The sequence below is a fragment of the Streptomyces sp. NPDC005017 genome (assembly GCF_042873115.1).
Classification (GTDB): domain Bacteria; phylum Actinomycetota; class Actinomycetes; order Streptomycetales; family Streptomycetaceae; genus Streptomyces.
In genome coordinates this window covers 226,751-339,630 of sequence record NZ_JBIALD010000007.1, presented here as the reverse complement: position 1 = coordinate 339,630, position 112,880 = coordinate 226,751, and the positions used below count along the sequence as shown (strand labels likewise).

Sequence of the window (112,880 nt, the reverse complement as noted above, 5' to 3'; positions counted from 1 at the left end):
CGGGCATGCCGGTGAGGTACTCGGCCGACCAGTAGTTCCGGAAGCCGGGCGGGTCGTCGATCATGCACTGGACGTCGGCGTACGGCATAGCCCCGACGATCTCCGCCTCGTGCGGCAGCGCCAGCAGCGGCTCGGCCACCTTGCGCATGTCCGCCTCAGGTCCGGCGTACGTCAGCATCGTGGCGCAGACCAGCTTGCCGACCAGGTGCTCGGGGACGAACTCCTCGGGCGGGGCGGTGATGTAGAGCGCGGCGCCGCTCGCCTCGTCCGGCCCTGCGGCGATCAGGTCGCGGTAGGTGCGCACGACCTCGGGGCCGTGCTCGGGCAGGTACAGCAGGAAGGCGATGGAGAACTCGGGCAGCTCGTGGAGCTTCAGGGTCAGAGCGGTGGCGACGCCGAAGTTGCCGCCTCCGCCGTGCAGCCCCCAGAACAGCTCGGGGTTGTCGTCGGCACTGGCGTGGACGCGGTCGCCGTCGGCGGTGACCAGTTCGACACCGAGGAGGTTGTCGACCGCGAGTCCGCACCAGCGGTCCAGCCAGCCGCTGCCGCCGCCGAGCACGAAACCGCCGACGCCCGTGGTCGAGACCCGGCCGCCGGTGGTGACCAGGCCGTGCGGCTGGGTGGCGCGGTCCAGGTCGCTCATCGTCGCGCCGCCCGCGACCCGTACCGCCTCGGCGCCGGGATGGACGGTGACCCCGCGCATATGGCGCAGGTCCACCACCAGTCCGCCGTCGTTGAGTGCCGAGCCCGCCACGCTGTGCCCGCCGCCGCGCACGGCGATGTGCAGGTCCAGCTCCCGGCCGAACCGCACGGCCCGCACCACGTCGTCCTCGTCCACGCACTGGGCGATCACCGCGGGCCGCCGGTCGATCATGGCGTTGAACACGGTCCGGGCGTCGTCGTAGCCCGGATCGCCGGGGGCGAACACATCGCCGGACAGATCCTCGCGCAGCGCGGTGAGAGCCGCGCCCGCCTTCGAGAGGGAAGCCATGGCCGCCCCCTTTCCGGAAGGGGGATGGATGCCCTACCAGCCTAGGCGCGCGAGGCCGGGGCGGCCCGCCGGCGGCCCGGGCCGACGAGGCGCACGACGACGGCCCGGCCCCGGTGGGCGGACCCGCCGGGGCCGGGCCGTGTCACGGGCCCGGCGGAAGGACTCAGCCGCCGTACGCCCCCGACGCCGTCAGCCGCAGGGCCGTGTCGATGAGCGGGACATGGCTGAAGGCCTGCGGGAAGTTGCCCACCTGGCGCTTCAGGCGCGGGTCCCACTCCTCGGCCAGCAGACCAAGGTCGTTGCGAAGTGCGAGCAGCCGCTCGAACAGCTGGCGGGCCTCGTCGACACGGCCGATCATCGCCAGGTCGTCGGCCATCCAGAACGAGCAGGCGAGGAACGCCCCCTCGTCGCCCGGCAGGCCGTCGACGCCCTCGGACTCGCCCTCGGTGGGGTAGCGCAGGATGAAGCCGTCGGAGGTGGACAGCTCGCGCTGGATCGCCTCGATGGTGCCGATCACGCGCTTGTCGTCCGGCGGCAGGAAGCCCATCTGCGGGATCAGCAGCAGCGAGGCGTCCAGTTCCTTGGAGCCGTAGGACTGCGTGAAGGTGTTGCGCTCCTTGTCGTAGCCCTTCTCGCACACGTCCCGGTGGATGTCGTCGCGCAGTTCGCGCCAGCGCTCCAGCGGGCCGTCCGCGTCACCGGACTCGATCAGCTTGATGGTGCGGTCGACCGCGACCCAGGCCATGACCTTGGAGTGCACGAAGTGGCGGCGGGGGCCGCGCACCTCCCAGATGCCCTCGTCCGGCTCGTTCCAGTGGTCCTCCAGGTAGCGGATCAGCTTCAGCTGGAGCAGCGAGGCGTAGTCGTTGCGGGCGAGGCCGGTCATATGGGCCAGATGCAGGGCCTCGGTGACCTCGCCGTAGACGTCGAGCTGGAGCTGGTGGGCCGCGCCGTTGCCGACCCGGACCGGGGCGGAGTTCTCGTAGCCGGGCAGCCAGTCCAGTTCGGCCTCGCCGAGCTCGCGCTCACCGGCGATGCCGTACATGATCTGGAGGTTCTCCGGGTCGCCGGCCACCGCGCGCAGCAGCCACTCGCGCCAGGCGCGGGCCTCCTCGCGGTAGCCGGTGCGCAGCAGCGAGGACAGGGTGATCGCCGCGTCCCGCAGCCAGGTGTAGCGGTAGTCCCAGTTGCGCACGCCGCCGATGTCCTCGGGCAGGGACGTGGTGGGCGCGGCGACGATGCCGCCGGTGGGGGCGTACGTCAGGGCCTTCAGCGTGATCAGGGAGCGTACGACCGGCTCGCGGTAGGGGCCGTGGTACGTGCACTGCTCGACCCACTCGCGCCAGAAGTCCTCGGTCGCCGTCAGCGACTGCTCCGGCTCCGGCAGCGGCGGCGCCTCCTTGTGCGAGGGCTGCCAGGAGACCGTGAACGCGATCCGGTCGCCGGGGGCCACGGTGAAGTCGGAGTACGTGGTCAGCGACCGGCCGTAGGTCTCGGCCTCGGTGTCGAACCACACCGAGTCGGGGCCGGCGACCGCGCACGTACGGCCCTCGTCGTTGCGGTGCACCCAGGGCACCACCCGGCCGTAGCTGAACCGCATCCGCAGCGCCGAGCGCATCGGGACGCGCCCGGAGACGCCCTCCACGATCCGGATCAGCTGGGGAGCGCCGTCACGCGGCGGCATGAAGTCCGTCACCCGGACGGTGCCGCGCGGGGTGTCCCACTCCGACTCCAGGATGAGCGAGTCGCCGCGATAGGTGCGCCGGTCCGCGGCGGGCGGCTCGGTGTCGGACGTGTGCGCCGGTCCGATGCGCCAGAAGCCGTGCTCCTCGGTGCCCAGCAGGCCGGCGAAGATGGCGTGCGAGTCGAAGCGGGGCAGGCACAGCCAGTCGACTGTGCCGTCCCGGCAGACCAGTGCCGCGGTCTGCATGTCTCCGATGAGTGCGTAGTCTTCGATGCGCCCGGCCACGTGCATCTCCAGTCGAACGGCCACGTCACCCCATGAAGGGGCGGTCGCTAGTGCGGTCAAGGGGTTGTTGTAACGCGTTGTCGCGTCTGAGGCAATGCCTCGCCGGACCGTGGACAGGTCTCGGTCTTCCTCGCTCAACGAACTGACGAGCTCTCGTTGTTTCCGGTACCTACGGACGGGGGTGGTGCCGTGTTGCCGGACGGCTCGACAGCGAGTGTCCGAGCAGGATACGACGCACACGGTGGCTCTGTGTGCCCCTCCGGGCAACGCGGCTGCGCCGAACGAGTGAGCCGCGGGTGAGCTGCGCGGACCCGCCCGGCACGCTGACCTGGAGGGTGTCCGCGTGTGTGCGGAGCGTGGCCGGGAGCCGGTGCCCCGCGGCGCTGATACGCTGGTAGCCCGTGGACCGGTGGGCGTCCCTCCCCTGAGATCGCACCCCCGAACCGCAGCGACGGCGCCGCCGGAATCCTCCGGTCCGGCAGTCGGACCGCACCGCCAGACAGCGACCACGGGAGCCCCCTCTTGGCCATGACGCCCAAATCCACGACGACCAAGCACATCTTCGTCACCGGGGGTGTCGCCTCCTCTCTCGGCAAGGGGCTGACCGCCTCCAGCCTGGGCATGCTGCTCAAGGCGCGGGGTCTGCGGGTCGTCATGCAGAAGCTCGACCCGTACCTGAACGTCGACCCGGGCACGATGAACCCGTTCCAGCACGGCGAGGTCTTCGTCACCAACGACGGCGCCGAGACCGACCTCGACATCGGTCACTACGAGCGCTTCCTCGACCGTGACCTGGACGGCACCGCCAACGTCACCACGGGCCAGGTCTACTCCACCGTGATCGCCAAGGAGCGGCGCGGCGAGTACCTGGGCGACACCGTGCAGGTCATCCCGCACATCACCAACGAGATCAAGCACCGCATCCGCCGTATGGCGACGGACGAGGTCGACGTCGTGATCACCGAGGTCGGCGGCACGGTCGGCGACATCGAGTCGCTGCCGTTCCTGGAGACCGTCCGCCAAGTCCGCCACGAGGTCGGCCGGGACAACGTCTTCGTCGTGCACATCTCCCTCCTGCCCTACATCGGTCCCTCCGGCGAGCTGAAGACCAAGCCGACCCAGCACTCGGTCGCCGCCCTGCGCAACATCGGTATCCAGCCGGACGCGATCGTGCTGCGCTGCGACCGCGAGGTGCCGACCGCGATCAAGCGCAAGATCTCGCTGATGTGCGACGTGGACGAGGCGGCCGTGGTGGCCTGCCCCGACGCCCGCTCGATCTACGACATCCCGAAGACCGTGCACGGCGAGGGCCTGGACGCCTACGCCGTCCGCAAGCTGGACCTTCCGTTCCGCGACGTGGACTGGACGACCTGGGACGACCTGCTCGACCGCGTCCACAACCCCGACCACGAGGTCACCCTCGCGCTGGTCGGCAAGTACATCGACCTGCCCGACGCCTATCTGTCGGTGACCGAGGCGCTGCGCGCCGGCGGCTTCGCCAACAAGACCCGCGTCAAGATCAAGTGGGTCACCTCGGACGACTGCAAGACCCCGGCCGGCGCCAAGGCCCAGCTGGCCGACGTGGACGGCATCTGCATCCCCGGCGGCTTCGGCGACCGCGGTGTGCTCGGGAAGGTCGGCGCGATCAAGTACGCCCGCGAGAACAAGATCCCGCTGCTCGGCCTCTGCCTGGGCCTGCAGTGCATCGTGATCGAGGCGGCGCGCCACCTGGCGGACATCTCGGACGCCAACTCCACCGAGTTCGACCCGGCGACCGGCCACCCGGTCATCTCCACGATGGCCGAGCAGATGGACATCGTCGCCGGTGAGGGCGACATGGGCGGCACCATGCGGCTCGGCATGTACCCGGCGAAGCTGGCCGAGGGCTCGATCGTGCGCGAGGTCTACGACGGCAAGGAGTACGTCGAGGAGCGCCACCGGCACCGCTACGAGGTGAACAACGCCTACCGCGCGGAGCTGGAGAAGAAGGCCGGCATCCTCTTCTCGGGCACCTCCCCGGACGGCAAGCTCGTCGAGTACGTCGAGTACCCGCGCGATGTCCACCCCTACCTGGTCGCCACGCAGGCCCACCCCGAGCTGCGCTCGCGGCCGACCCGCCCGCACCCGCTGTTCGCGGGGCTGGTGAAGGCGTCCGTCGAGCGTCAGCTGGCGGGGGCCGAGGAGAAGGCTGCTCAGTAACACACCAGTTGTACGGTGGCCGGGGTGCGAACCTTCAATGGGACGCACCCCGGTTTCGTCTTCGCACGTGGAAGGGCTGGCATGACGATCAAGGACACCCCCGAGGAGTGGGAGACCCGGGCGACGGAGTTCCCCTTCCGGGGCAACAAGACCTCCGTGCGCACCGACGAGGTGGTCATGCCCGACGGCACCGTGGTGCGCCGCGACTACCAGGTGCACCCCGGCTCGGTGGCCGTCCTCGCGCTGGACGAGCAGGACCGGGTGCTGGTGCTCCGCCAGTACCGGCATCCCGTACGGCACAAGCTGTGGGAGATCCCGGCGGGGCTGCTCGACGTGCCCGGGGAGAACCCGCTGCACGCGGCCCAGCGGGAGCTGTACGAGGAGGCGCACGTCAAGGCGGAGACCTGGCGGGTGCTGACGGATGTGTACACGACGCCCGGCGGTTGTGACGAGGCCATCCGGATCTTCCTGGCGCGGGATCTCTCCGAGGCGGAGGGGGAGCGGTTCGCGGCGGAGCACGAGGAGATCGACCTGGAGTTGGCCCGGGTGCCGCTGGACGAACTGGTGCGGGGTGTGCTCGCCGGGGAGTTGCACAACAACTGTCTCGTGGTGGGTGTGCTGTCGCTGGTCGCCGCGCGGCAGGGGACGGGGTTGGAGGGGTTGCGTCCGGCGCTGGCGCCTTGGCCTGCACGGCCGTTCGAGGTGTGAGCGCCGCTCGGGCTCGGCTTGCGCGGTTGAGTGCTGCGCCGTCGTGGCTTGTCGCGCCCACGCGGCGGAGCCGCAGATCGGACACTGTCCCGCGCCCCTTGAGGGCGGCTGGCCTCCAAGGGCGCTGTCCTACTGTCCGTTGATCCGATCAGGGGAGTCCTTGATCGGTGTCGGCCTGCTCGGACCGGTCCGTCGCAGAGCGTGAACTAGGCTCTGGAAACGCCCGAACCGGAGTCCCGGCGGGCTTGCGCGTGCGGTGGGACGGGAGTGTGGCCCGTGACGGATCAGGCGGTGGACACCGGTGGTGCGCGGCTGTCGGTCCAGGCCGGTGAGGATGGGTTTCTCGGGCGTACCCGGGAGTTGAAGGGCCTGTGCGCCGACATCGAGCGGGCCGGGCTGGACACCCTCTCCGGGCGCAAGGCGCCCCGCGCACGTGTGCTGCTGATCGCCGGGCGGCCCGGGTCGGGACGCAGCGCGCTGGCCGAGGAGCTGGTGCGCCAGGTCACCCACCGTTACCCGGACGGGGTACTGCGCGCCCGGCTGAGCGAGCCCGGCGGTACCCCCGTACCCGTCGAGCGCGTGGCCCGGGACCTGCTCACCGCGCTGGAGCTGCCCACGCCGCCGGGCGCGGCCGAGGACGAGCTCGCGGCGGCGCTGCGCGAGGCCCTCGCCGGGCGCCGGGCGCTGCTCCTGCTGGACGACGCCGTCGACGCCGCACAGGTCGACGCGCTGCTGCCGGACTCGCCCGAGAGCCTGGTCGTGGCCGTCTCCGGCGGGCCGCTGACCGGCATCTCCGACGTACGGCCTTGCACGCTGGGCGGGCTGGACACCAAGTCGGCCCTGGAGCTGCTCTCGCGGCACACCGGGTCGGTCCGGATCACCGTGGACCCGCGGGCCGCCGAGGGCCTGGTGGAGGAGTGCCAGGCGCAGCCGGCCGCGCTGATGATGGCGGGCGGCTGGCTCGCGGCCCGGCCCAAGGCCGCCGTCGCCGACCTGGCCAAGCATCTGCACGCCGAGGGCGACGAGTCCGGCGCCCCGCTCGCCCGGGTCTTCCGGCTCGCCTACGGCTCGCTGCCCGCCCCCGCCGCCCGGATACTGCGACTGCTCTCGCTCGCCCCGGCCGGTCTGGTCGACCCGCACACGGCCTCCGCGCTCGCCGGGTGCTCGGTCAGCAGCGCCCGCACCACCCTGGACGACTTCGTCGCGCTCGGCCTGCTGCACGCCCTGGACGCCCCGCTGCCGCAGTACGAGGTCCCCGGCTGCCTCCAGCCGCTGCTGAAGGCCCTCGCCGAGTCCCAGGACCGCCCGGCCGAGCTCCAGCTGGCGCGGGCGCGCATGCTGGAGCGGACCGTACGGCTGCTCCAGTCCTGCCGGGCGATCACCGAGACGGACAGTCCGCAGGCCCGCGAGAAGCTGCTCGGCATGCCCCGTTCGCTGCGCTTCCCCAGCCCGCGGGCGGCCGCCGAGTGGCTGGTTGTCCGGCGGCCCGCGCTGCTCGCCTCCGCCCGGCTGGCGGTCGCCGACGGCGAGCTGGACACGCTGGCCCGGCGGCTGATGTCCCAGCTGGTGCGGACCATGGTCGCGCACATCGGCACCCAGGCCGCGGCGGCCGACCTGTACGGCCTGCACGGACTGGTGCTGGACGTGGCCGAGCGCCGCGGGCTGGCCCGGGAGCAGGCCGCGGCCCTGCTGAACCTGGGTGATCTGGACGCCCGCACGGGACGCACGGCCGAGGCGCTGGTGCGTTTCCGGACCGCTCTGGACGCCGGGCGCCGGGCGAACGACCCGTACGCGACCGGCCGGGCGATGGAATCCGTAGGCGGCGCGCATCTGGAACTCGGGGACTACGACCGGGCGGCCGACTGGTTCGGGCGGGCGCTGGCCCAGCGGCTGGCCCGGGACGAGCGCGCGGACGCCGCCCGGCTGTACGGCCGTATCGCCACCGCGCACACCTACGCGGGCCGCTACGGCGAGGCGCTGCGGGGCTGGCGGGCGGCTGTCGCGGGCCACCGCAAGGAGGGCGATGTCGCCGCGCAGGCACGGGCGTTGAGCGAGCTGGCGCGCGTGCAGGAGTACGCCGGGCGGCCCGAGGAATGCCTGCGCACCTGCCAGGAGGCGGTGGAGTGGGCGAGGCGGGCGGAGGACCAGCGTCTCCAGGCGGCACTGCACCTCAGGACGGCCGACATCCTGGAGCACCTGGGCGACCCGGCGGCCGCGCGGCTGCACCGCGTGACGGCCGAGCGCATGCTGGGGGAGGAGCTCCAGGAGGTCGTTACCGGCGAGGAACCCCCGGAACAAGGCCCTAATGCCTGCGAAATCCGCAGTACATCTGCTGAAGATTGATGCAATGAAAGGCTAGACAGCGGGAACACCTTCATTAAACTGGCTCTGCCGCACGTTCTCCTGCGGTGTCTCCCGGTATGCCCCTGCGTATACGGGTATGTCGTGCAATCCCCCTCTGAGCCAAGGACCGTGATCGACGTGAAGGTCGGCATCCCCCGCGAGGTCAAGAACAACGAGTTCCGGGTGGCCATCACCCCCGCCGGTGTGCACGAGCTGGTGCGCAACGGCCACCAGGTCGTCGTCGAGCGCGACGCCGGTCTCGGCTCCTCGATCACGAACGACGAGTACGTGGCCGCCGGTGCGGAGATCCTGGACACCGCCGACGAGGTCTGGGCCTCCGCCGACCTGCTGCTGAAGGTCAAGGAGCCCATCGCCGAGGAGTACCACCGCCTCCGCAAGGACCAGACGCTCTTCACCTACCTGCACCTGGCCGCCTCCAGGGAGTGCACGGACGCCCTCCTGGAGTCCGGCACCACGGCCATCGCCTACGAGACCGTCGAGCTGGCCAACCGCGCACTGCCGCTGCTCGCCCCGATGTCCGAGGTCGCGGGCCGGCTGGCCCCGCAGGTCGGCGCCTACCACCTGATGCGCCCGGTCGGCGGCCGTGGCGTCCTGCCCGGCGGCGTCCCCGGTGTCACCCCGGCCAAGGCCGTCGTCATCGGCGGCGGCGTCTCCGGCTGGAACGCCGCGCAGATCGCCATCGGCATGGGCTTCGACGTGACCCTGCTCGACCGCGACATCAACAAGCTGCGCGAGGCCGACAAGATCTTCGGCACCAAGATCAAGGCCGTCATGTCCAACGCCTTCGAGCTGGAGAAGGCCGTCCTCGACGCCGACCTCGTCATCGGCGCCGTCCTCATCCCGGGCGCCAAGGCCCCGAAGCTCGTCACCAACGAGCTGGTCTCCCGGATGAAGCCCGGAAGTGTCCTTGTCGACATCGCGATCGACCAGGGCGGCTGCTTCGAGGACTCCCGTCCCACCACCCACGCCGAGCCGACCTTCCCGGTCCACAACTCGGTCTTCTACTGCGTCGCCAACATGCCGGGCGCGGTGCCCAACACCTCCACCTACGCGCTCACCAACGCCACGCTGCCGTACATCGTCTCGCTCGCCAACAACGGCTGGGCCGAGGCGCTGCGCCGCGACCCCGCGCTCGCCAAGGGCCTGAACACCCACGACGGCAAGGTCGTCTACCGCGAGGTCGCCGAGGCGCACGGCCTGGAGCACCTCGAGCTGGAGACCCTGCTCGGCTGACCTCGGCCGACGGTCCGGGTCGCCGAGTCACCGTTCGGTAAAAGGCGATTCGTCAACACAGGTCGTCAACACCACGCATCCGGCCGGACCTTGCCGACAAGGTCCGGCCGGATGTGTGTATGGTCACTTTGCGACTCTAGGCCAACTCGCCTCGAACGTAACCCTTGAACCGATTCGCACACCCGTGAAACCTGCCGTGCGACGCCCGTACGCCCTTGACAGAGGGATGTTTCATTGCCGACACATCCGGCCGGGTCCGGCGGATTGTGTTGCTGCGGACCCTCGACACGCCATAGAGTCGCCAACCGTCGGCATGGTGCCACGCTGACCTTGTCTAGAAGTTTCCTGGTCACCAAGGAGGTAAGACGACTTGTGAATGAGTCGACATTTTCTCCCGGGGGTGGTCAACCAGGAATGCCTACGCGGGGCCAGGGCTCCACGGGGCTCGAGGCTGTCGGCTCCGTCGCTGTCCGAACCTTCGCAGCCCGCCAGAGCCAGACCAGCCCCCACACGGCTCTGTCAGCACACCAGAGCATGGATGGCCATCACGTGAACGCCATGGCCGGCGACGGAAGTGGCGCGCCCCACAACCACTTCGCCGACTACGACGAACTGCCCGAGGGGCACTTCTACGACCCCGACGCCGAATACGAGCCGGACCCGGAGTACGCGGCCACGCTCGCACCCGACGCTGCCCGTCAGCGCCGTGAGCGCATCGGCCCGACCGGACGCCCGCTGCCGTACTTCCCGATCCCGGGACCGCTGACCAACCACGGTCCCGCGACGATCATCGCGATGTGCAACCAGAAGGGCGGCGTGGGCAAGACCACGTCGACCATCAACCTGGGTGCCGCTCTCGCGGAGTACGGCCGCCGGGTGCTGCTCGTGGACTTCGACCCGCAGGGCGCGCTGTCGGTGGGTCTCGGTGTCAACCCGATGGAGCTCGACCTCACCGTCTACAACCTGCTCATGGAGCGGGGCATGTCGGCGGACGAGGTGCTCCTGAAGACCGCGGTCCCCAACATGGACCTGCTGCCCAGCAACATCGACCTCTCGGCGGCCGAGGTCCAGCTGGTCTCCGAGGTGGCCCGCGAGTCCACGCTCCAGCGCGCGCTGAAGCCGCTGATGGACGACTACGACTACATCGTGATCGACTGTCAGCCCTCGCTCGGCCTGCTCACCGTCAACGCGCTGACGGCCGCCCACAAGGTGATCGTCCCCCTGGAGTGCGAGTTCTTCGCCCTCCGCGGTGTCGCGCTGCTGACCGAGACCATCGAGAAGGTCCAGGAGCGGCTCAACCCGGAGCTGGAGCTCGACGGGATCCTCGCCACGATGTACGACTCGCGCACCGTGCACAGCCGTGAGGTGCTCGCGCGTGTCGTCGAGGCGTTCGACGATCACGTCTACCACACGGTCATCGGCCGCACGGTGCGCTTCCCGGAGACCACGGTCGCCGGCGAGCCGATCACCACCTACGCCTCCAACTCCGTCGGTGCCGCCGCCTACCGTCAGCTCGCCAGGGAGGTGCTCGCCCGGTGTCACGCCGAGTGAGTCTGCCGGGGGCCGACGAACTCTTCCGTACGACAGGGGGCACGGCGCTTCAGCCGTCCACCCCACGACGCCAGGCAGGCGGCGAGGCCCGGGTGCCCCCGCCGACCGGTGAGGGCGACGCCGTCGCGGCCGCGGAGGACGCACCGCAGGCGGTGCCCGCGCAGGCCGGGGACGGGGACGGGGCGGAGCACGTCGCGGCCGACGCGGAGGGGGCCGAGGCCGGGGAGTCCCGCAGCCGCGGCTCCGCCCGGCGGCAGGCCGTACCGCCGCAGGAAGGTTCAGCCACGGAGCCGCGCAAGCGGGGGCGGAGCTCCTCGCGGCGCCCGAGCGGGCGGGAGCGGCACGACGAGAAGATCACCGTCTATGTGTCCGCCGAGGAGCTGATGGATCTGGAGCACGCCCGTCTGGTGCTCCGCGGGGAGCACGGACTGGCGGTGGACCGTGGGCGGATCGTCCGCGAGGCGGTCGCCGTGGTGCTCGCGGATCTCGAGACGCGCGGGGAAGCGAGCATTCTGGTTCGGCGGCTCCGGGGACGGTAGGGGTAGCCTGCGGAGGCCATGACCTCGAACGACGTTCCCGCTGCCGCGGCCGGTGGTGCCGGCGGGCGTCGGCGTGCGCTGGGGCGCGGGCCGGGGGCGGGCGGGACCGTGGCCCCCGCGGCGGCGGAGAGCGCCGGGGCCGGGGACGAACCGTCCGGGACCGGGTCGGCCGAGGCCGAGCGTCCTGAGGTCGAGGTGCTTGAAGCCGATCGCCCGGAGGCCGAGGGGCCTGAGGCGGAGCCGCCCGAGCCCGAGCGACAGCCTGAGCCCGAGGCCGAGGCCGAGTCACAGTCTGAGCCCGAGGCCTCGCCGGAGTCCGAGACCTCCGCCGGTGAGCCCGGTGACGGCGTCTTCAAGGTCCGGCTCGCCAACTTCGAAGGCCCCTTCGATCTCCTGCTCCAGCTGATCTCCAAGCACAAGCTGGACGTCACCGAGGTGGCGCTGTCCAAGGTCACCGACGAGTTCATGGCGCACATCCGGGCCATGGGCCCGGACTGGGACCTGGACCAGACGACCGAGTTCCTCGTCGTGGCCGCGACCCTGCTCGACCTGAAGGCCGCCCGGCTGCTCCCGGCCGCCGAGGTCGAGGACGAGGCCGACCTGGCCCTGCTGGAGGCCCGGGACCTGCTGTTCGCACGGCTGCTCCAGTACCGCGCGTACAAACAGATCGCGGAGATCTTCGACCGGCGGCTGGCGGACGAGGCGCGGCGCTACCCCCGTACCGTCGGTCTGGAGCCGCAGCTCGCCGAACTGCTGCCCGAGGTCGTCATCAGCATCGGCCCCGAGGGGTTCGCCAGGCTCGCCGTGAAGGCGATGCAGCCCAGGCCCAGGCCGCAGGTCTACGTCGACCACATCCACGCGCCGCTCGTCAGCGTGCAGGAACAGGCCGGGATCGTCGTCTCGCGGCTCCGCGAGCTGGGGGAGGCCAGCTTCCAGGCGCTCGTGTCGGACGCCGACGGCACCCTGACCGTCGTGGCCCGGTTCCTGGCGCTGCTGGAGCTGTACCGGGAGAAGGCCGTCGCGCTGGAGCAGGAGGAGGCGCTGGGGGACCTGCTGGTGCGGTGGACCGGCGGGGACGGGGACGATACGCCGAGGGTGACGGACGAGTTCGACCGGCCGCCCGAGGAGCCGAAGGAGGAGAGGAAGCCGTGAGCGAGTCCGGCACCGAGGCGTCGGGCGGCCCGCGTTCCGTGGCCGAGCTCGACCTCAGGCCCGCCCTGGAGGCCGTGCTCATGGTCGTGGACGAGCCCGCGACCGAGGAGCATCTGGCGAAGCTGCTCGAACGGCCCAGACGGCAGATCACCAAGGCGCTGCGCGAGCTGGCCGAGGACTACGCGGCCCAGGGCCGTGGCTTCGAGCTGCGGTTCGTCGCGGGCGGCTGGCGCTTCTACACCCGCCCCGAGTACGCCGCGGCCGTGGAGAAACTCGTCCTGGAGGGGCAGACCGCCCGGCTCACCCAGGCGGCGCTGGAGACCCTGGCCGTCGTGGCGTACCGCCAGCCGGTCAGCCGCAGCCGGGTCTCGGCCGTGCGCGGGGTCAACTGCGACGGCGTGATGAGGACCCTCCTCCAGCGCGGTCTGGTGGCGGAGGCGGGCACGGAACCCGAAACAGGTGCGATCCTGTATGTGACGACGAACTACTTCCTGGAGCGGATGGGCCTGCGCGGTCTGGACGAACTCCCGGAGCTCGCGCCCTTCCTCCCGGAGGCGGACGCGATCGAGGCCGAGACCCAGGAAGGGGTGCCGTCGTTCGACCCGGACGCCCCCGACGGCGGTCCGGACGCAGACGGCGAACACTCGACGACGACGGACATTTGATGCGAAGCAGCGGTAGCGGTAGCGGTAGCGGCGGCGGCAGGAACGGCGGGCGCGGCAACTTCCGCGGCGCCGGAAACAACAGGGACGAGCGCCAGGGGCAGGGCGGCCGTCCCCGCAAGCCCCGCCCCGAGGAGCGCCGCTACGACGTGGGCCCCGGAGCGGCCCAGGACGGCCCCAAGTCCGGTCGCGGCGGCGCCGCGCGCGGCGGAGCCAAGGGCGGCCCCAAACAGTCCCAGCAGGGCACGGGGCGCGGCCGTACGGCCCCCGGACGCTCGCGCGAGTACGAGACGCGGGCCGAGGAGCGCAACCGCGAGCGGTACGCGGGCAAGAAGGACGTCAAGCCGCCCAAGACCTTCCCGGGCGCCGAGCAGGAGGGCGAGCGGCTGCAGAAGGTCCTCGCCCGGGCCGGCTACGGCTCCCGGCGCGCCTGCGAGGAGCTGATCGAGCAGGCCCGTGTCGAGGTCAACGGCGAGATCGTGCTGGAGCAGGGCAAGCGGGTCGACCCGGAGAAGGACGAGGTCAAGGTCGACGGTCTGACCGTGGCGACGCAGTCGTACCAGTTCTTCTCGCTGAACAAGCCCGCCGGTGTCGTCTCCACCATGGAGGACCCCGAGGGCCGTCAGTGCCTCGGCGACTACGTCACCAACCGTGAGACGCGGCTCTTCCACGTCGGCCGCCTCGACACGGAGACCGAGGGCGTCATCCTGCTCACCAACCACGGCGAGCTGGCCCACCGGCTGACCCACCCCAAGTACGGGGTGAAGAAGACCTACCTCGCGGCCATCGTCGGCCCGATCCCGCGCGACCTGGGCAAGAAGCTCAAGGACGGCATCCAGCTGGAGGACGGCTACGCCCGGGCGGACCACTTCCGGGTCGTCGAGCAGACCGGCAAGAACTACCTCGTCGAGGTGACCCTGCACGAGGGCCGCAAGCACATCGTGCGCCGCATGCTCGCCGAGGCCGGTTTCCCGGTCGAGAAGCTGGTGCGCACCTCCTTCGGCCCGATCACCCTGGGCGACCAGAAGTCGGGCTGGCTGCGCCGGCTGTCGAACACCGAGGTCGGGATGCTGATGAAGGAAGTCGACCTCTAAACAGCTTGTGATCCCCCACCACCCCCTTTTATAGTCGCAGTGACTATAAAAGGGGGTGGTGGTCGTGGACGGGTACGACAAGCACGCGTACGAACCCTTCGCCGTCACCGTCGACCTCGCGGTCCTGACCCTGCGCGAGGGCGCCCTGCACGTCCTGCTCGTCCAGCGCGGGCAGGAGCCCCACGCCGGCCGCTGGGCCCTGCCCGGCGGCTTCGTGCTGCCCGAGGAGTCGGCCGAGACGGCCGCCCGGCGCGAACTCGCCGAGGAGACCGGCCTGGCGGACGTCTCCGGGCTGCACCTGGAGCAGCTGCGGACCTACAGCGAACCCGGCCGCGACCCCCGGATGCGGGTCGTGTCGGTCGCCTTCACCGCCCTGCTGCCCGACGCCCCCGAGGCGCGCGGCGGCGGGGACGCGGCCCGGGCGGGCTGGCTGCCGTACGGCACGGCCGGGCCGCTGGCCTTCGACCACGACCGGATCCTCGCCGACGCCCACGACCGGGTCGGCGCCCGGCTGGAGCACACCTGCCTCGCCACCGCCTTCTGCCCGCCCGAGTTCACCCTCGGCGAGCTCCAGCAGGTCTACGAGACCGTGTGGGGCACCCCGCTGGACCGGCCCAACTTCCGCCGCAAGGTGCTCGCCACCCCCGGCTTCGTGGAAGCCGTGCCCGGCGCCGCGCGGCTGACCGGAGGCCGCGGCAAGCCCGCCGCCGTCTACCGCGCGGGCACCGCCACCGCACTGCATCCACCCCTGCTCCGACCGTCCCGGGAAGGACGTGCAGTATGACCGGCATCAAGGGGAAGAACGCCGCGACCGGGGCGTTGATCGGGCTTGCGCTGGGGGATGCGCTGGGCTTCCCGACCGAGTTCAACGACGTGCCGTCCATCCTCGCCAAGTGCGGGCCCTGGCGGCAGATGGCGCTGCCGAAGCCGGCGTTCGTCACCGACGACACCCAGATGACCCTCGCCCTCGGCCGCGGCCTGCGCACCGCCATGGACCGCGGCGTGCTCGGGCCCGGGCGGCTGGAGCGGCCGGTGCGCGAGGAGTTCGTGGACTGGTACCAGTCACCGGAGAACAACCGCGCCCCCGGCAACACCTGTTTGGTCGCGTGCAGCCTCCTCAAGGCCGAGGGCCGCGCCTGGCAGGACGCCAGCCAGGTCGGCTCCAAGGGCTGCGGTGCCAACATGCGGGTCGCGCCGGTCGGCCTCGCCCCCGGCCTGAGCGACGAACAGCGCGCGGGCGCCGCCCAGTTGCAGGCCGCCCTCACCCACGGCCATCCCACCGCGCTCGCCGCCTCCGACCTCACCGCGCACGCCGTACGGCTGCTCGCCCAGGGCGCCGAGCCGACCGGACTGGTCGGACTGCTGCGGTCGTACGCCTACGACAACCGCACCCGCTACCACCACACCTGGCTCGGCGACCTGTGGACCCGCGCCCAGGACCCCTCGCCCGAGCACTTCATCGCGCGCGGCTGGGACGACTGCCTCGCCGTCCTGGCACGGCTTCAGGAGGCGCTGCGCGAGCCTTCCCCCGAGACCGACCCGTGCCTGGCCACCGGGGAGGGCTGGATCGCCGAGGAGGCGCTGGCGACCGGGCTGCTGTGCTTCCTGCTGTTCGTGGACGAGCCGCTGACCGCGCTGCGCCGGGCCGCCTGCTCCTCCGGGGACTCCGACTCCCTCGCCTGTCTCGCGGGCGCCTTCGCGGGGGCGTACCTGGGCGCGGCGGCCTGGCCCGCCGAGTGGGCGGACCGGATCGAGTACCACGGCGAGCTGACGGCCCTCGGGGCGCTGTGGGACATGTGACCGGGCCGCGCGGGAGGCGGTGGGTGACGGACGCCGGGGTGCTCACGGCGTGTGACTATGGAGCGCCTCCAGGCGGACTCGAGCCGTACGCCGTTCCCGCGCGAGCTGACTACGCTGGTCAGGCCAACAGCACAGACGCAGACCAGCGAGGAGCAGCACCGTGGCGGTACGAGCGGTCCGGGGAGCCGTGCAACTGGAGCGGGACGAGGCCGGGCACATGGAGGAGCGGGTCGGCGCGCTGCTCACCGAGCTCCTCGAGCGCAACGGCCTGACCACCGAGGACCTGATCAGCATCTGGTTCACGGCCACGCCCGATCTGCACAGCGACTTCCCCGCGGTGGCCGCCCGCAAGCTGGGCATCGTCGACGTGCCGCTGATCTGCGCCCAGGAGCTGGAGGTCGAGGGGGCGATGCCCCGCGTCGTCCGGGTCCTCGCCCACATCGAATCCGACCGGCCGCGCGCCGACATCGCCCATGTGTACCTCGGTGCGGCCGCCGCCCTGCGTAAGGACATCGCCCAGTGAGGACCGCACTCGTCATAGGAACCGGGCTCATCGGCACCTCGGTGGCGCTGGCCCTCGTCCAGCGGGGCGTCACCGTCCATCTCGCCGACCACGACCCCGAGCAGGCCCGTACCGCGGCCGCGCTGGGGGCCGGCACCGACGAGGAGCCCGCCGGGCGGGTCGACCTCGCGGTGGTCGCGGCGCCGCCCGCGCACGTGGCCGGGGTGCTCGCCGACGCCATGCGCCGGGACGTGGCCTACGGCTATCTCGACGTGGCCAGCGTCAAGGGCGGCCCGCGCCGCGAGCTGGAGGAGCTGGGCCTGGACCTGTCGCGCTATCTCGGCACCCACCCGATGTCCGGCCGGGAGAAGTCGGGCCCGCTGGCCGCGACGGGCGACCTGTTCGAGGGCCGCCCCTGGGTGCTCACGCCCACCCGGGACACCGAGACCGAGGTGCTGAACCTGGCCCTGGAGCTGGTCTCGCACTGCCGTGCCGTCCCGGTCGTCATGGACGCCGACGCCCACGACCGTGCCGTCGCCCTCGTCTCGCACATGCCCCACCTGGTGTCCAGCATGGTCGCCGCGCGCCTGGAGAACGCCGAGGAGGCCGCCGTACGGCTGTCCGGGCAGGGCATCCGTGACGTGACCCGGATCGCGGGCTCGGACCCCAGGATGTGGATCGACATCCTCTCCGCGAACCCCGGGCCGGTCGCCGACCTGCTCGCGGACGTCTCCGCCGACCTCGGTGAGACGGTCCGTGCGCTGCGTGCCCTCGCGTCCTCCGACGAGGACAAGCGGCGCGAGGGCGCGGCCGGCATCGAGGACGTGCTGCGGCGCGGCAACGCCGGGCAGATAAGGGTCCCCGGCAAGCACGGCTCGGCGCCCCGGGTGTACGAGACGGTGGCGGTGCTCATCGACGACCAGCCCGGACAGCTGGCCCGGATCTTCGCCGACGCCGACCGGGCCGGGGTCAACATCGAGGACGTGCGCATCGAGCACGCGACCGGGCAGCAGGCGGGCCTGGTGCAGCTGATGGTGGAGCCGAAGGCCGCGCCGATGCTGACGGCGGCCCTGCGCGAGCGGGGCTGGTCGATCCGGCAGTAGGGCGTCCCCGCGGGGCCCGGGGGAAGGCTCCGGGCGCTGTCCGGGGCGGAGAGGAGCACACCGGAGGGACCCGCCGTACGGGGCCGGTCCCTCCGGCAGTCGGAGGGGTGTCGAAGGGCCGGTAACCTTGTGTGGGGCGTTCTGACGTCCCGCACCCCACCAGCCTCACCGCACCAGGAAGGTGTCCCTCCGTGGAAAACGGCGCCGCCCAGCCCGTGATTGTCGCCATCGACGGCCCCTCCGGCACCGGCAAGTCGAGCACCTCCAAGGCCGTGGCCGCCCAGCTGGGCCTCAGCTACCTGGACACCGGCGCCCAGTACCGGGCGATCACCTGGTGGATGGTGAGCAACGGGATCGACGTGGAGGACCCCACCGCGATCGCCGCGGTCGCGGGCAAGCCCGAGATCGTCTCCGGCACCGACCCGGACAAGCCCACGATCACCGTCGACGGCATCGACGTCGCCGGGCCGATCCGCACCCAGGAGGTCACCTCCCAGGTCAGCGCGGTCAGCGCGGTGCCCGAGGTCCGGTCCCGGATCACCGAGCTCCAGCGCTCCATCGCGGCCGGCGCGGAGCTCGGCATCGTGGTCGAGGGCCGGGACATCGGCACGACCGTGCTGCCCGACGCCGACCTGAAGATCTTCCTGACCGCCTCGGCGGAGGCCCGTGCCGCCCGCCGCAGCGGAGAGCTGAAGGATGCCGACGTGCACTCGACCCGCGAGGCGCTGCTGAAGCGCGACGCGGCCGACTCCAGCCGCACGACCTCGCCGCTGGCCAAGGCCGGCGACGCGGTCGAGGTCGACACCACCGACCTCACGCTGGCCCAGGTCATCGAGTGTGTCGTCACCCTCGTCGAGGAGAAGCGGGCCGGAGAGTGAGCCTTCCGTCCGAGCGGGCTGCCGGGATTCCGTCCGAGCAGGGCGCCGAGATCGGGCGCCGGATCGGCGTCGGCCTGATGTACGGGCTGTGGAAGCCGCGCGTGCTGGGCGCCTGGAAGGTGCCCGTGGCCGGACCGGTGATCTTCGCCGTCAACCACAGCCACAACATCGACGGCCCGATGGTCATGGGCGTGTGCCCGCGGCCCGTGCACTTCCTGATCAAGAAGGAGGCCTTCATCGGCCCCCTCGACCCCTTCCTGACCGGCATCGGCCAGCTGAAGGTGGACCGCGCGGCCGCCGACCGCACGGCGATCACCCAGGCCCTCGGCGTGCTCAGGAACGGCGGCGCCCTCGGCATCTTCCCGGAGGGCACCCGGGGCGAGGGCGACTTCGCCTCGCTGCGCGCCGGGCTCGCCTACTTCGCGGTCCGCGGCGACGCGCCGATCGTGCCGGTGGCCGTTATGGGAAGCGCCGAGCGCCGCGGACGGTTGATAAAGGCGCTGCCGCCGCTGCGCAGCCGCGTCGACGTCGTCTTCGGCGAGCCCTTCGACGCGGGCGACGGCAGCGGCCGCCGCACCCGCCGGGCGCTGGACGAGGCGACCGAGCGGATCCAGAAGCAGCTCACCGAGCACCTTCGGAGCGCCAGACGCCTGACCGGGCGCTAGCGACGAAAACGCCGGGCGCCCCACCGGGTGCTGGGCGAGACTGAGTAGTGGATCACCCGTGACGGGAGGTCCACCGATCACCACGATGAACGAGGTACGGACTTCATGAACGACCACATCCAGCCCGATGGCTCGGCCGAGCACGAGTACGACCACGGGGCGCTCGGCGACGCCGAGTACGCGGAGTTCATGGAGCTCGCCGTGGAGGAGGGCTTCGCCCTCGAGGACGTCGAGGGCGCCATCGAGGAGGCCGGGCACGGCCCGCTCCCGGTGCTCGCCGTCGTGGGCCGCCCGAACGTCGGCAAGTCGACCCTGGTGAACCGGATCATCGGCCGCCGCGAGGCCGTCGTCGAGGACAAGCCCGGCGTCACCCGCGACCGCGTCACCTACGAGGCCGAATGGGCCGGGCGCCGCTTCAAGGTCGTCGACACCGGCGGCTGGGAGCAGGACGTCTTCGGTATCGACGCCTCCGTGGCCGCGCAGGCCGAGTTCGCCATCGAGGCGGCCGACGCGGTGGTCTTCGTGGTGGACGCCAAGGTCGGCGCCACCGACACCGACGAGGCCGTCGTACGGCTGCTGCGCAAGGCGGGCAAGCCGGTGGTGCTGTGCGCCAACAAGGTCGACGGCCCGAGCGGTGAGGCCGACGCCACCTACCTGTGGTCGCTGGGCCTGGGCGAGCCGCACCCTGTGTCCGCGCTGCACGGCCGCGGCACCGGCGACATGCTGGACGCCGTCCTGGAGGCGCTGCCCGAGGCACCGGAGCAGAGCTTCGGCGGGGCGGGCGTGGGCGGTCCCCGGCGCATCGCGCTGATCGGGCGCCCGAACGTCGGCAAGTCCTCGCTGCTGAACAAGGTGGCCGGCGAGGAGCGCGTCGTCGTCAACGAAATCGCGGGCACCACCCGCGACCCGGTCGACGAGCTGATCGAACTGGGCGGCGTCACCTGGAAGTTCGTCGACACCGCCGGTATCCGCAAGCGCGTCCACCTCCAGCAGGGCGCCGACTACTACGCCTCGCTGCGCACCGCGGCCGCCGTCGAGAAGGCCGAGGTCGCCGTCATCCTGATCGACGCCGCCGAGAACATCTCGGTGCAGGACCAGCGCATCGTGACCATGGCCGTCGAGGCCGGGCGCGCGGTGGTCGTGGCCTTCAACAAGTGGGACACCCTCGACGAGGAGCGCCGCTACTACCTGGAGCGGGAGATCGAGACCGAGCTCGCCCAGATCGCCTGGGCGCCCCGGGTGAACGTCTCGGCGCGCACCGGCCGGCACATGGAGAAGCTGGTCCCGGCGATCGAGACGGCCCTCGCGGGCTGGGAGACGCGCGTCCCGACCGGCCGGCTGAACGCCTTCCTGGGCGAGCTGGTCGCGGCCCACCCGCACCCCGTCCGGGGCGGCAAGCAGCCGCGCATCCTCTTCGGCACCCAGGCCGGCACCAAGCCCCCGCGGTTCGTGCTCTTCGCATCCGGCTTCATCGAGGCGGGCTACCGGCGCTTCATCGAGCGCCGGCTGCGCGAGGAGTTCAGCTTCGAGGGCACGCCGATCCATATCTCCGTGCGGGTGCGCGAGAAGCGCGGCGCGAAGAAGAAGTGACCACGGCACGGACGTGACCACGGCACGAAGGGGCGGCCTCCCGTACGGGAGGCCGCCCCTTCCGCGTCAGTTCCCGCCGGTCCCCGGCGGCAGCGCGGCCGGCGCATGCGTCATCGTGCCGAGCTGCCCGACCCGCTGCCACTGTGACTGCTGTCCCGTGCCGTGCCGGGCGCTGCTCGCGCCCGCGCTGTAGGCGCTGTACGAGCTGCTGAACGTGCCCGGGTACGCCGCCGGGTGGCGCGTGCCGAACGCGGTGAAGCCCAGCTCCTCCTCGCCGCTGCGGTCGCCCGGCAGCGAGCGGAAGGTCTTGACGTACTCGGCGTAGAGCGCGTCGTAGATGGGCGTGGCCGAGGGCCCGCCGTCGTCCGCCGCTCGTGCGGACGGAATCGGCGGGGGAACCTGGCGGCGGGGGACGGAGTATGCGTGCACGTATGTCCAAACGACCGAGCCGTGGAAGAGATGCGCCGCGGAGCCGGCGTGAAGGGGGTGCGGGGCTGTGCCGGTGCGCGGCTCCGCCGCGCGGGCGCGAGCGGCCGCACGGGCCCCGCGGCCCCGACTCAGCAGGCGGGACTCACGTCCCCGCCAGCGGCAGCACGGCCCCGACCAGCTTTCCGTTGGCCGCGGCCTTGTCGAGCGCGTCGCGCAGCAGGTCCTCGCGGGGCTGCCGTCCGATGGACCCCACCGGCGCGGCGAACATCAGCACCTGCTGGTGCTTGTTCGCGGCGGCCCGCCAGCCCTCCGTCACCTGCAGCGGCTGGTGCGCCTGCCACCAGGCCACCGGCTGGCCGCCGTTCGGGCCGGGCTGGAGCACCGCGTGCAGCTGCCCCATGGCCAGCAGCACCGACCACCCGTGCTGCACCGGCGGCACCGAGGACAGCTCGGTGACCGGCATGAAGCCCTGCTCGATGAGCAGCGGCAGGAAGTCGTCGCCCAGGGCGTCGGAGCCGGGCCGCACGACCGGGCCGGTCGGCTCGACGACCAGGGCGGGGTGCAACTCCCCGGCGATCAGCATGAGTCCGCTGGTCACACCCAGGACGGCCTGCTCGGGAACGACCTTGTCGGGCTCCAGGTCGACGGTGTCACCGCTGATCGAGCGCACGGCCCCGCGCAGCTGCTCCTCGGTGACCTGGACGACCTGCGAGGGCAGACAGCCCGCGTGGGCGAAGGCCAGGACCGCGGTCTCGTCCCCGACGAACAGGACGGTGCTGGTGGGCTCCTGGTCCGAGTCGCCCGGGGTGCGGCAGGACGTGCAGTCGTAGCTGCCGGGGGCGTTGACTCCGGCGAGCAGCCGGTCTGCTTCTTCGTCGCCGATCTCGGCGCGTACCTCGTCACTGAGGTCGAGCATGCGCGGCACGGGTGGCTCCCTGGGGATGCGGGGTCGGGCGAGGCCGGGCGGCCTCATGAAGAAGACAACGGGGGAGTTGTGGCGGTGGTCACGCTGCTCGGCGAACGGAATCGAACCATCCGACGCGCAGGGTCACAATGCGCACGGAATCGGCCACTCATAGTCAAGTAAGTGAAAGGCGAAGGAACTTGAAGCGGTGAGCTGAGTCACAGATCGTCACGTGACCGGGTCGTTACCTGGTCGACAAGTCATGAAATCCAGCGACGAAGTGGACGGTCGCCCTGCGGTGATACCGCCGGTAACGGCCAACTGGCCTGGAATGACAAGAAGTTGGTTGATGTGGACTCGCCACGCTCCGTACATTCATCGGCCGTGTGCAACGAGCACCGCTCGGGTACGTCCGCCGATCAGCATCAGGCAAATACCGAACAGCGAGTACCGAGTTCCCCGCACCGGATGCGGAGAACGGGCAGTACGACCCCCCGTGGCGGACGGGTGGGACACGCGGAACGCGCCGACGCGCGGAAGCGTGCCCCGCTCCGGGGGACCCCGGGTCCGTAGAGAGGGATGCCCATGTCCGAATGTGCCGATACCAACCGCCCCACCTCCTCCCGTACGACACGCACGACGCGCACGACGGCGGCTCTCGCCGGGGCGGCCCTGCTGGCCCCCCTCGAGCTGCTGGCCGTGACCGGCGAGGCGCAGGCGGCGGACGGCGGAGTGTGGGACCGCATCGCCCAGTGCGAGAGCGGCGGCGACTGGCACATCAACACCGGGAACGGCTACTACGGCGGACTCCAGTTCTCCGCCGGCACCTGGAACGCCTACGGCGGCTCCGCCTACGCCCCGACCGCGGACGGCGCGAGCCGTGAGCAGCAGATCGCCGTGGCCACCCGGGTCCAGCAGGGCCAGGGCTGGGGCGCCTGGCCGACCTGTTCGGCGCGGGCCGGGGCGTACGGCGACGCCCCCGCGGCTCCGGCGGCCTCCTCGTCGGGCCAGGGCACTTCCGGCACCCCGAGCACCCCGGAGGCGGACCCCGCCCCCGCAGAGGCGCCCGCGCGCACCGTGAACCACACCGACCGGTCCGCCTCCCGCGGGGACTACACGGTCCGCCGCGGTGACACGCTGAGCTCCGTCGCCGCCCGGCACGGCACCGACTGGCGGACGCTGTACGCCGCCAACAAGGCCGTCATCGGAGCCGACCCCGATCTGATCCTGCCCGGCCTGCGCCTCGACGTCTGAGCCGCCGCGGACCGGCCCCCAGGCCCCACCCGCGGCCCCCGTCCACGAGGCCCCGCCCGGTCCGCCGACCGGGTGGGGCCCCGCCCGTCCCTGGCGCGGCTCGGACGGCCTGGCGCGCCCCGCTGCTTAGCGTGGCCCGATGCCGCACCCGCGCTCCGTCGTGCTCGCCGCCCTCGCCCTGTTCGCCGTCCTCACCCCGGCCGCCGCCGAGGCCGCGCCGCTGTCCCGCCCGCCGGACACCGCCGTCGCCCGCGCGCCCTACGCCTGCGCGGACGACGAGTGGCCCTGGGGCTGCATCGCCGAGTGCGAGAGCAGCGGCCGCTGGCACATCAACACCGGCAACGGCTACTACGGGGGGCTCCAGTTCTGGCAGCCCACCTGGGAGGCGTACGGCGGCCTCAAGTACGCCCGCCGCGCCGACCTCGCCACCCGGGCCCAGCAGATCGCCGTGGCCCGCGAGGTGCTCGCGTGGCAGGGCTGGCAGGCCTGGCCCGCGTGCTCCCGCAAGTACGGGCTCTCCGGCCGGATGCACACCGTCAGGTCCGGCGACACCCTCTTCGCGCTCGCCCGCAAGTACGGCGTCAAGGGCGGCTGGCGCGGGCTCTACACGGCCAACACCAAGGTTCTCGGAAGCCATCCGGACCTGCTGCGGATCGGCATGCTGCTGGTCATCCCGAAGGGCTCGTCGGCCCGGTAGGGGACCGGCAGGCCACCTCCCCCGGGCGTCCCCGGCCGCCGGGCCGGGTCACCCCCCGGCCCGGCCCGCCGCCCCGCCCCGCCACTCCGCCGCCTCCCCGGCGAACACGACCGCGCCCCGCCGCAGTTCGTAGACGAACGCCCCGGTGCCGTGCAGGGCGGCCGGCAGCCGCTGTTCGGCGATCACCACGCACGCGTCCAGCCCCGCCAGCAGTGCGTAGGTGCGGGCCGCGACCCCGGGCGACATGCCCTGGGCGGGCTCGTCCACCAGCACCACGCGCGCGTGGGCGAGCAGCGCGCGGGCCAGGGCCAGCATCCGCTGCTCCCCGCCGGACAGGGTGCCCGCGGGCCGGTCCAGGAGCGGGGCGAGCGGCGGATAGGCCGTCAGGGCGGGCCTGTGGTCCGGGGCGGTGAGCTCCAGGTTCTCCCGGACCGTCAGGGAGCCGAAGACGGCCCGGCGTTCGGGCACCAGGCACAGGCCGGCGCGGGCCCTGCGGTGCGCGGGCGTCCGGGTCACGTCCGCGCCGTCCCAGACGACCGCCCCGCCCGCCAGCGGCACGGTCCCGGCCAGCGCCCGCAGCACCGTCGTCCGGCCCGAGCCGTTGCGGCCCAGCAGCACGGTCAGGCCGGGGGAGGGGGCGGCCAGGGTCACGCCGTGCAGGGCCTCCAGGGGGCCGTAGCGCACGCGCGCGTGGCGCAGGGACATCGTCATGCGCCCACCTCGCGCGCGTGCAGGACGCTGCCGGGCGGGCCGTCGGCGACGATCCGGCCCGCCGCCATCACATGCACCACGTCGGCCAGGTCCGCCACCAGGTCGAGGTCGTGCTCGACGACGAGCAGTGCGGTGCCGTCGGCGGCCAGGGCGGCGAGCACCTCGGCCATGGCGGCGACCTCCGCGGTGTCCAGACCGGCCGCCGGTTCGTCGAGGAGGAGCACGCGCGGACCCGTGGCGAGCGCACGGGCGAGTTCCACCCGGCGCAGCGTGCCCGTGGGGAGGCCGGCGGCCGGCCGGTCGCGCACCGCGTCGAGCCCGAAGAGGGCCAGCGCCCGTTCCGTCGCGCCCGTGCCGCCGCGGCCCTGTTCGGCGCCCACCCGGACGTTCTCGGCCACGGTGAGCGAGGGGAACACCGCGAGCCGCTGGAAGGAGCGGGCGACGCCCAGGCGGCTGCGCGCGTGCGCGGGGAGCGCGGTGATGTCCCGCCCGTCGAGCAGCACCCTGCCGCGCGCGGGGCGCACGGTTCCCGCGAGACAGTCGAACAGGGTGCTCTTGCCCGCGCCGTTGGGGCCCACCACCGCCGTGACCCGGCCGGTGCGCACCTCCAGGCCGACACCGCTGAGCGCGGCGAAGCCGCCGTAGCGCACATGAAGGCCGCGGGCGGTCAGCAGGGGTGCGCCGGGGGCGCGGCGGCGGACGGGGGCCCGCGGGGCGGGCGCCGCCGGCCGGGCGGGCGGGAGTCCGCGGGCGGGCGGGCTCCCGCGCAGGCGCGCCCGGACCCGCTGCCCCGCCGGGGTCAGCCGGGTCCGGCGCCCGGGCCGCAGCCGTGCCGCGGCCGAGCGCAGCGCCTCGTAGGGGCCCGACGGGAAGCGGCCCACCAGAGCCGCCATGACGCCGATCAGGGCCGCGGCCACACCGCCCCGGGCGCCCGCGTCCAGGCCGACCAGAAGGGCCGCGGCGGCCAGGGCGCCGAGCGTGCTGTCGGCGCCGAGGACGACGACCGCGGCGAACCAGAGCAGGCTGCGCACGGGGTCGTAGGCGGCGGGGTCGAAGGCGCGCAGGCCCATCCCGAGCAGGGCGCCGCCGAGCGCGGCCAGGGCGGCGCCCGCCACGAACGCCAGCAGTTTCAGGGACGGCACCGCCACGCCCGCCGCCGACGCGCCCGCCTCGTGGTCGCGCATGGCCGCCAGGGCCCGGCCGGTGCGGCCCCGGCGCAGGACGTGCACCGCCCCCAGCGCCGCCGCGAGCAGCACCAGCTCCAGGACGTAGTACGCCCGGTCCCCGTCGAAACCGGCCGGGCGGTCCAGCGACAGGCCGTGCGTCGCGTACGGCTGGGCGAAGACGAACCGGCTCACCGCGACGCCCACCGCGAAGGTCGCCAGGGCCAGCGCGAGACCGCGGCGGCCGATCGCGGGCCAGCCGGTCAGCAGGCCGAGCGGGGCGACCAGGAGCACGGCCACCGCCAGGGCGGCGGGCTCGGGCAGCTGCGGCAGCCCGGGGAAGCGCCCGGCCGCGAGCAGCGCGGTGAACAGGGCGCCCAGACCGGCGTAGGCCGCCTGGCCCAGGGAGATCTGGCCGCCCCGGCCCGTCACCACCACCAGCGACAGCAGCACCACCGCCAGCGCCGGGACCTGCACCGCGGTGTGCAGGTCGGAGCCCGCGAAGCCCAGGGGCAGCAGGAAGAGGACCAGCACCACCGGCCAGGCGCCGGGCGGGGTCGCAGCCCGGGGCCTCGCCGGGCGCGGCAGCGCGTCGCGGGTGCCCACGCCCGGCAGCACCAGCGCGGCCACCAGCAGCGCGAGTACGAACAGGTTCGCGCCCACCGCCTGGAGCAGCGGCTCGCCCCAGCCCTCGGGATGCAGCCGCGTCAGCTGGCTCTGCGCCACCCCGATGCCGAGCGCCACCACGACCGCCACCGGCAGACTGCGCATCCGCGCGGCCACCGCGACCGCCACCACCTCCATCACCAGCAGCGGCATCCCGTACGGGTCGAGACGCACGTACGGCGCCAGCAGGACGCCCGTCAGACCGGCCGTGAACGCGCCGAACGCCCAGCCCGCAGCCGCCACCCGGTCCGCGTCGACGCCCCCCAGCACGGCGAGCGGGCGGTCGTCCACCACCGCCCGCAGCTCCCGGCCGAACCGGGTCCAGCGGATCAGCGCGCCGAGGCCCGCCGCGAGCAGCAGCACCACCGCGAGCCGGCCCCAGGGATCCGCCGACACCAGCTCCGGGGCGTCGTCCCGCGCACCCTGGCCCCACAGCAGCGCCGAGCCGCCCACCAGCAGCACGAACACGCCGATCGACGCCACCAGGGTCTGCGCCGGGTCGCCGCCGAGCACCGACAGCGGCCGGAACACGAAACGCTCCAGCACGACCCCGATGCCCGGCGCCACCACCAGCAGCGTCACCACCGCCCCGAGCCACAGCGGCCAGCCCCACTCAACCACGCAGTTCCGCAGCACGTACGCGCAGACCACAGCGATCGCCCCGTGGGCGAGGTTCAGCACGCCCGTCGCCCGGTACGTCGCGATCAGCCCGATCCCGGTGAGCGCGGCCGCGGTGCCCACCGACAGGCCAGCCAGGGTGAGGTCCCAGGTCAGGGAGGACATCAGGTCTCCGCGGGGGCGGGTTCGCAGATCGGGCAGGGACCCAGCCCACCGTCCGCGAGCAGGGCCGTGTCCACCGGCACGGCCTCCGCCCGGCCCGCCACCAGCGGGCAGTCCGCGCGGTGGAACAGCGTGCCGCCCGGCACCGTCACCAGACTGTCCGACACCGCCACCGGGCCCGCGACGGCCCCCGCCCGCTCCCCGTCCTCGTCGTTCTCCTCGGCCGTCAGCAGCGCGTACAGCTCCGCCACGCGCGCGGCGGCGAGCGCGTCCCGGCCGTGGGCCAGCAGGACCGCGCCCGCGACGATCAGGGCGGCCCCCGGGATCGTGCAGGAGGCGAGGTAGGGCAGCTGGCGTTCCGCGAACCGTTCGCCCGAGATGCCGTACCAGCCGATGACGCACAGCACCGCGCCCGCCGCGAGGGCGGCCCAGCCGCCCCACAGGACGGGGTGCGCGGTCGCGGTCCACGGCCTGGGTGTCCCCAAACTCGGCATCGAAGGCTCCCCCACACGACGTGTCGGCGGCACGGCTGTATCCAAGTCATCCGATTTCTTGCACTATGCCTTGTGGAAGCCGACCCTGAAAGAACCGGGCGCTCACGGCCCGGACCGACACCCGGCGGTGAGCCAGATGGTTCTCGGGAGCGACCTCATCAGGTGGGGCACGGCACGGCGCGGGCGCGTGCGGGCGACGGCCCTGGCGGCCGCCCTGGCCCTGTTCCTCGCCCCGGCCCTCGCCGCGTGCAGCGACGACGAGGGCGGCGGCGGCACGACCAGCCCTCCCGTACCGAGCGTTCAGACACCGAGCGTCCTCCCGACGACGAGCGAGCCCGTCGCCGGGCAGCCCGCCGACCCGCAGGCGGCCGAAGCGGAGATCAAGGCCAACTGGGCGAAGTTCTTCGACCCGAAGACCGCCCCCGAGGACAAGCTGGCCGTCCTGGAGAACGGCGAGCGGATGGCCCCGGTGCTCCAGGCGTTCAGCGGCGACGAACGCGGCGGCCAGGTCCAGGCGGTGGTGGAGGAGGTCGCGTTCACCTCGCCGGCCGACGCGAACGTGACGTACAGCCTCACCCTCCAGGGGCAGACCGCGCTGCCCGGCGCCGCGGGCACGGCCGTCGAGGAGGACGGCACCTGGAAGGTGTCCGCCAAGACCCTGTGCGCGCTGGTGCAGCTGAGCCGGACCGGCAGTGCGACCCAGTCGCCGATCCCGGGCTGCTGAGGCCGCCGCCGCGGCGCTGCTGACCCTGCTCGCCGCCGCGTGCGGCAGCAGGCTGCCGGAGAGCGACTTCGAGCACCGCGACCGCGGCGGTGGCGGGACACCGCCGGCCGGCGCCGCCCCGATCCGCGTCGGCATCGTCACCAGCGCCACCAGCCCCGTCGGCGGCACCGCGTTCACCGGACCGCGCGACGGCGCCAAGGCCTGGTTCGACCGGCTCAACGCGCGCGGCGGCATCGACGGCCGCCGCGTGGAGGTCACCGAGTGCGACGACGGCGGCAGCGGTGTCGGCAACAACGAGTGCGTGCACCGGCTCATCGACGAGGACCGGGTGGTCGCCCTGGTCGCCACCACCGCCCTGGACTACGCGGGCGCCTCCCGGGTCTCCGCCGCGGGCGTGCCCGACATCGGGGGCCAGCCCGTGGGCGCCGCCTACGACACCTGGCCGCACCTGTACGGGATCTACGGCAGTCTCGCGCCACGCGCGGGCACTCCCGGCTGGGACGGCAGGCTGTACGGCGGCACCGAGATCTACCGCTACTTCAGACGCGAGCACGGCGCCCGCACCGCCGCCGTCGTCTCCTACAACCAGGCCGCCTCCGCCTCCTACGCCCGCCTCGTCGAGCGCGGCCTGAGGGCCGAGGGCTACAAGGTCGTCACCGAGCAGGTCGACTTCGCGCTGCCCAACTTCCGCGCGGTCGCGGCCGACCTGAAGGAACAGGGCGCCGACCTCGTCTTCGACGCCATCGACGGCCATGGCAACGCCCGGCTCTGCGCGGCCATGGACGACGTCGGCGCCCGTGTCACCGCCAAGGTCACCAACGTGCAGAACTGGACCTCCGCCGTCGCCGAGGACTACGAGGACGCGCCGCGCTGCCGCAACGCCCTGTGGGCCACCGGCTCCAGCCGCAACTTCGAGGACACGTCCCTCGCGCCCGTACGGGAGTTCCGCGAGGCGACCAAAGGCCTGCCGACGCACTCCCAGTGGCAGCTGGAGGGCTGGGCCGCCGCCCGGTGGTTCACCGAGGCGGCGACGGCCTGCGCCGAGGAGGGCGTCACGCGCGCGTGCGTCGACGGCTTCATGAACCGCAGCGAGGGATACACCGCCGGCGGACTGCTGCTGCCCGTGACCTTCGCGCGCCTCGCCGAGCCGCCGGCGACCCGCCGCACCTGTCTGTCCGTGGCGCGCTGGAAGGACGGCTCGGGCTGGGTCACCCAGGCAGACATGAACGACACCTGCTTCGTGGTGCCCCAACTGCCCTACGAGCCCTGAGCGGACCTGCGCCAGACTGTCACCATGCTGGAGACCTCGGCCCGACTGCTGCGCCTGCTCTCGCTCCTCCAGGCCCACCGCGAGTGGTCCGGGGCGGAGCTCGCCGACCGGCTCGGCGTCACCGCGCGCACCGTGCGCCGGGACGTGGACCGGCTGCGCGAACTGGGCTACCCCGTCAACGCCAGCCCCGGCACCGGAGGCGGCTACCAACTGGGCGCCGGGGCCGAACTGCCGCCCCTGCTGCTGGACGACGACGAGGCCGTCGCCGTCGCGGTCGGCCTGCGCACCGCCGCCGGACAGGGCGTCGAAGGCATCGGCGAGTCCTCGGTGCGCGCCCTGGCCAAGCTGGAACAGGTCCTGCCGCACCGGCTGCGCCGCCGGGTGGGCGCGCTCAACGCCTTCACCGTGCCGATGCTCCGGGGCACCGGCCCAGAGGCCGTCGACCCCACGCTGCTGACCGAACTGGCCGGGCTGTGCCGCGACGCCGAACGGCTGCGCTTCGAGTACGAGGACCACGGCGGCGCACCCACCCGCCGCATGGTCGAGCCGCACCGGCTGGTGTGCTCCGAGCGGCGCTGGTACCTGGTCGCCTGGGACCTCGACCGGGAGGACTGGCGCACCTTCCGCGCCGACCGCATCCGCCCCCGGCCGCCGCACGGCCCCCGCTTCGTCCCGCGCGAACCGCCCGCCGAGGACCTCGCCGCGTACGTCTCCCGGGGCGTCTCCACGCGCGCGTACGCCTCGCAGGCGGTCGTGCGGCTGCTGGTGCCCCTGGAGAAGGCCGCGCAGCACGTCTCGCCCACGGCCGGGGTGCTGGAGCCGGAGCCCGCCGGGACCGGGGACACCTGCCTGCTGCGCACGGGCGCCGCGAGCCTGGACGTGATGGTCGTGCACGTGATGATGCTGGGCCTCGAGTTCGAGGTGCTGGAGCCCGCCGGGCTGACCGACTCGATCAGGACGGCAAGGGACCGGCTGAGCCGTGCTCTTGAACGGGGTGGTGCTGCGCCTGCGCCGCGTACCGCGGGTAGTGCAGATCGAACGCCGGGGAGTCCGAGCGGACCCGGGGAAGGGTGCTGAAGTTGTGCCGCGGCGGCGGGCAGGAGGTCGCCCACTCCAGCGAGCGGCCGTAGCCCCAGGGATCGTCGACCCCGACCTTCTCCGCGTACCGCGCGGTCCGCCACACGTTGTAGAGGAACGGCAGCGTAGACAGGCCGAGCAGGAAGGCGCCGATCGTGGAGACGGTGTTGAGCGCGGTGAAGCCGTCGGCCGCCAGATAGTCGGCGTACCGGCGCGGCATGCCCTCGGCGCCCAGCCAGTGCTGGACCAGGAACGTGGTGTGGAAGCCCACGAACAGCATCCAGAACTGCATCTTGCCGAGCCGCTCGTCGAGCATCCGCCCCGTGAACTTGGGCCACCAGAAGTAGAACCCGGCGAAGATCGCGAAGACGACCGTGCCGAACACGACGTAGTGGAAGTGCGCGACCACGAAGTACGAGTCGGTGACATGGAAGTCCATCGGCGGCGACGCCAGGATCACCCCGGTCAGCCCGCCGAACAGGAACGTCACCAGGAAGCCCGCCGCCCACAGCATCGGCGTCTCGAAGGACAGCGAGCCCTGCAGCATGGTGCCGGTCCAGTTGAAGAACTTCACGCCCGTCGGCACGGCGATCAGGAAGCTCATGAAGGAGAAGTACGGCAGCAGCACCGCGCCCGTGGCGAACATGTGGTGCGCCCACACCACCACCGAGAGCCCGGTGATCGCCATGGTGGCGCCGATCAGGGCCGTGTAGCCGAAGATCGGCTTGCGGCTGAAGACCGGGATGATCTCGGTGATGATGCCGAAGAACGGCAGCGCGATGATGTACACCTCGGGATGCCCGAAGAACCAGAACAGGTGCTGCCACAGCAGCGCGCCGCCGTTGGCCGCGTCGAAGATGTGGCTGCCGAAGCGGCGGTCCGACTCCAGGCACAGCAGCGCCGCCGCGAGCACCGGGAACGCCATCAGGATCAGGACCGACGTGAACAGCGTGTTCCAGGTGAAGATCGGCATCCGGAACATGGTCATGCCGGGCGCGCGCATCCCGATGATCGTCGCGACGAAGTTGACCGCGCCGAGGATCGTGCCGAAGCCGGCCAGTGCCAGCCCCATGATCCACAGGTCGGGTCCGACGCCGGGCGAGCGCTCCAGGCTGTTGAGCGGCGCGTAGGCGAACCAGCCGAAGGCGGCCGGCCCGTCCGGCGTCAGCAGCGAGCCCAGCACGATCAGGCCGCCGAACAGGAACAGCCAGAACGACAGCATGTTCAGCCGTGGGAACGCCACGTCGGGTGCGCCGATCTGCAACGGCATCAGCTCGTTGGCGAACCCGGCGAAGCTGGGTGTGGCGAACAGCAGCAGCATGATCGTGCCGTGCAGGGTGAACAGCTGGTTGAACTCCTGGTTGGACACCAGCTGGAGTCCCGGTCGGGCCAGCTCGGCGCGCATCAGCAGCGCCATCACCCCGCCGACCAGGAAGAACACGAACGCCGTGATCAGATACAGATGGCCGATCTTCTTGTGGTCCGTGGTGGTCAGCCAGTCCACCAGTACCCGCCCGCGTCGCTTGCGGTGCACGGGTTCCGCCGCGGCCCTCACGGTCTGCGTCCCCATCGCTGGCTCGCCCCTTCGCTCGTCGCCCAGGGCCGCCGCGGCCGTGCATTTCGTCCGTGCTTGCGATGCCTCGCGCGTCCGTCCGGAATCGGAATGGAATGGGTCCGCAGACAGTCCTCGTGGCACTTTCCGCCGAGTAATTCCGCGAGGCCCGGCGACACGCGGGAATTTCGTTCGAATGCCTGCGGAAGGGTTACGGAAGCCGTCGTCCGTGTGACGGAGTTCGGCCGAAACCCGTGTGGTGATCTTGTGACAGAAGCGTGACCGGGCGGGGACCGTCACGCCCCGTGGCCGCCGCCGCCCGCCCCGGGTCCGCCTTCCCCGTGCGGGGGTTTGCGCCTAGCGTGGCGGCATGGCACCGATACCGAAACCCGCCGCCGAACCCCAGGACGAACCTGACGCCTACGTCGGCCTCGACGCCGCCGGCGCGGAGCGGCGTGCGCGCGAGCGGGGCTGGACCACCGTCCGCTCGCTGCCGCCGGGCGCGATCGTCACCATGGAGTACCGCCAGGGCAGGCTGAACTTCGAGGTCCGCGCGGGCCGTGTCACGCGCGCGTGGAAGGGCTGACCCGGCCCGGGACCGCCCTGACGACGCCGAAGGCCCCGTTCCCGTCGAGGGAACCGGGGCCTTCGCCGTGCGGGGCGGGTGGTGCGTGCGTACCGTGCGCCCCGCGGTCGGTCCCGGGGCCGGTCAGCCGCCGGTCAGCGGGCGGGACGTGGAGCCCGCGCCGCGCGGGTGGCGGTCGGAGTGCGGTGGGCGGCGGCTGCCGGCCGGGGTGACCGGCGTGCGCTCCGCGCGGGTCGTGTGCGGGCCGGGGGCCAGGTAGGCGGGGGGCCGCGGCGCGCGGGCGGCCGAGGAGGGGATGGTCTCGCGCACCGGCGCGGTGTCGCTGCCCTCGGTGGCCGCGAGCGGGGTGAGCACCGGGACAGGCACCGGGACGGTGGCGGTCCGGCGGCCGGCCCAGCGGTCGCGCAGGTCCAGCAGGAACGCCTCGGCCCTGGAGATGAGCGGCTCGAACCACGGCAGTGCCAGCAGCACCAGCAGACCCGCGACCCAGCCCAGCAGGACGTCGCTCAGCCAGTGCGTGCCGAGGTACACGGTGGTCAGTCCGACGCTCAGGGACAGCACGGCCGACAGTGCCGACAGCCAGCGCCGGGTCCAGGGCGTGGAGGCCAGATAGGCGAGGATGCCCCAGGTCACCACGGCGTTCGCGGTGTGACCCGAGGGAAATATGTCGCTCCCGGCTTGGAACCAGTGCCACATCTCGTTGGAGCCGACCTCGGTCGCGTAGTGCGGTCCCGAGCGGCCGAGGCCGTACTTCACGGCGCCCACGGTGATGTTCAGCAGCAGCACGGCCGTGCCGAAGGCCAGCAGGGGCCGCAGGGTGCGCTGCCGCCAGGAGCGCCAGCCGAGCCAGGCCGCCACCATCACGGCCGTCGGGCCGCGCTGGCCGAGGACGACCCAGTAGTCGAGGAAGGCGTGGATCTCCGGCCACTGCTGGTACGGCCGGAAGAGCATGGCCTGCCAGTCGATCTGGACCAGCCAGGTCGTGGCCGCGACGGCGAGCACGATCGCGGCGTAGAAGGCCAGGGTCGCGCCGAAGAGCACCACACGGTGCCGCGTCATCCGGGGCACGTCGAGGACGGGCCGTTCGGGTTCGCGGTCCAGTCTGGCGAAGATCCGGTCCAGCCGGGTCAGCCTTGGTTCGGTACGCACGTAATCGACGTTACAGGGAGTGAGCTAGACAACCGGCGGAAGCACGGGCTTCGTAATGACGATGTGATGTGGGATTCCTCTCAGGAGCCGGTCTATTTCCACGGAATCCGAAATCCAGTGGACCGCTTCCCTTCAATTCCTTTGATCATTCCGGCATCTGGTTTTGCCGCCCTTACGAATTCGTTCACCGGGGCATGGTGCGGAATTCACCGGGCGTGTGCGGGTGGTCAGGGCGGGCCGGACCCGTTCAGCCAGAACGCCCCGTAGACCGCCGAGGCCCCGGCCACCGCCGCGAGCACCGCCGCCGACCTGCGTGGACGGGCCCGGGCCAGGGCCAGGGCGAGCGGCAGCAGCAGCGGGAACGCCGGCATCAGCAGCCGCGGCTTCGAGCCGAAGTAGCTCGACGCGCACAGCGCGAGCGCCGTGACCACGCCCGTGTACACCAGCAGCGGCAGCGGCTGGCCCTGTCTCACGCCCACGACGTACAGCCGGATCACCAGTGCGACGCCCGCGATCAGCGCGAGACCCGCGAACGCGCCCGGGACCGAGGTGAACTTCTCCGCGACGAAACGCGCGAAGGCGTAGCCGCCGTCGAAGCCGTTGCGCCAGCCCGCCTGGACGTCCAGATAGCCGAGCGGGCCCTTGCCGGTGCGATGGCCGACCCACAGCACGTAACCGGCGGCGCCCAGGGGCGCGAGCAGCAGGCCCAGGGCGCGCCGCCATCCCGGCGCGCCGTCGGCGGGCACGGGCGCGGGGGCGTGCGAGGCGTCCCGCGCGCGGGGGCGGACGGCCCCGCTCCGAGGCCACGCGAAAGAGGACCCGCGGGCCCCGCCGCCCGTCGGCTGCCCGGACTCACGGGACTCGCGCACGAAGGAGGCGATGCCCGCCGCCCACACCGCCGCGACCACCGCCAGGCCCACCGGGCGGGTCAGACCCGCCAGCGCGGCCAGCGTGCCCGCGGTGATCCAGCGGCCGGTCAGCACCGCGTACAGCGACCAGGCCGCGAGCGCGGTGAACAGTGACTCGCTGTAGGCCATCGACTGTACGATCCCGACCGGCAGCACCGCCCACAGCAGCACCGCGCACACCCCGGCCCGGCGCCCGTACACATGGTCGGCCACCGCGAAGACACCCCACGCCGCGGCGAGCGAGGCGAGCAGGGACACGACGAGCCCGGCATCGGCGTACGACAGCGGGCTCACCGCGTGCAGACCGCGCTCCAGCCAGGGCAGCAGCGGGAAGAACGCCAGGTTGGAGTGCACGTCGCCGTTCGGCAGCCGCACCTCGTAGCCGTAGCCCAGCTCGGCCACGCGGGTGTACCAGAGCGAGTCCCAGCGGGCCGTCAGCAGGGTGTGCGCGCTCTTGTCCCGCGCGGCGCTCCAGACGACCAGCACGATCAGGCCCAGCGCGCGCACGGCCGCGTACCCGAGAAGGGCCGGGGCCGCCCGCCGCAGGGCCGAGGGGGCCGGTGCCACGTGCGTGTCAAGATCGGTCACGGGCTCGATTATCCGGTGCGCCGGGAACCACCCCGCCCCCGCTGACGTGGAACAAGGCGCGAGGAGTGGCGTACGCCACACTCTTCCGGGACACGGGTGAGAGTTCCGCCACGCGACCGAGGCGCGAACTCGCGTACGCTGACGGATCTCGCGTATCCGTTTGCGCGGGCCGGGGCTGCCGCTCCGCTCCGGCCGTCGTCACGGGGAGTCCCCACCCTGTGAGCCCGCCGTACGCGAGGGACTTCTGGGAGGTACGTACATGTCCAGGACGACCACGGCTGCGCTGCTCGTACGCCGTCGGCCGACCGGGGCCGGTGCCAACCGCTGGGTCGTCCTCGTGGTCCTCTGCGCCAGCCTGCTGCTCGTCGCGGTGGACGCGACCGTGCTGCACGTGGCGGTGCCCGCCGTCACGGAGGACCTCCAGCCCGGTGCCATAGAACTGCTCTGGATCGTCGACACCTATCCGCTCGTCTGCGCCTCGCTGCTGATCCTCTTCGGCACGCTCGGTGACCGCGTGGGCCGCAGACGCATTCTCCTGCTCGGCTACGCCCTGTTCGGGGTCGCCTCCGCGCTCGCCGCCTTCGCGTCCGATCCACAGGTGCTGATCCTCGCGCGGGCGCTGCTCGGCGTCGGCGGCGCGATGATCATGCCGGCGACGCTGTCGATCCTGCGCCAGGTCTTCCCCGACCGGCGGGAGCGGGCGCTCGCGATCGGCATCTGGAGCGCGGTGGCGGCGGTCGGCGCGGCCGTCGGCCCGCTGCTCGGCGGTTTCCTCCTGGAGCACTTCTGGTGGGGCTCGGTCTTCCTGGTGAACATCCCCCTGATGCTCGTCTGTCTGCCCGTCGGGCGGATGCTGCTCCCCGAGTCGACCGGTGACGGGCGCGGTCCCTGGGACGTGGTCGGCGCGCTCATGGCCGCCGTCGGACTCTTCGGTGTGGTCCTCGGCGTGAAGCGGCTCGGCGGCGGGGAGGCCGTGAGCAGCGTGTTCACGCTGGTACCGCTCGTGGTCGGCGCCGTACTGCTGACCCTCTTCGTACGGCGGCAGCGCCGCCGGGCGCATCCGCTGGTGGATCTGCGGATGTTCGCGCGCCCCGCCTTCAGCACGTCGGTGGGGTGCATCGTCCTCGCGATGCTCGCGCTGGTCGGCCTGGAGCTGATCGCGGCGCAGTACCTCCAGCTCGTCCTCGGGCTGTCGCCGCTGGAGACCGGGCTGCGGCTGCTGCCGCTCACCGTCGCGGCGATGGCCGCGGGGCTGTTCGGGGCGCGGATGCTGCGGCGGTTCGGGCCGCGGCGGATGGTGTGCGCGGGGTTCTGCATGACGGCGGCGGCCGTGCTGGTGCTGCTCGGGATGGGGCGCTCGGACAACGCGGGGCTGCTGCTGGCCGGGTTCGTGCTGCTCGGGTTCGGGCTGGAGACGACGCTGTTCGGGGCGTACGAGTCGATGCTGAGCGAGGCGCCGGCCGAGCAGGCGGGCGGGGCCGCGGCGATCGGCGAGACCTCGTACCAGCTGGGCGCGGGCATCGGTATCGCGCTGCTGGGGTCCGTGATGAACGCGGCCTACGCGCCCGGGGTGGCCTCCGTTCCCGGGGTGCCCGGGTCGGCCTCCGCCTCGGCCGGGCATTCGCTGGGGGAGGCGTATGCGGTGGCGGGGCGGCTCGGCGGGGACGCGGGGGACACGCTGCGGCGGGTCGCGCGGGACTCGTTCGTGCACGGGCTGCATGTGACTCTGCTGGTCAGCGCGGCGTTGTTGCTGGCCGGGGCGGTGATGGCGCTGCGGCTGCCGCGGATCATGCAGTGCGAGGCGGTCGAGGTCGATGTGGAGCTGCCCGCGCCTCGGGGTGTTGCGGAGACCCGGGTCTCGGCGTGAGCCCCGCGGGGCTGCTCGTCGTTGTCGGCCTTCCGCCCGTGGGTGTCGTGTTTCCCGCCCGCACCGCCCGTGGTTGTTTCTCGGGATGCCCGGCCCTCTCGTGGGGCTTGATGTGCGTCGGCGGCTGTCTGTCGGTGGTTCTGCGTTCCGCGAGCCGGGGTGGACGTCCCTCCACGGGCGTCGTAGCGTCTGGCCGTCGCTGTTGTTAGCGGTGCTAGTTTCCCGCGTCGGAAGGTGTTGCCGTGTCCTCGAAGTTGCCTGCGTTCGATCCGGCCGATCCGCTGGGGATCGACGACCTGCTGGATGCCGAGGATCTCGCCGTGCGGGACACCGTGCGGCGGTGGGCCTCGGAGCGGGTGCTCCCGTACGTCGCCGACTGGTACGAGCGGGGGGAACTGCCGCAGATCCGGGAGCTGGCCAAGGAGCTGGGCGGCATCGGGGCGCTCGGGATGTCCCTCCAGGGGTACGGGTGCGCCGGGGCGACCGCCGTGCAGTACGGACTGGCCTGTCTGGAACTGGAGGCCGCCGACTCCGGCATCCGCTCCCTGGTCTCCGTGCAGGGCTCGCTCGCGATGTACGCCGTCCACCGCTTCGGCAGCGAGGAGCAGAAGCGGACCTGGCTGCCGCGGATGGCCGCCGGTGAGGTCATCGGATGCTTCGGGCTGACCGAGCCCGACGTGGGTTCCGACCCGGCCTCCATGCGGACCCACGCCAAGCGGGACGGCACCGACTGGGTGCTGAACGGCCGCAAGATGTGGATCACCAACGGAACCGTCGCCGGGGTCGCCGTGGTGTGGGCGCAGACCGAGGACGGCATCCGCGGTTTCGTCGTACCGACCGACAGCCCCGGGTTCTCCGCGCCCGAGATCAAGCACAAGTGGTCGCTGCGGGCGTCCGTCACCAGCGAACTGGTCATGGACGACGTGCGGCTGCCCGCCGACGCCGTGCTGCCGGAGGGCACGGGGCTGCGCGGCCCGCTCAGCTGCCTCTCGCACGCCCGCTACGGCATCGTGTGGGGCGCGATGGGCGCGGCCAGGTCGAGCTTCGAGGCCGCGGTCGAGTACGCGAAGTCGAGGGAGCAGTTCGGGCGGCCGATCGGCGGGTTCCAGCTGACCCAGGCCAAGCTCGCCGACATGGCGGTCGAACTGCACAAGGGGATTCTGCTCGCCCACCACCTGGGAAGGCGTATGGATGCCGGCCGCCTGCGTCCCGAGCAGGTCAGCTTCGGCAAGCTCAACAACGTGAGGGAAGCGATCGAGATCTGCCGTACGGCCCGGACGATCCTCGGGGCCAACGGGATCTCGCTGGAGTACCCCGTGATGCGGCACGCGACCAACCTGGAGTCGGTCCTCACCTACGAGGGCACCGTCGAGATGCATCAGCTCGTGCTGGGGAAGGCGCTCACCGGCCTCGACGCCTTCCGGTGAACCCCCGAGCGGGGGCAGGGCCGGTGTGAACGGCCCTGCCTCAGCTCTGGTTGAAGAAACCGTCGCCCCGGTGCGCGGCCGGTTCGCCGCTGACGATCTCCGTGTTGGCCGGGGTCAGCAGGAACACCCGGGTGGACACCCGCTCGATCGAGCCGCGCAGCCCGAAGATCAGGCCGGCCGCGAAGTCGACGACGCGCTTGGCGTCGGACGGCTCCATGGCCGTGAGATTCATGATGACCGGGACGCCTTCCCGGAACAGTTCGCCGATGGCGCGGGCGTCCCGGAAGCTGTCCGGGGTGACCGTGCCGATCCGGCGGCCCTTCTCCTCGGCCGTGTCCGTGGCCACCTTCACCCGCGGGTCCGTGACCCAGGCGTCCGCGGAGTCGTTCCCCTCGTAGGTGTCGTCGTCGTAGTAGCGCTCGTCATCGTTGTCGTCGACGAGGCCGAGCCACGCACTCGCCTTGCGCACCGATCCCATGGACGCCTCCTCTCACAGCGGTCTTCTTCTGCTTTCCGCAATCCCTATGGTCATCCATGATGCGGACGAAGCGCCAAGTGGATAGACGCCGCGCGGGGGGTTTGTGACGGTACTGGTGCACAGCCGATCCGTCGAGAGCCCTGTTCCCCCAAGGGTCGTGACGCATATGGCTGCTGACTGTGAGTGAAATATGATTCTTCACGGCACACGAGTGAATGACGGGGCGTACGGGTGAACGGACCGTCCCGGGGGAGGCCCCCGCGGCCCGACGATCGGCCGATACGATCGGGCGACTCGGCTCGTTGTCGACGCCGCGTCAAACGCCGTACGCATCACGGGGGATCGTCGTGTTCGGAATCGTCAGGCCATGCCGTCATCGCCTCGGTGAACGGCTGAAGACCCAGTGGATGGCCCACTTGTGCGGGCTGTGCCTGGCGCTGCGCAAGGACCATGGGCAGTTCGCCCGGATTGTCACGAATTACGACGGTTTGCTGGTCTCGGTTCTGACGGAGGCTCAGGCGCCTCGCGAGCGGGCCGAGGGCTGGCGGCGCACGGCCGGGCCCTGTCCGCTGCGCGGTATGCGCACCGCCTCCGTGGCCCAGGGCGAGGGCGCCCGGCTCGCGGCCGCCGTGTCGCTGGTGCTCGCCTCGGCCAAGGTGCGCGACCACATGGCCGACGGGGACGGACTGCTGGCGCGGGCCCCCGTGGCCGTCGCCGCGCGCCGGGTCGCCGCGAGCTGGGGACGGGCGGGAGCCCGCAGCGGTTCGGCGGTCGGCTTCGACACCGCCGTGCTCGTCGACGCCGTGGACCGGCAGACCGGGCTGGAGACGCTGGCCGGGCCCGGCACCCCGATCCTCACCGTCACCGAGCCGACCGAGACCGCCACGGCGGCCGCCTTCGCGCACACCGCCGTACTCGCCGGGCGGCCGGGCAACGCCGGGCCGCTCGCCGAGGCGGGGCGGCTGTTCGGGCGTCTCGCGCATCTGCTGGACGCGGTGGAGGACCGGGAGGCCGACGCCGCGTCCGGCGCGTGGAACCCGCTCGCGGCGACGGGGACCTCGCTGGACGAGGCCCGGCGGCTCGCCGACGACGCCGTGCACGGCATCCGGCTGGCGCTGCGGGAGGCCGAGTTCAGCGACGGCAAGCTGGCCCATCGGCTGCTCGTGCACGAGTTGGCGGCCTCCGTCGACCGCGCCTTCGGGACCGTCGCCTGCGCGCACGGGCCCTCGCTGTACGGGCCGCCGCCGTCGGGACCCTACGGGCCGCCCGGCGGTCCGGGCGCGCCCCTGCCGCCGCAGCCGCCGCACCGCGACCGGCGTGGACTGCTGGCCGGGTGCGCGGTGTGGGCCGGGCTCGCCTGCACCTGCCAGATGTGCTGCGGCACGTACGAGGACCCGTGGACGCGTCAGCCCAAGGACGGGCTGTGCTCCAACTGCGACTGTTCCAACTGCTGCGACTGCTGTGAATGCTGCAACTGCTGTGGTGAGGACTGCGGTTGCAGCGGGTGCGACTGCGGCTGCAACTGCTGAGGGCGAGGAACGCGGAGTGAGGGGAGGGGCGCGCGTGTGTGAAGGCGTGAGCGGGGAACGCGTGACGCGTCCCGCCTCAGGTGGATGAGCCCCGCGTCGGACGCGGGCGGCAGGGGGTCGGCTCAACAGGAACAGGACCACACTCGACCGAAGTCGATGTGGGAGCGCGTGACCAGCCACTGCTGTGGATGCATGGGGCAAGTGGAACAGCTCGCCGATGATGCGTCAACCACGGTGAGACGTAGTGCTCACACTCCGGACAGCCTTGACAACGAGGGGAAACGGCCCCGTAGTCTCGGCGGACGGCCCTGCTGAGGGGCTCGGCCGTGTCGCGCCGTAGGGCGCCGCCGTGTGAAGGAACCCATCCGTCGCGCCATGGAGCCTTCGCATGCCTTCCGACACCCTCGCCCAAGTCCCCACGGCGGCCGACCACCCCGAGGACGCCGCGGCCGCGCCGCGGATCGTGCCGCGTCACCGGACAGCCGCCGCCCTCCTTCCGCCGGGTCCCGCCGCCGGCTCCGGCCGCCACGACCGTCGCCCGGGGGTCTCCCGATGAGATCCTCGCTGGTGATCGTGGGCGCCGGGCCGCGGGGCACCGGAGTGCTGGAGCGTATCGCCGCCAACGCGCCGCTGCTGTACACCGGTTCCGGGCTCGACATCCATCTCGTCGACCCGCACCCGCCGGGCGCCGGGCGGATCTGGCGCGAGGCGCAGTCGCCGCTGCTGTGGATGAACTCGCACGCCGAGGACATCACCATGTTCACCGACGACACGGTGAACATGGCCGGCCCGGTGCGCGAGGGGCCCACCCTGCACGAATGGGCGGGCATCGACGGGCGGACCTTCTCCGGCCGACGGCTCCAGGGCGCCTATCTGCGCTGGGTGTACGAACGGGCGGTCGCCGAACTGCCCCCGCAGGTACGGGTGCACCACCATCCCCGGCGCGCCCTGCGGGTGAGCGGCTCGCGCGAGGGCCGCCAGCAGGTGTGGCTGGAGGACCGCCCGCGCCCGCTCCTCGCCGACCTGGTCGTCCTCGCGCTCGGCCATCTCGACGCCGAACCCGACGACGAGCAGCGTGAGCTCGGCGCGTACGCCGAGCGTCACGGCCTGGTCCATCTGCCGCCCGACTTCACCGCCGACAGCGACCTGTCCGCGCTCCCGGCCGGCGAACCCGTCCTGGTGCGCGGCTTCGGGCTCGCCTTCGTCGACCTGATGGTGCTGCTCACCGAAGGGCGCGGCGGACGGTACGAGGGCGACACCTATCTGCCCTCGGGACATGAACCCGTGCTGTACGCCGGATCGCGGCGCGGGGTGCCGTACCGCTCCAAGATCGGTTACGGCTGGACCGGTGAACGCCCGCCGCTGCCCCGCTTCCTGGGCCCGGCGCAGACCGACGAACTGCTCGCCCGGCCGCAGGGCTTCGACTTCCGCCGCGATGTGTGGCCGCTGGTGGAGAAGGAGTTGGGTTTCGCCCACTACCACCGGCTGTTCACCACGCACCCCGAGCGCACCGCCCTGCCCTGGTCCGGCTTCGAGGCGGCGTACGCGGCCGCGGACCCCGCCGGGCGCGCGGCGCTGGTGGCGTCCGCGGTGCCCGACCCCGCCGACCGGCTGGACCTCGCGGCCCTGGACCGCCCGCTCGACGGCCTGTCGTACACCTCGGCAGAGGACTTCCAGCAGGCGCTGCGCGACCACGTCGAGCGGGACCTGGCACGGCGGCACGACCCGCGGCACAGCCCCGACCAGTCCGTCTTCCTCGGGCTGCTCTCGGTCTACGGCCAGTTGGTGCGCCTCGGCGACATCGGCGGCTGGTGGCACGGCTTCTTCAGCTACCTCGCCTCCGGGCCGCCCGGCCCCCGGCTGCGGCAGATGCTCGCGCTGTCGCGGGCCGGGGTGCTGCGGTTCGTCGGCGCGGACATGACGGTGACCGCCGAGGGCGGGGTGTTCCGGGCGTCCAGTCCCACGGTGCCCGGTGTGGTGACCGAGGCCCGCGCGCTGGTCGAGGCGCGGCTGCCGCAGCCGACCGTGGAGCGGGCGCGGGACCCGCTGCTGCGGGAGCTGTACGACGAAGGGGCGGCCGCCACCCCGGACGGGCTGCTGGCCGTCGACCCCGCCGACGGCCGGGTGCTGGACCGTGGCGGGCGCCCGCATCCGCGGCGGTTCGCGCTCGGGCCGCACACCGACGCCCGCGGCTCGGGTGCCTTCACCCGGCCGCGCACCGGCGGCCCGGCGTTCCGGCAGAACGACGCCACCGCGCGGTCGGTGCTGGCCTTCCTGGCGGAGCCGGCCGGGCGGGCCGTGGCGTAGGAGGACGGGCCGCGCCGGCAGGGCCCTTCTGACGGATCTCCGTGGCTCCGGCCGGTGGGGCCGCATGCCGTCCAGGACGCCCGCCGAGCAGGGCGTCTCACTGTCTGACGAAAGGGTTCTTCCGAATGACCTCCCCGTACGGACGACGGATGCTCCACCTGGCCGCCGCGCTGGACCCCGGCGCGGAGGCCTGTACCGAGGCGGTGCGGCTCGCCGAGTGCGGCGGGCTGGACTTCGTGACGCTCGCCGGTCCGGACGCGCCGTCCGCGCTGTCGCGCGCGGCCGCGCTCACCGGCCGGATCGGGCTGGTGGCCGAGGCCGCCACGGGGGCGGCGGCGTACGGCCGCGCGGGTCTGCTCGTCGAGGAACCGCAGGCGCGGGCGAGGCCGCCGGCCGAGGTGCCGGACCCGTACCGGCGTACGGCGGAGGCGTCCGTGCTCGTCGTCGACGCCGGGCCGGGGCGGGGGGACTCAGGGTTCGCCGCCCGGTACGCCGACGTGGCGCTGGTACGGGCCGCCGGGCCGGCGCAGGCACGCGTCGCGCGCGGGGAACTGCGCCGGGCCGCCGCCGAGTCCGGGCGCGACCCCGACACGCTGCGTGTCCTCGCGAGCCTGCGGATCGACCTCGGCGGCGGCGAGCACGCTGCCGAGCCCGGCCACGGCGGGGGCGGCCCCCGGCACACCGCGCAGGGCCCGCTCTACCGCGGCGGCCCCGTCGACCTCGCGGAGCTGATGGCCCTCTGGCACACCGAGGGCGCCGCCGACGGGTTCCATGTCACGCCGGTCGAACCGCCCCGCGACCTGGAACGGTTCGTCAACGCCACGGTCGCACTGCTCCAGCACCGCGGACTGTTCCGCACCTTCTATCCCGGCGGCACGCTCCGCGAACACCTGGGCCTGCCGCACTCCGTGAACACCATGGAAAGGTCGATCACATGACGACGGACGCGGCGCACGACTGGAAGCAGTGGCACGAACACCGCCTGGAGGCGGTGGCGGCGCCCCACGGTCCGCTCTCGCTCACGGGCACCCATTGGCTGGAGGACTATCCGGAGGGTCGACTTCCGGACATTCCCGGGGCCTGGCGGGCCGACGGGGAGGGTGTGGTGCTGACCGCCGCCGAGCCGGACGGGCTGACGGTGGACGGGGAACTCCTCACGGGTGAGGTGCGCCTGGCGGCCGACACCGGCGCGGTGGCCGCCTCCCGGGTCGCGCTGGGGGACCGCAGGCTGGTCGTGCTGGTGCGCGAAGGGGCGTGGGGGATAAGGGACTTCGACCCGGAGTCCGAGGCCAGGCGGGCCTTCCGGGGCATCGAGGCCACGCCGTACGACCCGCGCTGGGCGGTGCCGGGGCGCTTCACGCCGTACGGCACGGACCGGACCGTGCGGGTGGTGAACGCGGACGGGCGCGAGCGCGGCCTCGGGCTCGGCGGTGAGCTGTCCTTCGCGCTGGACGGGGAGGAGTTCACGCTGCGGGTGAGCGTGGAGGGCGACGGTTCGCTGTGGGCGGTGTTCGCCGACGCCACCAGCGGCGTGAGCAGCCATCGCTTCCGGTTCCTGCGGCCGGAGGCGCCGGACGCCGAGGGCCGTACGACGGTCGACCTCAACCGCGCCCTGCTGCCGCCCTGCGCCTTCGCCGACCACTTCGTCTGCCCCTTCCCGCCACCCGGCAACACCCTGCGTGCGGCGGTCGCGGCGGGGGAGCGGAACCTGCGCTGATCCGGTCCCCGGGTGCCCCGGCGGCCCGGTCCGCGGCCGCCCTGTCCCTGATGGACGCGCGTGGACGGCGGGACAGTTGAAAGCCGCACGGCCGAAAGGTGCCCTTGCGCCGATCGGTCGCGCGGCCGAATACTCCCCTCAACAAGCGCTTGTCAGGGACACGGCATTTCCGGGATCCGGAAAGCTGTCCCCGACTGCGCCTCACGGGCCCCGACCCCACGCGGGCCCCCGACTTCCTTTGTGGAGGAACGACAAGTGAGGATCAAGCGCACCACTCCCCGCAGCGGCGTTTCGAGACGGACCCGGCTGACCGCCGTCACCGCCGGACTCGTGGCCGCTGCCGCGATCGCGATCCCCAACGCGAACGCGTCCGGCGCCACCACCTTCAGCACGAGCGAGCTCAAGGGCGTCTCCGACGCGGTGCTCGAGGCGGATGTCCCGGGTACCGCCTGGGCCGTCGACGCCAAGACCAACCGTGTCGTGCTGACCGCCGACAGCACGGTCTCCCAGGCCGAGCTGGCGAAGATCAAGAAGCAGGCCGGGGCCGACGCCGGCGCGATCACCGTCAAGCGCACCCCGGGCAAGTTCAACAAGCTCATCAAGGGCGGCGACGCCATCTACGCGACGAGCTGGCGCTGTTCGCTGGGCTTCAACGTCCGCAGCGGCAGCACCTACTACTTCCTGACCGCGGGCCACTGCACCGACGGCGCGGGCACCTGGTACTCCAACTCCGGCCGTACCACGGTCCTCGGCCCCACGGCCGGATCGAGCTTCCCGACCAACGACTACGGGATCGTCCGCTACAGCAACACGTCGATCACCAAGTCCGGGACCGCGGGCAGCGTGGACATCACCAGCGCCGCCACCCCGAGCGTGGGCACCAACGTGATCCGTACCGGCTCCACCACCGGTACGCACACCGGACGGGTCACCGCGCTCAACGCGACCGTCAACTACGGTGGCGGCGACGTCGTCTACGGCATGATCCAGACCACGGTCTGCGCCGAGCCCGGCGACTCCGGCGGCCCGCTCTACGGCAGCAACGGTGTGGCCTACGGCCTGACCTCCGGCGGCAGCGGCAACTGCTCCTCCGGCGGGACGACCTTCTTCCAGCCGGTCACCGAGGCCCTGAGCGCGTACGGCGTCAGCGTCTTCTGATCCCGCACCGCCCCGCTCACCGCTGAACGACGGGCCCCCGCGCGCCGACTGCCGCGCGGGGGCCCGCTGTTGTCAGCGGTGGCGGGCGGGGAGATGATCGTCCCGGCACGGCTTTCACGGGGGAGGGGCGACGGGTGGACTTCGACGACCGGCAACGGCGGGTGCGGCGCAGCCCGTTGCTGTTCGTGGCGCCGCTCGTCCTGCTGATCGCGCTGACGCTGATCCTGCTGTGGGAGATCGTCCGCTCCAACGTGACCGGCGACCTGGCCCGCGACTGGCCCTGGCGGCTGCGGCTGATGGACATGAACCCGCTGGGCAGCCTGCTGGCGGTGGCGCTCGCCGCCGTGTTCGGACGGGCGCAGTACGGGCGGACCGTACGGCCCGCCCTCGGCTGGACCTCCTCCTGGACGGACGGGGACCTCGGACCCGGGGAGCCGGGGTGGCGGGTGGACGTGCTGAACGGCGGCTCGCAGCCCTCGGTGGTGGAGCGGGTGGACTACTGCTTCGTGCCGCGCGGCGGCCTGCCCACCGAGTGGACCGACCACGCCGGGCTGCTCCGGGCGCTCGCCGATCACGGCCTGGTCGCCGGCAAGGACTACTATCTGCGGCTGACCGGCGCGGGGTTCCCCCTCGGCGTCGGCGCGATGCGGGCGGGGACCTACGGCGAGCGCTTCGTCGACGAGATCGACCAGCTGCGGATGCGGCTGCGGGTCGGCGACGGTGTGGGCGACAGCCATGAGCGGGTGATGGACCTCATGCGGGGTGCCGGCAACGAGCGGCCCCGCACCGGCCCTCCGACGGAGGGTTCCTGAGCCGGTCCGACGACGCCTGGCGCGCTTTCGCCGGAGGCCGAGCCCGGCGCGTTTTCGCCGGAGGCCGGACAGCCGGCGACCCGGCATCCGTTTCCCGGATCATGACGACGCCGGCTCCGGGCAGAGCCAGTCCAGTACCGCGGGCAGGGCGGGGATCGCTCCGAAGTGCCCGGCGTCCGGGTCCAGGACGGGGCGGGCCCGCGGGATGCGGTCGGCCAGCCAGCCGAAGTGGCCCACCGGGGAGAAGGTGTCCTGCGCGCCGTGCCACAGCAGGACCGGCCGGGTGATGACGGCCGGGTCGAAGCCCCAGCTGCTCAGCAGCGCGAGGTTGTCGTCGAGCCAGCCGTACGCCGAGGTGCGCAGGGCCTCGCGGTAGCCGCGCAGCAGCATGTCGGTGACGGCCGGGTCGGCCACGATCCGCCGGTCGGAGTCGGTGAGCCCGTCGCGCAGGGACACCAGGAGCTGCGCTGGGTCGCTGCGGATGTCCGCTGCTCGGGCGGCGAGCCGTTCGGCGAAGGCGAGCGGGTCGGTGAGGGCCCGGGTGTAGTCCTCGGCGTTGGAACGGGTCATCCCGGCGAACCAGTTCAGGTCCGGCGCGTCCGGTGGCGCCAGGGACACCAGCGCCGCCGCCCGCCGCACCCGGGAGGGCAGCAGCGCGGCGCAGGCCAGGGCGTGCGGGGCGCCGCCCGAGCGGCCGAGGACGGCGAACCGGCCGAGCCCGAGGTGGTCGGCCAGTTCCGCCACGTCCCCGGCGGCGTCGGCCACCCGGCGCCCGGCCCTGCGGTCCGAACCTCCGTACCCGGGGCGGTCGTAGGCGATGAACCGCACCCCGGGGCGGGCGGCCAGGACGTCCTGCGGCACCACGCCGAAGCGGCAGCCCGGGGTGCCGTGCAGCAGCACGACCGGGCTGCCGCCGGGGTCGCCGTACTCCTCGACCGTGAGCCATCGGCCGTCCCGCAGCCGTACGCCGTCGACCACCTGTGTCCTCCGTCTCCCCGTCGCGGCCGTCCCCGCGTCGCCTCCGAAGTACACACCCCGGGCGGGCCCGAGGGGGACCCCGGGTTCCCGCGGAGGGGTGCGGCAACCGCCCCCGGCCGCCGTGGAGTCGATATCAGGCCAGGCCTAGACCTCACGGTCCGGCACGAGTTACTCGCGCGTAGTGTTTGCAGTGCGAATGTTCTGTGAACGCCCGGTGGGGTGGCCGTGGAAGTGCTGGTGGGCGCAGGGGGTCAGGGGTGCACGGCAGCTGCCGCACGCGCGTCCTGAAGTCGACCTTGTGTGCTCCCTGTGAGGTTCGGAAGAGTAGCTGCCCGTCAACCGGCCTTCCGGTCCCCGAGGTCCCCACGGCCCGCGGACCGACCCCCCACAGGAGGACATGAGTTGAAGCACCGACGCATACCCAGGCGGCGGGCTGCCGCGGCAGGTGCGGGTATCGCCGCACTGGTGGTCGCGGGTGTCACCTTCCAGAGTGCGAACGCCAGCGAGTCCCCGGACACCGTCCAGCCGAAGACCCTCTCGGCACCCGCGGCCGGAAAGCTCGCCACGCTGCTCGGCCAGGACCTCGGCGCCGACGCGGCAGGCACGTACTACGACGCCCGGGCGAAGAACCTGGTCGTCAACGTCCTCGACGAGGCTGCCGCGCAGGCCGTCGAGGAAGCCGGCGCCAAGGCGCGGATCGTCGAGAACTCCCTCGCCGAACTGAAGAGCGCCCGCACCACGCTCCTGCAGGACGCGACCATCCCGGGCACCGCCTGGGTGACCGACCCGACGACCAACAAGGTCGTCGTCACCGCCGACCGCACCGTCTCCGACGCCGAGTGGGCACAGCTCACCGAGGTCGTGCGGGGACTCGGGCAGACGGCCGAACTCCAGCGCACCAAGGGTGAGTTCAAGGCCTTCGTCGCGGGCGGCGACGCCATCACCGACGGCAGCGGCCGCTGTTCGCTCGGCTTCAACGTGGTCAAGGGCGGCGAGCCGTTCTTCCTGACCGCGGGCCACTGCACCGAGTCCATCACCACCTGGTCGGACTCCTCCGGCAAGGAGATCGGCACCAACGAGACGTCCAGCTTCCCGGACAACGACTACGGCCTGGTCAAGTACACGGCCGGGGTCGACCACCCGAGCGAGGTGAACCTCTACAACGGCTCCACGCAGGCGATCAGCGGCGCGGCGGACGCCACCGTCGGCATGGAGGTCACCCGCAGCGGTTCGACCACCCAGGTCCACTCGGGCAAGGTCACCGGCCTGGACGCCACCGTCAACTACGGCAACGGCGACATCGTCAACGGCCTCATCCAGACCGACGTGTGCGCCGAACCGGGCGACAGCGGCGGCTCGCTGTTCTCGGGCGACAAGGCGGTCGGGCTGACCTCGGGCGGCAGCGGCGACTGCACCTCCGGCGGGGAGACCTTCTTCCAGCCGGTGACCGAGGCGCTGTCGGCGACGGGCACCCAGATCGGCTGACCGCCCCTTCCGCGCCGGCCGGCGGCCTCACCCCCGGGACCTCGGTCCCCGGGGTGGGGCCGTTCGCACGTCGAAGCAGGTGACCGAGCGGCCGGATACTCAGACGCCGACGAGCCGGACGCGCTCGCCGCACAACCGGGCCATGTCGCCGACATCGCCTCGGCGACATGGGCGGTGATGCCGGGAGCGCTTAGCGGGGCCGCCTGAGAAGGGCGTCGCTGTCAACCCCCCTTCGTATACGTCAGTTGGCCCAAGGGGGCGTGAGGTGGCTCCCGTCAGCCATCCGCACCTCCAGACCACCGGAGGCGGCGCCCCGGGTAGGGGCGCGGGGCCGTATCGGCTCTCCGGCTACCGCCGCATGAGCGCAACCGCCCCTCTCGGGGGGCGGGGAACTGCGCGAACCACCACGACGAACCGGCGGTGCTCAGGGGCGCAGGGCTGCGTTGGGTCTGCGGCCGCCCGCCGCAGGGGTGCAACCGCCCCTCTCGGGGCGAGGAACTGCGCGAACAACCAGGGCGAACCCGCGGTGTTCAGGGGCGCGGGAGCTGCGCGAACGGCCACGACGGGCCCGTGGTGTTCAGGGCGCGGGAACTGTGCGAACAACCAGGGCGAACCCGCGGTGTTCAGGGGCGCGGGAGCTGCGCGAACGGCCACGACGAACCCGCAGCCGCAAGCGAACCCGCACACCCCGGCCGGCAGGCGTCCCTCGGGAACCGGACGAGAGGGGGCGGTGGGCCACCACATGGCTCGTGTCAACTGGAGCGCCGCCGGAGGCTGATTAGCACCGGAAGTTTTTACTGACGCGTAACTTCCCTCTTTGACTACTCGTTCGTAACTTGACGAGTGAACAGCATCCCGTGATCCGGATCACAGGGCGTAAGGCCGTCGCCAATTCCCTTGAGCCGCAAGGAGATCACCCGATGCTGCCCTGGAAGCGCCTGCTCAGAACCGTCTCCGCGCTGCTGCTGACCGCCGCGGTCGCCACCGTCCCCGCCGCCACCGCGGCCCACGCGGAGAGCGCCGCCACCACCAGCAGCGGCTGGAACGACTACAGCTGCAAGCCGTCCGCCGCCCACCCCCGCCCCGTCGTCCTGGTCCACGGCACGCTCGGCAACTCCATCGACAACTGGCTGGGTCTCGCCCCCTATCTGACCCACCGGGGCTACTGCGTCTTCTCCCTCGACTACGGCCAGCTGCCCGGCGTCCCGTTCTTCTACGGGCTCGGCCCCATCGACAAGTCGGCGGAGCAGCTCAACGCCTTTGTCGACAAGGTGCTCGCGGCGACCGGCGCGGCGGAGGCGGACCTCGTCGGGCACTCGCAGGGCGGCATGATGCCCCGCTACTACCTCAAGTTCCTCGGTGGCGCGGCCGAGGTGAACGCCCTGGTGGGCATCGCCCCCGACAACCACGGCACCACCCTGAACGGGCTGACCCGTCTGCTGCCGTACTTCCCCGGCGCCCGGGACCTGCTCACCGCCGCCACGCCCGGCCTCGCCGACCAGATCGCCGGCTCGCCCTTCCTGACCAAGCTCAACCAGGGCGGCGACACCGTGCCCGGCGTGCGCTACACCGTCATCGCCACCAAGTACGACGAGGTGGTCACGCCGTACGGCAGCGGCTGGCTGCAGGGGCCGAACGTGCGCAACGTACTGCTCCAGGACCTGTGTCCGCTCGATCTGTCGGAGCACCTGGCGATCGCGCTGGTCGACCGGATCGCCTTCCACGAGGTGGCCAACGCGCTCGACCCGGGGCGTGCCACCCCGACCACCTGCGCGTCGGTGTTCAGTTGACGTGCGCCGGGGCCTGACCGGCCTGAGCCGCCGGTCGGGCCCCGGAGATCGTGCGGTGCGCGGGCGGCTGCCCGGCACCCGCCGGCCGGGTCAGTTCCCGTGCCGGCCCGCGGTCGCCGTGCGCCGCCGCGCCGTGGCGAACAGCACGGCCGAGCCCAGCGCGAGAGCGCCCGCCCCGCCCATCGCGATGAGCGCCGTACGCGAGTCACCGCCGGTCTCGGCGAGATTCTGCCCGCCATCGGCGACCTTCTCCCCGGCACCGGCCGCCTTCGGCTCGTTGGCCGCGGAGTCGTCTCCTGCGGCCTCGGCGCCCGGGGTGCCCCCGGCGTCCTGCCCGTCGGCGACGGGCTCGGCGGAGGTGTGCGCGTCGTCGTCGCCGTGGCCGTGGTTCTCCACGGTCGATTCGTCGGCACCGTCCTCGATCTGCTGCTCGGAGGGCGCGGAGGCGCTCGGCGCGGGCTGCGACGGGGCGGTCCGGGAACCGCCGAAGTCGACGTCGGAGCAGGAGTAGAAGGCCTCGGGGCTGTCCGAGCGCTGCCACACGGCGTACAGCAGTTGGCGGCCCGAGCGCTCAGGGAGCGTGCCGGAGAACGTGTAGAAGCCGCCCGACGCGGCCGGGTTCGTCACCGTGGCCACCGGGTCGGCCAGGTCCAGGTCGCCCCAGGCCAGCGGCTTGGTCGGGTCGTAACCGGCCTTCGTCAGATAGACCTTGAAGGTGCCGCGGTGCGGGGCCGTCACACGGTACTTGAAGGTGTACGAGCCGGCGTTCACGCTCGTGGCGGGCCAGTCGGCGCGGGCCAGGTCCAGGCCCTTGAACTCCTCGCCGTCGGCGCTGCACAGCTCGCCGTCGCGGATCAACTCCTGGTGGCGCCCGGCCGCGTCGCCTATGCGGATGCCGTTCCAGTCGTAGAGCGCCTGCGTGCCGCCCGCCGCGACAGCCGCCTTGCAGGCCGCCGACCGAGGGTTCTCCGGACCCTCCGCGTAGCACTGGGCGACCCGGCTGACCGGGTCGCCCATCGAGCCGTGCGCGGCCGCGGGGGCGGCGGTGAGCGCGGTCAGGGCGAGCGGAACCGCACCGAGAGCGGTGACGGTGGCGGCGGCCTTCAGGCGGCGTGCGGGCATCGGTGATCTCCTCCGAGTGGGGGCGGCGATCAGAAGCTAGCCCCACAACCCCGGGAAATCGCCTGCGTACGGCCCCGGACGGAGATCCTTATGGCGGCGTTAAGGAAGTGCTCAGGCTGCGATGAGGTGCGTACCGTTCGGGCCATGAACCACGACGAGATCCGGCCCGCCGGGGCCGACGACGTCCCGGCCGTGAAGGCCGTCACCGACGCCGCCTTCAGCCCCTACATCGAGCGCATCGGGGTGGTGCCGCGGCCCATGGAGGCGGACCACGCGGCGGACGTGGCAGCGGGGAGGGTGTTCGTGACGGGCGACCCCGTCGTCGGTCTCGTCGTCCTGGAGGCGTACGAGGACCACTTGTTCCTGGACAGCATCGCCGTCCACCCGGACACCCATGGACAGGGCGTGGGCGGACGGCTGCTGCGTTTCGTCGAGGCACGCGCGCGTGCGCTGGGTCTGCGGGAGATCAGGCTCTACACGAACGTGATGATGTGGGAGAACCGGAAGATCTACCCGAAGTACGGTTACGAGGTCGTGGGGCGCCGCGTGGACGGCCCGTACGCCCGCGTCCACTACCGCAAGGTGCTGGACTGACCGGGGTTCCTCACGGGCCTTCCGGCCACCAGGTCCGGGCGATGTCTCTCCTGACCTCCGGGCGCTCCGTAGGCCGTTCCTCGGCTTCCTCGCGAACGCGGCGGGATTCCGTCCGCTTCAGGGGCTTTCGCACTGTCTCTCGGCGCATGGCTGCCTCCTTCAGTGCCTACCGAATTCCCGTGTTGTCACGGCGGTAGACCCTTTCGCCGAGAGTTCCTCATCGCGACGTCCCTGTCAGTGGCGCCCGTCACCCTCCGGACTGTCAGTGGCTGCTGGCATTCTGTGATGGTGACCGATAATCGTGACCGTGCGATCACGGTGAGTGTCGACTGGGACGCCGAGGCTGCGGCCTTCGACGACGAACCCGACCACGGCCTGCGCGACCCGGACGTACGCCTCGCCTGGGCCCGCCGCCTGCGCGAATGGCTTCCGCCGGCCCCGGCCGACCTCCTCGACCTAGGCTGCGGCACGGGCAGTCTCTCGCTGCTCGCCGCCGAGCAGGGACACCGGGTGACCGGGGTCGACAGCTCTCGAGCGATGGTCGAGCGGGCCCGGACCAAACTTGCAGGGCGTGACGCGGCGTTCCTGACCGGTGACGCGGCCGAGCCGCCGGTCGGGGAGCAGCTCTACGACGTGGTGCTCGTCCGGCATGTGCTGTGGACCCTGCCCCGTCCCGGCCGCGCCCTGCGCCGGTGGCGCTCGCTGCTGCGGCCGGGAGGCCGGATGGTGCTGGTGGAGGGCGTGTGGGGCACGCTCGCCCCGGTCGGCGTCCCCGCCGCGAGGCTCACCGCCCTCCTCGCCCCCGTCGCCACGGGGCTTCGGGTGGAGCGGCTGTCGGACGACGCCGCGCTGTGGGGGAGAGCGGTGAGCGACGAGCGGTACGCGGTGGTGGCGACCGTGTGACGGGTCAGCCGAGCAGCGCCTCCAGGCCGCCCGCCGTCCTCGCCGACGCCTCCAGGGCGTCGAGGGCGGCCACGGCCTCGGCCGCCGCCCGGGGGTCCCTCGCCGCCAGGCCGCTCTCCTCGAACTCGTCCTCGTCCAGACGGCGTACGTCCGTGCCGTCGGCGGAGCACCACAGGTCCAGGTCCAGGTCCTCCACGACGAGTTCGGTCCCGGTGAGGGCGGCGGGGCGGGTGACGTCGCAGTACCAGCCCTTGAGTCCGCCCGAGGCGGCCCGGACCTCCTTCACCGAGTACCAGCGGTCGCGCCAGTAGTGCTCGGTGAACACGTCGCCGGGCTCGAAGCGGACGAAGCCGAAGTCGCGGACCCCCTCCCCGGCCCAGGCGGCGCGGACGGTGACGCGGGTGCCGTCGTCGGACAGCAGCGCCGCCGGGTAACGGATCTTCGTGCGGCCCGCCTTGAGCAGGACCACCTCCACCTCGCGTGCGGGGTCAGCCGAGTTCGCGGACATGACGCACCTCCGTAGCGCACACCTGGTAGCCGAACCACTTGTTGATCGCCAGCATCGGGTCGTTGCCGGTGTCGTTGCCCGTGAAGGCCTGCGTGTACCCGGCCGCGCGGGCGCGGTGCAGCGAGTGGTTCTTCACCAGCTTGGCCAGGCCCCGGCCGCGGTGTGCGCGGGCCGTGCCGGTCATTCCGCTGCCGTAACGGCGGGCGCCGTCCGTGCGGGCCGCGGTGAAGGCCGCCGGGCGCCCGTCGGCCACCGCGACGACGGACAGTCCGAGGTCGTTGAGCGGATGCCGCCAGGTCTCCGCCAGCCAGGCCTCGTAGTCGGTGAGTTCGGCGCCCGCGTCGCTGGGCTCGTCCGACGTGGTCTCGGCGTCCAGCGCGAACAGCGCGCGCGGATCGTCCGCGAAGTCGGCGGCGGTGCGCAGTTCGACGCCGGGCGGCGGGTCCTGCGGCGGCGGCAGCGTGCCGTTCGCCAGGTCCAGCCGCAGGAAGTGCGCCGACCGGCTCGCGCGATAGCCGTGCCGCTCGGCGAACGCCCGGTTGCCGGGCCCCTCCAGCACCCAGGACAGCAGCCGGGTCGCGCCCTGGGCCGCGAGGTGCTCCTCCGCCGCACGCACCAGCAGCGCACCGGCGCCGCGGCCGGTGCGGTCCGGGCGCACGTACACATTGACGAACCCCTGGCCCGGGTCCGGGCTGTCGTGGATCAGGCCGACCTGCGCGGAGCCGATGATCTCGCCGTCCTCCTCGGCGACGAGCGGACGGTAGCGGGCGGCCGGAGAGAAGTGCGCCAGGTCGTACGCGAGGGAGTCCGCGGTGATCAGATGGAACGGGAGGGCGGCGTGTCTGACGGCGGCGAAGCCCTCCAGATCGGCTCGGGCCTGTGGACGGATCTCGCGCACGATGACGTTCATGGAGCCGCACGTTACGTGGGCCGTGCATCCGGAGCCGCTCATTTTTCCCGCGGGTACGGGACAATCGGCCTGTGACCTTGAAGATCCACATCGATGACAGCGGCGTACCGCCCTACGAGCAGGTGCGGGCGCAGATCTCCGAGCTGGCGCGGGCCGGGACGCTGCCGGTGGGGTACCGGCTGCCGACGGTCCGCGGGCTCGCCGAGTCGCTGGGGCTCGCGGCGAACACCGTCGCGAAGGCCTACCGGGTGCTGGAGGGCGACGGGGTGATCGAGACCCGGGGGCGCAACGGCACGTTCGTCGCCGCCGCGGGCTCCGCCGTCGAGAGGGAACTGGCCGCGGAGGGCCGGGCGTTCGCGGAGCGCGCCCATCGGCTCGGGGCGTCGCAGGAGGAGGCCCTCGCCGCCGTGCGCGACGCGCTGCGGGCGGTCTACGGGCGGTAGCCGCGCGGGCGGGGGGCACACGGGCGTCTTCGGCCGCGCCGGCGGCAGATGCCCGGTGGACGGCGGTCCCGCGGCCGTTCAGGGTGTGCGCGTCGGAGCGAGCCGTGCGCGCCGGGCCATGGCCGCGAAGGCCTCCGCGTCCTGCACCGCCGCCCCGTTCACGTCGTTGTTGAAGTAGGCGAACACGTCCGCGCCCGGTGACCAGGTCCGTGCGATCCGCTCGGCCCACGTCCTCAGCGACCGCTCGCCGTAGCGCGGCCAGGCCCTCGCGCGGCCCTCGTGGAAGCGGACGTACCCCCAGTCCGTGGTCCGCCACAGCGGGGCGGCCGGGCGGGCGCGGACGTCGGCCCAGCACAGGGCGGCCCGCCGGGCCTGGAGGACCTCCCGGACCGCGGACGTCCACCAGGAGTCGTGCCGCGGCTCGACGGCGACCCGGACGTCCGGCGGGAAGCAGGCGAGGCACGCGTCGAGCAGGCCGGGGTCGGCGCGCAGGTTCGGCGGGAGCTGGAGCAGCACCGGCCCGAGCCGGTCACCGAGGCCGGCGGCGTGGCTCAGCAGCCGGCCGACCGGCTCCTCGGGGGTTTTCAGCCGCTTGATGTGGGTGAGGTAGCGGCTCGCCTTCACCGCGACCACGAAGTCGCCGGGCAGCCGCTCCCGCCACGCCTCGAAGTTCTCCCGCGTCGGCAGCCGGTAGAAGGCGTTGTTGATCTCGACCGTGGCGAACCGGGCCGCGTACTCCTCCAGCCAGAGCCGTACGGGCACGCCGGGTGGGTACAGGACACCGCGCCAGTCCCGGTACTGCCACCCCGACGTGCCGACGTACAGGGTCATGCCTCCATCAAAGCACTCAGAGGTACAGTCCCGCGTCCGCGTCCGCGCGGGGTTCCGGCAGGGCGGTCGGGGACGTGCCGCGGCGCAGCGCGTACAGCTCGGCCAGGGTGGCGCCCTCGCGGCCGACGCCCTCCTCGGTGCCCAGCCAGCCCACCGCCTCCTCGCGGGTGAGGCGGCCGACCTCGATCCGGGCCAGACAGCGGCCCGGCCGTACGACGGCGGGGTGCAGGCGTTCCAGGTCCTCGTTGGTGGTGACCGCGACCAGGACGTTGCGCCCCTGCCCGAGCAGGCCGTCGGTGAGGTTCAGCAGCCGGGACAGGGCCTGGCCCGCGGTGTGCTTGGCCTCGCCGCGGATCAGTTCGTCGCAGTCCTCCAGGAGCAGCAGCCGCCAGCGGCCCTTGCCCGTGGAGTCGTCCTCGCCGATCGCGATGTCCATCAGATAGCCGACGTCGCCGAACAGCCGCTCCGGGTCCAGGACGCAGTCCACCTGGCACCAGTCCCGCCAGGAACGGGCGAGGGTGCGCAGCGCGGACGTCTTGCCGGTGCCCGGCGGGCCGTGCAGGAGCAGCAGCCGGCCCGCGATGTCCTCCGGCGTCGTCTTCATCAGCCGGTCCATCGCGTCCGCCACGGGCGCGGTGTAGTTGGGCCGCACCTCCTCCCAGGTGCCCGCCGAGATCTGGCGGGTGGTGCGGTGCGGGCCGCGCCGGGGGGAGACGTACCAGAACCCCATCGTCACGTTCTCCGGCTGCGGTTCGGGCTCGTCCTCCGCGCCGTCCGTGGCCTTTCCCAGCACCTCTGCGGCCAGTTCGGCGGTGGTCGCGGTGACCGTCACGTCGGCGCCCCGGTTCCAGCGGGAGACCAGCAGCGTCCAGCCCTCGCCCTCGGCGAGGGTCGCGCTGCGGTCCTCGTCGCGGGCCACGCGCAGCACCTTCGCGCCCTGGGGGAGCAGGGTCGCGCCGGACCGCACGCGGTCGATGTTCGCCGCGTGCGCGTACGGCTGCTCGCCCGTCGCGAAACGGCCGAGGAACAGCGCGTCGACGACATCGGAGGGCGAGTCCGAGTCGTCGACGTTGAGCCGGATCGGCAGGGCGTCCTGCGGGTGAGCTGACATGGGGCCATGATCCGTCACAAGTGCCCGGTGTGCACCCGGTTTCCACCGGGCGGTCCCGCCGGCGCCGCCGCCCGCGACGGGGCTCAGGACCCTTCTGACGGATCTCCGCGGCGTCGCGACGCCCGGCACGCCCTCCCCACTGCCTCAAGGGCGTGGGAGGTGCCCCCAGCCGCACGGCGCGGAGGGTCAGGTGGCTCCGCCACATGGCCCTCCGCACCGCACGCCGATCGCACGCGCCGAACGCCGTTCCTTCTCCTACGAGATCCGTCAGAAGGGCCCTGGGGAGTGAGCCGGGAGAGGGCGTACGGACGTCCGGTCACCTGTCCCGTCGTCGTCGCGCGGCGCGCTCGCGCAGGCGCCGCACCGGGACCAGCAGGAGAGTGAGCGCGCTGACCGCGGCCACGACGACGATGCCGCCGCGCACCGACCACAGGTCCAGGGCCAGCATGCCGTGGACCACCAGCACGTCGACGACGATCGCCCCGCCCAGCGCGGCGATGGCGCGCCCCAGGGGGTCCGGTCCGCGCAGGACCACGGAGAAGGCCGCGGCCGGTGCCCCGAGCAGGAAGAACAGGGTGAACGGGCCGCGCACCGGCGAGTCGGAGCCGCTCAGCGCGAGCAGCCCACCCGCGCAGACGGCGGCCGTGGCGGTGCCCGCGAGCAGGGTGAGCAGGTCCCGCGCCGCTCCCGGTCCCGCCCGCTCGGCGTCGTCCGCCGGGACCGGGCTGTCGCCTTTCGCGCCTTTGGCGCCCATGGTCTGCATAGCGACGTTTCCCCCCCCGAAGCGCCGGATGCCGGGCTTCAATGTCGCGCAGCCGCCTGCGAGCGTCAAGACGGGGAAGGGCCTCGGAACAGTTGTTCTCGCCCGGGGCCGGGGACGTGCCGGCCGGCGCGGGCGTGCTCCCCGGAAGCAGTGGGGTACCCCGGGGAACACGCCGGTCACAGGGGGCCCGTCGGTGTCACCCGACGAGCCCCGGCGGCCGCGTGGCCGCCGGGCTTCACTGCGTCAGGGGATGAGCTTCAGCAGGCGGTTGGGCGAGCCGCTGCCGGGGCTGGTGACCTTGCCGGTGGTGGCGCCCGAGGTCAGCGCCGTGGCGACCTGGGCCGGGGTGGCCGAGGTGTGGTTCGCGAGGTACACGGCCGCCGCGCCCGCGACGTGCGGGGTCGCCATCGAGGTGCCGGAGATGGTGTTGGTGGCGGTGTCGGAGGTGTGCCAGCCGGCCGTGATGGACGAGCCGGGGGCGAACAGGTCCAGGACCGAGCCGTAGTTGGAGTAGCTCGCCCGGGCGTCCGTGCTGGTCGTGGCGCCGACCGTGAGGGCCTGGGTGACGCGGGCGGGGGAGTACGAGGAGGCGTTGGCGTTGCTGTTGCCCGCGGCCACCGCGAAGGTCACGCCGCCCGCGACGGAGTTGCGCACGGCCGTGTCGAGCGTGGTGGACGCGCCGCCGCCCAGGGAGAGGTTGGCGACGGAGGGGCCGCTGTGGTTCGCGGTCACCCAGTCGATGCCCGCCACGACGCCCGCGGTGGTGCCCGAGCCGCTGTTGTTCAGCACCCGGACGGCGACGATCCGTGCCTTCTTGGCGACGCCGTACGTCGAGCCCGCGATCGTGGTGGCCACATGGGTGCCGTGGCCGTTGCCGTCGGAGGCGGTGGTGTCGCCGTCGACGGCGTCGTAGCCGTAGGAGGCCCGGCCGCTGATCTGGGCGTGGGTGATGCGCACACCGGTGTCGATCACATACGCCGTCACCCCGCCGCCGCCGGCGGAGTCGGGGTAGGTGTAGGTGCCGGAGAGCGGCAGGGAGGTCTGGTCGATGCGGTCCAGGCCCCACGGGGCGTTGCTCTGCGTGAGGTCGGAGGCCGTCACGACCTGGTCCTGCTCGACCGAGGCCACCGACGGGTTGGCGGCGAGCCGCCGTGCCTCGGCGGCGGAGAGCGTGGCGGCGTAACCGTTCAGCGCGGCGCCGTACGTCCTGCGCACCGTGCCGCCGTAGGCCTTGATGAGGCCCTTGCCGATGGTCGAGGACGCCTTGAAGCCCGCGCCCCGCTTCAGCGTGACGAGGTAGCTGTCCTTGACCGCGGTGGGGGAGTTCGCGGCCAGGACCCGGCCCTCGGCCGGGGCGGCCTGGGCGGGGAGGGCGGTCAGGCCGCCGACGAAGGCGGCGGTCGCCAGACCGGTGATCGCGGCGAGCCGGATCTTGTTTCTCCGCAGGTGTGCCATTACGAGGTGGTCCTCCTCTAGGCGGCACGCGTCCGGTGGGGCGCGTGTCTGTGGGGGTGTGCGTGTGGTGGCGCGATCAAAGCCTCGCCGCGCGGTCCATGCCGGACAAGGGAGTTGAGGGAGTGTCAACAAGCCTGTCATGAACGCGTAATCGAACACATGGCGAACATGCGGGAAGCGCTCCAGGGAGACCCGAGAGCTCGTTGATTTTTGGCATGGACACTTCCAGTCAACACGCGTAGCTGCTACCACAGTTATGGCAGAGATCCTGCTAAACGGAGGTTCCATGAGACGTTACGGACTTGTCGTATACGTAAGTTCACTCCTCCTCGCCATCGGCACCGCCCTCACCGGGGCCGCCACGGCACAGGCCGCCGAGTCCGCCGCGGTGTCCTACGTGGCACTCGGCGACTCGTACTCCTCGGGTGTCGGCGCCGGCGGCTACATCGGCTCCAGCGGCGACTGCAAGCGCAGCACCAAGGCGTACCCCTACCTGTGGGCTGCCGCCAACTCGCCCTCGTCGTTCGCCTTCAACGCCTGCTCGGGCGCCCGAACGGATGATGTCCTGGCCGGCCAGCTGGGCTCGCTCAACTCCGGCACCGGTCTGGTCTCCATCAGCATCGGCGGCAACGACGCGGGCTTCGCCGACGTCATGACGACCTGTGTGCTCTCGTCCGACAGCACCTGTCTGTCCCGCATCAACACCGCCCGGGCCTACGTCGACTCGACACTGCCCGGCAAGCTCGACGGGGTCTACTCGGCGATCCGCACCCGTGCCCCCTCTGCACGGGTCGTCGTCATCGGCTACCCCCGCTTCTACAAGCTCGGCACCAGCTGCCTCGGCCTGTCGGAGGCCAAGCGGTCCGCCATCAACGCCGCCTCCGACCACCTGAACAGCGCGATCGCGCAACGCGCCGCCGCCTACGGCTTCGTCTTCGGCGATGTGCGCGGCACCTTCACCGGGCACGAGATCTGCTCCGGCAGCGCCTGGCTGCACAGTGTCAACTGGCTCAACATCGGCGAGTCCTACCACCCGACGGCCTCCGGCCAGTCGGGCGGCTACCTGCCGGTCATGCGGAACGCCGCCTGAGTCTCACTCGGTCAGCGAAGCACTGGGGGAGGCCTCGCCCGTCGGGGTCTCCTCCGTCTCACAGGTGACGGAGAACGCCACGTGGTTCGACGTCGCCCGGACCGGGTCACGCACCTCGACACCCAGCTCGTCGGAGTACCTCCCGCTGTTCGCGTACGTCGTCACGATCACCGTGTCCTGCCCGGTGCGCGGGCCGCCCTCGGGCAGCGACAGCGTCTTCCAGCCGCCCGCCATCACGTCCCCGCCGCGCGTCACCCACCGGTAGCCGACCTGCGCCGGGAGCCGGCCGACCGTGAAGGTCGCCGTGAACGAGGGCGCCTCGGCCTGCGGCGGCGGACAGGTTCCCGTGTAGTCCGTCCGGGTGCCCGCCACGCTCACCTGGACCGACTGCGGGGGCGGAGCGCTCGACGGCGACGCGCTCGTCGCGCTCGGCGTGGGCGTCGGCTCCGGGGTGTCCGACGGCTTCTCGCTCGCGCTCGGCGACACCGCCGGGCCCGTGCGGCTCTGTGTGCTCCCGCCGCCGGGATCCCCGCCACCGCCGTCCCGGTTGAGCAGGGCGTAGGTCAGCCCGGCGACGGCCAGGGCCAGCACCACGCTCCCGGCGACCAGGGCCGTGGCGGCGCGCCGGTTGCGCGGCGGCGGGCCGGTCCGCGTCGTCGCCGTGCCGCCGGGCGGGGGCACGGGGGTGGCCGCCTCGCGCAGCGGACGCACGGGCGTGGTCGGCCCGGTCGGCGGCGGCCCCACGATCGTCGGGGCGGTCGAGGCGGACCAGGCGGCATCGGAGCGCGGTGCTCCGCCCGCCGCCACCAGCCGCAGGTCGCGCCCGGCCTGCTCGGCCGACATCCGCTCGGCGGGGTCCTTGCGCAGCAGCCCGGCGATGACCGGGCCGAGCGCCCCGGCGCGGCGCGGCGGCGGCAGCTCCTCGTCGACGATCGCGCGCAGGGTGCTCAGCGGTGTGTCATGGCGGAACGGCGAGATCCCCTCGACCGCCGCGTACAGCAGCACCCCCAGGGACCACAGGTCGGAGGCCGGTCCCGGGGTGCGGCCCAGCGCCCGCTCCGGCGCCAGGAACTCCGGCGAGCCCACCACCTCCCCGGTCATGGTCAGCGCCGAGCTGCCCTCGACCGTGGCGATCCCGAAGTCGGTCAGCACCACCCGGCCGTCGTTCGCCATCAGCACGTTGCCCGGCTTCACGTCCCGGTGCAGCACGCCGGCCTCGTGGGCCGCGTGCAGCGCGGACAGCACCTCGGCGCCGATCAGCGCCGCCCGGCGCGGGTCCAACGGGCCCTCGGCCTCCAGCAGTTCGGCGAGCGAGATGCCCCGGACCAGTTCCATCACGATCCACGGCCGGCCGTCCTCGGTGGCCACGTCGTACACCGTCACCACATTGCGGTTCGCCACCCGCGCGGCCGCCCACGCCTCGCGCTCCAGCCGCGCGTACAGCCGGTCCACGTCGGAGGCGGGCAGCCCGGCGGGCGCGCGGACCTCCTTGACGGCGACCTCGCGCATGAGGATCTCGTCCCGGGCCCGCCACACCGTCCCCATCCCGCCCTCGCCGAGGGGGGAGAGAAGCCGGTAGCGGCCCGCGATCACACGCTCATTGCCCGGTGACTCCGACACGGGCACCCCCAATCGACGCCGCGGGAGTCATGTCCCGTCCGATGTGGTCCCGTCTGATTTCTCCCCAAAATACGCTCAGCCGATCGCGGATGCCGCCCCCTTGAACAGCAAAGCCGCCCCGAGCACCAGTACGACCACCGCCGAGACCAGCGGCAGCGCACGGCGTGCCCGGGCCACCAGCGGGTGCGCCGACCAGCGCGGCCGCCGCTCCAGGGCCTGTACGGCCCGCCCGCCGAGCCGTACGACGGCGAACCCGGCGGCGGTGAGCGTCAGCGCGAGCCCCGCGCCGTAGGCGACCACCAGCAGCAGTCCGAACCAGGCGTGCCCCATCGCTGCCGCGCCGACCAGCACGACCACCGCGGACGGGCTGGGCACCAGGCCGCCCGCGAAGCCCAGGAGAAGGGTGCCGCGCAGGGTGGGGGCGGTGGAGTGGGTGTGGGTGTGGCCGTTGTGCGTGTGGGTGTGCGTGTGACCCGTGTGCGCGTGGGTGTGTGTGGGGCCGGTGTGCGGGTGGGCGTGCGTGTGCGAAGGGGGCTGTTCGGTGGGGTGGTGGTGATGCGTGTGCCCGTCATGGCCGGGGCCGTGCCCGTCGTGGCTGTGGCTGTGACCGGGTGCCCCGACGAGGGCCAGCCGCCGCGCGGGGACCTCGGGATGCGGATGCGGATGCGGATGCGGATCAGGGCCCGGGTCCGGGTGCGGGTGGGTGTGGCCGTGCGAGTGGCCGTGCGAGTGTCCGTGCCCGTCTCCGTGCCCGCCCCGCCACGCCCTGCGGACGAGGACCAGCCCGGCCCCCGTCACCAGTGCCCCGCTCGCGATGCCCAGCCAGGAGATCACCGAGGGCGCGGCCGCTGAACCGGCCGTGACCAGCAGGCCGAGGACGACCACGCCGAGCGTGTGGGTGACGGTCACCGAGGCGGCCAGGGGCAGCACGTCCCTCGGCCGGGCCCGGCCGCCCCGGGCCGCCGCCGTCGCGGCCATCAGCGTCTTGCCGTGGCCCGGCGCCAGGGCGTGCATCGCCCCCAGGGCCACGGCGATCAGCAGCGCCAGCGCCGCGAAGCCGAGGGTGAGGTCCTGCCGGGCGACCAGGGAGTCCAGGGCCCGGGTGAACCGGTCGGCCCCGCGCGGCAGGATCGAGGAGGCCGGGGCGTCCCCGCTCTCCTCCGCCAGGGCCGGGCCGCCCGGCCGCACCGACAGGGACGCGGTCGAGGTGTCGGCCGGCGAGGACAGCAACTCCTCGGGGTACTCGGTGAGTTCGCCCGATACGGAGTCGCGCGGCACGTCGGACCCCGTGAGGGTCATCCGGTCGCCTCGCGCGGTCACCTCCCGCCAGCCCGGCCCGGACGAGGCCCCCGCCGCGCGGAAGCCGACCGTGACGTCCTCGCCCTCCGGCAGCGGCGCGGAGAACCGGCACTCCAGACGCAGGGTGTCCAGTCCTGCCTGCCCGGGCAGCGTCCGCGCCCGGCTCGAGGTCACGGACAGCGCGACCGTACGGCCCGCCACCTCGACCTCGCTGTCCCGCGCGGCCGTCGCGCACCGCGCCCGCGCCCACGCGGCGAGGCCGGACCTCTTGATCTGGGGGCCCGCCTGGGTGGCGGGGATCTCGGCGAGGTCCTCGACATGGTCGACGCGCAGCTCACCGGGGGCCGCGACCAGGCCGTCGTAGCGATTGACGGTGAAGTTCCCGAGCGGATGCGCGCTCGCGGCCCCGGCGGGGGCCAGCACCAGCGCGCCGACGGCCGCGAGCAGGACGCCCGCGGTGACGAGCCCGCGGCGGGTCGTCGGGCGGCCGGTGGCGGATTGGTGTGGGCGGGTCGTCGCGGGGCCGGTGGCGGACCCGTGCGGCCGGGCCGTCGCGCGGTCCGCGGCGCCGGCGGGCGCGGGGGAGGTGGTCACTTCGCGGCCTCCAGGGTCTTCAGTGCCGCCCGGGCCTGCCGGGCGCCCAGCGGGGAGAAGCCGGGGTTGAGCGCGAGGGCCTTCTCCAGATGGGTCCGGGCCGCCCGCTCCTGGCCCGCGGCCAGTTCGACGACGCCCCGGTGGAAGTGGAACGCGGCGTTGCGGTAGCCGGTCGCCGTGGCGCGCCGGGCGTACGGGAGGGCCTCCGCGTCACGGCCGTTGACGTGCAGCGCCCAGGCGAGGGCGTCGGCGGTGTGGACGGTCCGGCGACGGGACCACTCGGCGCGGGCGGCGCGCAGGGCGGCGGCCCGGTCGCCGTGGTCGGCGGCGGCGAGCGCGGTGTCGAGGTCCACGTCGACACCGCCCGCGCGGGCCAGCGCCGTCCAGGCGTCGACGAGGGCGTACTGGTCGCGGGCCCTGGCCCGGTCGCCCGGCCCGCCGCGCGCCTCGTACAGCTCGCCCAGCGCCACCAGCGGTCCGGGCAGCGGGGCCCGTGCCACCACCCGCTCCAGGCCCTCGATCGCGACGGCCCGCCGTCCGCTCGCCGCCTGGGCGCGCGCGCGGCCCTCCAGCGCGGGGAGGTAGTTCTCGTCGGCGGCCAGGGCCCGCCCGTAGTGGCGCAGGGCGACCGTGTACTCGCCCTCGTTCCAGGCGAGCTGGCCGAGCTGGGCGGAGACGTAGGCGATGTCGCCGGGGGCCGTCGCCCCGGCCAGGGCCTGCTCCAGCACCCGGCGGGCGTCGGCCACGTCACCGCGCAGCTCGCGCACGTACGCGTACCGGGTGAACACCGGGATGCCGGGCCGCCGGTCGTCGGCCGTGGCGGCGGCGCGCGCGGCCTCGTCGTAGCGGCCGAGCTCGACGAGCGCGTCGACCCGGGTGCACAGCGCCCGTTCGCTGTAGGGGTTCTCCTCAAGCGCCCGGTCGGCGTCCGCGAGGGCGCCGGTGAAGTCGTGCCGCGCCGCGGCGAGCGCGGCCCGGCCGGCCAGGGCCTGGTCGTTGCCGGGCCGGAGGTCCAGCGAACGCTTCAGCGCCCGCTCGGCCTCCGGGTAGCGCGAGGGGTCCCCGTCGGTCCTCGCCTGCTCGACGTAGGCGAGGGCGAGGGCCGACCAGCCGCTGAAATCCCTTGGCTGGGTGCGCAGATGGGCCTGGAGGGTGCCGACGCTCGCCGCGTTTGCGCGCCCCGCCCAGGGGGCGGCCGTGGCGGCGGCCTCCTGCCGTCCGCCGGCGTTCCCCAGGGCGACGGATCCCGCGGTGAGGGCCACGGCCAGCAGCAGGGCGGGCACGGCCGCCCGCGCGGCCCGCCGCCGCTTCGACGGCGCGGCGGCCTCAGTGTCGTGCGTTCCCGGGGTCATCGCCCTCTCCTGGGTCGGGTGCGTGCTGTTCGGGGAGGCGCGGCCCGCGCCGTGGGGGATGGGAGGTGTGCGGGCCGCGCCGGTCCTCGGGTGTGCGGGTGAGGGGGCCGGGACGGGCGTGGCGCCCGCCCGTCGGGCCGCGCGAGGCGGCGGCCCTGGATACGGCCCCGCTCCCCGGGGCGCTCAGTACGCCCGTCCCCGCATGCGACGCCACCACATCAGGCCTCCGCCGATCAGCAGGATGCCGAGGGCACCGGCACCGGCGGAGCCCGCGATCAGCGCGGTGTCGTCCATGCCGCCGTCGGTCCCGACCGGCTGGAGCGCGTCGCCGAGCTGGCTGCGCACGTCCGTGCCCGAGGTGGTCCCCTTGGCCAGCGGCCCGCGCGAGCCCTCGGTGGGCAGCGCGACGTACGGGAACTTCTTCTCGAAGGCCTTGTCGTTCTTGTCGACCGCGTCGCCCAGGTCGTTCTTCGCGCCGAGCAGTTCGCCCTCGACCACCTGGAGCGAGGCGTCGATCACGTCGTCGGTGAGCCGGCGGCCGTTCGGGAAGCCCGCGTTGTCCCCGTCGAGCACGCCGAGCCGCTTGGGGCTCTTGGCGGGCGCGATCGAGGTGTTGAGGCGCAGCATCTCCGAAGGACGCACGTGCGGCGGCTGGTTGAGGCCCTTGACGCCCTTGAGGAACACGTCGACCAGGTCGTTGCGCGGCTCGGCCGGGGCCTTGATCTTGTAGATCGCCTCGATGAGCTTGGGCAGTTCGGGGTTGGTGACGTTCTTCAGGAACTTCGCGTCGTCCCAGGGCGCGCTGGCGTTGAACTTGTCCTTGTCGCCGACCGGGTTGACGACCTCGTTGACCAGCGGGCTGCCGAGGCGGGAGACCTGGGTGAAGTAGCCCTGGGCGTTCTTGCGCTGGGTGGTCGACCAGATGCCCACCACCGGCTGGTGCGACGACTGCCGGATCATGTGGCTCGGGACCTGGAGGGCGATGGAGTTGACGTTGTAGCCCTTGAGCGTGTCGTTGCCGACCTCGGAGAGGTTCCCGCCGTACAGCAGGTCGAAGACCCTGAGGTCCAGGAAGAACGGGTCGTCGGCCTGTCCGGCGAACGCCGTCGAGCCGCCCGCCAGCTTGTGCACGGCCTGCGACCGCAGCTTGGCGTAGTCCGGCATGGACGCCTTGCCGACGTTGGACGGGGCGACCGGCACATCGTCGGCGATCTTCGTGCGCGAGCTCAGCTTCTGGTGCTTCAGCCGCAGCAGTTCGACGTCGTAGGTCTGCGTGATGTTGAGGTCCGGGTCGTCGAGGCTCTCGACGGCACCGGTGTTGTAGAGGAAGGTCCGCTTGTTCTTGACGTGCGTCTTGAACGTGAAGCGGTAGAGCAGGTCGCCCTGCGCGTCGCCGTCGCTGTCGATGTGGATGTCGTACTGGGCGTCCTCGGCGAACGGGAAGAAGTTCGGTCCGCCGGCGGGCTCCTCGAACGGGATCCAGTTGGCGACGATGGTGGTCGTGTCCGGCTTGTCCGGGCTCACGAACGCGTACACGTCGGTGTTGTCGTACTGCGGCTGCCCCGAGATCAGAGGGGCCTCCCGGTGGCTGGAGGCGGAGGCCGTCCGCGGTTCCAGCGCGGTCGCACCGGCGGCCGCGAGCCCACCGGCGGCCAGCGCGCCGCATATGAGGCTCGCGACGCCCTTGCGTCCCGATCCGCTCCTGGAGATAGGTGTCATGCCGTCCGTCCTCAGTGCCGAGTTGCCTGACGTCGGGAGATTCGGAACGGTGCGCGGGGCGGATTGGTCGGTCCGGAAGAATCTTGGAAATCTTGTTTTCCCGGTCCCGGGCCCGCGTTTTCGCCACCCTGATCCGTAACACCATCCGGAGGTGCGTTCGGTGCGAATGCCTGGTGTGACGGGACAGGGCGGCCGGTGCGGCCGGCGAGAGGGGGAAGGCGTGCGGGAACAGGCGGCGGACGAGCTGCTGCTGCGCGTCGCCAGGGGCGATCAGCGGGCGTTCGAGCAGCTGTACCAGGTGGTGTCCGGACCGGTGTTCGGTCTGGTCCGGCGGGTGGTGCGGGACCCGGCGCAGACGGAGGAGGTGGCGCAGGAGGTGCTGCTCGAACTCTGGCGCTCCGCCGCCCGGTTCGACCCGGGCCGCGGCTCCGCGCTGGCCTGGGTGCTCACCCTCGCCCATCGCCGTGCCGTGGACCGGGTGCGCAGCGCCCGCGCGGCCGGGGAGCGCGAGCAGCGCGAGGCCCTGCGCTCCGGCGGGCCCGCCTTCGACCAGGTCGCCGAGGAGGTGGAGGCCGGCCTGGAGCGCGAGTGGGTGCGCCGCTGCCTGGACCGGCTGACCGCGCTGCAACGCCAGTCGGTGACGCTCGCCTACTACGACGGCTACACCTACCGCGAGGTCGCCGAGCGCCTGAAACTGCCGCTGGGCACGGTGAAGACACGGATGCGCGACGGCCTGACCCGGCTGCGCGAGTGCCTGGGAGGTGCGGCATGAGCCTGATCGACCGCCTGCTGGGCCGGACCGACCTGCACTCGCTGGCCGCCCCCTACGCGCTGGACGCCCTCGACGCGGACGAACGCCGCCGCTTCGAACGCCATCTGGCGGGCTGCGAGCGCTGCGCCGGGGAGGTGCGGGCCCTGTCGGAGGACGCCGTGCGGCTCGCCTGGTCCACCGCGGCCGCGCCGCCCCCCGCCCTGCGCGACCGGGTCCTGGCCGCCGTGGCCGCCACCGCGCAGGAGCCGGTCGCCGCCGCTCCCGAGCGTGCCGGGCGGCTGCCCGCCCATGTCTGGGGCACGGAACCGCCGCCGGGACGCCTCCGTGCGCCCCGGCCGCGCCCCCTGCTGATGCCGTTCGCCACCGTCACGGCCGCCGCGGCGCTCGTCGTCGCCGCGCTGTTCGCCGTACAGGCGAACGACACGCAGAGGCGACTGGACGCCGAGCGGGACCGGGCACGTGAGATCGCCCACGTTCTCGCCGCTCCCGACGTGCGGACGGCCGCCTCGCGGGACGACGGGGGCCGAAGTGTCGGAGTGATCGCCTCCGCTTCGGAGGGCCGCGCGGTGGTGACGCTGAGCGGATACGGCGAACCGTCGGGCGGCCGCGTGCACCAGCTGTGGGTCATGCGCCCCGATGCGCGGCCCCGCTCCCTGGGCCTGTTCGAGGGCGACACGCCCCTGGTCGCGGCCGGCCTCGACCCGTCCTCCACGTCACTCGCCGTAACCGTCGAGCCCGACGGCGGCTCACCGCAGCCCACTTCACAGCCGGTTGTCCAACTCGCCCTGGAATCGGTTGGATTCGGAGAGTGACGGCCGAGGGGTCGTCAACACCCTTACGGGGAAGGTGAATCCTGTGACCGCGATACACGAGTGCCCCGACGGGGCGATAGGGTTACCCTGCCCGTGGGCCGGGTGGACTCGTACGGGTGGGGAGTGACATGGAACAGATAGCTGTGCGCAGGGCGAGGGTCCCTGCCATCACCTGCGGGAGCAGCGCGACCAGTTCGCGCCTCGACCGGCATCTCTCGGTGCTCGGCGGTCCCGCCGTGCCGCAGCAGAAGACGGCCGAGGCGACCTCGCTGATGCGTGAGCTGACCGCCCGTGAGCCCGAGCGCCACCGGGGCAGCCGCGCGCGGATGAGCCGCGTCTCGCTGTTCGCACCGCTGCGCCGCCTGCGCCGCACGCTCTTCGGCGGTCACTGAGCCGTCCCACCCCGGAGGCAGCCTCCGGGGTCCGCGCTCAGGCGGCCACACCGTCCCTGAGCAGTGCCGCGATCTCGCCGTCCGTCATCCCCGCGGCGCGCAGCACCGCCTCGGTGTGCTGCCCGAGCGCGGGCACATCGCCCATTCGCGCCTCGCCTCCACCCGGCAGCGTGATCGGCGGCAGCAGCGCGCGCAGCGGCCCGGCCGGCGACCCCACCTCCCGCCACCGCTCGCGCGCCGCCAGCTGCGGATGCGCCACCACCTCCGCCACGTCCCTCAGTCGTGCGCAGGCGATGCCCGCGCCCTCCAGCCGGGCCATCGCCTCGTCGGTGCCCAGCACCCCCAGCGCCTTCGCCACGGCGGCGTCCGTGCGCTCGCGGTTCGCCACCCGTGCCGCGTTCGTCGCGAACCCCGGGTCCGTTCCCAACTCCGGCTCTACCAAGACCTGTTCGGTCAGCCGCCGCCACTCCCGGTCGTTCTGCACCGACAGCAGCACCCGCCCGCCGTCGGCCGTGCCGTACGCGTCGTAGGGCGCGATGACGGCGTGTCCGAGCCCGGTGCGCGCCGGGGCGGACCCGCCGTGCATCGTGTGGTGCAGCGGATGCCCCATCCACTCCGTGAGCGCGTCCAGCATGGAGACCTCCACCGGCCCGCCCCGCCCGGTCGTCCCGCGCCGCACCAGCGCCGCCAGCACCCCGGAGAAGGCGTACATCGCCGCCGCGATGTCGGCCGCCGGGATGCCCGCCTTCACCGGCTGCCCGGGCGTCCCCGTCACCGACACCAGCCCCGCCTCGCACTGCACGAGCATGTCGTAGGCCCGCTTGTCCGCGTACGGCCCCGACGACCCGTAGCCCGAGACGTCCACCGCGACCAGCCGCGGGTGCGCCGCGCACAGCGTCGCCGCGTCCAGGCCGAGCCGGGCCGCCGCGCCCTGGGCGAGGTTCTGCACGAACACGTCCGCCCCGCCGATCAGCCGCCGTACGACGTCCAGCCCGCGCGGGTCCTTGAGGTCCAGCGCGACCGACTCCTTGCCGCGGTTGCACCACACGAAGTGCGAGGCGAGCCCCTGGGCCGCCGTGTCGTAGCCGCGGGCGAAGTCGCCGCCGTCGACCCGCTCCACCTTGATCACCCGCGCGCCGAGGTCGGCGAGCTGACGGGTGGCGAAGGGGGCCGCGACGGCCTGCTCGACGGCGACGACGGTGATGCCCTCCAGGGGCAGGGGGAGTCGGTCCATGGGGTGGATCATCGCCCGTGGCGGGCCGCCGTGTCAGTGGCGGCCGGCGTTCCGCCCGTGTGAGGCGGCGCACGGCGGCTCAGATCAGGGTGAACTGACCCTCCGGGCCCTCCTCCGCGTGATCCAGGACCGAGGCCGGCCGGCGCGACGAGGGAGGCGGCGGCAGGACCCCCGCCGTGTGCAGGTCCTGGGCGGTGACCGAGGTCCTCGACGCGTCGGGCACGGGGACGAGTTCGGCCAGCAGCGCCAGTACGGTGATCAGCTCCAGCAGCTCCGAGGTCCGGGCCTGGGGCCAGCCGGCGGGGCGGAGGGCGTCCAGGGTGCCCGCGGGGGCGTCCGCCGTGCGGGCCGTGAACCATGCCTCCAGCACCCGTGTGCCCTCCGCCTCGAAGTCCCAGGCCTGCGGCGGGACCGGGGAGACGCGGCCCTCGTCCAGGTGGAGGACCTCCTCCTCGCGGTCGTACAGGAGCGTGAGGGGGCGGGCCGGCAGGGGCGCGCGGACGTAGGGGCGGCGGCCGCCGGGGAGTCTGGGACGGTCGCCGTCGCGGCGCATCAGCCAGAGCAGACGGTGGCCCCGCCGTACGCCCCGTTCCCAGGTACCGGCGTCCTCGGTGAGCGGCACCGTGAGATCGGGGCGGGTGGCCGCCATGATCCAGGCCAGGACGTCCCCGGCGGAGACCTCTAGGCCCAGGCGGTCGGAGAGATGGCCGGTGAGCCCGGGGGCGAGATTGGGTTCCGCGCCGCCGGGGCGGCGGTACAGCGGCCGGACACGGCCCCGGCGGGGCAGGGGGAACAGGGAGGTGGCGAGTAGGGGGAGGCCCGGGGTGTCGGACGTCTCCACCACGAACACCTGGTGCTCGTCCGCCACCCGCCACAGCTCGGGGCGGGCCGCGTCGATCAGCCGGTGGTCGGGGATCAGCCACTGCTCGTCGAAGGGGGCGTGCAGCACACGTACCGGCTCCGGGCACGGGCCCGAGGCGCGGACCAGCCGCTCCGTGCCGCCGGGCCGGCCCGGCAGCTGGCCCACGGCGGTGTGCAGTCCGCGCGAGCGCGTCGGGACGAACAGGGCCTCGCGGTCCGGTCCTTCGGCCTTCACCAGGGCCGCCCAGCGGGCCGTCAGAGAGGCCGGGTCCGGGGCCACCGGCCAGGAACGGCCCAGCCGCGGGGCTGCGACGGACCACGGCATGAGGTCCGCGAGCAGCGGAGCGTCGTCGTTCGTCACGCCCGGCATGGTACGACGGCCCGGCAACGCCGGGGGCTCCCCGGCGGACACCCGTCCACCCCGTCGGGTCCGGCCCCGGCGGCGTCCGGCTCAGGTCGCGTCCAGGGTCACCGTGAAGGAGAAGCGGTCGCCGCGGTAGTGGATGACCACCACGTCCAGCGGGCGGCCGGCCGTGTCGTAGGTGACGCCCGTGTAGTGCAGGATCGGGCTGAGCAGCGGTACTTCGAGCAGCCGGGCCGTCTCCGGATCCGCGAGCCGGGCCTCGACGGTGTCCGTGATGCGGCTGATGTCCGCCCCCACCACGTCCCTCAGCACCTTGGTCATCGGCCAGCGCACCAGGTCGGCCGGGTCGATCAGGTCGGCCAGCTCGGGACGGACGTAGTTGCGCGCGTGGTTGGTCGGCTCGCCCGTCTTCTCGTCGGCGCGCAGCCGGTGGTAGGTGGCCACCTCCGCCAGGTCCGGGAAGTACCCGGCGAGTTCGGCCGGAGGGGCGGCCCGGCCCTCGTCCAGCAGGGTCGTCGTCATCCCGGACTGCTGGGCCACGATCGCGTCGACCGAGCCCAGCAGCTGTACCGGAGCGCCCCGCTTGACCCCCGGCTCGATGAACGTGCCCCGTCGGCGGTGCCGGGAGATCAGCCCCTCGTCCTCCAGCTCCTTCAGCGCCTGCCGCATGGTCAGCACGCTCACGCCGTAGTGCCCCGCCAGCTGCTCCTCGGTGGGCAGCCGCAGCGGGTCCCGCGGCGAGCGGCCCAGTATCGAGGCGCGCAGCGACTGCGACACCTGGTACCAGAGCGGCAGCTTGCGGTTGAGGACGATCGAGTCCGGGGCGAAGGAGGTCACGGGGCCATCCGTACCCTTTCGGGAATCTTCAGTGCAACAGGCCGACCGCGCTACAGCGCGCGGAAGTGCCGCTCCAGGCCCTGCCAGACGTCGTCGTAGCGCCGCTGGAGGTGGTCGGCGCCCGCCGCGTGCGGGGTGAGCGTCACGGGCCAGCGGGTCTCGAACATGAACGCCAGCCCGTCGTCGATCTTCTGCGGCTTCAGCTCGGCAGCGCTCGCCCGGTCGAAGGTCTCCCGGTCCGGCCCGTGCGCCGACATCATGTTGTGCAGGGAGCCGCCGCCCGGCACGAAGCCCTCTGCCTTGGCGTCGTAGGCGCCCTCGATCAGGCCCATGTACTCGCTCATCACGTTCCGGTGGAAGTACGGCGGCCGGAACGTGTCCTCGCCCACCAGCCAGCGCGGCGCGAACACCACGAAGTCGACGCCCGCGAGCCCCGGGGTGTCGGACGGCGAGGTGAGCACCGTGAAGATCGACGGGTCCGGGTGGTCGTAGGAGATCGAGCCGATCACGTTGAAGCGGCGCAGGTCGTAGACGTACGGCACGTAGTTGCCGTGCCAGGCGACGACGTCCAGCGGGGAGTGGTCGTAGGTCGCCGTCCAGAGGTTGCCGCAGAACTTGTTGACCACCTCCACCGGGCCCTCCACGTCCTCGTACGCGGCGACGGGAGCCTTGAAGTCCCTTGCGTTGGCGAGGCCGTTGGCGCCGATCGGGCCGAGGTCGGGCAGACGGAAGGGCGCGCCGTAGTTCTCGCAGACGTACCCCCGGGCGCTCTCGTCGAGCAGCTCCACCCGGAAGCGGACCCCGCGCGGGATCAGGGCGACATGGCCCGGCTCGGCGTGCAGCAGGCCGAACTCCGTGCGCAGCAGCAGCCCGCCGCGCTCCGGGACGATCAGCAGCTCGCCGTCGGCGTCGCTGAACACCCGGTCCATGGAGGCGTTCGCGTGGTAGAGGTGCACGGCCATGCCCGCGCGCTGCGTCGCGTCGCCGTTGCCGCCGAGCGTCCACAGGCCCGCCAGGAAGTCGGTGCCCTCCGCGGGCTCGGGCAGCGGGTTCCAGCGCAGCCGGTTGGGGTCCGGGACCTCCTGCGTGAAGGGGCCCGTGCTCAGCGCCCCGTTGTCGGTGCGGGTGAACGCCGGGTGCCCCGCCGACGGCCGGATCCGGTACAGCCACGACCGCAGGTTGTGCGCCCTGGGTTCGGTGAACGCCGACCCGCTCAGCTGCTCCGCGTACAGGCCGAGCGGGGCGCGCTGGGGCGAGTTGCGGCCCTCGGGCAGCGCGCCCGGCATGGCCTCGGAGCCGTGCTCGTTGCCGAAGCCGGAGAGGTACGAGCCCGCCAGCCCCTCGGCGGTCTTCCGCGCTGCCTCACGCTCGAACCCGCTCGCGCGGGCGGTGCCCCCATCGCTCATGCTCGCTGCTCCCTGCCGTCCGAGTTCATGGCGCCACGACGCCTCGGTCCCTGATTCCTATGTATCACCGTAGGATTCACTCGGGGGTGGGCGCAAGAGGGCCGGGGTGATCGGGCAGGACCGGGACGGTCCTCCTCCGGAGGGAGGCCCGGTCCGTCCTCTCCAGGGATGACGAGGACCAGACTCCAGGGGGATTCGCGGTGTCGGACGGGGGTTCTACGCTCGCCGTCATGTCGTGGACACGGAGATCCCTTGCCGCGCTCGCGGTCTGTGTCCTGCTGCTGACCGGATCCGCGGGCTGCCGGAGCGGTGAGCCCGGGGAAGGCGAGACCGATGCCTCGGCCGCGCCCGTCGGCCAGGTCCTCGACGACCGCGACGACCAGGGGCGGCCGTATCGCGAGGTGGACGAGGAGGACGCCCCCGGCGTCGGCATCGAGGTCCAGCCCGACCCCGACGGCGCCAGCTGGGACGTACGGCTGGCCCTGCGCGGCTTCCGTTTCTCGCCGCCCGGCGCTCCCGCCGAGGCGGCGCCCGGCCGCGGCTTCGCCCGGCTCTACCTCGACGGCCGGCCCGTCGCCGAACTGCGCGCCCCCGGCCACCGGCTGTCCGCCCTGCTGGTCCCGCGCGGCACCCACCAGGTCACGGCGCGGCTGTACGCCGACGACGGCACTGTGTGGGCCGTGAACGGGGAGCCGGTGGAGACCACGGCGGACATCACGGCGTCGGGGGAGGAGGGCTCGGGGGCGGAGTCCTCCGCCGAGAGGACGGTGGAGCCTTCGCGGTCCGGGTCCACCGGGGCTCCCGTCCCGTCCACCGGGGCTCCCCTCTCGCGGTCCGTGCCGTCCGTCTCGCGGTCCGTGCCGTCCGTCTCGCGGTCCGTGCCGTCCGTCTCGCGGTCGGCGCCCTCCGTCTCGCGGTCGGCGCCCTCCGCCTCGCGGTCGGCGCCCTCCGCCTCGCGGTCGGCGCCCTCCGCCTCGCGGTCGGTGCTCTCGCCCTCCCGGTCGGTGCTCTCGCCCCCGCGGCCCGGGCCGTCCGCCTCGCGCTCGGTGTTCTCGCCCTTGCGGTCGGTGCTCTCGCCCTGTCGGTCGGCGTCCTCCGCCCCGTCCGCCGGGGCATCGGCTTCCGCTTCGGTGCGGCCGCACCGTTGAGCAGACCGCCCGTCGCCCTCCGTACCCAGGGGCGTGGTTCACCCGATACCGGCGGAAGGGCATCATGAAACCCGTGCCCCACGCGACCCCGCTCCGCCGTGCCCCCGTGCAGCGGCGCAGCGCCGAACGGCTGACCAGAATCCTGGACGCCTGCGCCGACCTCCTCGACGAGGTCGGCTACGACGCCCTGAGCACCCGCGCGGTGGCGCTGCGCGCCGGGGTGCCCATCGGCTCCGTCTACCGCTTCTTCGGCAACAAACGGGCGATGGCCGACGCCCTCGCCCAGCGCAACCTGGAACGCTTCACCGCGCGCGTCCGTGAACGCCTCGCGGACATCGAGGCGGCCGGGATCGGCGGGAGCGGCCGGAACGGCGGGACCGGTGGCGAGGGCGGCGGCTGGCGCGCGGCCACCGACGCCGTGCTCGACGAGTACCTGGCCATGAAACGCACGGCGCCCGGCTTCTCGCTGGTCGACTTCGGCAATCAGATACCCGTCGGCTCCCGGGACGCCGAGCCCAACCACCGCGTCGCCGACCGCCTCATCGAGATGCTCGCCGCGTATCTCTCGCGCGAGCCGGACGAGGCCATGCGGCGCGGCCTCCTGATCGCCACGGAGACCGCCGACACCCTGGTGCACCTGGCCTTCCGGGTCGACCCCGAGGGGGACGAGCAGATCATTGCGGAGATGCGGGAGCTGCTCTACGCGTACCTGGTCCGGGTGCTGGGCTGAACACGACCCTCCCCAACATGCCTACCGGTCGGTATGCTCGGTCGGAGTCCAGGCGTCATCGCTGCCGCGAGCCCATCCGGGAGGACCCGTGTCCCGCACCGCCCTGCGAATCTGCCCTCTGTGCGAGGCCACCTGCGGGCTGACCCTCACGATCGAAGGAACCCGGGTCACCGGGGCCCGCGGAGACCGCGAGGACGTCTTCAGCCAAGGCTTCATCTGCCCCAAGGGCGCCTCCTTCGGGGCCGTCGACGGCGACCCCGACCGGCTGCGCGCCCCCCTGGTCCGCCGGGACGGCGAGCTGCGCGAGGCCACCTGGGAGGAGGCCTTCGACGCGGTCGCGACAGGACTGCGCACCGTCGTCGAGGCGCACGGCCCGCACGCCGTCGGCATGGTGCTCGGCAACCCCAACGTGCACACCATGGCCGGCGCCCTCTACCCGCCCGTCCTGCTCGCCGCCCTCGGCACCCACAGCCTGTTCACCGCCTCCACCGTCGACCAGATGCCCAAGCACGTCTCCAGCGGCCTGCTGTTCGGGGACGCCAACGCCATCCCGGTGCCCGACCTCGACCACACCGACCATCTGCTGCTGATCGGCGCCAACCCGCTGGAGTCCAACGGCAGTCTGTGCACCGCCCCCGACTTCCCCGGCAAGCTCAAGGCCCTCAAGGCCCGCGGCGGCACCCTCACCGTCGTCGACCCGCGCCGCACCCGCACCGCGAAGCTGGCCGACCGGCACCTCGCCGTACGGCCCGGCACGGACGCCCTGCTGCTCGCGGCGATGACCCAGGTGCTGTTCGAGGAGAACCTCGCCGACCCGGGCGAGCTGACCCCGCACCTTCAAGGTCTGGACGAACTCCGTGACGCCGTAAGGGACTTCACCCCCGAGGCGGTCGCAGGGGCCTGTGACGTCGAGGCCGACGAGATCCGCGCCCTGGCCCGCGAACTGGCCGCCGCCCCCACCGCCGCCGTCTACGCCCGCATCGGCAGCTGCACGGTCGCCCACGGCACCCTCGCCAGCTGGCTCGTGGACGTGCTCAACATCCTCACCGGCAACCTCGACCGCCCCGGCGGCGCCCTGTTCCCGCAGGCCGCCACCGACCGCACCCCCCGCCCCGCCGGACCCGGGCGCGGCTTCCAGCTCGGCCGCTGGCACTCCCGGGTGAGCGGGCACCCCGAGGCCAAGGGCGAGCTGCCGCTGTCCGCGCTCGCCGAGGAGATCGACACCGCGACACCCGAGGGCGAGCCGGTCCGCGCCCTGATCTGCGTCGCCGCCAACCCGGTGCTCTCCGCACCCGACGGAGACCGGCTCGACAAGGCGCTGGACTCCCTGGACTTCATGGTCAGCGTCGACCCCTACCTCAACGAGACCTCCCGCCACGCCGACGTCGTACTGCCGCCGCCCCCGCCCTCCCAGAGCCCGCACCACGACTTCGCGTTCAACACCCTCGCCGTGCGCAACCAGGTCCGCTACACCCGGCCCGCCGTCCCCCTGGAGGACGGCCGTATGGCCGAGACCGAGATCCTCGCCCGGCTCACCCTCGCCGCCACCGGGATGCACGGCGCCGAACCGGCCGCCGTCGACGCCATGGTGATCGACCAGACCCTCGGCCGCGCGGTCCGCGAGGAACACTCGCCCGTCCACGGCCGCGACCCGAAGGAACTCGCCGCGCTCCTGACCGGCGACACCGGCCCCGAGCGCCGCCTCGACATGATGCTGCGCCTCGGCCCCTACGGCGACGGCTTCGGCACCCGCCCGGACGGCCTCACCCTGGCCCGGCTGCTCGACCACCCGCACGGCATCGACCTCGGCCCGCTGCGGCCCCGGTTGCCGCAGCCGCTGAAGACCGCCAGCGGCAGGGTCGAGCTGCTGCCCGCCCCGATCGCCGCCGATCTGCCCCGGCTGCGGGAGGCGATGGGCGAACGCCCCGCCGGACTGCTCCTGGTCGGCCGCCGCCATCTGCGCTCCAACAACAGCTGGATGCACAACGTGCCCGCCCTCACCGGCGGTTCCAACCGCTGCACCCTGCACCTCAACCCGGAGGACGCCGAACAGTTCGGCGTCCACGACGGGAGCGACGTGACGCTGAAGGGCGCCGGGGGAGCGGTGACCGTGCCCGTGGAGGTCACCGACGCCGTACGCCGGGGCGTGGTCAGCCTCCCGCACGGCTGGGGCCACGACCGGCCCGGCACCCGGCTCAGCCATGCCGCGAAGAACCCGGGAGTCAACGTGAACCAGTTGCTCGACGGCACTCTGCTCGACCCGCTGTCCGGCAACGCGGTCCTCAACGGCATCCCGGTCGAACTGACACCCACGCTGTGACCTGGACTTTCGCGCTTATTGCTCGCACGTGCCGGCCGCAGCCCTCTGTGCGGGCATCGCCCTGCCGGTCCCAATGTGGGCCCTGGCGATGAAGCCGGCCGCCCGGGGTTCCGGCCTCGGCGTGGGCCAGTCGCTGTCCATGACCACCGTCGTCCGGGCCGCACCCGAGGGGGCCCGCTCCACCGCCCTCGCCCTGCGTCTGACCGGCAACCGCCTCGGCCAGGCCGCCGCACCCGTCGCGGCCGGACCGGTCGCCGGGGTCGCGGGCGTGGCGGCGCCCTTCGTGATGCTGAGCGCCCTGCTCCTGCTGTCCTCGCGCTTGGTCCTGCGCGCCCCGTCCGGGCCGGCGGCGGCGCCCCGTTCGAAGGCCGGGCCGCGCCGGGTGGCCCGACGCCGACACCGGGGCGGGCGGGGTGCCCCGCCGCTGACGTACCGGCCGCGCCCCGCCCGCCGGGTGCGCGGCCCGCGCCGACGCCCTGCCGCGGGCCGTCTCACCTGCTGGACACAGGAACTCGATCCAGCCATTCCTCTTCCCCGGGCGCACACATTCCGTTAGCTTCCGTGACCCACAGGCGCCTTGCGATCCGCACGGCGCGTCCGACCGTGGAGCACCAGCGCCCGCATGAGCCCCCGGGGGCACCCCTCATGACACGCGCCATCTCACTGCACGACGTCAGCAAGAGCTACACCAAGGGCACCCGTGTGGTGGACCGGCTCACGCTGGAGATCGAGTCCGGCGAGTTCCTCGTCCTGCTCGGCCCGTCCGGCTGCGGCAAGTCGACGGTGCTGCGCATGATCGCCGGACTGGAGGAGATCGACGAGGGGCACCTGCTGCTCGACGGCGAGTACGCCAACGAACTCCCGCCGTCCGGCCGGGACATGGCGATGGTCTTCCAGAACTTCGCCCTCTACCCGAACATGACCAGCCGCGACAACATCGGCTTCCCGCTGCGCATCGAGGCCCCCGGCGAGGACCCGCGCCCGCGCGTCGACGCCACCGCCCGCATGCTCGGCATCGAGGACCTCCTCGACCGGTTCCCCCGCCAGCTCTCCGGCGGCGAGCGCCAGCGCGTCGCCATGGGCCGCGCGGTCGCCCGCCACCCCTCCGCCTTCCTGATGGACGAGCCGCTGTCCAACCTGGACGCCAAGCTCCGCAACCATCTGCGCGCCGAGATCGCCCGGCTCACCAGGGAGTTGGGCGTCACCACGATCTACGTCACCCACGACCAGGCCGAGGCCATGTCGCTCGGCGACCGGGTCGCCGTGATGCGCGGCGGTGTCCTCCAGCAGGTCAGCCCGCCCCGTGAGGTCTACGCGCTGCCCCGCAACGTCTTCGTGGCCGCCTTCATCGGCACCCCGCGCATCAATCTGCTGCGCGGTCTCGTACGGGCCCCGCTCGGCGGGGCGATGACCATCAGCCTGGGCCGCCAGTATCTGCGGCTGCCCGAACCCCTCTCCCTGGACCACCAGTTGCTCCGCGTCCAGCAGGGTCGCGAGGTCATCGTCGGGCTGCGTTCGGAGGCCGTGCGGATCGCGGCGGCCTCGGCCGCGCGGCCCGGTGAGGTGCCGATGATCGGCCTAGTGGAGCACGTGGAGTTCCAGGGGCACGAGGTGCTCGTCCATCTCAACACCGGCTCCCGCCCCGCCGTCGTACCGGACCTGGAGGCCGCGCGTCCGGACCACGGTCCCCGGCGCCGCCGCCGCGACGGGGCCGGGGTGCTGGACCGGCTGCGGGAGCGGGCGGGCGCGCTGCGGTCCGGCTCGGTCGGGGTGCTGGAACGCCCTGCCGAGGCCGCCCCCGTGGTGGACCCCGCCCCGTCCGAGGGCCGGCTCCCCGGCGACCTCATCGTGCGCACCACCCCCGACTTCGACCTCCGGCACGGCATGCAGGTGCCGCTGCTGGTCGACCTCGCCCACCTCTTCGTCTTCGACCAGCACGGCGACCGCATCTGCCCGGCTCCGGCCCGGCTGCCGGACCTGGAGGAGTAGAGCCCCGGCGGGGTGACCGGCCAGGGCCGGTCCGGCCACCCCGCCGGATCAGTCACCCCGCCGGTCCGGTCACGCCGCCGGTCCGGTCACCCCGTGGGATCAGTCACGCCGCCGGTCCGGTCACCCCGTGGGACCAGTCACGCCGCCGGACCGTCACCCCCCTTGCGGGCCCCGTCTCGTAGTACTCCGTCCTCCGCCCCCGCCTCCCTCATATCGCCTCTCGGCCGGGTTGCCTCTGGCGCGAGAAAACTACCGCCGCTAGTTTAGTGGCGGACGCAGTCGCGATCTCGGGAGGTAGGCCATGAAGGCCCAGGACGGCATGTACATCGACGGCGCCTGGCGCCCCGCCGCGGGGCGGGACCTCATCGAGGTGGTCGACCCGGCCGACGAGGAGGTCATCGCCCGGGTCCCGGCCGGCACCGCCGAGGACGTGGACGCCGCCGTACGGGCCGCGCGTGCCGCCCTGCCCGGCTGGGCCGCCACGCCCCCGGCCGTCCGCGCCGAGCGCCTCACCGCGCTGCGGGACGTACTGCTGGCCCGCAAGGACGAGATCGCCGAGACGGTCACCGCCGAACTGGGCTCGCCGCCGGCCTTCTCGCAGGCCGTGCACGCGGCCGTGCCGATCGCCGTCGCCGGCAGCTTCGCCGAACTCGCGGCCACGCACGCCTTCGAGGAGAAGGTCGGCAACTCCACGGTGCTGCACGAGCCCGTCGGCGTGGTCGCCGCGATCACCCCCTGGAACTACCCCCTGCACCAGATCGTCGCCAAGGTCGCCCCCGCCCTCGCGGCCGGCTGCACGGTCGTCCTCAAGCCCGCCGAGGACACCCCGCTGACCGCCCAGCTCTTCGCCGGGGCAGTCCACGAGGCCGGTGTCCCCGCGGGCGTCTTCAACCTCGTCACCGGCCTAGGCCCGGTCGCCGGGCAGGCCCTCGCCGAGCACCCGGACGTCGACCTGGTCTCCTTCACCGGCTCCACCGCCGTCGGCAGGCGCATCGGCGCGATCGCGGGCGCCGCCGTCAAGCGCGTCGCCCTCGAACTCGGCGGCAAGTCCGCCAACGTCATCCTGCCGAGCGCCGACCTCGCCAGGGCCGTCAACGTCGGCGTGGCCAACGTCATGTCCAACTCCGGCCAGACGTGCAGCGCCTGGACCCGCATGCTCGTCCACACCTCGCGGTACGAGGAGGCCGTCGAACTGGCCCGGGCCGCCGCCGCCAAGTACGCCGACCGTATCGGCCCGCTGGTCAGCGCGGGGCAGCGCGACCGGGTGCGCGGCTACATCGACAAGGGTGTCGCCGAGGGCGCCCGCCTGGTCGCGGGCGGCCCCGCGGCCCCGCGCGAGAAGGGCTGGTACGTCAGCCCGACCGTCTTCGCCGACGTGACCGAGGACATGACCATCGCCCAGGAGGAGATCTTCGGCCCGGTGCTGTCGATCATCCGCTACGAGGACGAGGACGACGCCCTGCGCATCGCCAACGGCACCGTCTACGGCCTCGCCGGCGCGGTGTGGGCCGGTGACGAGGCCGAGGCGGTCGCCTTCGCCCGCCGCATGGACACCGGGCAGGTCGACATCAACGGCGGCCGCTTCAACCCCCGCGCCCCCTTCGGCGGCTACAAGCAGTCGGGTGTGGGCCGCGAGCTCGGCAGCCACGGCCTGGCCGAGTACCTCCAGACCAAGTCCTTCCAGTTCTGATCCAGTTGGCCAAGTCACCCAGGTTCCCAGGGAGTCGCCCGACATGACCGTCCGTGCCGCCGTCCTGCCCGCCATCGGCGCCCCGCTGGAGATCACCGACATCGAACTGCCGGACCCGGGCCCCGGCCAGGTCCGCGTCAGGCTCGCCGCAGCCGGTGTCTGTCACTCCGACCTGTCGCTGTCCGACGGCACCATGCGCCTCCCGGTGCCCGCGGTCCTCGGCCACGAGGGTGCCGGCACGGTCGTCGCCGTCGGCGAGGGCGTCACCCGGATCGCCCCGGGCGACGACGTCGTCCTCAACTGGGCTCCGTCCTGCGGGAGTTGTCACGCGTGCTCGCTCGGCGAGATCTGGCTGTGCGCCGACGCGCTGAAGGGCGCCGCCGCCGTCCACGCCCACACCGTCGACGGCACCGCGCTGCACCCCGGCCTGAACGTGGCCGCGTTCGCCGAGGAGACCGTCGTCCCCGTCGCCTGCGCGCTGCCCGCCCCGGCCGGCATCCCGCTCACCGACGCGGCCCTCCTCGGCTGCGCCGTCCTCACCGGCTACGGGGCCGTCCACCACTCCGCCCAGGTGCGCGAGGGCGAGACCGTCGCCGTCTTCGGCGTCGGGGGCGTGGGGCTGGCCGCCCTCCAGGCGGCGCGGATCGCGGGCGCCTCGAGGATCATCGCCGTCGACGTCTCCCCGGCGAAGGAGGAACTGGCCCGAACGGCCGGTGCCACCGACTACGTCGTCGCCTCCCCGGAGGCCCCGCGCGAGATCCGCGCGCTCACCGGCAGGCAGGGCGTCGACGTGGCCGTGGAGTGCGTCGGCCGGGCGGTCACCATCCGCGCCGCCTGGGAGTCCACCCGCCGAGGCGGCCGCACCACGGTCGTCGGCATCGGCGGCAAGGAGGAACAGGTCACCTTCAACGCCCTGGAGATCTTCCACTGGGGCCGCACCCTCTCCGGCTGCGTCTACGGCAACTCCGACCCGGCCCGCGACCTCCCGGTCCTGGCCGACCACATCCGAGCCGGCCGCCTCAACCTCTCCACCCTGGTCACGGAACACATCACCCTGGCCGAAATCCCCACAGCCTTCGAAAACATGCGAGCAGGCAAGGGAGCCAGAGCCCTGATCACGTTCTGAAGAGGCGAGGCTGCATCAATCCGCGCTCCCCTCCCCGACGCCCCGGCGGGCAACCCCCAAGGGGCGCGGGGAACTGCGCGAACCCGCGACGCACCCCGCGGCCAAAGACCGCACCGCAGCCCCACCTCCCCGACGCCCCGGCGGGCAACCCCCAAGGGGCGCGGGGAACTGCGCGAACCCACGACGCACCCCGCGGCCAAAGACCGCACCGCACTGCAGCCCCACCTCACCGCGCCGCCCCCGCAACCTCCTCATACTGCCGCTCCAGCCCATCCAGCAACGCGGCAAGCCCCGTCTCGAAGGCCCGCTCGTCGATCCTCTCCTGCCGGTCCGGCAACAGATGGGCCTGACCGAGATGGGGATAGTCGGCGGGATCGTACGCCGACCGGTCGTCGACGAAACCGCCCGCGAAGGAGCCCAGCGCGGAGCCCATGATGAAGTACCGCATCAGCGCCCCGATGGACGTGGCCTGCGACGGCGGCCACCCCGCCGCGACCATCGCGCCGTACACCGCGTCGGCGAGCCGCAGCGCGGCGGGCCGCCGCCCGGGCCCCTGGGCCAGGACCGGGACGATGTTCGGGTGGTCGCGCAGAGCGGCACGGTAGGAGACGGCCCAGTCGTGCAGCGCGGCCCGCCAGTCCCGGCCGCCCTCGAACATCGACAGATCGACCTGCGCGCTCACCGAGTCGGCGACGGCCTCGAGGATCTCGTCCTTGGTCCGGAAGTGGTTGTACAGCGACGGCCCGCTCACCCCCAGTTCGGCGGCGAGCCGCCGGGTGGAGACCGCGGCGAGCCCTTCCGTGTCCACGAGTTCCCGTGCCGTGGCGACGATCCGGTCGGTGCTGAGAAGGGGCTTGCGCGGTCGGGCCATGGCGCACATAGTAGGGCTGCATCCAGAAACTAGCAGTGCTAATTTAAAAGTCCGGCTTTCAAGATCCGTACTCTGTGGGGTGACTCGGCATGAACCTGGAGCTCAGCGAGGAGCAGACCGCCGTCCGCCGGCTGGCCCGGGACTTCGTGGAGCGCGAGATCGCCCCGCACGCCGCCGCCTGGGACCGGGCGGAGGAGGTCGACCGGGGCGTCGTGAAGAAGCTCGGCGCGCTCGGCTTCCTCGGCCTGACGATCGACGAGGAGTACGGCGGCTCCGGCGGCGACCACCTCGCGTACTGCCTGGTCACCGAGGAGCTGGGCCGCGGCGACTCCTCCGTGCGCGGCATCGTCTCGGTCTCCCTCGGCCTGGTCGCCAAGACGATCGCCGCGTGGGGGAGCGAGGAGCACAGGCGCCGCTGGCTGCCCGGTCTGACCTCCGGCGAGCAGGTCGGCTGCTTCGGCCTGACCGAACCCGGCACCGGCTCGGACGCGGGCAACCTCACCACCCGCGCGGTCCGCGACGGCGACGAGTACGTCATCGACGGCACCAAGATGTTCATCACCAACGGCACCTGGGCCGATGTCGTCCTGCTGTTCGCCCGCTCCACCGACGCCCCCGGCCACAAGGGCGTCTCCGCCTTCCTCGTCCCCGCGGACACCCCCGGCCTGACCCGCCGCGAGATCCACGGCAAGCTCGGCCTGCGCGGCCAGGCGACGGCCGAACTGGTGCTGGAGGGCGTCCGCGTGCCCGCCTCCGCGCTGCTCGGCGAGGAGGGCAAGGGCTTCTCCGTCGCCATGTCGGCCCTGGCCAAGGGCCGGATGTCGGTGGCGGCCGGCTGCGTCGGCATAGCCCAGGCCGCCCTGGACGCGGCCCTGCGCCACGCCGGTGAGCGCGAGCAGTTCGGCCGGTCCATCGCCCATCACCAGCTCGTCCAGGAACTGATCAGCGACATCGCCCTCGACGTGGACGCCGCCCGCCTGCTGACCTGGCGCGTAGCCGACCTCGTGGACCGCGGCCTGCCCTTCGCGGTGGAGTCCTCCAAGGCCAAGCTGTTCGCCTCCGAGGCCGCGGTGCGCGCCGCGAACAACGCCCTCCAGGTCTTCGGCGGCTACGGCTACATCGACGAGTACCCGGCCGGCAAACTGCTGCGCGACGCCCGGGTGATGACCCTCTACGAAGGCACCAGCCAGATCCAGAAGCTGCTCATCGGCCGTGCGCTGACCGGGGTTTCGGCGTTCTGAGTACGTGACTGCCTGAGTACGTGACTGAGTACGTGAGCGGATGTGGCGCGGGCCACGCCCGGCGAAGCTGTCCCCCATGAGTGACATACCCGCCAAGCCGCAGAACACGGCCGCCTTCTACGGTCAGGCCGTGGCCTCGTTCGCCGTCGCCATGGCCGCCACCGCCATCGGGATCTTCAAGCTGGAGGCCGACACCTGGGTGCGCGCCTTCCTCGGGATCGCCGTCCTGTACCTCGTGACCTCCGCCTTCACCCTCGCCAAGGTCATCCGGGACCGCCAGGACGCGGACCGGCCGACGTACCACGTCTGAGGGCCGCCGGGCGGGCGCTCTAAGCGGCCGCTCACCAGCGGCTGTATGGTGGTGCCCCGGTCAGCGAGAGGGGCGAACGAGCGATGAGTACGGCGGAGGAGACCACCGGCGGCGAGCCGCAGGCGTGGGACGAGGTCACGCCCGACGCGGCCCGGCGGCTGCTGGTGGCCGCGGTGGAGGCCTTCGCCGAGCGCGGCTACCACGCCACGACCACGCGTGACATCGCCGGCCGCGCGGGCATGAGCCCCGCCGCGCTCTACATCCACTACAAGACCAAGGAGGAGCTCCTCCACCGGATCAGCCGGATCGGCCATCAGAAGGCGCTGGACATCCTGCGCACCGCGGCGGCCCGCGAGGGCACCGCCACCGAGCGCCTCGCCGACGCCGTCAGCTCCTTCGTCCGCTGGCACGCGGGCGGCCGTACCACCGCCCGGGTCGTCCAGTACGAGCTCGACTCGCTCGGTCCCGACGCCCGCGCCGAGATCCTCGCCCTGCGCCGACAGGTCGACGGCGAGGTGCGCGGCATCGTCGAGGACGGTGTGGCCTCGGGCGAGTTCGACGTGCCCGACGTGCACGGCACCACCCTCGCCGTGCTCTCCCTGTGCATCGACGTGGCCCGCTGGTTCAACGTGGAGGGCTCGCGCACCCCCGACGAGGTCGGCGCGCTGTACGCCGACCTCGTGCTGCGGATGGTGGGCGCGGGCCGCTGAGCCCCGCGCCCGGCCGCCGTCAGAAGTAGTAGCGGGCCACCGACTCGGCGACGCACACCGGCTTGTCGCCGCCCTCGCGCTCCACGACGAAGGCGACGGCCACCTGCACACCGCCCTGGACGTCCTCGACGCCGGTGACCGACGCGGTGGCGCGCAGCCGGGAGCCGGCCGGCACGGGCGAGGGGAAGCGGACCTTGTTCGTGCCGTAGTTGACGCCCATCTTCACGCCCTCGACGCCGATCAGCTGCGGCCCGAACAGCGGCAGCAGCGACAGGGTCAGATAGCCGTGCGCGATGGTCGTGCCGAACGGCCCGCTCCTCGCCTTCTCCGGGTCCACATGGATCCACTGGTGGTCACCGGTGGCGTCGGCGAACAGGTCGATCCGCTTCTGGTCGACCTCCACCCAGTCGGTGTACCCCAGCTGCTCGCCCACCGCCGCCCTGAGCTCGTCGACGGACGTGAAGATCCTCGGCTCTGCCATGTCGTCCCGGCCTTCCCTGCGCATCACACGGTCACCATGTCTAAGCAACTGCTTAGCATGCTCGGGTGGAGGCACCCTGTCAACGGCGGGGCGCGTTGTCAACGGCCCACCCCGCCTCACCCGGTCGGGCGATGGGTAGGGTTCGGGGAGTGCCCCAGATTCCCGAGAAGATCCACGAGCTCACCGTCGGCCAGCTCTCCGCACGCAGTGGTGCCGCCGTCTCCGCCCTGCACTTCTACGAGTCCAAGGGCCTGATCAGCAGCCGCCGCACCAGCGGCAACCAGCGTCGCTACACCCGGGACACCCTGCGCCGCGTCGCCTTCGTCCGGGCCGCCCAGCGGGTCGGCATCCCGCTGGCCACGATCAGGGACGCCCTCGCCGCGCTCCCCGAGGAGCGCACCCCCACCCACGAGGACTGGGCCCGCCTCTCCGAGAACTGGCGCTCCGAGCTCGACGAGCGCATCAGCCAGCTCAACCGCCTGCGCGACCATCTCACCGACTGCATCGGCTGCGGCTGTCTCTCCCTCGACACCTGCGCCCTGTCCAACCCCGACGACACCTTCGGCGAGCGCATCAGCGGCTCCCGCCTCATGGTCGAACGCGGCACCACCCGCCCCCGCGACACCCGCCCGGCGCCACAGCCGGACCAGTGCTGCTAGGGCCCTTCTGGCGGATCTCCGCGGCGTCGCGACGCCCTCCACACCGCACGCCGATCGCACGCACCGAACGCCGCTCCTTCCCCCACGGAGATCCGTCAGAAGGGCCCTGGACCGGATTCAGGCCGGGTTCCGAAACCCCCGCCCGCAGCCTTCGCCCCGCACGGCTCTCGTGGCCGGTCGGGCGGCCGTCCGGAAGGGGTGCGGCATCCCCTGCGCACCCCCGGAACCCCGTATCGAGCGGACCCCCGTCACCTGCGGCCCCCGTACCTTGCGACCCCCGTGCCCTGCGGCCCCCGTCACTCACGCCCTCGTGCCCTGCCACCCCGTGGTCCCCGTGTGGAGCGGTCCTGTGCCGCTCCCTGCCCCGCGGTCCTGCGGGGACGGGGGCCGGGCGCGCTCCTCAGGCCGAGACGGAGACCAGTATCCGGTCCCGCCTGGCCTCCGCCAGCGCCGCGGGTGTCAGCACCGGGCGCGGGACGAGGATCCCGCAGTCCACGCAGACCGGCCCGGCCGACGGCTCATGGGCCAGGTCGTACGCCCAGACCAGCCGCTCCCCGTCGCACACCGGGCACGACGCCCCCGGCTCACGCTCCAGCGCGGCGATGATCCGCCGCAGCACCTCGGCCAGCGGCCCGCGAGGGTGGACCCGGGGGTCGTCGCACCAGGCGACCCCGAACCCGCCCCAGGTCAGCCGGTGCCAGTCGTCCACGCTGCCCGGCCGGCGCAGCCCGTCGTGCTTCTCCTTCCTGCGGCGCTGGGCGAACTCCGCCTCGTAGGCGAGCCACACCGCTCGTGCCTCCTCCAGTTCCTCCAGCGCGGCCACGAGCCGTGCCGGGTCGGGGGAGCGGTCCTCCGGGCCGAAACCGGCCCTGGAGCACAAGTGGTCCCAGGTCGCCCTGTGCCCGTAGGGAGCGAAACGCTCCAGGCACTTGCGCAGCGAGTAGCGCCGCAGCGCCAGATCGCACCGCGGATCACGCACCTGTCTAGCAAGACTCCGGAATCCGGCCATCGCCCTGCACCTCCGTCACATCTGCACCTGTACTTCGGTCAGTTCGGCGTCGTCGTACGGACGTCGCCCCATAGACGTACCGACACCCGATTCGGCTCCCTCCCGGTTCCCGGCCCCCGCGACCGCCCGGAAACCTGACGCATGTTCATCTTCGAACGCGGGATACCGGCGGTGACTTCCGCCCGTCCCGTCGGTAGGAGCCGCCATGCCGCGGCACACCCCACGCAACCTGCTCGACAGACTGAGAACTCCTCGCGGATTCGCCGAGTTCCTGAAGACGGCATCCGTATGCACCCTCATTGCCGGTCTTTTGTCTCCGCTTTCCCCGGCCGCCCCGCCGCGGCGGCGCCCGCCACCGCCGCGGCGGCCGTGGCGGACCACTGCGGCGGCCGCCGCGCGGACGTCCTGCCACCGGGCCGGAACGGCAACGCGCCCCTCGCGCAGATCCCGCTCAACCAGGCATTCGGCACCAAACCCACGCACTCCGCCGATCCGCTCGGCCCCTACGCCAGGCCTGCCACCGGCTACCCCGCACCCACCGAGTCCACACTCACCGCGTTCTTCAACGACGCCTCCTTCGGCGCCCCCGCCGACCAGGTCGCCTCCACCGTCCGCCCCGCCGGCCGCACCGACGTCACGATCGTCCGCGACAGGAAGACGGGCGTCCCGCACATCACCGGCACCACCCGCTACGGCACCGAGTTCGGAGCCGGCTACGCGGCGGCCGAGGACCGGCTGTGGCTGATGGACGTCTTCCGCCACGTCGGACGCGGCGAACTGACCTCCTTCGCCGGCGGCGTCCCCGCCGGCCAGGGCCGCACCGCTGACGCCATCCCGCACCCGGCGGCGGGCCGTCACCCGATCCGGCCCGCCGCCACCACCACCTGCGCCAGCTCCCGGTGCACGATGTCGCTGTGCGCACCGGCGGGCGGGCCGCCGCGCCGCACCACGGACGCCACGTCGACGTTCACGCACCCGGACGCCGGCACCCGGCCCGCCACCGCGTCGGCGAGCGTGCACACGCGCGTGCCCGGCAGCGCCTGGATGCCGTCGAACCCGACGGCGCCCCATCTCGCCCCGAGGGCCCGCCCGATGCCGAACCCGGCGACGGCGACGGACCGGTCGTCGCCCGCCATCCGCGAGGCCAGCGGATACATCGTGCCGAGCGCCGAGTCGTGCCGGGAGTGGCAGCACACGAGGGGGCCGTCCACCCGCGCGGGACACCCGTGCAGCGCGCCACGCGCGCGTGTGCCCGGCACCCGTTCGGCGAACGCGTAGTGCGAGAACGCCCCTTGCAGCAGGGTCACCGACCTCACCGTGCGCACGCCCCGGGGCAGACCGCGCAGCGCGAACGCCACCAGCCGGGCCCCGAAGCTGTGCCCGACCAGGTGCACGCGCACCCGCGGCGCCGCCTCGGCGAGCTGTCCGAGCACCGGGCCGAGCCCCAGCTCGCCCACCGTGCCCGCCCGCTGCTTCATCGCGTAGTACGTCGCCTGCCGCAGCAACTCCTGTGCCCCGTCCCACGGGTCGGGGAGGGAGAACGCGGCTGTGCCGCCGGGCGCCGAGCACACGGCGAGCCCCCGCGCGAAGTCCTCACAGACCTCCGCCACGGGCGCGGTCAGCATGGCGGGCCCGTTCTCGCCGGTGGTGTCGGTGGCGGTCAGCGCCCGCGGCCAGGCCCGCTCTTCCTCCACCAGCAGCCGTACCAGCCGCCCGAACTCGTCCAGTTCGCCGGCCCCGCGCGACGGCCGGCCGAGCAGCGCGGCGAGCCGCTCCACCACGTCGGCGCGGCCGGGGAAGGCCGCCAGCAGCGCGTTCAGCGTGTCCCCGTCGAGCCCGCCCCCCGCGGCCGGGGCGACGAGCGCGCGCGGGAAGTCCGGGATCGGCTCGTCCGGGAACCGCATCGACGGCCACACCACGCCCGCGTACCCGAGCACCGCCCCCGGCGCGAGGGCGGGGAACGGCTCCAGGAAGCGGCTGTAGAGCCCGGTCGCCGTCGAACGGTCGTTGTTCCAGCCGTGCGCGACGAGCACCAGGTCGGTGACGCCGCGCCGCGCCACCTCGGCGAGGAACCGCTCCCGGCGGCGCCGGTCGGCGTCACCGTCCGCGTCGAAGGTGAGCTCCCAGTAGGGAGCCACGCTCATTTCCACAGCTGCCATGACAAGCCCCCTCGTTCCCCGGACCACGCGCGGTGTGGCGCATCGTCCTGCCGGCGGGGGCGTCTGGCCATACGCCGGGGCTCACCGGTACAGCAGATACTCCCGCCGCACCCGCCGGAAGGCCGCCAGCTCCTCCTGCCAGCCCGCCACCACCTCGTCGGTGTCGGCCCCCGCGTCGATCGCGGTGCGCACCCAGGTGGAGCCGGTGAGCTTGTCGATCCAGTGGTCGGCGCGCCAGGCGAACCCGCTCCAGGTCCGCCTGGCCGTCACCAGCAGCGCGATCCCGGTGCGGACGGGGTCGTAGGCGGCCCGGTCGTGGACGTGGAGCTGCACGCCGCCGACGGTCCTGCCCTGGAACTTGGAGAAGGTCGGCGCGAAGTAGGCCTCCCGGAACCGTACGCCGGGCAGCTCCAGTTCGTTCGCGGCGGCGGCCCAGCGCCCGTCCAGGCCCTCCGCGCCGAGGAGTTCGAACGGCCGGGTGGTGCCGCGCCCCTCGGAGAGGTTGGTGCCCTCGAACAGGCAGGTTCCCGAGTACACCAGCGCGGTGTCCGGGGTCGGCATGTTCGGGCTGGGCGGCACCCAGGGCAGCCCGGAGGCGTCGTGGAACTCCGACCGCCGCCAGCCCGTCGTCTCCACGACGTGCAGCGGAACCGGCTCGGCGAGGAACTCCCCGTTGAACAGCAGCGCCAGCTCGGCGACGGTCATCCCGTGGGCCTGCGCGATCGGCTCTCGTCCGACGAAGGTGGCGAACTCCCTGTGCAGCACGGGGCCTTCGGCGGAGCGCCCGGTGACCGGGTTGGGCCGGTCCAGCACGACGAACCGTTTCCCCGCGAGCCGGGCCGCCTCCATGCAGTCGTAGAGCGTCCAGATGTAGGTGTAGAAGCGCGCGCCCACGTCCTGGATGTCGAAGACGACCGTGTCGACGCCGGAGGCGGTGAAGACGTCGGCCAGCGGGCGGCCGCTCTTGAGGTAGGTGTCGTAGACCGGCAGCCCGGTGGCGGGGTCGTCGTGGCGGCCCTCGGAGCCGCCCGCCTGCGCGGTGCCGCGGAAGCCGTGCTCGGGACCGAAGACGGCGGTGAGGTCCACCCGGTCGTCGGCGTGCATGACGTCCACGATGTGCGTCGCGTCCCGGGTGACACCGGTGGGGTTGGTGACGACGCCGACCTTCTGGCCCGCCAGCGCGGCGTACCCGTCGGCGGCCAGGCGCTCGAACCCGGTGCGCAGCCGGCGCCCACCACCCGCGGGGGCGGCCGCGGCGGGGGCCGTCGACGCCGCCAGCGCGGCGGTGGTGGCGAGCAGGCTTCGTCGGGACAGCTTCATGCGGTGACCTCCGTGATCCCAGCGGGTGTCATGCCCACGCACGCTAGCGCGGGGCCCGGCCGCACGGAACGAGGCCGACCGGGGACGTCCCTCGAAAGCCGCCTCTTCCTCTCGACATACCGACTGGTTAGTCTGGCGCTGCGCAGTGCCGCGCGCCCCGCAGTCGCGCGCCGCCGTCCCCGGCGGCGCGGTGTGCCGAAGGAGACCGATGGTGGAAGCCGTGCAGGATGCCCGAGTGGTCGTCACCGGGGCGGGAGGAGGCATCGGAGCCGCCCTCGCGCGCCGCTTCGCGGCCGAGGGGGCCCGTGTCGTCGTCAACGACCTCGACGCGGACAAGGCCTCGGCCGTGGCCGCCGAGATCGGCGGCGTCGCCGTCCCCGGCGACGCCTCGCTGATCGTCGAGGAGGCCAGGGCCGCGCTCGGCGGCGCCGTGGACGTCTACTGCGCCAACGCCGGCGTCGCCTCGGGCGGCACCGAGACGGCCGAGGACGCGGTGTGGGACCTCGCCTGGGACGTCAACGTCATGGCCCACGTCCGCGCGGCCCGCGCCCTGCTCCCGCACTGGCTGGAGCGCGGCGAGGGCCGCTTCGTCTCCACCGTCTCCGCCGCCGGACTGCTCACCATGATCGGCGCCGCCCCCTACAGCGTCACCAAGCACGGCGCCTACGCCTTCGCCGAGTGGCTCTCGCTCACCTACCGCCACCGCGGCCTGAAGGTCCACGCCGTCTGCCCGCAGGGCGTGCGCACCGACATGCTCGACGCCACCGGCAGCGCGGGCGACCTGGTGCTCGTGCCCACCGCCATCGAGCCGGACGACGTCGCCGAGGCCCTCTTCAAGGGCATCGCGGACGACCGCTTCCTCATCCTGCCGCACCCCGAGGTGGCCGCCTTCTACGAGGCCCGCGCCACCGATCCCGACCGCTGGCTGGGCGGCATGAACCGGGTCCAGCGGGCATGGGAGTCCGGCGCCTGACGCGTCCGTGGGAAGATCTCCCGTCAGGAAGCACTTCCCGCGGCGCACACCGCCCGGGGCATGAACCGAAAGGCAGGTGGCGGCAGTGGCCAGGACGACGGACGGGGACGGTACGCCCGTCCCGCAGCGGCTCCTGGCCGCCGCCACCCGCCTCTTCGCCGACCAGGGGTACGACCGCACCTCCGTGCAGGAGATCGTGGAGGCGGCCGGCGTCACCAAGGGCGCGCTCTACCACTACTTCGGCTCCAAGGACGACCTCCTGCACGAGGTGTACGCGCGCCTGCTGCGCGTCCAGCAGGAGCGCCTGGACGCCTTCGCGAACGCCGACGAGCCGATCGAGAAGCGGGTGCGCGACGCGGCCGCCGACGTGGTGGTCACCACCATCGAGAACCTCGACGACGCGATGATCTTCTTCCGGTCCATGCACCAGCTCAGCCCGGAGAAGAACAAGCAGGTCCGCGCCGAGCGGCGGCGCTACCACGAACGCTTCCGCGCCCTGATCGAGGAGGGCCAGGAGGCGGGCGTCTTCACCAGGGCCAACCCGGCCGACCTGGTGGTCGACTACCACTTCGGCTCGATCCACCACCTGTCGACCTGGTACCGCCCCGACGGCCCGATGAGCCCCCAGCAGGTCGCCGACCACCTTGCCGACCTGCTGCTGAGGGCACTGCGGCCGTAACGGGCCGACCACGGACGCGCATACGGGGGCACCTGCGGGCGCACACGTGAAGGGCATCCGTCGGCGCACACGTAAGGGGCGACCGCCCTGGGCGGCCGCCCCTTGCACACGTCACTGCCGGGTACTGCCCGCGACCCCTACAGGTACTTCTTCAGCTCCCGCCGCGCCAGCGACCGCTGGTGCACCTCGTCCGGCCCGTCGGCGAGCATCAGCGTGCGGGCCGCCGCGTACAGCTCCGCCAGCGGGAAGTCCTGGCTCACCCCGCCCGCGCCGTGCAGCTGGATCGCCCGGTCGACGATGTCCACCACCGCGCGCGGCGTGGCGATCTTGATGGCCTGGATCTCCGTGTGCGCGCCCTTGTTGCCCACGGTGTCCATGAGCCAGGCCGTCTTCAGCACCAGCAGCCGCAGCTGCTCGACCGCCACCCGCGCGTCGGCGATCCAGTTGTGCACCACGCCCTGCTGCGCCAGCGCCTTGCCGAACGCCGTACGCGACACGGCCCGTCGGCACATCAGCTCGATCGCGCGCTCCGCCATGCCGATCAGCCGCATGCAGTGGTGGATGCGGCCCGGGCCGAGCCGGGCCTGGGCGATGGCGAAGCCGCCGCCCTCCTCGCCGATCAGGTTGGACACCGGCACGCGCGCGTGGTCGAAGACCACCTCGGCGTGACCGCCGTGGTAGTGGTCCTCGTAGCCGAACACCTTCATGGCCCGGGTGATCGTGACACCGGGCGTGTCACGCGGCACGAGCACCATCGACTGCTGACGGCGGATGTCCGGCCCGTCCGGGTCGGTCTTGCCCATCACGATGAAGATCTGGCAGTCCGGGTTCATCGCCCCGGAGATGTACCACTTGCGGCCCGTGACGACGTACTCGTCGCCGTCCCGCTCTATGTGCGTGGTGATGTTGGTGGCGTCCGAGGAGGCCACCTCCGGCTCGGTCATCGCGAACGCCGAGCGGATCTCACCGGCCAGCAGCGGCTCCAGCCACTGCTTCTTCTGCTCCTCGCTGCCGAACTGGGCCAGCACCTCCATGTTGCCGGTGTCCGGCGCCGCGCAGTTCAGCGCGGTCGGCGCCAGGTGCGGGGAGCGGCCGGTGATCTCGGCGAGCGGCGCGTACTGGAGGTTCGTCAGCCCCGCGCCGTGCTCGGCGTCCGGCAGGAACAGGTTCCACAGTCCCTGGCGGCGCGCCTCGGCCTTCAGCTCCTCCACGACCGGCGGGTTGTCCCACGGCGAGGCGAGCGCGGCGCGCTGCTCCTCGGCCACCGCCTCGGCCGGGTGGACGTGCTCGTCCATGAAGGCCAGCAACCTGGCGCGCAGCTCCTCGGTGCGCGCGTCGAACGCGAAGTCCATGTCCCGTCAGCCTTCCTGGAGGGTGGTCAGACCGTGCTGGATGAAGACCGGCACCAGCTCGCCGATGCGGTCGAAGCCGCGCCCGACCGTCTGGCCGAGCGTGTAGCGGTAGTGGATGCCCTCGAGGATCACGGCGAGCTTGAACCAGGCGAAGGCGGTGTACCAGGCGACCGAGGAGACGTCCCGGCCGGAGCGGGCGGCGTACCGCTCGATCAGTTCGGCGGGGGAGGGGTGCCCGGGGGCCGTGGCGGTGGTGCTGACCGGCGAGTCCGGCACCTCCAGCGGCGCGCTGTACATCACCAGCAGGCCAAGGTCGGTGAGCGGGTCGCCGAGCGTCGACATCTCCCAGTCGAGGATCGCCTCGATCCTGTCGTCGGCGCCGATCAGGACGTTGTCCAGCCGGTAGTCGCCGTGCACGACGGTCGGCGCGGGGGAGGAGGGCAGCGCGCGGCCGAGGGCGGCGTGCAGCTCGTCGATGCCGGGCAGGTCGCGGTTGCGGGATGCGTCCAGCTGCTTGCCCCAGCGGCGCAGCTGCCGGTCCAGGAAGCCCTCGGGCCGCCCGAAGTCGGCCAGGCCCACCTCGGCCGGGTCTACGGCGTGCAGCCCGACGAGGGTGTCCACCAGCGACAGCACCGCGTCACGGGTGCGCTCCGGGCCGAGCGGCGCCAGCTGGGCGGCGGTGCGGTACGGCGTCCCGGCCACGAAGTCCATGACGTAGAACGGGGCCCCGAGCACGTCATCGTCCTCGCACAGCAGCACGGGGGCCGGCACCGGCACGTCGGTCGGGTGCAGCGCGCTGATCACCCGGAACTCGCGCTTCATGTCGTGCGCGGTGGCCAGGACATGGCCGAGCGGGGGCCGTCGCACGACCCACTGCGAGGTGCCGTCCGCCACCTTGTACGTCAGGTTCGACCGTCCGCCCTCGATCAGCCGGCCGGTGAGGGCGCCCTGCACGAGGCCGGGCCGCTCGCGGTCGAGCAGGCCGCGCAGCCGGTCGAGGTCGAGCCCGGGCGGATGGTCGGTCATCGTCGCTCCTACATGCCTGTCAACGGGTTGCGATTCATGATGCCGACTGGTCGGTATGCCGTCCAGAGCGGAGAGCCAACGTGATCGGTGCCACGACGGGCCGACGGCTCCCCGCGCGCCCGCGCGAGGAGCCGTCGACGGTGTGTCCGGGCGGGGCCGGGACCGGTCAGTGGTCGTCCCAGTGGCCGTCGTGGGCCGCGTGGCGATGACCGTCGTGCAGATAGTCCAGGTGGTCGCCGTGCGCGACCGCGCTGTGCCCGCAGTTCTCGCCGTGCTGGTGGTCGTGCCCGTCGTGGGCGCTGTGCCCGGCGGGCTCGCACTCGTCCCAGTGGCCGCCGTGCTCCCGGTGCAGATGCCCGTCGTGGGCGTAGTCGACGTGGTCGCCGTGCGGCACCTCGGTGTGCCCGCAGTCGGGGCCGTGGGTGTGGCTGTGGGTGCTGTGTTCCTGATGCAGGGTGGTCATCTCGCCAGCCTTCGAATGTCGGATGCGCGAACTGGAACATATCGGACACGCTGTCTGCGTGCCTCCCCGGGCGGCCGGAGTGTCGGAGCCGTGAGGCCATCGGCCACAGCCGCTTCGGCGGACCCGGGGTCCCGGGGTCCACCGACGTCCACGACCCCAGGACCGGGCCCGACCCGGTGCCCGTGAAGGTGCGGGCCGCCGCCGTCGAGAGTCCCGTCGTCCGCCCCGGGGCGGGCGGGACTCTCGCAGCCCGCCCCCAGGGCCCTTCTGATGGATCTCCGCGGCGTCGCGACGCCGCGGAGATCCATCAGAAGGGCCCTAGAACACCAAAGCCGTGGCGCAGGCCGCCAGGGCCACCGTGCACAGCGTCGCCGCGGTGGCCTGGCGGGCGGTGAGGACACGCGGCCGGCCGGGCGCCGACAGGGCCCGGATCCGGTCGTGGGCGACCAGCAGGAAGCCCAGCCAGAGCAGACAGCACAGCGCGCACGCCAGGGCGGAGACCACCGTGACACCGCCGTGCAGGGTCGTGCGCACCGCGAGCACGGCCGCCACCGTGGAGGACAGCGTCGTACGCCGCCACGCGAGCCGGGTCCGCTCGGGCTGCAGCCCGGGGTCGCGCTCCGGGGCGGCCCCGCTCACCCCTCCCACCCGAGCAGCACCACGACGACCATGACCAGGGCCACGAAGGCGACGACCAGGCTCAGCAGCGCCGGGAAGCGCGACGAGGGCAGGTCCTCGCCCTGCCGCATGGCCCGCTCGCAGCGCACCCAGTGGTTCACCGCGCGCAGCGAGCACAGCACGCCCGCCGCCAGCAGCGCGAGCGCGAGGCCGACCCGCCACCCCCACCGCAGGTCGGGCAGGAACTGGTCCACCGCGAACCCGCCGCCGATCAGCGCGAGCGCCGTGCGCAGCCAGGCCAGAAAGGTGCGCTCGTTGGCCAGCGAGAACCGGTAGTCCGGGGTGTCGCCCTCCGCACGGATCCGCTCGGGCGCGAACCACATCCGGACGTTTCGCACGAGTTCGATCACGCGACGGACCCTATCCGGTACGGGGACGCCGGGCGTCGCCCGTGGTGCCGCCGGCGTCGGCCGTGATGCCGGGCCGCGCGCGCCCGGCGCAGGGCGTGCTTCCCGGGTCCCGCCCGCGAGGCCGCGCTCCGGGCGGGGACGGGAATCCGACGATACGCCCTGGGGCCCTTCTGACGGATCTCCGCGGCGTCACGACGCCCGGCACGCACTCCCCCACCGCCTCAAGGGCGTGTGAGGTACCCCCAGCCGCACGGCGCGAAGGGACAGGTGGCTCCGCCACGCGACCTCCATACCGCACACCGAGCGCACGCACCGGACGCCGCTCCTTCTCCCACGGAGATCCGCCAGAAGGGCCCTAGACGCCCGAGGCCCGCCCCGTCGCCCGGAACTCCGCCAGCCGCTCGTACGCCGCGAGCCCGTCCGGCACCCACTCCCACTCGCCGAGCCGCGCCCGCAGTTCCTCCTCGGTGACGAACTCGTGCCAGGCGACCTCCTCGGCCTGCGGCCGGACCGGAGGCTCGCACCGGACCTCGTACACGGCCGACCACCAGCTCCGCCCGGCCCCGTCGTCGTAGAGGAACTTGAACAGGAACGCGGGCCGCGGCAGGCCGCTCACGCCGAGCTCCTCCTCGGCCTCTCGCAGGGCGGCCTCGTCGTAGGGCTCGCCGGTGCCGACGACACCGCCGACGAACATGTCGTACAGCGAGGGGAAGACCAGCTTGGTCGCGGTGCGGCGGTGGACGAAGATCCGGCCCTCGGCGTCCCGTGCCTGGATGAACACGCACCGGTGGCGCAGCCCCTGCGCGTAGACCTCCCCGCGCGGGAGCCGGCCGATGACCCGGTCGTGTTCGTCGACGACGTCGAGGATCTCGTCAGCGCTCATGGGAGCCATCCAACCAGCAGCCCGCGCCGGTGACGCGAGGCGCCTACCGCGTCTGGAGGGCCACCCGGCCCGGCACCGCGGCCGCCGCCACGCCCCGGGGCATCGCGGGGTGCATGCCGAGCAGCACGATCCCGGCGACCACGGCGGTGAGACCGGCCGCCTCCCAGGCCAGCGCGCCCGCGTCGGCGCGCAGCCGGTCGCCGAGGAAGCCCACGCCGCAGATGATGCCGGCCAGCGGCTGGGCCGCGGTCAGCGCGGGCAGGGAGGCCCGCAGCGAGGCCGTCTCGAAGGCGCTCTGGACGAGCAGCAGTCCGGTGACGCCCAGCAGCAGCACGGCGTAGGGCTGCCAGCCGGTGAACAGCTCGGCGAAGCCGCCGGCGGAGAAGCGTTCGCCGCTGACGCGGGTGAGCGCGTCCTGGACGCCGTAGAGCAGTCCGGCGGCCAGGGCCAGCAGGGTCGGGGCGGAGCCGGCGCGGGAGCGCTTGGCGTACGCGGTGAGCAGCAGGGCCAGGCCCACCATGGGGCCGATGATCAGCCAGGGGCGCAGCGGGTCGGCGACGGCGCTGCCGCCGGTCGGCTCGCCCGCCACGATGAACGCGCTCACCCCGCCCGCGAGCAGGGCGAGACCCGCCCAGCCCTGGCGGCCCAGCGGCTGCTTGGTCTGGCGGCGGGAGAGGGCGAGGGCGAACAGGAGGTTGGTGGCCAGCAGCGGTTCGACGAAGGAGATCTCGCCCTGGCCGAGCGCCGCCGCGCCGAGTGCCATGCCCACGACCATCAGGGCGATGCCGCCGAGCCAGCGCGGCACCCGCATCAGGTCGAGCAGCAGCCGGGGGGAGAGGAAGTCGCCGCGCGGGGCGTGCTGGGCGGCGTTCTGCTGGAGGACGAACCCGAATCCCAGGCAGCAGGCGGCACCGACGGCGAGAAGCAGAACCAGAAGCGACACGCGGGGAGTACCTCGGGATCTTCCGGCCGGGCCGGGGGAGGGCGCGGACGGATAGGGGTCCGGAAGCCGGGACCGGCTCCGGCGGCGCCGGGGAGCGACCCGGGTCAGTGCCCGGGACGGGCGCCTCGCGCACGGTCGCGGCGGGCGCCCTGCGCACGGTCGCGGCGCACCCGGGGGCTCCGGTGGCGGCGCGTCCGTACGACCCATGGTCAGGGGAGGAAGCGGACTGCGCTATGACGTACGTCACACCGACCCCCTGCGAAATGCGTCGGAATCGCACCCTCCATGTGGTCTCAGGTGTCACAACTGTCCCACTGGTCACGCCAGTTGAACCGTGCCACATGGCCTCGCCACTTGACGATGGCCTTGGCTGCGGGTTTGCTGTGCGTGATCGGCTGATGACGGGGCTGACCACCGCGCCGTCAGCGGTCCCCGGCATACCTGCTCCGCCCTATCCGGCTCTGCGCATCACCGTCTGAGGATGTCCCTCGGTGTCACCACCCCCGCCTCCCCTGGGCCGCGCCCGCAAGCGCTCGCCCCAGACCTTCGACGCGGCGCTCGACGACACCGACCTCGCGACCGCGCGCGCCGCCCTCTCCCAGGGCCGCTGGCAGGTCGCCCGCAGCCTGCTCGCACTCACCGGTGACGACTGGGACCGCCGCGGCCATCGCGTCGCCGTTCTGGCGGCCGACAAGTACAGCGCCGCCTGGGCCCGCGAGTGGCGCCTCGCCGAGCCCGAGTCCGCCGACGCCCGCGTGCTGCTCGCCGTGTCGCTGGTGCAGCGCGCCCTGACCGGCAAGGAGAAGCCGGACAGCGCCCGCGAGGCCTGCAGGACCGCGGCGGGGCTGCTGCCCGGCGACCCCACCCCGTGGCTCGGGCTGCTCATGCTGGAGCGCGAACGCGGCGGCGACCAGGACGCGGCCCGGGCCTTCGACGAGGTCCGCCACCGGCACGCCGAGCACCACCACGCCCACCACCTGATGGTCGCCCGGCTCGCCGAGGCCCGCGCCGGGGCCGGAGCCGACCCGCTGCACGAGGTCTACGACTTCGCCAACTGGGCCGCCGAGCAGGCCCCCGCCGACTCGCCGCTCGCCATCCTCCCGGTCGTCGCGCACGCCGAGCGCTACCGCGTGCTCGCCGCCGCCGGCCACGAGAGCGCCGACCCGGCCGCCTCCGGCCACTGGGTCGGCCGCCGGGCCCGGCAGGTGATGAAGGCCGCCTTCGACTGGTGGCTGGAGTGGGAGCACGAGGACCACCCGCGACGCCTGGTCGACCTCAACTTCCTCGCCCACGCCAAGTCCTGCGAGGGCCGCGGCGCCGAGGCGGCCGCCCTGTTCCACCGCATCGGGGAGCACATGACCCCGCAGCCCTGGTCCTACCCGGACCGCGACCCGCACGCCGCCTTCCGCGCCGCGCGCGCCCTCGCGCTCGGCACGGGCTGAACCACCCCGCACGCCCCGGAACCCCCTGCACCGGTCCCCCCCCGAACGGTCCCACCGGTCCCCGAAAGGACACACCCCCGATGACAACGGGCAGTTCGAGAACCCACGCCCCCGGCAGCGCCGAGGGCATCAGCACGTTCAAGGGCCAGGAGCGCGCCCTGCGCGCCGACCGCCTCGGGACGGGCGGCCTGCTGCTGTCCGTCCTCGCGGCCACCGCCCCGCTCATGGTGGTCGCGGGTGTCATGCCCACGGCATTCGCGGTGATGGGCATCGTCGGACAGCCGCTGCTCTTCGTCGCCCTCGGCGTCACCCTGGTGCTGTTCAGCGTCGGATACGCCGAGATGAGCCGGCACGTCCACAACGCCGGCGCCTTCTACGCCTACATCTCCCGCGGCCTCGGCCCCACCGCCGGAGCGGCCGCCTCCTTCCTCGCCCTCGTCGCCTACAGCACCCTCCAGGTCGGCATCTTCGGCATCTTCGGCTTCGAGGTCTCCGGCCTGCTCGCCACCTACGCCGACGCCGAGGTCGCCTGGTGGATACCGGCGCTGCTGGCCGCCGCCGCGGTCGGCGCGCTCGGCTGGCTGAAGATCGACGTCAACGCGCGGCTGCTGGGCGTGCTGCTGCTGATCGAGGTGGCCCTCGTCGTCATCTTCGACATCGCCGTGGTCGCCGACCCCGGCCCGCAGGGCCTGTCGCTCGCCGCCTTCGACCCGGACACCCTCACCGGCGCCGGGCTGGGCACCGCGCTGTGCTTCTGCATCGCCGCCTTCCTCGGGTTCGAGCAGGCCCCCGTGTACGCCGAGGAGACCAGCCGCCCGCACGTGCTCGTGCCGCGCGTGATGTTCCTCGCCGTCGGCTTCGTGGCGGTGTTCTTCGCGCTCAGCTCCTGGGCGCTGACCGTCGCCACCGGGCCCGACCGGATCGTGCAGGCCTCGCAGGAGCAGAGCGCCGGCCTGATGTTCTTCCTCAGCGAGTCCCGGCTCGGCGGCACCTTCACCGACGTCATGCACGTGCTGTTCGTGACCGGCATGTTCGCCGCCATGCTCAGCTTCCACAACGTCGTCGCCCGCTACGCCTTCGCCATGGGCCGCGAGGGCCTCCTCCCGGCCGCCTTCGGCCGTACCACCGGCAGCCACGGTGCGCCCGGCACCGGCTCCCTGCTCCAGACGGTCGTCTCGCTGCTCGTCGTCGCGGGCTTCGCCGTCGCCGACGACGGTCCGGTCGGCGACCCCACCGCGCCGGTCCTCCATCTGTTCACCTGGGCCGGCAACACCGGCGCGCTCGGCGTGATCCTGCTGATGGCCACGGCGTCCTTCTCCGTGGTCGCCTTCTTCGTCCGCCGTGGTGCCGCGGGCGCCCAGGCCTGGCGGCTGGCCGCCTCCGCCGTGGCCGGTGTCGCCCTGCTGGTGATCGCCGGTTACACCGTCAAGGACATCGACGTCCTGATCGGCGCGGGCCCCGGCTCCTCGGTGAGCTGGATCCTGCCCGGCATCGTCGTCCTCGCCGTCGCCGTGGGCCTGGCCCACGGCCTGTACCTGCGCTCCCGCGACCCCGAGGCGCACGCCCGCATCGGACTCGGCAACGAGGCGTTCCAGCTGGACAAGGCGGCGGAGTCGGCGAACTGACACCGGACACCTTTCAGAACTCTGACGAGCACCCGCGCACCCTGGCCCCAGGGGGCCGCGGGTGCTCGAATGAGAAGGTGAACCCCGAACGACCCGAGCCGGAGGAACGACCCGAGCCCGCGCCGTACGACCGGCCCGGCACGGAGCCCCGCCGGCCCCCCGCCCCCGAAGACCGGCCCGCCCCCGAAGACCGGTCCGGTACGGAGCCCGGCCGGCTCCCCGGCCCTGAAGCCGTCCCGGGCGCTGAAGGCCTCCCCGGCCCCGAGGCCGTCCCCGGCCCCGAGGCCGTCCCCGGCCCCGAGGCCGTCCCCGGCCCCGAAGCCGTCCCGGGCTTTGAAGCCGCCCCGGAGGACCCTCCCGGCAAGCCCGTCGGCCGCAGGGTCTTCCTCGGCACGCTCGGCCTGGGCGTCCTCGGCGTCGTCGCCGCGCCCCCGCTGCAACGCGCGCTGGAGTCCTTCCTCGGCAGCGCGGCCGACCGGGACCCCACCGGACTGACCGGACTCCTCCCCAACGGCGGCGGCTTCCGCTACTACTCGGTCGCCTCCTCCGTCCCCCGCAAGGACGCCACCGACTACCGCCTCACCGTCGACGGCCTGGTCGACCGCCCCGCCACCTACACCCTCTCCGACCTCCGGGCCATGCCGCAGAGCAGGCTCGTCCGCGACGTCCAGTGCGTCACCGGCTGGCGGGTCCCGCACACGCCCTTCGAAGGCGTACGGCTGTCCGCGCTGCTGGACGCGGCCGGGGTGCGCCCGACGGCCCGCGCGATCCGCTTCACCTGTTTCGACGGCACCTACTCGGAGAGCCTCACCCTCGCCCAGGCTCGCCGTGCCGACGTGCTCGTCGCCCTGCGCATGCAGGACGAGGACCTCGGCCACGCCCACGGCGGCCCGGCCCGCCTCTACGTGGCGCCGATGTACTTCTACAAGTCCGCCAAGTGGCTCTCCGGCATCACCGTCACCGACCGGGTGCGCCCCGGCTACTGGGAGGAACGCGGCTACGACGTGGACGCCTGGGTCGGCCGTTCGAACGGACGTGACGATGCCCCCACGACCTGACGCGCGGGCCCGGCTGCCCCGCTTCACCCCGGCCGAACGCTGGGTGCACCGCACCACGGCCGTCCTGATGGGCGTCTGCGTGGCCACGGCCGCCTGCCTCTACGTCCCCGAGCTCGCCCAGCTGGTGGGCCGCCGCGCCCTGGTGGTCCGGCTGCACGAGTTCTCGGGCCTCGCCCTGCCCGTCCCGCTGCTCGCCGGGCTCGCCTCCCGCGCCCTGCGGGCCGACCTCGGCCGCATGAACCGCTTCGGCCCGCACGACCGGCTCTGGCTGCGCGCGGTGCTGCGCCGCGACAGGCGTCCCTCGGCCCGCCCGTCGGCGAAGTTCAACGCGGGGCAGAAGATCTACGCCGCCTGGATCGCGGGCGCCACCCTGGTCATGCTCGGGACCGGCCTGCTGATGTGGTTCACCCACCTCACCCCGCTGCGCTGGCGGACCAGCGCGACCTTCGTCCACGACTGGCTCGCGCTCACCGTCGGTGTCGTTCTCGCCGGACACATCGGCATGGCCCTGGCCGACCCGGAGGCCCGCCGCGGTCTGCGCACCGGGCGCGTCAGCCGCGAGTGGGCCGAGCGCGAACACCCGCTGTGGCGGCCCTGACCGGGACGAGCCGAAGCCGCCCCCGCCTGCCGACCCGCAGCGCCCCGAGGGGCCGAAGCCGCCGCCCGCCCCCGTCCGCGGACCGGCCCACCCGGACACGCCGAAGCCGTCGTACTCCGCACCCGGAGTACGACGGCTTCCTCTCGGTCCGGTCCGCGCGCCGCTAGATGATCAGCGACAACAGCAGAACCATCGCTCCGGCCACGACCGAGATGATCGTCTCCATCACCGACCACGTCTTGATCGTCTGCCCGACGTCCAGGCCGAAGTACTCCTTCACCAGCCAGAAGCCGGCGTCGTTGACATGGCTGAAGAACAGCGAGCCCGCGCCGATCGCGAGGACCAGCAGAGCGGTGTGGGCGGTGGACATGTCGGCCGCGAGCGGGGCGACGAGACCCGCCGCGGAGACGGTCGCCACGGTCGCCGAGCCCGTCGCGAGACGGATGGCGACGGCGATGAGCCAGGCCAGCAGCAGCGCCGGGACGGACCAGTCCTCGGAGATCTCCAGGATCATCCGGCCGACGCCGGAGTCGATCAGGGTCTGCTTGAAGCCACCGCCCGCGCCGACGATCAGCAGGATGCCCGCGATCGGGACGAGGCCCTTCTCGACCGTCTGCGACAGCCGCTCCTTGCTGAACCCGGCCGCCCGGCCCAGCGTGAAGAAGCCGAGCAGCACCGAGGCGAGCAGCGCGATCAGCGGTGAGCCGACCACGTCGAAGACGCGCTGCACACCGTGCTCGGGGTCGTCCACCACGATGTCGACCAGCGCCTTGGACAGCATCAGCACGACCGGCAGCAGGATCGTCGCCAGCGTGACACCGAAGCCGGGACGGCGCTCCAGCTCCTCGGAGGCGCGCTGCGGGATCATCCGGTCGGGCGCCGGGACGTCGACCCAGCGCGCGGCGAACCGGGAGAACACCGGACCGGCGATGATCACGGTCGGGATCGCCACCAGCACACCGAGCGCGAGGGTCACACCGAGGTTGGCGCCCACCGCGTCGATCGCGATCAGCGGACCGGGGTGCGGCGGCACCAGGCCGTGCATGACCGACAGACCGGCCAGCGCGGGGATGCCGATACGCATCAGGGAGTAGTTGCCGCGCTTGGCGACCATCAGCACGACCGGGATCAGCAGCACGACGCCGACCTCGAAGAACAGCGGCAGTCCGATCACCGAGGCGATGAGCACCATCGCCCACGGCATCGACCGGCCGCCCGCCCTGGCGAGGATCGTGTCGACGATCTGGTCCGCGCCGCCGGAGTCGGCCAGCAGCTTGCCGAGGATCGCGCCCAGGGCGATCAGCACGCCCACACCGGCGACGGTGGTGCCGAGGCCGGTGGTGAAGCTGACGATCACCTTGTCCAGCGGTGCCCCGGCGAACGCGCCCAGCGCGAGCGAGCCGACGGTCAGGGCCAGGAAGGCGTGGAGCTTGTACTTGGTGATGAGCAGGACGATGACGGCGATGCCCGCCAGCACGGCGATGCCCAGCTGGACATGTCCGGCCGAGGTGATCGGCTCGACGGTGTCCGCTGCCAGCATCTCGACGCTGAGTCTGGTCACGGGGGTTCCCTTGCAGATACGCGGATACGCAGATACGCAGATACGCAGATACGGGGACGGGGAAGGGGTATGTGGAAAGCTGCGGAAAACGGTGACGCCGAGGTCACCGGGAGGTCCGGTGCCGCGGGGACCACGGCACCGGACCGGGCTACTGCACCGGACGGGGCTACGGCAGGGGACCGGGCAGACCGTCCAGGGCCCCGGCGGCCCGCTCGGCGATCTCCTCCGGGCCGCCGGTCACGTCCACGGCCACTCCCGCCTCGTCGGCCTGGAGCGGCTGGAGCGTGGCGAACTGGGAGTCCAGCAGCGCGGTCGGCATGAAGTGGCCGCGGCGGTGCGCCATACGGTCCTCGATCAGTGCCCGGTCGCCCGTGAGGTGCACGAACACGACCCCGGGCGCGGCCGCCCGGAGCCGGTCGCGGTAGGACCGCTTCAGCGCGGAACTGCTGACCACGCCGCCGAGCCCGGCCCGGTCGTGGGCCCAGGCGCCGATGGCGTCCAGCCACGGCCGGCGGTCCGAGTCGTCCAGCGGGACACCGGCCGACATCTTGTCGATGTTGGCCTGCGGGTGGAAGTCGTCGCCCTCGGCGTAGGGGACGCCGAGCCGGGCCGCGAGCAGGGGACCGATGGTGGTCTTGCCCGTTCCGGCTACGCCCATGACCACGACTACATGGGGGGTACGCATGGCTGTCTCCCTCGACACGAGATGCCGACCTCCGGCGTCGGCGTCGCCCTATGAAACCCATTAGATACGACTAATTCAAGAAGCTGTGACAAATAAGTCTGACTTTTTGTTCCCTGAGCGCCCCCGTACCCTGTGTCCATGACCACACCGGGCCGGGGACTGCACGGCCGTGTACTGGACACCCTCGGCCCCGAGATCACCGCCGGCGTCTACCCGGCGGGCAGTGTGCTGCGCACCGACGAACTGGCCCAGCGCTTCGACGTCTCCCGTTCCGTGATGCGCGAGGCCGTCCGGGTCCTGGAGTCGATGCACCTGGTGGAGTCCCGCCGTCGCGTCGGCGTCACCGTGCAGGCCGAGTGCGAGTGGAACGTCTACGACCCCGAGGTCATCCGCTGGCGCCTGGCCGGCGCCGACCGCCCGCGCCAGCTGCGCTCGCTCACCGTGCTGCGCTGCGCCGTGGAACCCGTCGCGGCCCGCCTCGCCGCCCTCCAGGCCACCGCAGAGCAGTGCGCGGAGCTCACCGAGTGCGCCCTCGGCATGGTCGCCACCTCACGCGGCCACCAGCTGGAGGGCTATCTGCTCCACGACATCGCCTTCCACCGGGTCGTCCTCACGGCGTCCGGCAACGAGATGTTCGCCCGCCTCGGCGACGTGGTCGCCGAGGTCCTCACCGGCCGCACCCGGCACGACGTCATGTTCGAGGACCCCGACCCCGCGGCCGTCACCCTGCACGTCCAGGTCGCCGAGGCCGTCCGCGCCCGCGAGGCCGACCGCGCGGAGGAACTCACCCGGGAAATCACCGTCGGCGCCCTGCGGGAACTGGACATACTCGCTCCCTGAACGCGGCAGCCCGCGCCTGCCGGGCACGCACACCCCGGACATGCGCACCCCGGGCCGGTATGCCCCGGGCCCCGCGCCCCAAGCCCCATGCCCGCGCCCCATGCCCCGCGCCGCGCACCCCGCGCCCCAAGCCCCGCGCCGCGCACCCCGGGCCCCAGTCCTGCGCCGCAGCCCCCGGACCCCAGTCCCGCGCCGCACACTCCGGAGCCGCGCACCCCGCGCCCCAAGCCCCGCGCCGGGCACCGCCGGACCCGCTCAGTCCAGGAACTCCCCGTCCACGTACACCCACGCCCCCTCGACCCGCTCGAACCGGCTGCGCTCGTGCAGCGACCCGCCCTCGAACGACGCCCGGAACGTCACCGTCCCCGTGCCGTGGAACGCCGACCCGTTCTCCGCCCCCAGGATCTCCAGCCCCGTCCAGCGCATCCCCGGATCCAGGCCGAGCGTCGCGGGCCGCGTCCGCGGATGCCAGGTCCGCAGCAGATACCCCTCGTCCAGCCGTACGAACGCGCAGTAGCGCGAACGCATCAGCGCCTCGGCGCTCGGCGCCGCGGCGAGCCCGGAGTGGAACCGGCCGCAGCAGGCCTCGTACGCCTCCGGCAGCCCGCACGGACACGAGACGGGACGCGCTGACGTGGAACGGCCCCTGCGACGGGCGGACTTGCTCATGCTCAGGCTCCAGCGCTCGGCGGGTACGACGGCATCGACGGCACCCCGGGACCCGGGGAGGGCAGCGACGGCAGAGCCGTACCGTGCACCCACGCGTCGAACAGGTCGTCCAGCGGCTCCACCGCGTACCGGGCCACGTGCGCCCGCAGCGTCGCGCTCGTCACCGCGCCGCCCCGGTGCAGGGACACCCAGCCGCGCAGCATCCGGAAGAACGCGTCGTCGCCCAGCGCACAGCGCAGCGCGTGCACCACCAGCCCGCCGCGCTCGTAGAGCCGGTCGTCGAACATCAGCTTGCGGCCCGGGTCGGCCAGCTTCAGATCCTGCGGCAGCCCCGACAGCAACCGGTGCGCGGCGGCGGCCAGTTGCTGCGCCGTGCGGCCGCCCGAGCGCTCCGACCACAGCCACTCCGCGTACTTGGCGAAGCCCTCGTTCAGCCAGATGTGCCGCCAGTCCGCGATCGACACGCTGTTGCCGAACCACTGATGCGCCAGCTCGTGCGCGATCAGCCGCTCCGAACCCCGCGCCCCGTCCACATGGTTGGCGCCGAACAGGGACAACCCCTGCGCCTCCACGGGCACATCGAGCTCCTCCTCCGTCACCAGCACCGCGTACTCGTCGAACGGGTAGGCCCCGAACAGTTCCTGGAACAGCTCCATCATCTGCGGCTGCCGCGCGAAGTCCCGGGAGAACTCCGGCAGCAGCTGCGCCGGGATGTGCCCGTGCTGCGGCACCCCGCCGGGTCCCGGATCACCCAGGATCACCGTCTGGTACTTGCCGATCGACAGCCCCACCAGATAGCTCGACGTCGCCGCCGCCTGCTCGTACACCCAGGTCGTCGTCGACGCCCTCGCCGTACGCGTCAGCAGCCGGCCGCCCGCCACCACCGAGTACGCCGACGGCGTGGTGACCGAGATCTGGTAGGAGGCCTTGTCGGCGGGCCGGTCGTTGCACGGGTACCAGGACGGCGCCCCGACCGGCTGGCTCGCCACCAGCGCCCCGTCCGCCAGCTCCTCCCAGCCGAGGCCGCCCCACGGGCTGGCCACCGGCTTCGGGTTGCCCGACCAGTGCACCTCCACCGTGAACGCCGCCCCGGCCCGCACCGGCTTCGACGGCCGCACCCGCAGCCGCCCGCCACGATGCGTGTAGTGCGGCTGACGGCCGTCCACCCGCACCCGGCCGATCTTGAAGTCCGCCAGATTCAGCTGGAACTCGGCGAGCTGCGCACGTCCCGCTATGGCGTTGATCCGGGCCGTGCCGGACAGACGGTTGGGGCCGGGCCGGTAGTCCACCGCGAGTTCATAGCGATGCACCCGGTACCGGGGATCACCGTTGCCCGGGAAGTACGGGTCCTGGCCCGCCGTCTGCTGAACTGCCACTGCCGCGTCTGCTCCCTGCGCCTTGCCCGTACGAGGTCCATCGTCCCCGTGCGCGGCGCAGGCCGCACCTACCGACGCCATGACTCGATCGGATTGCCCAGCCAGCGGGTGTCGTCGGGAACCGACTCCGCCGCCATCATCAGCGACGCCGGACCCAGCGTGGCACGGGCGCCGACCGTGGAGCCGGGCAGGACGATCCCGCCGGGACCCAGCGTCGCGCCCGCACGGAGGACCACAGTATCCGTCCGCAAGATCCGGTCGTGGAAGAGGTGCGTCTGGAGCACACAGCCCCGATTGACCGTCGCACCGTCGCCCAGGGTCACCAGATCCGTCTCGGGCAGCCAGTAGCTCTCCAGCCACACACCCCGCCCGATCCGCGCGCCCAGCCCCCGCAGCCACACCGTCAGCACCGGCGTCCCCGGCACCGCCCCGGCCAGCCACGGCACCGCCAGCACCTCGACGAACGTGTCCGCCAGCTCGTTGCGCCACACGAACCCGCACCACAGCGGATGCTCACCCGCGCGGTGCCGGCCCACCAGCAGCCACTTGGCCACCACCGACACCAGTCCCGCCGCCGCACCCGCGCCCAGCAGCACCAGCCCCGACAGCAGCGGCGCCCACGGCCCCAGCGCGCACAGCGCGGCCACCGTCAGCACGGCCAGCCCCGCCGAGCAGAACACCGGCAGCAGCCGGCACAGCTCCACCAGCCCCCGCGCCCAGCGCAGCCGCGCCGGCGGCTCGTACGTCCGGCTCCGGTCACCCGCGTCCGCGCTGCGCGGCAGCTTCACCGGCGGCAGCCCCAGATACGACGTGCCCCGCTTCGCCTTCTTCGGCGTCGCCGACAGCACGCCCACCAGACCGCCCTCCGGCACACTGCGGCCCGGCGCGGTCATCCCCGAGTTGCCCAGGAACGCCCGCCGCCCGATCTCCGCCCGCCCGATCCGCATCCAGCCACGCCCCAGCTCGTACGGCGCGGTCAGCGTGTCGTCCGCCAGGAACGCGCCCTCGCCGACCGTGGTCAGACTCGGCAGCGCCAGCACGGTCGACACCTCCGCGCCCCGCCCGATCCGCATCCCCAGCAGCCGCAGCCACACCGGCGTGACCAGCCCGGCGTACAGCGGGAACAGCGTCTCGCGCGCCCGGTCCATCAACTGCGTGACCGTCCACGCCTGCCAGCCGACCCTGCTGTGCGTCGGATGCACGCCCTCGCGCAGCCCCAGACTCAGCAGCCGCACCCCCACCAGGATCAGCAGGGCGTACGTCACCCCGTACGCCAGCGTCGCCGGGACCAGCGCCAGGGCGGCGCCCCGCAGCGGCTCCCCGGACGTCACGAACAGGCTCGCCACCGCCAGCGCCACCGCACCCGACAGCACCGGCAGCAGACCCAGCGCCAGCCCCGACACCCCGTACGCGGCCCGCCAGACCGGGCCCCGCGCCGGGCGCTCCTCGGGCCAGTTCCGCTTGGCCTTGCCCAGCTTCACCGCGGGCGCGCCCGCCCAGCGCTGCCCGGTCGGGATCACCCCGTCGACCGCGGAACCCGGCGCCACCTCGGCCCGCTTGCCCACCCGGGCGCCCGGGAACAGCAGACTGCGCGTACCGACCGTGGCGTGCGCGCCCACCTTCACCGCGCCGATCACCAGCCGGTCCCCGTCCAGCCAGTGACCGGACAGATCCACCTCCGACTCCACCGCCGCGCCCCGGCCCAGCTTGAGCAGCCCGGTGACCGGCGGCAGCGAGTGCAGATCCACGTCCTGCCCGATCCGCGCGCCCAGCGCCCGCGCGTACCGCAGCAGCCACGTCCCGGTCAGCGAGGTCGCCCCGCTGAACTCGGCCAGCCGCTCCGCCGCCCACAGCCGCAGATGCACCGACCCGCCGCGCCGGTAGCGGCCCGGACGCACCCCGCGCAGCAGCAGCCGCGCCCCGCCCGCGGCGATCGCCAGCCGCCCCGGCGGGCTGAACAGCACCAAAGCCAGCGGCCCCAGCAGCCACCACGACGCCGTCGGCAGGAACCCGTAGGCGGGCAGCAGGTTCCCCGCCGCGGCCAGCGGCACCCACCAGCGCAGCCCGAGCAGCGTGAACAGCGGCAGCAGCACCAGCAGCTGCACGGCCTGCGCACGCCGGGTCACCGGCGCCACCTCACGGCCCTCACGGTCGTCCTGCGCGGACTCCTCCAGCCGCCGCGCCAGTTTGCGCAGCACCGGCTGCTGATAGACGTCCAGCACGGCCGCGCCCGGGAAACGGGTACGCAGCCGCGTCACCAGCTGAGCCGCGCCCAGGCTGCTGCCGCCCAGCGCGAAGAAGTCGTCCCGGGCACCGCCCACCGGGATGCCGAGGACCTCGGTCCACTGCCCGGCCAGCCACGCCTCGGTGCCGTACAGCTCCTCGCCGGCCCGGCCACCGGCCTCCAGGCCCTCCAGCGGCCACGGCAGCGCGGCCCGGTCCACCTTGCCCGACGTCCGGGTCGGCAGATCCGCCACCGGCGCCAGCAGCGGCACCAGCGCGGCAGGCAGCGCCGCCCGCAGCCGCTCCACGGCCGCGGCGTGGTCCCAGCCGTCCTGCGTCACGACATACCCGACGAGCAGCTGGTTGCCGCCGCCCGCGGTCCGCACCGCCGCCGCGGCCCCGGCCACGCCCGGCAGCGCCTGGAGCGCCGCGTCCACCTCGCCCAGTTCGATCCGCCGGCCGCCCAGCTTGATCTGCTCGTCCGCGCGCCCGAGGAAGACGAGTCCCTCCGGCTCGGCCCTGACCAGGTCACCGCTTCTGTACGCGCGCTCCCAGCCCAGCGAGGCGAGCGGCGCGTACTTCTCCGCGTCCTTCCCGGCGTCCAGATACCGGGCGAGCCCGACCCCGCCGATCACCAGCTGACCGCTGTCGCCCATCGCCACCGGCTGCCCGGCCTCGTCGACGACCGCCAGCTCGTAGCCGTTCAGCGGCAGCCCGATCCGTACCTGACCCACGCCGCTCATCAGCGACGCGCACGCCACCACGGTCGCCTCGGTCGGCCCGTAGGTGTTCCAGACCTCACGGCCCTCGGTCACCAGCCGCTGCGCCAGCTCGGGCGGGCACGCCTCCCCGCCGAAGATCAGCAGCCGTACGTCGTCCAGCGTCTCCGGCTCCCACAGCGCGGCCAGGGTGGGCACCGTGGAGACGACGGTGATGTCCTGCTCGGCGAGCCAGGGCCCGAGGTCGGCGCCGCCGCGCACCCGCGAGCGCGGCACCGGCACCAGGCACGCCCCGTACCGCCAGGCCAGCCACATCTCCTCGCAGGAGGCGTCGAAGGCCACGGACAGCCCGGCCATCACCCGGTCGCCGGGTCCGATCGGCTCCTCGGCCAGGAAGAGGGCGGCCTCCGCGTCGACGAACGCGGCCGCGTTCTCGTGCGTGACGGCGACGCCCTTGGGCTTGCCGGTGGAGCCGGAGGTGA

At 73.2% G+C, this 112,880-nt stretch carries 99 protein-coding genes and 4 pseudogenes (2 of these 103 running past the window's edge); 59 read left to right on the top strand and 44 right to left on the bottom strand.

From position 1 onward, the window contains the following. Both ACFYR0_RS13985 and ACFYR0_RS13980 read right to left on the bottom strand, forming a co-directional pair. Positions 1 to 991 carry the 5' portion of an FAD-binding oxidoreductase gene (locus ACFYR0_RS13985; protein WP_389326223.1) on the bottom strand. The gene continues 392 nt to the left of window position 1, outside the view, so 991 of the gene's 1,383 nt are visible here — the first part of the coding sequence; its start codon is at positions 989 to 991; the stop codon falls past the left edge of the window. A 163-nt stretch (positions 992 to 1,154) separates the two neighbouring features. Continuing rightward, entirely contained in the window at positions 1,155 to 2,960 is a 1,806-nt protein-coding gene (locus tag ACFYR0_RS13980; protein ID WP_389326293.1) for a glycoside hydrolase family 15 protein, read from the bottom strand. 528 nt (positions 2,961 to 3,488) lie between these two features. On the opposite strand from ACFYR0_RS13980, the gene ACFYR0_RS13975 reads away from it, so the two are divergent. From ACFYR0_RS13975 to der, 16 genes are all read left to right on the top strand, one after another. Next, positions 3,489 to 5,159 (top strand): CTP synthase, encoded by a 1,671-nt coding sequence (locus ACFYR0_RS13975; RefSeq protein ID WP_386376942.1) that lies wholly within the window; start codon positions 3,489 to 3,491, stop codon positions 5,157 to 5,159. A gap of 81 nt (positions 5,160 to 5,240) precedes the next feature. Beyond that, positions 5,241 to 5,867: an NUDIX domain-containing protein gene (locus ACFYR0_RS13970; RefSeq protein ID WP_389326220.1), complete on the top strand. Its 627-nt coding sequence runs from the start codon at positions 5,241 to 5,243 to the stop codon at positions 5,865 to 5,867. Between the two features lie 276 nt (positions 5,868 to 6,143). Beyond that, entirely contained in the window at positions 6,144 to 8,210 is a 2,067-nt protein-coding gene (locus ACFYR0_RS13965) for a tetratricopeptide repeat protein (protein ID WP_389326217.1), read from the top strand. 138 nt (positions 8,211 to 8,348) lie between these two features. Then, positions 8,349 to 9,464, top strand: coding sequence for an alanine dehydrogenase (ald, locus tag ACFYR0_RS13960; protein ID WP_389326290.1), 1,116 nt, complete (start codon positions 8,349 to 8,351; stop codon positions 9,462 to 9,464). Between the two features lie 414 nt (positions 9,465 to 9,878). After that, positions 9,879 to 11,015, top strand: a complete 1,137-nt coding sequence (locus ACFYR0_RS13955) for a ParA family protein (protein WP_389326214.1) — start codon at positions 9,879 to 9,881, stop codon at positions 11,013 to 11,015. Beyond that, positions 11,000 to 11,554: a hypothetical protein gene (locus ACFYR0_RS13950; RefSeq protein WP_389326211.1), complete on the top strand. Its 555-nt coding sequence runs from the start codon at positions 11,000 to 11,002 to the stop codon at positions 11,552 to 11,554. The genes ACFYR0_RS13955 and ACFYR0_RS13950 overlap by 16 nt, the downstream gene beginning before the upstream one ends. Before the next feature lie 18 nt (positions 11,555 to 11,572). Beyond that, entirely contained in the window at positions 11,573 to 12,706 is a 1,134-nt protein-coding gene (locus ACFYR0_RS13945) for a segregation and condensation protein A (protein ID WP_389326208.1), read from the top strand. After that, positions 12,703 to 13,371, top strand: coding sequence for an SMC-Scp complex subunit ScpB (gene scpB, locus ACFYR0_RS13940; RefSeq protein WP_389326205.1), 669 nt, complete (start codon positions 12,703 to 12,705; stop codon positions 13,369 to 13,371). The genes ACFYR0_RS13945 and scpB overlap by 4 nt, the downstream gene beginning before the upstream one ends. Further along, positions 13,371 to 14,462: a pseudouridine synthase gene (locus ACFYR0_RS13935; RefSeq protein WP_389326202.1), complete on the top strand. Its 1,092-nt coding sequence runs from the start codon at positions 13,371 to 13,373 to the stop codon at positions 14,460 to 14,462. The genes scpB and ACFYR0_RS13935 overlap by 1 nt, the downstream gene beginning before the upstream one ends. 55 nt (positions 14,463 to 14,517) lie before the next feature. After that, complete coding sequence (locus tag ACFYR0_RS13930) at positions 14,518 to 15,246, top strand: NUDIX domain-containing protein (RefSeq protein ID WP_389326199.1); 729 nt, start codon at positions 14,518 to 14,520, stop codon at positions 15,244 to 15,246. Next, complete coding sequence (locus ACFYR0_RS13925; protein ID WP_389326196.1) at positions 15,243 to 16,262, top strand: ADP-ribosylglycohydrolase family protein; 1,020 nt, start codon at positions 15,243 to 15,245, stop codon at positions 16,260 to 16,262. Before ACFYR0_RS13930 ends, ACFYR0_RS13925 begins: the two co-directional genes overlap by 4 nt. Positions 16,263 to 16,422: 160 nt before the next feature. Continuing rightward, positions 16,423 to 16,785 carry a chorismate mutase gene (aroH, locus tag ACFYR0_RS13920; RefSeq protein ID WP_389326193.1) on the top strand — a complete coding sequence of 121 codons (363 nt, stop codon included), beginning with the start codon at positions 16,423 to 16,425 and terminating at the stop codon, positions 16,783 to 16,785. Then, positions 16,782 to 17,867: a prephenate dehydrogenase gene (locus ACFYR0_RS13915; RefSeq protein WP_389326190.1), complete on the top strand. Its 1,086-nt coding sequence runs from the start codon at positions 16,782 to 16,784 to the stop codon at positions 17,865 to 17,867. Before aroH ends, ACFYR0_RS13915 begins: the two co-directional genes overlap by 4 nt. Positions 17,868 to 18,058: 191 nt before the next feature. Next, complete coding sequence (gene cmk, locus ACFYR0_RS13910) at positions 18,059 to 18,745, top strand: (d)CMP kinase (protein ID WP_389326187.1); 687 nt, start codon at positions 18,059 to 18,061, stop codon at positions 18,743 to 18,745. Continuing rightward, positions 18,742 to 19,410, top strand: a complete 669-nt coding sequence (locus ACFYR0_RS13905; protein WP_389326185.1) for a lysophospholipid acyltransferase family protein — start codon at positions 18,742 to 18,744, stop codon at positions 19,408 to 19,410. Before cmk ends, ACFYR0_RS13905 begins: the two co-directional genes overlap by 4 nt. A gap of 105 nt (positions 19,411 to 19,515) precedes the next feature. Continuing rightward, complete coding sequence (der, locus tag ACFYR0_RS13900) at positions 19,516 to 21,000, top strand: ribosome biogenesis GTPase Der (protein WP_389326182.1); 1,485 nt, start codon at positions 19,516 to 19,518, stop codon at positions 20,998 to 21,000. A 66-nt stretch (positions 21,001 to 21,066) separates the two neighbouring features. Here the strand turns inward: der and ACFYR0_RS13895 are convergent, their stop codons facing one another. Both ACFYR0_RS13895 and ACFYR0_RS13890 read right to left on the bottom strand, forming a co-directional pair. After that, positions 21,067 to 21,429 (bottom strand): hypothetical protein, encoded by a 363-nt coding sequence (locus ACFYR0_RS13895; RefSeq protein ID WP_389326179.1) that lies wholly within the window; start codon positions 21,427 to 21,429, stop codon positions 21,067 to 21,069. A 142-nt stretch (positions 21,430 to 21,571) separates the two neighbouring features. Further along, a complete protein-coding gene (locus ACFYR0_RS13890) occupies positions 21,572 to 22,354 on the bottom strand; it encodes a hypothetical protein (protein ID WP_386376959.1) in 783 nt (260 codons plus the stop codon). Between the two features lie 564 nt (positions 22,355 to 22,918). Here ACFYR0_RS13890 and ACFYR0_RS13885 point away from each other — a divergent pair. Both ACFYR0_RS13885 and ACFYR0_RS13880 read left to right on the top strand, forming a co-directional pair. Beyond that, positions 22,919 to 23,587, top strand: coding sequence for a transglycosylase family protein (locus ACFYR0_RS13885; RefSeq protein ID WP_389326176.1), 669 nt, complete (start codon positions 22,919 to 22,921; stop codon positions 23,585 to 23,587). A gap of 139 nt (positions 23,588 to 23,726) precedes the next feature. Continuing rightward, positions 23,727 to 24,284, top strand: a complete 558-nt coding sequence (locus ACFYR0_RS13880; protein WP_389326173.1) for a transglycosylase family protein — start codon at positions 23,727 to 23,729, stop codon at positions 24,282 to 24,284. A 48-nt stretch (positions 24,285 to 24,332) separates the two neighbouring features. Here ACFYR0_RS13880 and ACFYR0_RS13875 read toward each other — a convergent pair whose 3' ends face one another. The 3 genes from ACFYR0_RS13875 to ACFYR0_RS13865 are packed head-to-tail and all read right to left on the bottom strand — an operon-like array spanning position 24,333 to position 28,098. Further along, positions 24,333 to 24,995 carry an ATP-binding cassette domain-containing protein gene (locus ACFYR0_RS13875; RefSeq protein ID WP_389326170.1) on the bottom strand — a complete coding sequence of 221 codons (663 nt, stop codon included), beginning with the start codon at positions 24,993 to 24,995 and terminating at the stop codon, positions 24,333 to 24,335. Then, positions 24,992 to 27,607: an ATP-binding cassette domain-containing protein gene (locus tag ACFYR0_RS13870; RefSeq protein ID WP_389326168.1), complete on the bottom strand. Its 2,616-nt coding sequence runs from the start codon at positions 27,605 to 27,607 to the stop codon at positions 24,992 to 24,994. Before ACFYR0_RS13870 ends, ACFYR0_RS13875 begins: the two co-directional genes overlap by 4 nt. Further along, the gene (locus ACFYR0_RS13865) at positions 27,607 to 28,098 is read right to left on the bottom strand and encodes a hypothetical protein (RefSeq protein ID WP_389326165.1); all 492 of its coding nucleotides are present in this window, start codon (positions 28,096 to 28,098) and stop codon (positions 27,607 to 27,609) included. Before ACFYR0_RS13865 ends, ACFYR0_RS13870 begins: the two co-directional genes overlap by 1 nt. 136 nt (positions 28,099 to 28,234) lie before the next feature. On the opposite strand from ACFYR0_RS13865, the gene ACFYR0_RS13860 reads away from it, so the two are divergent. The 3 genes from ACFYR0_RS13860 to ACFYR0_RS13850 are packed head-to-tail and all read left to right on the top strand — an operon-like array spanning position 28,235 to position 31,169. Continuing rightward, positions 28,235 to 28,822, top strand: coding sequence for a hypothetical protein (locus tag ACFYR0_RS13860; RefSeq protein ID WP_389326162.1), 588 nt, complete (start codon positions 28,235 to 28,237; stop codon positions 28,820 to 28,822). After that, entirely contained in the window at positions 28,791 to 30,092 is a 1,302-nt protein-coding gene (locus tag ACFYR0_RS13855; RefSeq protein WP_389326159.1) for an ABC transporter substrate-binding protein, read from the top strand. The genes ACFYR0_RS13860 and ACFYR0_RS13855 overlap by 32 nt, the downstream gene beginning before the upstream one ends. A 24-nt stretch (positions 30,093 to 30,116) precedes the next feature. Beyond that, positions 30,117 to 31,169: a helix-turn-helix transcriptional regulator gene (locus ACFYR0_RS13850; protein WP_389326156.1), complete on the top strand. Its 1,053-nt coding sequence runs from the start codon at positions 30,117 to 30,119 to the stop codon at positions 31,167 to 31,169. Here the strand turns inward: ACFYR0_RS13850 and ctaD are convergent. Continuing rightward, positions 31,057 to 32,739 (bottom strand): annotated as a pseudogene (ctaD, locus tag ACFYR0_RS13845) (cytochrome c oxidase subunit I); the annotation flags it as partial. The gene ACFYR0_RS13850 and the pseudogene ctaD sit on opposite strands and share 113 nt — an antisense overlap. A 352-nt stretch (positions 32,740 to 33,091) precedes the next feature. On the opposite strand from ctaD, the gene ACFYR0_RS13840 reads away from it, so the two are divergent. Next, positions 33,092 to 33,307 (top strand): I78 family peptidase inhibitor, encoded by a 216-nt coding sequence (locus tag ACFYR0_RS13840; protein ID WP_356695314.1) that lies wholly within the window; start codon positions 33,092 to 33,094, stop codon positions 33,305 to 33,307. A gap of 123 nt (positions 33,308 to 33,430) precedes the next feature. Here the strand turns inward: ACFYR0_RS13840 and ACFYR0_RS13835 are convergent, their stop codons facing one another. Together ACFYR0_RS13835 and ACFYR0_RS13830 are read right to left on the bottom strand one after the other, a co-directional pair. Continuing rightward, positions 33,431 to 34,456 carry a phosphatase PAP2 family protein gene (locus tag ACFYR0_RS13835; RefSeq protein ID WP_389326153.1) on the bottom strand — a complete coding sequence of 342 codons (1,026 nt, stop codon included), beginning with the start codon at positions 34,454 to 34,456 and terminating at the stop codon, positions 33,431 to 33,433. A 227-nt stretch (positions 34,457 to 34,683) separates the two neighbouring features. Then, positions 34,684 to 35,952, bottom strand: a complete 1,269-nt coding sequence (locus ACFYR0_RS13830) for a mannosyltransferase family protein (RefSeq protein WP_389326150.1) — start codon at positions 35,950 to 35,952, stop codon at positions 34,684 to 34,686. 259 nt (positions 35,953 to 36,211) lie between these two features. Between ACFYR0_RS13830 and ACFYR0_RS13825 the strand changes: the two genes are divergently transcribed. Then, on the top strand, positions 36,212 to 37,819 hold the full coding sequence (locus ACFYR0_RS13825) for an MFS transporter (RefSeq protein ID WP_389326147.1): 1,608 nt from the start codon (positions 36,212 to 36,214) through the stop codon (positions 37,817 to 37,819). 254 nt (positions 37,820 to 38,073) lie between these two features. Continuing rightward, the gene (locus ACFYR0_RS13820) at positions 38,074 to 39,246 is read left to right on the top strand and encodes an acyl-CoA dehydrogenase family protein (protein ID WP_389326287.1); all 1,173 of its coding nucleotides are present in this window, start codon (positions 38,074 to 38,076) and stop codon (positions 39,244 to 39,246) included. A 40-nt stretch (positions 39,247 to 39,286) separates the two neighbouring features. Here the strand turns inward: ACFYR0_RS13820 and ACFYR0_RS13815 are convergent, their stop codons facing one another. Next, positions 39,287 to 39,724 (bottom strand): cell division protein SepF, encoded by a 438-nt coding sequence (locus ACFYR0_RS13815; protein ID WP_386376974.1) that lies wholly within the window; start codon positions 39,722 to 39,724, stop codon positions 39,287 to 39,289. Between the two features lie 347 nt (positions 39,725 to 40,071). Between ACFYR0_RS13815 and ACFYR0_RS13810 the strand changes: the two genes are divergently transcribed. The 7 genes from ACFYR0_RS13810 (at position 40,072) to ACFYR0_RS13780 (ending at position 47,247) form a co-directional block, all read left to right on the top strand. Then, positions 40,072 to 41,253, top strand: coding sequence for a DUF5685 family protein (locus ACFYR0_RS13810; RefSeq protein ID WP_389326144.1), 1,182 nt, complete (start codon positions 40,072 to 40,074; stop codon positions 41,251 to 41,253). A gap of 388 nt (positions 41,254 to 41,641) precedes the next feature. Further along, positions 41,642 to 41,809, top strand: a complete 168-nt coding sequence (locus ACFYR0_RS13805; protein WP_389326141.1) for a hypothetical protein — start codon at positions 41,642 to 41,644, stop codon at positions 41,807 to 41,809. Further along, on the top strand, positions 41,806 to 43,560 hold the full coding sequence (locus tag ACFYR0_RS13800) for an FAD/NAD(P)-binding protein (protein WP_389326138.1): 1,755 nt from the start codon (positions 41,806 to 41,808) through the stop codon (positions 43,558 to 43,560). Before ACFYR0_RS13805 ends, ACFYR0_RS13800 begins: the two co-directional genes overlap by 4 nt. 125 nt (positions 43,561 to 43,685) lie before the next feature. Continuing rightward, on the top strand, positions 43,686 to 44,498 hold the full coding sequence (locus ACFYR0_RS13795; protein WP_389326135.1) for an FMNH2-dependent monooxygenase: 813 nt from the start codon (positions 43,686 to 43,688) through the stop codon (positions 44,496 to 44,498). Continuing rightward, positions 44,495 to 45,277 carry a DUF1684 domain-containing protein gene (locus ACFYR0_RS13790; protein ID WP_389326132.1) on the top strand — a complete coding sequence of 261 codons (783 nt, stop codon included), beginning with the start codon at positions 44,495 to 44,497 and terminating at the stop codon, positions 45,275 to 45,277. The genes ACFYR0_RS13795 and ACFYR0_RS13790 overlap by 4 nt, the downstream gene beginning before the upstream one ends. 255 nt (positions 45,278 to 45,532) lie before the next feature. After that, positions 45,533 to 46,435: a S1 family peptidase gene (locus ACFYR0_RS13785; RefSeq protein WP_389326129.1), complete on the top strand. Its 903-nt coding sequence runs from the start codon at positions 45,533 to 45,535 to the stop codon at positions 46,433 to 46,435. Positions 46,436 to 46,569: 134 nt separating this feature from the next. Beyond that, a complete protein-coding gene (locus ACFYR0_RS13780; RefSeq protein WP_389326126.1) occupies positions 46,570 to 47,247 on the top strand; it encodes a hypothetical protein in 678 nt (225 codons plus the stop codon). A gap of 99 nt (positions 47,248 to 47,346) precedes the next feature. Here ACFYR0_RS13780 and ACFYR0_RS13775 read toward each other — a convergent pair whose 3' ends face one another. After that, positions 47,347 to 48,225, bottom strand: coding sequence for an alpha/beta fold hydrolase (locus tag ACFYR0_RS13775; RefSeq protein WP_389326123.1), 879 nt, complete (start codon positions 48,223 to 48,225; stop codon positions 47,347 to 47,349). 402 nt (positions 48,226 to 48,627) lie between these two features. Between ACFYR0_RS13775 and ACFYR0_RS13770 the strand changes: the two genes are divergently transcribed. Both ACFYR0_RS13770 and ACFYR0_RS13765 read left to right on the top strand, forming a co-directional pair. Beyond that, positions 48,628 to 49,710, top strand: coding sequence for a S1 family peptidase (locus ACFYR0_RS13770; RefSeq protein WP_389326121.1), 1,083 nt, complete (start codon positions 48,628 to 48,630; stop codon positions 49,708 to 49,710). A 920-nt stretch (positions 49,711 to 50,630) separates the two neighbouring features. Further along, on the top strand, positions 50,631 to 51,500 hold the full coding sequence (locus ACFYR0_RS13765) for an esterase/lipase family protein (RefSeq protein WP_389326119.1): 870 nt from the start codon (positions 50,631 to 50,633) through the stop codon (positions 51,498 to 51,500). Between the two features lie 90 nt (positions 51,501 to 51,590). On the opposite strand, the gene ACFYR0_RS13760 is transcribed toward ACFYR0_RS13765, so the two are convergent. Beyond that, entirely contained in the window at positions 51,591 to 52,622 is a 1,032-nt protein-coding gene (locus ACFYR0_RS13760) for a lytic polysaccharide monooxygenase (RefSeq protein ID WP_389326116.1), read from the bottom strand. A 144-nt stretch (positions 52,623 to 52,766) separates the two neighbouring features. Here ACFYR0_RS13760 and ACFYR0_RS13755 point away from each other — a divergent pair, with 144 nt between their 5' ends. Both ACFYR0_RS13755 and ACFYR0_RS13750 read left to right on the top strand, forming a co-directional pair. Further along, positions 52,767 to 53,216, top strand: a complete 450-nt coding sequence (locus ACFYR0_RS13755) for a GNAT family N-acetyltransferase (protein ID WP_389326114.1) — start codon at positions 52,767 to 52,769, stop codon at positions 53,214 to 53,216. A gap of 285 nt (positions 53,217 to 53,501) precedes the next feature. Continuing rightward, the gene (locus tag ACFYR0_RS13750) at positions 53,502 to 54,119 is read left to right on the top strand and encodes a class I SAM-dependent methyltransferase (RefSeq protein WP_389326111.1); all 618 of its coding nucleotides are present in this window, start codon (positions 53,502 to 53,504) and stop codon (positions 54,117 to 54,119) included. Positions 54,120 to 54,123: 4 nt separating this feature from the next. Here ACFYR0_RS13750 and ACFYR0_RS13745 read toward each other — a convergent pair whose 3' ends face one another. Together ACFYR0_RS13745 and ACFYR0_RS13740 are read right to left on the bottom strand one after the other, a co-directional pair. Then, positions 54,124 to 54,627 carry a DUF402 domain-containing protein gene (locus tag ACFYR0_RS13745; RefSeq protein ID WP_389326108.1) on the bottom strand — a complete coding sequence of 168 codons (504 nt, stop codon included), beginning with the start codon at positions 54,625 to 54,627 and terminating at the stop codon, positions 54,124 to 54,126. Then, positions 54,608 to 55,537: a GNAT family N-acetyltransferase gene (locus ACFYR0_RS13740; protein WP_389326105.1), complete on the bottom strand. Its 930-nt coding sequence runs from the start codon at positions 55,535 to 55,537 to the stop codon at positions 54,608 to 54,610. The genes ACFYR0_RS13745 and ACFYR0_RS13740 overlap by 20 nt, the downstream gene beginning before the upstream one ends. A 71-nt stretch (positions 55,538 to 55,608) precedes the next feature. Between ACFYR0_RS13740 and ACFYR0_RS13735 the strand changes: the two genes are divergently transcribed. Continuing rightward, positions 55,609 to 55,980, top strand: coding sequence for a GntR family transcriptional regulator (locus ACFYR0_RS13735; RefSeq protein WP_389326102.1), 372 nt, complete (start codon positions 55,609 to 55,611; stop codon positions 55,978 to 55,980). A 78-nt stretch (positions 55,981 to 56,058) separates the two neighbouring features. Here ACFYR0_RS13735 and ACFYR0_RS13730 read toward each other — a convergent pair whose 3' ends face one another. The 4 genes from ACFYR0_RS13730 to ACFYR0_RS13715 all read right to left on the bottom strand — a co-directional run bounded on the left by ACFYR0_RS13730 (position 56,059) and on the right by ACFYR0_RS13715 (position 60,140). Then, positions 56,059 to 56,811, bottom strand: a complete 753-nt coding sequence (locus ACFYR0_RS13730; RefSeq protein ID WP_389326099.1) for a DUF72 domain-containing protein — start codon at positions 56,809 to 56,811, stop codon at positions 56,059 to 56,061. Positions 56,812 to 56,827: 16 nt separating this feature from the next. After that, positions 56,828 to 57,922 carry a DUF5925 domain-containing protein gene (locus ACFYR0_RS13725; RefSeq protein ID WP_389326096.1) on the bottom strand — a complete coding sequence of 365 codons (1,095 nt, stop codon included), beginning with the start codon at positions 57,920 to 57,922 and terminating at the stop codon, positions 56,828 to 56,830. Positions 57,923 to 58,238: 316 nt separating this feature from the next. Then, positions 58,239 to 58,685, bottom strand: coding sequence for a hypothetical protein (locus ACFYR0_RS13720; RefSeq protein ID WP_389326093.1), 447 nt, complete (start codon positions 58,683 to 58,685; stop codon positions 58,239 to 58,241). Between the two features lie 243 nt (positions 58,686 to 58,928). After that, entirely contained in the window at positions 58,929 to 60,140 is a 1,212-nt protein-coding gene (locus ACFYR0_RS13715) for a S8 family peptidase (RefSeq protein WP_389326089.1), read from the bottom strand. Positions 60,141 to 60,426: 286 nt separating this feature from the next. Here ACFYR0_RS13715 and ACFYR0_RS13710 point away from each other — a divergent pair, with 286 nt between their 5' ends. Further along, positions 60,427 to 61,230, top strand: coding sequence for an SGNH/GDSL hydrolase family protein (locus tag ACFYR0_RS13710; RefSeq protein WP_389326086.1), 804 nt, complete (start codon positions 60,427 to 60,429; stop codon positions 61,228 to 61,230). A gap of 3 nt (positions 61,231 to 61,233) precedes the next feature. Here ACFYR0_RS13710 and ACFYR0_RS13705 read toward each other — a convergent pair whose 3' ends face one another. The 4 genes from ACFYR0_RS13705 to ACFYR0_RS13690 all read right to left on the bottom strand — a co-directional run bounded on the left by ACFYR0_RS13705 (position 61,234) and on the right by ACFYR0_RS13690 (position 67,814). Then, complete coding sequence (locus ACFYR0_RS13705; protein ID WP_389326083.1) at positions 61,234 to 62,850, bottom strand: protein kinase; 1,617 nt, start codon at positions 62,848 to 62,850, stop codon at positions 61,234 to 61,236. Between the two features lie 75 nt (positions 62,851 to 62,925). Next, entirely contained in the window at positions 62,926 to 64,596 is a 1,671-nt protein-coding gene (locus tag ACFYR0_RS13700; protein WP_389326284.1) for a nickel transporter, read from the bottom strand. A gap of 143 nt (positions 64,597 to 64,739) precedes the next feature. After that, positions 64,740 to 66,155, bottom strand: coding sequence for a tetratricopeptide repeat protein (locus tag ACFYR0_RS13695; protein WP_389326281.1), 1,416 nt, complete (start codon positions 66,153 to 66,155; stop codon positions 64,740 to 64,742). Positions 66,156 to 66,278: 123 nt separating this feature from the next. After that, positions 66,279 to 67,814, bottom strand: a complete 1,536-nt coding sequence (locus tag ACFYR0_RS13690; RefSeq protein WP_389326080.1) for a DUF4331 domain-containing protein — start codon at positions 67,812 to 67,814, stop codon at positions 66,279 to 66,281. A gap of 166 nt (positions 67,815 to 67,980) precedes the next feature. On the opposite strand from ACFYR0_RS13690, the gene ACFYR0_RS13685 reads away from it, so the two are divergent. From ACFYR0_RS13685 to ACFYR0_RS13675, 3 genes are all read left to right on the top strand, one after another. After that, on the top strand, positions 67,981 to 68,586 hold the full coding sequence (locus ACFYR0_RS13685) for a sigma-70 family RNA polymerase sigma factor (protein WP_386377007.1): 606 nt from the start codon (positions 67,981 to 67,983) through the stop codon (positions 68,584 to 68,586). Beyond that, positions 68,583 to 69,398, top strand: coding sequence for an anti-sigma factor domain-containing protein (locus ACFYR0_RS13680; protein WP_389326077.1), 816 nt, complete (start codon positions 68,583 to 68,585; stop codon positions 69,396 to 69,398). Before ACFYR0_RS13685 ends, ACFYR0_RS13680 begins: the two co-directional genes overlap by 4 nt. Before the next feature lie 128 nt (positions 69,399 to 69,526). Then, positions 69,527 to 69,790, top strand: a complete 264-nt coding sequence (locus tag ACFYR0_RS13675) for a hypothetical protein (protein ID WP_389326074.1) — start codon at positions 69,527 to 69,529, stop codon at positions 69,788 to 69,790. A 37-nt stretch (positions 69,791 to 69,827) separates the two neighbouring features. Here ACFYR0_RS13675 and ACFYR0_RS13670 read toward each other — a convergent pair whose 3' ends face one another. The 4 genes from ACFYR0_RS13670 to hmgA form a co-directional block, all read right to left on the bottom strand. Continuing rightward, complete coding sequence (locus ACFYR0_RS13670; RefSeq protein ID WP_389326071.1) at positions 69,828 to 71,024, bottom strand: CaiB/BaiF CoA transferase family protein; 1,197 nt, start codon at positions 71,022 to 71,024, stop codon at positions 69,828 to 69,830. Positions 71,025 to 71,103: 79 nt separating this feature from the next. Next, positions 71,104 to 72,255, bottom strand: a complete 1,152-nt coding sequence (locus tag ACFYR0_RS13665; protein ID WP_389326068.1) for a type ISP restriction/modification enzyme — start codon at positions 72,253 to 72,255, stop codon at positions 71,104 to 71,106. An 81-nt stretch (positions 72,256 to 72,336) separates the two neighbouring features. Next, a complete protein-coding gene (locus ACFYR0_RS13660) occupies positions 72,337 to 73,086 on the bottom strand; it encodes a GntR family transcriptional regulator (protein WP_389326065.1) in 750 nt (249 codons plus the stop codon). A 50-nt stretch (positions 73,087 to 73,136) separates the two neighbouring features. After that, complete coding sequence (gene hmgA, locus ACFYR0_RS13655; RefSeq protein WP_389326062.1) at positions 73,137 to 74,492, bottom strand: homogentisate 1,2-dioxygenase; 1,356 nt, start codon at positions 74,490 to 74,492, stop codon at positions 73,137 to 73,139. 230 nt (positions 74,493 to 74,722) lie between these two features. Between hmgA and ACFYR0_RS13650 the strand changes: the two genes are divergently transcribed. The 7 genes and pseudogenes from ACFYR0_RS13650 (at position 74,723) to ACFYR0_RS13620 (ending at position 83,495) form a co-directional block, all read left to right on the top strand. Further along, positions 74,723 to 75,640, top strand: coding sequence for a nuclear transport factor 2 family protein (locus ACFYR0_RS13650; RefSeq protein WP_389326059.1), 918 nt, complete (start codon positions 74,723 to 74,725; stop codon positions 75,638 to 75,640). Positions 75,641 to 75,704: 64 nt separating this feature from the next. After that, complete coding sequence (locus tag ACFYR0_RS13645; protein WP_389326056.1) at positions 75,705 to 76,370, top strand: TetR family transcriptional regulator; 666 nt, start codon at positions 75,705 to 75,707, stop codon at positions 76,368 to 76,370. Between the two features lie 88 nt (positions 76,371 to 76,458). After that, positions 76,459 to 78,690: a molybdopterin-dependent oxidoreductase gene (locus ACFYR0_RS13640; RefSeq protein WP_389326053.1), complete on the top strand. Its 2,232-nt coding sequence runs from the start codon at positions 76,459 to 76,461 to the stop codon at positions 78,688 to 78,690. 34 nt (positions 78,691 to 78,724) lie between these two features. After that, a pseudogene (locus ACFYR0_RS13635) lies at positions 78,725 to 79,087 on the top strand (MFS transporter); the annotation flags it as partial. 248 nt (positions 79,088 to 79,335) lie between these two features. Next, positions 79,336 to 80,679: an ABC transporter ATP-binding protein gene (locus tag ACFYR0_RS13630; RefSeq protein ID WP_389326050.1), complete on the top strand. Its 1,344-nt coding sequence runs from the start codon at positions 79,336 to 79,338 to the stop codon at positions 80,677 to 80,679. A gap of 301 nt (positions 80,680 to 80,980) precedes the next feature. Further along, positions 80,981 to 82,369 carry an aldehyde dehydrogenase family protein gene (locus tag ACFYR0_RS13625; protein ID WP_389326047.1) on the top strand — a complete coding sequence of 463 codons (1,389 nt, stop codon included), beginning with the start codon at positions 80,981 to 80,983 and terminating at the stop codon, positions 82,367 to 82,369. A gap of 43 nt (positions 82,370 to 82,412) precedes the next feature. Next, positions 82,413 to 83,495 (top strand): Zn-dependent alcohol dehydrogenase, encoded by a 1,083-nt coding sequence (locus ACFYR0_RS13620; protein ID WP_389326044.1) that lies wholly within the window; start codon positions 82,413 to 82,415, stop codon positions 83,493 to 83,495. A gap of 226 nt (positions 83,496 to 83,721) precedes the next feature. Here the strand turns inward: ACFYR0_RS13620 and ACFYR0_RS13615 are convergent, their stop codons facing one another. Continuing rightward, positions 83,722 to 84,366, bottom strand: coding sequence for a TetR/AcrR family transcriptional regulator (locus ACFYR0_RS13615; RefSeq protein WP_389326041.1), 645 nt, complete (start codon positions 84,364 to 84,366; stop codon positions 83,722 to 83,724). A gap of 89 nt (positions 84,367 to 84,455) precedes the next feature. Between ACFYR0_RS13615 and ACFYR0_RS13610 the strand changes: the two genes are divergently transcribed. The 3 genes from ACFYR0_RS13610 (at position 84,456) to ACFYR0_RS13600 (ending at position 86,627) form a co-directional block, all read left to right on the top strand. Beyond that, the gene (locus ACFYR0_RS13610; protein ID WP_389326038.1) at positions 84,456 to 85,607 is read left to right on the top strand and encodes an acyl-CoA dehydrogenase family protein; all 1,152 of its coding nucleotides are present in this window, start codon (positions 84,456 to 84,458) and stop codon (positions 85,605 to 85,607) included. A 76-nt stretch (positions 85,608 to 85,683) separates the two neighbouring features. Then, positions 85,684 to 85,917, top strand: coding sequence for a YiaA/YiaB family inner membrane protein (locus tag ACFYR0_RS13605; protein ID WP_386377026.1), 234 nt, complete (start codon positions 85,684 to 85,686; stop codon positions 85,915 to 85,917). Between the two features lie 83 nt (positions 85,918 to 86,000). Continuing rightward, positions 86,001 to 86,627 (top strand): TetR/AcrR family transcriptional regulator, encoded by a 627-nt coding sequence (locus ACFYR0_RS13600; RefSeq protein ID WP_389326035.1) that lies wholly within the window; start codon positions 86,001 to 86,003, stop codon positions 86,625 to 86,627. Between the two features lie 19 nt (positions 86,628 to 86,646). Here ACFYR0_RS13600 and ACFYR0_RS13595 read toward each other — a convergent pair whose 3' ends face one another. Then, complete coding sequence (locus tag ACFYR0_RS13595; protein ID WP_389326032.1) at positions 86,647 to 87,108, bottom strand: MaoC family dehydratase; 462 nt, start codon at positions 87,106 to 87,108, stop codon at positions 86,647 to 86,649. A gap of 149 nt (positions 87,109 to 87,257) precedes the next feature. On the opposite strand from ACFYR0_RS13595, the gene soxR reads away from it, so the two are divergent. Then, positions 87,258 to 87,767 carry a redox-sensitive transcriptional activator SoxR gene (gene soxR, locus ACFYR0_RS13590; RefSeq protein ID WP_386377029.1) on the top strand — a complete coding sequence of 170 codons (510 nt, stop codon included), beginning with the start codon at positions 87,258 to 87,260 and terminating at the stop codon, positions 87,765 to 87,767. Between the two features lie 400 nt (positions 87,768 to 88,167). Here soxR and ACFYR0_RS13585 read toward each other — a convergent pair whose 3' ends face one another. Continuing rightward, positions 88,168 to 88,776, bottom strand: coding sequence for a hypothetical protein (locus tag ACFYR0_RS13585; protein ID WP_389326027.1), 609 nt, complete (start codon positions 88,774 to 88,776; stop codon positions 88,168 to 88,170). Between the two features lie 205 nt (positions 88,777 to 88,981). Here ACFYR0_RS13585 and ACFYR0_RS13580 point away from each other — a divergent pair. Further along, positions 88,982 to 89,592, top strand: a pseudogene (locus ACFYR0_RS13580) (penicillin acylase family protein); the annotation flags it as partial. Positions 89,593 to 89,630: 38 nt separating this feature from the next. On the opposite strand, the gene ACFYR0_RS13575 reads toward ACFYR0_RS13580, so the two are convergent. After that, positions 89,631 to 90,935, bottom strand: coding sequence for a serine-threonine protein kinase (locus ACFYR0_RS13575; protein ID WP_389326024.1), 1,305 nt, complete (start codon positions 90,933 to 90,935; stop codon positions 89,631 to 89,633). Between the two features lie 81 nt (positions 90,936 to 91,016). Further along, positions 91,017 to 92,255 carry an exo-beta-N-acetylmuramidase NamZ domain-containing protein gene (locus ACFYR0_RS13570; RefSeq protein ID WP_389326021.1) on the bottom strand — a complete coding sequence of 413 codons (1,239 nt, stop codon included), beginning with the start codon at positions 92,253 to 92,255 and terminating at the stop codon, positions 91,017 to 91,019. Between the two features lie 208 nt (positions 92,256 to 92,463). Between ACFYR0_RS13570 and ACFYR0_RS13565 the strand changes: the two genes are divergently transcribed. Then, the gene (locus ACFYR0_RS13565) at positions 92,464 to 93,228 is read left to right on the top strand and encodes an SDR family oxidoreductase (protein ID WP_389326018.1); all 765 of its coding nucleotides are present in this window, start codon (positions 92,464 to 92,466) and stop codon (positions 93,226 to 93,228) included. Between the two features lie 85 nt (positions 93,229 to 93,313). Further along, positions 93,314 to 93,907 carry a TetR/AcrR family transcriptional regulator gene (locus tag ACFYR0_RS13560; protein ID WP_389326015.1) on the top strand — a complete coding sequence of 198 codons (594 nt, stop codon included), beginning with the start codon at positions 93,314 to 93,316 and terminating at the stop codon, positions 93,905 to 93,907. A 137-nt stretch (positions 93,908 to 94,044) separates the two neighbouring features. Here ACFYR0_RS13560 and ACFYR0_RS13555 read toward each other — a convergent pair whose 3' ends face one another. The 7 genes from ACFYR0_RS13555 to ACFYR0_RS13525 form a co-directional block, all read right to left on the bottom strand. Next, entirely contained in the window at positions 94,045 to 95,259 is a 1,215-nt protein-coding gene (locus tag ACFYR0_RS13555) for an acyl-CoA dehydrogenase family protein (protein WP_389326012.1), read from the bottom strand. 6 nt (positions 95,260 to 95,265) lie between these two features. After that, the gene (locus ACFYR0_RS13550; RefSeq protein ID WP_389326009.1) at positions 95,266 to 96,285 is read right to left on the bottom strand and encodes a phosphotransferase family protein; all 1,020 of its coding nucleotides are present in this window, start codon (positions 96,283 to 96,285) and stop codon (positions 95,266 to 95,268) included. 166 nt (positions 96,286 to 96,451) lie between these two features. Next, on the bottom strand, positions 96,452 to 96,748 hold the full coding sequence (locus ACFYR0_RS13545) for a hypothetical protein (protein ID WP_389326006.1): 297 nt from the start codon (positions 96,746 to 96,748) through the stop codon (positions 96,452 to 96,454). A 318-nt stretch (positions 96,749 to 97,066) separates the two neighbouring features. Further along, positions 97,067 to 97,396: a DUF202 domain-containing protein gene (locus tag ACFYR0_RS13540; protein WP_389326003.1), complete on the bottom strand. Its 330-nt coding sequence runs from the start codon at positions 97,394 to 97,396 to the stop codon at positions 97,067 to 97,069. Next, entirely contained in the window at positions 97,384 to 97,776 is a 393-nt protein-coding gene (locus ACFYR0_RS13535) for a YidH family protein (protein ID WP_389326000.1), read from the bottom strand. The genes ACFYR0_RS13540 and ACFYR0_RS13535 overlap by 13 nt, the downstream gene beginning before the upstream one ends. A 355-nt stretch (positions 97,777 to 98,131) precedes the next feature. Next, the gene (locus ACFYR0_RS13530) at positions 98,132 to 98,659 is read right to left on the bottom strand and encodes an NUDIX domain-containing protein (RefSeq protein WP_389325997.1); all 528 of its coding nucleotides are present in this window, start codon (positions 98,657 to 98,659) and stop codon (positions 98,132 to 98,134) included. Between the two features lie 43 nt (positions 98,660 to 98,702). Next, on the bottom strand, positions 98,703 to 99,602 hold the full coding sequence (locus ACFYR0_RS13525; RefSeq protein ID WP_389325995.1) for a DMT family transporter: 900 nt from the start codon (positions 99,600 to 99,602) through the stop codon (positions 98,703 to 98,705). A gap of 491 nt (positions 99,603 to 100,093) precedes the next feature. Between ACFYR0_RS13525 and ACFYR0_RS13520 the strand changes: the two genes are divergently transcribed. From ACFYR0_RS13520 to ACFYR0_RS13505, 4 genes and pseudogenes are all read left to right on the top strand, one after another. After that, entirely contained in the window at positions 100,094 to 101,044 is a 951-nt protein-coding gene (locus tag ACFYR0_RS13520; protein ID WP_389325992.1) for a hypothetical protein, read from the top strand. Between the two features lie 80 nt (positions 101,045 to 101,124). Further along, entirely contained in the window at positions 101,125 to 102,669 is a 1,545-nt protein-coding gene (locus ACFYR0_RS13515) for an APC family permease (RefSeq protein ID WP_389325989.1), read from the top strand. A 356-nt stretch (positions 102,670 to 103,025) separates the two neighbouring features. After that, a pseudogene (locus tag ACFYR0_RS13510) lies at positions 103,026 to 103,727 on the top strand (molybdopterin-dependent oxidoreductase); the annotation flags it as partial. Further along, entirely contained in the window at positions 103,711 to 104,325 is a 615-nt protein-coding gene (locus ACFYR0_RS13505) for a cytochrome b/b6 domain-containing protein (RefSeq protein ID WP_386377047.1), read from the top strand. The pseudogene ACFYR0_RS13510 and the gene ACFYR0_RS13505, both read left to right, overlap by 17 nt. 163 nt (positions 104,326 to 104,488) lie before the next feature. On the opposite strand, the gene ACFYR0_RS13500 is transcribed toward ACFYR0_RS13505, so the two are convergent. Further along, positions 104,489 to 105,886, bottom strand: a complete 1,398-nt coding sequence (locus ACFYR0_RS13500; RefSeq protein ID WP_389325986.1) for a GntP family permease — start codon at positions 105,884 to 105,886, stop codon at positions 104,489 to 104,491. A 166-nt stretch (positions 105,887 to 106,052) separates the two neighbouring features. Beyond that, positions 106,053 to 106,571, bottom strand: coding sequence for a gluconokinase (locus ACFYR0_RS13495; RefSeq protein ID WP_389325983.1), 519 nt, complete (start codon positions 106,569 to 106,571; stop codon positions 106,053 to 106,055). A 138-nt stretch (positions 106,572 to 106,709) separates the two neighbouring features. Between ACFYR0_RS13495 and ACFYR0_RS13490 the strand changes: the two genes are divergently transcribed. Beyond that, positions 106,710 to 107,411 (top strand): FadR/GntR family transcriptional regulator, encoded by a 702-nt coding sequence (locus ACFYR0_RS13490; protein ID WP_389325980.1) that lies wholly within the window; start codon positions 106,710 to 106,712, stop codon positions 107,409 to 107,411. Positions 107,412 to 107,666: 255 nt separating this feature from the next. Here ACFYR0_RS13490 and ACFYR0_RS13485 read toward each other — a convergent pair whose 3' ends face one another. The 3 genes from ACFYR0_RS13485 to ACFYR0_RS13475 all read right to left on the bottom strand — a co-directional run. Beyond that, positions 107,667 to 108,080 carry a YchJ family protein gene (locus ACFYR0_RS13485; RefSeq protein WP_386377051.1) on the bottom strand — a complete coding sequence of 138 codons (414 nt, stop codon included), beginning with the start codon at positions 108,078 to 108,080 and terminating at the stop codon, positions 107,667 to 107,669. 2 nt (positions 108,081 to 108,082) lie between these two features. Then, a complete protein-coding gene (locus ACFYR0_RS13480) occupies positions 108,083 to 109,456 on the bottom strand; it encodes a M1 family metallopeptidase (protein WP_389325977.1) in 1,374 nt (457 codons plus the stop codon). 68 nt (positions 109,457 to 109,524) lie between these two features. Continuing rightward, positions 109,525 to 112,880, bottom strand: the 3' portion of a protein-coding gene (locus tag ACFYR0_RS13475; protein ID WP_389325974.1) for a Pls/PosA family non-ribosomal peptide synthetase. The gene runs 502 nt beyond the window's last position; the window shows 3,356 of its 3,858 coding nt (coding positions 503-3,858); the start codon falls outside the window, past its right edge; it ends in the stop codon at positions 109,525 to 109,527.

What these genes read in the sequence shown, in the direction of transcription:
- ACFYR0_RS13555 (WP_389326012.1), bottom strand. Translation starts at nt 95,259, where the DNA reads ATGGACTTCGCGTTCGACGCGCGCACCGAGGAGCTGCGCGCCAGGTTG.
- ACFYR0_RS13825 (WP_389326147.1), top strand. Translation starts at nt 36,212, where the DNA reads ATGTCCAGGACGACCACGGCTGCGCTGCTCGTACGCCGTCGGCCGACC.
- ACFYR0_RS13670 (WP_389326071.1), bottom strand. Translation starts at nt 71,024, where the DNA reads ATGGACCGACTCCCCCTGCCCCTGGAGGGCATCACCGTCGTCGCCGTC.
- ACFYR0_RS13680 (WP_389326077.1), top strand. Translation starts at nt 68,583, where the DNA reads ATGAGCCTGATCGACCGCCTGCTGGGCCGGACCGACCTGCACTCGCTG.
- ACFYR0_RS13730 (WP_389326099.1), bottom strand. Translation starts at nt 56,811, where the DNA reads ATGACCCTGTACGTCGGCACGTCGGGGTGGCAGTACCGGGACTGGCGC.
- ACFYR0_RS13650 (WP_389326059.1), top strand. Translation starts at nt 74,723, where the DNA reads ATGTCGTGGACACGGAGATCCCTTGCCGCGCTCGCGGTCTGTGTCCTG.
- der (WP_389326182.1), top strand. Translation starts at nt 19,516, where the DNA reads ATGAACGACCACATCCAGCCCGATGGCTCGGCCGAGCACGAGTACGAC.
- ACFYR0_RS13970 (WP_389326220.1), top strand. Translation starts at nt 5,241, where the DNA reads ATGACGATCAAGGACACCCCCGAGGAGTGGGAGACCCGGGCGACGGAG.
- ACFYR0_RS13850 (WP_389326156.1), top strand. Translation starts at nt 30,117, where the DNA reads ATGCTGGAGACCTCGGCCCGACTGCTGCGCCTGCTCTCGCTCCTCCAG.
- ACFYR0_RS13790 (WP_389326132.1), top strand. Translation starts at nt 44,495, where the DNA reads ATGACGACGGACGCGGCGCACGACTGGAAGCAGTGGCACGAACACCGC.
- ACFYR0_RS13800 (WP_389326138.1), top strand. Translation starts at nt 41,806, where the DNA reads ATGAGATCCTCGCTGGTGATCGTGGGCGCCGGGCCGCGGGGCACCGGA.
- hmgA (WP_389326062.1), bottom strand. Translation starts at nt 74,492, where the DNA reads ATGAGCGATGGGGGCACCGCCCGCGCGAGCGGGTTCGAGCGTGAGGCA.
- ACFYR0_RS13765 (WP_389326119.1), top strand. Translation starts at nt 50,631, where the DNA reads ATGCTGCCCTGGAAGCGCCTGCTCAGAACCGTCTCCGCGCTGCTGCTG.
- ACFYR0_RS13605 (WP_386377026.1), top strand. Translation starts at nt 85,684, where the DNA reads ATGAGTGACATACCCGCCAAGCCGCAGAACACGGCCGCCTTCTACGGT.
- ACFYR0_RS13630 (WP_389326050.1), top strand. Translation starts at nt 79,336, where the DNA reads ATGACACGCGCCATCTCACTGCACGACGTCAGCAAGAGCTACACCAAG.
- ACFYR0_RS13795 (WP_389326135.1), top strand. Translation starts at nt 43,686, where the DNA reads ATGACCTCCCCGTACGGACGACGGATGCTCCACCTGGCCGCCGCGCTG.
- ACFYR0_RS13880 (WP_389326173.1), top strand. Translation starts at nt 23,727, where the DNA reads ATGCCGCACCCGCGCTCCGTCGTGCTCGCCGCCCTCGCCCTGTTCGCC.
- ACFYR0_RS13530 (WP_389325997.1), bottom strand. Translation starts at nt 98,659, where the DNA reads ATGAGCGCTGACGAGATCCTCGACGTCGTCGACGAACACGACCGGGTC.
- ACFYR0_RS13945 (WP_389326208.1), top strand. Translation starts at nt 11,573, where the DNA reads ATGACCTCGAACGACGTTCCCGCTGCCGCGGCCGGTGGTGCCGGCGGG.
- ACFYR0_RS13565 (WP_389326018.1), top strand. Translation starts at nt 92,464, where the DNA reads ATGGTGGAAGCCGTGCAGGATGCCCGAGTGGTCGTCACCGGGGCGGGA.
- ACFYR0_RS13625 (WP_389326047.1), top strand. Translation starts at nt 80,981, where the DNA reads ATGAAGGCCCAGGACGGCATGTACATCGACGGCGCCTGGCGCCCCGCC.
- ACFYR0_RS13745 (WP_389326108.1), bottom strand. Translation starts at nt 54,627, where the DNA reads ATGTCCGCGAACTCGGCTGACCCCGCACGCGAGGTGGAGGTGGTCCTG.
- ACFYR0_RS13600 (WP_389326035.1), top strand. Translation starts at nt 86,001, where the DNA reads ATGAGTACGGCGGAGGAGACCACCGGCGGCGAGCCGCAGGCGTGGGAC.
- ACFYR0_RS13815 (WP_386376974.1), bottom strand. Translation starts at nt 39,724, where the DNA reads ATGGGATCGGTGCGCAAGGCGAGTGCGTGGCTCGGCCTCGTCGACGAC.
- ACFYR0_RS13675 (WP_389326074.1), top strand. Translation starts at nt 69,527, where the DNA reads ATGGAACAGATAGCTGTGCGCAGGGCGAGGGTCCCTGCCATCACCTGC.
- ACFYR0_RS13755 (WP_389326114.1), top strand. Translation starts at nt 52,767, where the DNA reads ATGAACCACGACGAGATCCGGCCCGCCGGGGCCGACGACGTCCCGGCC.
- ACFYR0_RS13610 (WP_389326038.1), top strand. Translation starts at nt 84,456, where the DNA reads ATGAACCTGGAGCTCAGCGAGGAGCAGACCGCCGTCCGCCGGCTGGCC.
- ACFYR0_RS13885 (WP_389326176.1), top strand. Translation starts at nt 22,919, where the DNA reads ATGTCCGAATGTGCCGATACCAACCGCCCCACCTCCTCCCGTACGACA.
- ACFYR0_RS13870 (WP_389326168.1), bottom strand. Translation starts at nt 27,607, where the DNA reads ATGTCCTCCCTGACCTGGGACCTCACCCTGGCTGGCCTGTCGGTGGGC.
- ACFYR0_RS13720 (WP_389326093.1), bottom strand. Translation starts at nt 58,685, where the DNA reads ATGCAGACCATGGGCGCCAAAGGCGCGAAAGGCGACAGCCCGGTCCCG.
- ACFYR0_RS13935 (WP_389326202.1), top strand. Translation starts at nt 13,371, where the DNA reads ATGCGAAGCAGCGGTAGCGGTAGCGGTAGCGGCGGCGGCAGGAACGGC.
- ACFYR0_RS13685 (WP_386377007.1), top strand. Translation starts at nt 67,981, where the DNA reads ATGCCTGGTGTGACGGGACAGGGCGGCCGGTGCGGCCGGCGAGAGGGG.
- ACFYR0_RS13515 (WP_389325989.1), top strand. Translation starts at nt 101,125, where the DNA reads ATGACAACGGGCAGTTCGAGAACCCACGCCCCCGGCAGCGCCGAGGGC.
- ACFYR0_RS13575 (WP_389326024.1), bottom strand. Translation starts at nt 90,935, where the DNA reads ATGGCAGCTGTGGAAATGAGCGTGGCTCCCTACTGGGAGCTCACCTTC.
- ACFYR0_RS13715 (WP_389326089.1), bottom strand. Translation starts at nt 60,140, where the DNA reads ATGGCACACCTGCGGAGAAACAAGATCCGGCTCGCCGCGATCACCGGT.
- ACFYR0_RS13740 (WP_389326105.1), bottom strand. Translation starts at nt 55,537, where the DNA reads ATGAACGTCATCGTGCGCGAGATCCGTCCACAGGCCCGAGCCGATCTG.
- ACFYR0_RS13485 (WP_386377051.1), bottom strand. Translation starts at nt 108,080, where the DNA reads ATGAGCAAGTCCGCCCGTCGCAGGGGCCGTTCCACGTCAGCGCGTCCC.
- ACFYR0_RS13710 (WP_389326086.1), top strand. Translation starts at nt 60,427, where the DNA reads ATGAGACGTTACGGACTTGTCGTATACGTAAGTTCACTCCTCCTCGCC.
- ACFYR0_RS13490 (WP_389325980.1), top strand. Translation starts at nt 106,710, where the DNA reads ATGACCACACCGGGCCGGGGACTGCACGGCCGTGTACTGGACACCCTC.
- ACFYR0_RS13840 (WP_356695314.1), top strand. Translation starts at nt 33,092, where the DNA reads ATGGCACCGATACCGAAACCCGCCGCCGAACCCCAGGACGAACCTGAC.
- ACFYR0_RS13585 (WP_389326027.1), bottom strand. Translation starts at nt 88,776, where the DNA reads ATGGCCGGATTCCGGAGTCTTGCTAGACAGGTGCGTGATCCGCGGTGC.
- ACFYR0_RS13550 (WP_389326009.1), bottom strand. Translation starts at nt 96,285, where the DNA reads ATGACCGACCATCCGCCCGGGCTCGACCTCGACCGGCTGCGCGGCCTG.
- ACFYR0_RS13875 (WP_389326170.1), bottom strand. Translation starts at nt 24,995, where the DNA reads ATGACGATGTCCCTGCGCCACGCGCGCGTGCGCTACGGCCCCCTGGAG.
- ACFYR0_RS13750 (WP_389326111.1), top strand. Translation starts at nt 53,502, where the DNA reads ATGGTGACCGATAATCGTGACCGTGCGATCACGGTGAGTGTCGACTGG.
- ACFYR0_RS13615 (WP_389326041.1), bottom strand. Translation starts at nt 84,366, where the DNA reads ATGGCCCGACCGCGCAAGCCCCTTCTCAGCACCGACCGGATCGTCGCC.
- ACFYR0_RS13925 (WP_389326196.1), top strand. Translation starts at nt 15,243, where the DNA reads ATGACCGGCATCAAGGGGAAGAACGCCGCGACCGGGGCGTTGATCGGG.
- ACFYR0_RS13665 (WP_389326068.1), bottom strand. Translation starts at nt 72,255, where the DNA reads ATGCCGGGCGTGACGAACGACGACGCTCCGCTGCTCGCGGACCTCATG.
- ACFYR0_RS13865 (WP_389326165.1), bottom strand. Translation starts at nt 28,098, where the DNA reads ATGCCGAGTTTGGGGACACCCAGGCCGTGGACCGCGACCGCGCACCCC.
- ACFYR0_RS13495 (WP_389325983.1), bottom strand. Translation starts at nt 106,571, where the DNA reads ATGCGTACCCCCCATGTAGTCGTGGTCATGGGCGTAGCCGGAACGGGC.
- ACFYR0_RS13760 (WP_389326116.1), bottom strand. Translation starts at nt 52,622, where the DNA reads ATGCCCGCACGCCGCCTGAAGGCCGCCGCCACCGTCACCGCTCTCGGT.
- ACFYR0_RS13805 (WP_389326141.1), top strand. Translation starts at nt 41,642, where the DNA reads ATGCCTTCCGACACCCTCGCCCAAGTCCCCACGGCGGCCGACCACCCC.
- ACFYR0_RS13860 (WP_389326162.1), top strand. Translation starts at nt 28,235, where the DNA reads ATGGTTCTCGGGAGCGACCTCATCAGGTGGGGCACGGCACGGCGCGGG.
- ACFYR0_RS13955 (WP_389326214.1), top strand. Translation starts at nt 9,879, where the DNA reads ATGCCTACGCGGGGCCAGGGCTCCACGGGGCTCGAGGCTGTCGGCTCC.
- ACFYR0_RS13620 (WP_389326044.1), top strand. Translation starts at nt 82,413, where the DNA reads ATGACCGTCCGTGCCGCCGTCCTGCCCGCCATCGGCGCCCCGCTGGAG.
- ACFYR0_RS13645 (WP_389326056.1), top strand. Translation starts at nt 75,705, where the DNA reads ATGAAACCCGTGCCCCACGCGACCCCGCTCCGCCGTGCCCCCGTGCAG.
- ACFYR0_RS13505 (WP_386377047.1), top strand. Translation starts at nt 103,711, where the DNA reads ATGCCCCCACGACCTGACGCGCGGGCCCGGCTGCCCCGCTTCACCCCG.
- ACFYR0_RS13690 (WP_389326080.1), bottom strand. Translation starts at nt 67,814, where the DNA reads ATGACACCTATCTCCAGGAGCGGATCGGGACGCAAGGGCGTCGCGAGC.
- ACFYR0_RS13570 (WP_389326021.1), bottom strand. Translation starts at nt 92,255, where the DNA reads ATGAAGCTGTCCCGACGAAGCCTGCTCGCCACCACCGCCGCGCTGGCG.
- ACFYR0_RS13595 (WP_389326032.1), bottom strand. Translation starts at nt 87,108, where the DNA reads ATGGCAGAGCCGAGGATCTTCACGTCCGTCGACGAGCTCAGGGCGGCG.
- ACFYR0_RS13725 (WP_389326096.1), bottom strand. Translation starts at nt 57,922, where the DNA reads ATGTCAGCTCACCCGCAGGACGCCCTGCCGATCCGGCTCAACGTCGAC.
- ACFYR0_RS13545 (WP_389326006.1), bottom strand. Translation starts at nt 96,748, where the DNA reads ATGACCACCCTGCATCAGGAACACAGCACCCACAGCCACACCCACGGC.
- ACFYR0_RS13975 (WP_386376942.1), top strand. Translation starts at nt 3,489, where the DNA reads ATGACGCCCAAATCCACGACGACCAAGCACATCTTCGTCACCGGGGGT.